This window comes from Tabrizicola caldifontis (assembly GCF_004762095.1).
GTDB lineage: Bacteria > Pseudomonadota > Alphaproteobacteria > Rhodobacterales > Rhodobacteraceae > Tabrizicola > Tabrizicola caldifontis.
The window spans coordinates 1-111521 of record NZ_SIJH01000002.1 but is presented as its reverse complement, the minus strand read 5'-3'; the positions used below and the strand labels follow the sequence as shown (position 1 = coordinate 111521).

Sequence of the window (111521 nt, the reverse complement as noted above, 5' to 3'; positions counted from 1 at the left end):
CGAACCTGTGCGGCAGGGGTCGCGGCGGCGTAACCGATGCTGATCCTGTCGGCGGCAAGGCTGCGCAAGGCGCTGGCCCCGGTGCGATCGGATCGCGCCGCCATCGGGGGCGCAGCGGGCGAGGGCGAACCCATGGGCTGGGAAGAAATGCTGGCCACCGCAAGGGCGCTGGCGGCGGGGGACGAGGCGCTGCTGGGTCTGATCGACGACATCCTGGCCGAGAAGTTCAAGGGCGTGGCTTCGGGTCCGGTCTACAACATCGGTTCGCTGAAGAACGGCGGCGGCGACACCTATCCGCCGATCGAAACCCGGGGCGGCGAATATGCCGAGGTCTATGTCGAGGCCCGCGCCGCGACCAACCTGAACCTGACCGTCCATGACGATCAGGGGCTTCTGGTCTGTTCCGACACCGATATTTCCCACATCGCCCATTACGGCTGGATCCCGACCGAAGCGGGCAGTTTTACCGTGAAAGTCGAAAACAGGGGGCCGGCTTCGGCGGCCTATGCATTGATGACCAACTGATCAAACAGGTTAATCTCTCCTCTGCCCTTTGCCTTGCTGCCCTGCCTGCCCCGGCGCGACAGAACCATGCGTTGCTGATCGGGGTGGACCGGTATCAGAACCGGGCCGAACGCTGGTGGCTGAAAGGCCCCGGCAACGGTGTGCAACTGGTATCCACCTATCTGACCAGCCGGGCCCCGGTGCCTTTCGCGCCGGAAAACGTGACGATCCTGTAGGACGCAGTCGAGGGCGCGCCGCTTCCGACGCTGGGTGCGATCCGCGCGGCCTTTGCCGATCTGACCGCGAAGGTGGAACCGGGGGATTTCGTCTATCTCCATTTCTGCGGCCACGGCACGCAGGCCCCGGCCCTGGATCCGGCAACAGAACTTGACGGGCTTGATGATTTGTTTCTGCCCGCGGACATCGGACCCGGGTCGAACCAGATCGGCGTGGTGGAAAACGCGCTGATCGACGGATTGCGCACCAGAGGGGCGAATGTCTGGGCGGTGTTCGACAGCTGCCACTCCGGCACCGTGACCCGCAGCCTGGACGGCGCGGATGAAGAGGTGCGCACACGACAGCTGCCGCCAGAGGCGCTGGGAATCGATCCGCTGGCAGTAGAGCGTCTGGCCACCCGCAGCATCGGCGACCCGCGCAGGACCGAGGCGCCCTTCGATGCGACAACCGGCGAAGGCAGCCTTGTCGCCTTCTTTGCCGCCCGGACGAATGAGGTGACGCCGGAACGGAACATGCCCAGGGGCAAGCCGGGCCCGCAGGGCGTGTTCACCTTCACGCTGATGGAGGTTCTGGCCGAATTTCCGCAGGCGACCTATGGTCAGATCGGGCAGGAAATTCTGCGTCGATATTCGGTGCAGAACCTGGCGACATCGACACCACTGTTCGAAGGCGACCTTGATCGGGTGGCCTTCTTCGGCGAGGGCGGCGCCAGGGTTTCGCAATGGCAGGCCAAGGTGACGGATGCGGGCTTCGCCATCCCGGCGGGCAGCCTGCACGGGCTGCCGGAAGGCGCGCTACTGGCGGTGATGGCTTCGGCCGCCGATGCCAGCGACGCGGCGCTGGGCTTTGTGCGGCTGACCAGCGTCGACACCTTCTCTGCCACCGCTCAGCCGGTCGAGCATGAAGGCAAGACCCTGCCCGCCGACCTGCCGAAGGGCGTGACCCTGCGCAAACTGGACGAGGCGCTTGACTTCACCCTGTCGGTCGCCCTGCCACTACCAGGATCTGCCCCTGCCGATGCGCTGCTGGCGGCGCAGGACGAGCTGAGGGCAAATGCCGGACCGCGTCTGAATTTCGTTGCCGCCGATCAGGACGCCGACCTGCGGCTTGCCGTCCTGTCCGACAGCCCGCGCCCGGACGCGATCTGGGTGCTGCCCGCGACGGGACTTGCCGGGGACTTCGCCTCGACCCCCTCGGCTTCGACTGCCGACAAGGATGGCGCGACGCTGGCGGCCACGCTGGCCGACATGCTGACCACCATGGCCCGGGCGCAGAACCTGCTGAAACTGGGGGCGGCGGTCGGTGCCGGCAATCTGGATGTAGAGGTGGAATTTCTGACCCGCACGCCAGGGGAACGGACGCTTGAGCCCCTGCCCTTCACTCCGGTTCCGACCCTCTTGCCCGAGGATAAGGTACATGTGCTTGCGCGGAACAACACCGACGGGCCGGTGGACGTGAACGTCCTTTACATCGGCGCCGACTGGTCGATCAGCCATTGGTTCGCGGGTCGGCTTCAGCCGGGTGACGAACTGAAGGAAGGCCTGTTCAAGATCTCGGACCAGGTGCTGGGGCAGGAACGGATGCTGGTCGTGCTGACGCCTGCAAAACCGCAAAGCCCGGTCGAGGATCTGTCCTGGCTGGCGCAGTCGGCGCTGGACAGCTCGCGCAGCCTGGGCAGATCGGCCTTTGGCGATGTGCTGGCCGAAGCCGGGTTCGGCATGACGACACGCGGTGCGATGCCCCTGTCGGACGCCGGTGACGATGCTTTCCCATGCCTGCGATCCTGCAACTGGAGCTGCGTACTGTTGCGCGCGACTAGAGTGCAGGTGCCGCACAACGCAGAACGTCCCGGGAAATTCCGGCAAAAACGGCAAACCCCATCGCAAGCGCAGGATCTTGGTGCCATAAACACCGCATGCTTCATGTCACCGACACCCTCACCCTTGCCGAATGGGAGCTTTCCGAAAGCTTCATGCGTGCATCCGGTCCGGGCGGGCAGAATGTAAACAAGGTTTCGACCGCCGTCGAATTGCGGTTCGAGGCCGACCGTTCGCCGCATCTGGTGCCGGGGGTCAAGGCGCGGCTGAAACGACTGGCCGGCCGGCGCTGGACGAACGAAGGCGCCATCGTGATCCAGGTCGATGACACCCGCAGCCAGGCCCGCAACCGCGAGATCGCGCGCGAAAGGCTGGTCGAACTGATCCGCGCTGCGCTGGTTGCACCGAAGCGGCGGATCGCCACGAAGCCGACCTTGGGCAGCCAGCGCCGCCGCATCGCCGCCAAGACTGCGCGCGGCGAGGTGAAGGCGCTGCGCAACCGGGTGAAGGACGAAGAATGACCCCAGTCGAGACTGCCGCGAATCATTGGGAAGGGCGGGTGCTGCGCCTGATCCGCGACCGCGAGAATCATGTCTTCGAGATGGTGACCCCACAGGGCCGCGCTGCGCTGCGCCTGCATCGTCCGGGCTATCAGTCGCCCGTCGCGATCCGGTCGGAACTGTGGTGGTGCGCCGAACTGGCCCGGGCGGGTCTGCCAATTCCCGCCCCCCTGCCCGCACACGACGGCAGGCTTCTGGTGGCCCTGCCCGGTGGTCTTCATGCCTCGGCGATCCGCTGGCTGGAAGGCGAGGCTCTTGGCGAGGCGGCAAGGCCCTTCACCCAGCCCCTGCCGAAGGTGCTTGATCTCTACCACGCGCTGGGCGCGCTGCTTGCCCGCGTGCATCGTGCGACGGACGCGCTGACCTTGCCCGAGGGCTTTACCCGCCCACGGTGGGACCGCGCGGGTCTGGTCGGTGACCAGCCGCTGTGGGGCCGCTTCTGGGAGCATCCCTCAGCCGGCCCCGACCAGCGCGCCACGCTGATCCGCGCGCGCGATGCGCTGCGCGAACGGCTGGCTGGCGAGACGGGCCTGATCCATGCCGATGTCCTGCGCGAGAATGTCCTTGTGAACGACCGTTCGGTTTCCCTGATCGACTTCGATGATTCCGGCTACGGCTTCCGGCTTTACGACCTTGGCACCTCCCTGGTGCAGACCGTCCTGCACCCCGAACACCCGCAACTGCGCGACGCGCTGATGCAGGGCTATGGCACGACCGACACCTCGATGGTCGAGGCCTTCATGCTGGCCAGGACGCTTGCTTCGGTTGGCTGGACGATGCCGCGCCTGGCACCGGACGATCCCATCCATCGCAGTCACCTGCAACGTGCCGTCATCTGCGCCGAACGGGTGCTGAACCGCGCGTGACGGGGGCCAAAGGGCCGCTTATCCAGCCCCGCCCCTGGGCGGCGGCTACCGGCGTGCCGTAGGCGGCAGGATCCTTGTCCTGGGTCTTGCAGGGGGTGACCGGCGGGGTTGGTGCGCGACCGATCCTGAAGTTGTGCGCGATCGGCTAGACCACGACCTCCTGCACCTCTTGCTGACCGACGCCGAAGACGCGCTTGTAGCGCTCGATCTCCTCGGCCGGGCCGGTCGCCTTGGCGGGATTGTCCGACAATTTCACCGTGGGCCGCCCGTTTGCGCTTTGCGCCTTGCAGACCAGGCTGAAGGGGGCCAGCGCATCCCCGGCGACCAGGCCGCGGAAATCGTTGGTCAGCATGGTGCCCCAGCCGAACGAAACCTTTACCCGGCCGTGGAAGCGGGCGTAGAGGTCTTCGATCTTTTCCACGTCCAGTCCGTCCGAGAAGATGACCAGCTTCTTCGTCGGGTCTTCGCCGCGTTCCTGCCACCAGCGGATCGCGGTTTCCGCACCCACCACGGGATCGCCCGAATCGATGCGGATGCCGGTCCAGCCCGCCAGCCAGTCGGGCGCATTCCGCAGAAAGCCCTCGGTGCCATAGGTGTCGGGCAGGATGATCCGCAGATTGCCCTCGTGCTCTTCATGCCAGTCGGCCAGCACCTTGTAGGGGGCCTGGCGCAGTTCCTCGTCGCTGTTGGCCAGGGCGCAATAGACCATGGGTAGTTCATGGGCATTTGTGCCGATCGCCTCGACATCGCGGTTCTTGGCGATCAGGCAGTTCGAGGTGCCGATGAACTTCTGGCCCAGCCCTTCCAGCATCGCCTGCACGCACCAGTCCTGCCAGAGAAACCCGTGCCGCCGCCGGGTGCCGAAATCGGCGATCTTCAGGTCGTCAATGCGGCGCAGGCGTTCGATCTTTTCCCACAGCCGCGTCATCGCGCGGGCGTAGAGCACCTGAAGCTCGAACCGGCCCATGCTGTTCAGCACCGCCCTGCTGCGCAGTTCCATCAGCACGGCCAGCGCCGGGATTTCCCACAGCATCACCTCGGGCCAGCGGCCTTCGAAGGTCAGCTCGAACTGACCGTCGCGCTTTTCCAGGTGATATGCGGGCAGGCGCAGCCCCTCGAACCATTCCATGAAATCGGGGCGGAACATCTGCCGCTTGCCGTAGAAGGTGTTCCCGCGCAGCCATGTGCTTTCCCCGCGGCTGAGCGACAGCGACCGCACATGGTCCAGCTGTTCGCGCAGTTCGCCCTCGTCAACCAGGTCGGCCAGACGAATCCTTGTGGACCGGTTGATCAGGCTGAAGACAACGGTCGTATCGGGCTTGTTGCGGAAGATCGACTGGCACATCAGCAGCTTGTAGAAGTCCGTGTCGATCAGGGATCGCACGATCGGGTCGATTTTCCACTTGTGGTTCCAGACGCGCGTGGCGATATCGACCATGGCGACCCCCTGTCCCTTGCCGCGCCATCGCGGCCCACGCCCGTTTTCCCCTGTGGCACGGGGCAAGGCAAGCCCCGCATGTTGCCCGCGCCCGTCAGGGTGGCAGGACGCAGTCGTAGGGCCGTCCATCCGGCATCACGCAAAGGCGCACGGCAAAGTCGGCCGGCAGGGTGCCGGTTCCGGGCAAATGCTTTTCCCGGTCCAGCGCATCAAGGTAGTTGGCGCAGATCGCATTGGCATAAAGCCCGCGCCGCTCATCCTGTTCGAACCACTGCGCGAAGGTCGCACCGATTGCCCGGACCTCGTCGCCACTGGCCGTCATCTCGGCCTCGTAGCGGGTGGCCAGATCTTCATGCGTTGGCCAGTTTCGCAAGGCCTCCCAGGCTTCGGGCTGCCCGGCTTCGCGCAGGCCCCAGGCCACATGGATGCCCATCGCCGCCGCGTCCGCCTCCATCGCCAGGCGAGACCGGATGTATTCGGATGACGAGGTTTCGATCGTGGGGCAGTCGCCCCGGCTGAGCTGTTCGACATGCCGGATCTCGTGGATCAGGATTGCCAGCTGCAGGCCGGGCTCCAGCCCGCCGCGCAGCACGATCCGGTTGGTCGCGGGCTCGAAATAGGCCTGCTCACTGAACAGGCTGTCATCAAGGCAAAGCGTCGGGGCCTGTTCGGCAAGGGTTCTGGCCAGCGATGGGTGCGGCGCGAGCGCACCCTTCAGCGCCCGGAGAAGCCCGGGCAGGCTGCCCTGATCGCCCTCATACGGCGCAGAAAGGCAGATCGCATCGGCCATTCCGGCCCCGGCACCCAGCATGATCCCGCATATCGCCAAACCTGCCAGCCGCCCGGGTGCAGGCGTCATGTCAGCAGAACCCCGGCCGCCAGCATCTCGGCCCGGGCCGCCGCAAGCGAACCGTTCAGGTCGATGGCGCGGCACAGGTCGCTTTGCACGATGACCCGAAAGCCAAGCCGAGATGCATCCAGCGCCGAATAGGCCACGCAGAAATCCGTGGCCAACCCGACCAGCGTGACCTCTGTCACTCCGCGTGACCTGAGATAGCCCTCCAGCCCGGTCGGCGTGGTCCGGTCATTCTCGAAGAAGGCGGAATAGCTGTCGATCTGGGGGCGGAAACCCTTGCGGATCACCAGCTGCGCTGCGTCGGTGTTCAGACCGGAATGAAAGGCTGCACCCGGCGTGCCCTGCACGCAATGCGCGGGCCACAGGACCTGCCTGCCGTAGGGCATGTCGATCATCGAAAAGGGCGCGGCGCCCGGGTGGTTGTCGGCGAAGGACAGGTGATTGGCAGGATGCCAGTCCTGCGTCAGGACAACTGTCGCGAACCCTGACATCAGCGCATTGATTTCCGGCACGATCTCGTCGCCGCCCGCAACGGCCAGGGCACCGCCGGGGCAGAAATCGTTCTGCACGTCGATGACGATCAGGGCTTCGGTTGCGGGTTTCATGGCGTTCTCCGCGATCACTTGTCAGCCCTGACTAGGTTCGGGGGCGGCATGCGTCAAGCGAAGCGCTTGAAAATCCCGAAGCGCAGGCGCAAAGGGGGTCCATGCTGACCGTCGCTGCGCTTTATCGGTTCACCCGCTTTTCTGATCCTGCCGCCCTGCGGCCCGGCCTGCTGGAGGTCTGCGTATCGCATGGCGTCAAGGGCTCGCTTCTGCTTGCGCCCGAGGGGATCAACGGCACCATCGCCGGCACGCGCGAGGGGATCGACGCGGCCCTTGCCGCGATCCGGGCCCTGCCGGGCTGCGCCGATCTGGAATGGAAGGAAAGCCTTGCCGAAACAATGCCCTTCGGCCGGATGAAGGTGAAGCTGAAGCGCGAGATCGTGACCATGGGGCAGCCTGATGTGGACCCCCTTGCCCGGGTCGGGCATTACGTCGCGCCGGCCGACTGGAATGCGCTGATCGCTGATCCCGATACTGTGGTGATCGACACACGCAACGCCTATGAGGTTGCCATCGGCACCTTCTGCGGCGCGGTGGACCCCGGCACGCGCAGCTTTGGCGAATTTCCCTTGTGGTGGCAGGAAAATCGCGACCGTTTTGCAGGAAAGCGCATCGCGATGTTCTGCACCGGCGGCATCCGCTGCGAGAAATCGACCAACTACCTGTTGGGTCAGGGGCTGAATCAGGTCTATCACCTTAAGGGCGGGATCCTGAAATACCTGGAAGAGGTGCCAGAGGAAGAAAGCCTCTGGCAGGGCCAGTGCTTCGTTTTCGACGATCGCGTCTCGGTGGGTCACGGGCTGGTGCCCGGCGGCCTGAAGGTCTGCGGGGCCTGCCGCCGGCCGGTGGCAGAGGCGGACCGGGCCTCGGCGGATTACGAGGAAGGCGTCAGCTGCCCGGCCTGCGTGAACGAATATTCGCAAGCCGACCGCGCCCGTTTCCGGGAACGGCACCGCCAGATGCAGCTGGCGGCCAAGCGCGGCAGGAAGCACCTGGGAGGCTAGGTTTGCAGACCCGATCACGCTGGTGAAAGGGTCTTGCGAGACGGCAGCGGATCCCGCTTTTCCCGCATCCCGCGCTGATGCCGCATGGCAAGCCGGCCACAGATTTCGCGCAGATGTGGGAAAGGACTCTGCCGGTGGGGGCTTCAGGCCGGACCGGAGCCTTCGATTCGGCACCAGACCGACCGGCCGATCCCCTGCCGCCCTGGCATCGCGCATTTCATCAGGCCGGCTTCCGGCGCTTCCTTCAGTCCGCCATCTTCGATGATCGATCCCGCCACCCGCATTACCGGACAGCTTCCAGCCGGGCATCCTGCAAGCTGCAGTCGCGGATGACGTCGGCACCACAGCGCCGGGGCGCAAGGTCGCGGGTCAGGCAGATCCGTGCCTCCTGGATAAGCCCGTTCTTGCAGGTGATCGTGATCTGGTCGCGGCGAAGCCCCGGGTTCGCTTCAAGGAAGGCCGTCTCGATCACGCTGGCCGGCAGGGTCAGGGGGCGAAGGACGCGGGCGAAGAGGTCGGGGATCGCGATGCTGTCATGCGCCGCGCGGGCGGTGCGGTAATAGTCGTTCGCCGAAAGCCCCGAACAGCGCCCGTGCTTCCTCCACTGGTAGAAGGCGGCCCCGGCCCCGCCCATGATGTCGGCCATGGCGGCGGTCTCGCCCCGGGTGGGGTCGCGTTCCACCGTCCGGCAGAACGAGGGCCACCCCTCTTCGTATTGTGGCCACAGCCCGTGCAGCACGAACGTCAGCCCGCGCCCGGGGTCGCACTGCGGATCGTTTCGCGCGTCGCCCTCCAGCGCACACCAGGCGGCGGACCATGACAGGGAAAGAACGTAATAGTCGAAGTCACCCGCGCGCTCGCCCTCGGCCCGGGCGGCGGCAGACCAGCACAAAGCCGCGAGGGAAAGCAGCACTGCACGCATTTCCGCTTCCCCTTTGCGCGATCCGGGCCTATATGGGCAATCGAATTCCCCGAAATCGTGGAACTCGCGGGCCAGGCCCGCAGCCGTTTTCCCGGCACGGGACAGGTTTGTAAAGGAGAGATCCGATGTCGAAACCGCTCATGGCCAAGGCAACCGCCGTCTGGCTGGTGGACAACACGACGCTCAGCTTCGCCCAGATCGCGGATTTCTGCGGCCTGCACGAGCTTGAAGTTCAGGGTATCGCCGACGGCGACGTGGCGGCCGGGGTCAAGGGTTTCGACCCGATCGCCAACAACCAGCTGGACCCGATCGAGATCAAGCGCGCCGAGGCCGACCCGCTGTATCGCATGAAGCTGAAGTTCAACCCCGCCGCCCAGGGCGAGGAAAAACGCCGCGGCCCGCGCTATACCCCGCTGTCGAAACGCCAGGACCGACCCGCCGCGATCCTGTGGCTGGTGAAGTTCCACCCCGAGCTTTCCGATGGCGCCATCAGCAAGCTTGTCGGTACCACCAAGCCCACCATCCAGTCGATCCGCGAACGCACGCACTGGAACATTGCAAACATCCAGCCCATCGACCCGGTGGCGCTGGGCCTGTGCAAGCAGTCGGAACTGGATGCTGCGGTGCAGGCCGCCGCGCGGAAGAAAGCGGCGGAAGGCGTGGTGATGTCGGATGACGAACGGCGCAAGCTGGTGTCTACCGAACAGTCGCTGGGCATGGCGCCGGAACCCAGGGTGCCGACGGGCCTTGAAGTGTTCGGCGACGAAGAGAAGGATACGTCCTCGCCCGCCGACTTCTCGGACGCCGACAGCTTCTTCAACCTGCCTGCTGGTGGGCACGACGACGAGGACGATGACGATCATCGCCGCTGAGACCGGCCCAGGCAGGAAGGTGTGATGGCCATCACCCTGACCTCTCTGACCGATCTGTCCGCGCCGGGCTTCGATGACATCATCGACGTCCGGTCGCCTGCCGAATATGCAGAGGATCATCTGCCCGGCGCGATCTCGCTTCCCGTGCTGGACGACGAGGAGCGCGCGCGCGTCGGCACGATCTACAAGCAGGTTTCACCCTTCACCGCGCGCAAGGTCGGCGCGGCGCTGGTGGCGAAGAACGCTGCCCGGCACCTGGAGGGGCCGCTGGCCGACCGGCCGGGAGGCTGGCGTCCACTGGTCTATTGCTGGCGGGGCGGGCAGCGATCCGGATCGTTCGCCACCATCCTGTCGCAGATCGGCTGGCGGGTGGAAACGCTTGCCGGCGGCTACAAGGCCTGGCGGGCGCTGGTGGTGCGCGAGGTCTATGACACCCCGGTTCGTGCGCCGGTGGTGGTGCTGGATGGCAATACCGGATCTGCCAAGACCGAGGTTCTGAACCTTCTGCCCGGCTTCGGGGTGCAGGCCATAGATCTGGAAGGGCTGGCGCGGCATCGGGGCTCTCTCTTCGGTGCGCTGGGGCCGCAGCCTTCGCAGAAGGCCTTCGAGGCGGCCCTTGCCCAGGCGCTGGCCGGGCTGGATCCGGCGCGGCCCGTGGTGGTTGAGGCGGAAAGCTCGAAGATCGGAAATTGCCGGCTGCCGCCGATGCTGTGGAAGGCGATGGTCGCGGCCCCCCGCGTCGCAATTGCCGCGCCCCGGTCGGCCCGCGCGGCCTATCTGGCCCGGGCCTATGCCGACCTGACCGCCGACCGGGTCAGGCTGGGTCAGGTCGTGGGCCTGCTGCAACCGCTGCACCCGCGCGAGGTGATCGCGGACTGGCAGGCCATGGCCGCCGCAGGTGCGTTCGAGGTGCTGGCGGACAGCCTGATGGAACGGCACTACGACCCGCGTTATGGCCGGCACCGGGCGCGCATGCCGGCGCCGGCAGCGGAAGTCACGGCCGACAGGCTGGCACCGGGCGATCTGCCCGGGCTTGCGGCAAGGATCGCCGAAGCGGTGCTGGGACTGGCGAAGGTCTAGCCACGCTCGATGGCCAGCGCGATGCCCTGGCCGCCGCCGATGCACATGGTGATCAGCGCGGTCCGACCGCCTGTCCGTTCCAGCTCGTGCATGGCCTTGACCACCAGGATCGCCCCTGTCGTCCCCACCGGGTGGCCAAGGGCGATGGCGCCGCCATTCGGGTTCACCCGGGCAGGGTCCAGGTCCAGCGCGCGGCTGACGGCCAACGCCTGCGCTGCAAAGGCCTCGTTCGATTCCACCAGATCGAAGGACTGCGGCCTGACCCCCAGCTTGCGGCACAGGGCCTGCACCGCCGGGATCGGGCCAATCCCCATCACCTTCGGGTCCACCCCGGCCAGGGCATAGCCCATGATCCGCGCCCGCGCGCGGCCGCCGTGGTCGCCCCGGCAAAGAACCAGCGCGGCTGCCCCGTCGTTGATGCCGGACGCATTGCCCGCCGTCACCGTGCCCTCCTTCTGGAACACCGGCTTCAGCGCGGCCAGCGCCTGGGGGCTGGTGGCCTTGGGGTGCTCGTCCGTATCGAAGATCATCGTGCCCTTGCGGCCCGCGATCTGGACGGGAACGATCTGGTCGCGGAACCGGCCCTCGGCAATCGCCCGGGCGGCGCGGGCCTGGCTTTCCAGGGCGAAGGCGTCCTGATCGGCGCGGCTGATCCCGTGGCTCATGGCCACGTTCTCGGCCGTCACCCCCATGTGGCCGGTGCCGAACGGGCAGGTCAGCGCCCCGGTCATCATGTCCAGTGAACGGACATCACCCATCTTCTGGCCAAAGCGCGCGGCCGGAAGGATATGGGGTGAGCGGCTCATGCACTCCGCGCCGCCCGCAAGCGCCATGTCGGCATCGCCAAGCATCAGCGTCTGGGTGGCCGAGACCACCGCCTGTGCACCCGACCCGCACAGCCGGTTCACGTTCATTGCCGGGGCCGTCTCGGGCACGCCCGCACCCATCGCCATCACGCGGGAAAGATACATGTCGCGCGGCTCGGTGTTGATCACATGGCCCATCAGCACCTGCCCGATCTGCCCGCCCTCGACCCCGGCGCGGGCCAGCGCGGCCCTGGCCGCATGGGTGGCAATGTCGATGGGCGGCAGCGCTGCAAGCGACCCGCCAAAGCCGCCGATGGCGGTGCGGGCCGCGGAAAGGATGTGAATGTCGGTCATGGGGGCCTCCGTCCGTGGGCCCAGAATGCACGAAATCCGCGCGGGCGCAGAGTCGACGTTGCGTCACGGCTGTCATTGACAGCGGCCGACAGCCGCGGGAGACGTTGCCGGCAAGCAGGAGCCGATCGTGAAAGAGCTGATCCGGGCCAACGCCGGCCTTCTTGTCGCAGGGGTGGCGACATTCGTGATGATGGGGGCGGGCCAGTCGCTTTACGGCCCCGCCCTGCCTGCGTTTTCGCGCGTCTTCGCTGTCAGTCTTGCCGAGGCGGGGGTTCTGGTCTCGGCGCATTGGGTGGGCTGCTTTCTGGGCGTGGGGCTGATGTACCTGAGGGGCGCCCATGTCACGCCCCGGCATGCGCTGGCGGTGATGGCGCTTGGCGCGGGCATCATGGCCTTGCTGATCGGCTGGTGGGTCACGATCGCCGGGGCGGTGGTCTTCGGGGCGGGCTATGGAATGTCCACTGCCGTGTTCAACCCGCGCGTCCTGCGCGCATTCGGAACCCTTGGCCCCTCGATGCTGAGCATGCTGAACGCCACCTTCGGGGTTGGTGCCATCGCGGCACCGCTGATCTTCGTGGCGCTTGGCAGCGACCCGCGCTGGTCTTTCGGGCTGACGGCCGCCTTCGCGGCTGTGGTTTGGGTCTTTGCCGGTCCGGCGGGGCGCACGGCAGCCGCGCCGCCGGGCGAAACCCGGCCCTTCCGCCCGCATTGGGTGATCATGAGTTTCGGCGCCATGGCCATCGGGCTGGAAGCCTGCCTGATCGGCCTTGGACCGAGCGCCCTTATCCGCGCGGGAGAGACCGAGGCGAGGGCGGCCGAGCTTCTCAGCGCCTTCTTCGTGGTGTTCCTGCTGTCGCGGGTGGCCCTGGTGTTCTTTGCCCACCGGATCGCGCCCTTCCTGCTTTACACGCTGTCCATCGTCGCAACAGCGGTGCTGGCGCTGGGGGCGATCCTTGTCTCGCCCGCCCTGTTCTTCGTCGCGATCGGCGCCCCTGCGGGCATGTTCTTCCCCGGCTTCTATGTCACCGCCAGTCGCAAGATGGGCGACGACCTGCGCGTGCCGCCCACCATCATCGCCTCGGGCCTGATCGGCGGAATCGCCTGCCCGCTGATCCTGGCGCCGATCATGGCGGGCATGGGCGAACGCGGCTTCTTCTGGATCCTGGCCGGGGTCACCCTTGCGTTGGGCCTTGCCGCAGCACTGTCGATGCGCAGCATGCGCGCCTAGCGCGCCGCCTGCCATGCCGCTACCCAGTCAAGCGGCCAGAGCAGCATGAGGATATTCAGCGCCAGCCCGTCGCGGATGATCCAGATCGTCGCCCCCTCGAACAGCACGATCAGCGCGACCGTGGCCCAGACCGGCAGGCGGGCGGCCAGCCAGAAGCCAAGCAGCATGGCGAACACGTCCGAAACCGTGTTGATGACGCTGTCGCCATAGTAGTCCAGCGAAATGGTCACCGTTCGATAGCGTTCGATGACCGCGTCGGAATTCTCGATGATCTCCCAAAGACATTCGATCGCGGTGGCGATCGACAGCCGCCAGCCAAAGGACAGCCGCCGCGCCACCAGCCACAGCCCGGCGTAGAACAGGAAGCCATGAATGATGTGGCTGGGGGTATAACAGTCCGTCAGGTGCTGGGAATTCTCGGCGCTGGCGACATCGCCATGCCACAGGCTGACATGGCCGCAGGGGCAGATCGGTTCACGCCCGATCCACAACAGCCATGCAGCGGTCAGCAGGATGGTTCCTGCCACGAAAAGGGCGGGTGTCTGGCGTCCGGTCATGGCGCGACGGAAGCACATGCGGGCCGCAGCGTCCATACGCATGCGGCCTGGCCGCACCGGTTGCCATCCGCTTTGGCTGTTGCGGCCCGGCAAGGACTTGCCTTCCACCCTTCAGCCCTATCCTGAAAAGGATGCCATGCCCGCGTGCCACGCCGGCAAAAGCTTCGCCACGGAAGACTGGAATGACCGGCAAGAACCCCTACCGCTATGGACCCAGCAGGGGCGAACTCTGGTTCTGGCTATGTGTTTCGGTCGGGGGTCTTGCCCTGATGGCTGTGGCACTGCTTGTGCGCGGCATGCCGTCCGGCCCTGCGCTGGTCGAGGTCGTGGGCCTTGCTGGCCTTGTCTTCGGCTATCTGGGGCTGCGTTCGGTCAAGCGGCTGATCCGGCGGGAACACCCCTGACCCCTGATCGGGTCCGGGCATGGGCTTTGGCTGGCGAAAGACTGATCTCAGCCCCGTGAAATGGCCAGCTTCTGCCGCCCGGACGGCGCAAGCAGCCATGCCTCGCGCCCCTCGATCACAACGGCGGAAAGCGGCCCGCCATAGGCGGCGCCGGAATCAAGGTTCAGCCGGTTTCCGTAATGCGTCGGCTGGTCCAGCGCCGTGTGACCATGCACGATCAGCGGCCCGAAGCTTTCGGTTGCCGTCAGGAAGGGATCGCGGATCCAGACAAGATCGGTTTCGGTTTGTTCCGACAGGGCAATGCCGGGGCGGATTCCGGCATGAACAAAGGCCGCCTCTCCCGCAAGATGCAGGGTCGGTCTTGCGGTCAGGAAGTCGACATGCGCCTGCGGCACGGCCTCGACCGCTTCGGCATGGACCTTTTCCACCGGCCGGTCGCCGGCACTGGCCACGCCATAGGACCGCAGGGTATCGGCCCCGCCCAGCCGTGGGTGCAACCAGGACAGTTCCGCCCGCAGGCCTGGTTCGGGTTCCCAGGGATCGCGAAGGAAGCGGGCAAACATCCGGTCGTGATTGCCCTTCAGGATGATCCAGTCGTGGCCCTGGGCAAGCCCGGCAATCAGAAAGTCGATCACGCCTCGGCTGTCCGGCCCGCGATCCACGAGGTCGCCAAGATGGATCACCGGGCCGGGGCCATGGCGGGCCATGTCAGCGGCAATCAGGTCATGCGCGGCCCGCAGCAGATCCAGGTGCCCATGGATGTCTCCTATGGCGTAAAGGTGCTGCATGGCGCGGGATCCCGTGTGATGTGGCAGGGAAACGGAACTCGGCGGTCCTTGAACCAGCGGCGAAACCGGATGTCCAGCCGGAAACGGACAGTCGGGCGAACCGGCCCGAACCGGTGCGTGCAAGGCAGACGAATAAAGTGGATGACCAGCACCCGACCGGAGCGCGCAACAGGCAGGTCATTTGCCGGCGCCCCATTCGTCAGGCACGCGGACCTGCCACTGCATGACGCATGGCCTGGCGGATGCGGTCTGCCTCTGGAGGCCGCAACCTCTCTGCGCCGGTGACATCCGGCGCGGAGAGGGCAACGAACCGGAAAGCGCCGTCAGCCGTGCTTGACCATCACATGCCGGACGACCGTGTAATCCTCCAGCGCATAGGCCGACATGTCCTTGCCGTAGCCCGACTGTTTCAGCCCGCCATGCGGCATTTCATTGGTCAGCATGAAATGCGTGTTGATCCAGGTACAGCCATAGCGCAGCCGCGCCGCTGTCGCCATCGCCCGACCCACGTCCTTAGTCCAGACCGATGAGGCCAGACCGTAATCGCTGTCGTTGGCCCAGGTCACGGCTTCCTCGACATCACTGAACGGGGTGACGGAGACCACCGGCCCGAACACTTCGCGCCGGACGATCTCGTCGTCCTGCTTGGCGCCGGCAACGACGGTGGGCTTGTAGTAGAAGCCTTGGTCCATCGCCTCGCCGCCCGTGGTGATGTGGATGTGGTTCAACTCGCGCGCGCGGTTGACGAAGCTGGCCACCCGGTCGCGCTGGCGTTGGCTGATCAGGGGGCCGATCTCGTTCCTGGTGTCGTCCTCGTCCCCCAGCACGATCGAGGATGCTGCTGCGGTCAGATCGGCTACCACGTTTTCATAGATCTTCTTGCCCGCATAGACCCGGCAGGCGGCGGTGCAGTCCTGCCCGGCGTTGTAGAAGCTGAAGGCGCGCAGCCCCTCGACCACCGCGCCGATGTCGGCATCGTCGAAGACCACGACCGGGGCCTTGCCGCCCAGTTCCAGATGCGTGCGCTTCACCGTCTTGGCGGCGGCATCCAGCATCTTCTTGCCGGTGGCCACGTCGCCGGTAAGGCTGATCATGTCCACCTGCGGATGGTTGATCAGATGGTTCCCCACCGTGTGGCCCCGCCCGGCGATCACGTTCACTACGCCTTCCGGCAGCACATCGGCCAGGATGTGCGCCAGCTTCAGTGCGGTTAGCGGCGTCTGTTCGCTGGGCTTGAACACCACCGTGTTACCGCCCCCGATGGCCGGGCCCAGTTTCCAGGCCATCATCATCAGCGGATAGTTCCACGGTGCGATCGAGGCGATGACGCCGATCGGGTCACGACGGATCATGCTGGTGTGGCCCGACAGATATTCCCCCGCCACCGTGCCGGTCATGCAGCGCACCGCCCCGGCGAAATAGCGGAAGCAATCGACGATCGCCGGGATTTCATCGTTCCGGGCGGCATTGATCGGCTTGCCGCAGTTCAGGGCCTCGAGGCTGGCGAAGGCATCCGCTTCGGCCTCGATCCGGTCGGCGATGGCCAGCAGCACGGCCGACCGTTCAGCCGGCGTGGTACGCGACCAGCTGTCGAAGGCCGCACGGGCGGCGGCGACAGCGCGATCGACCTGGGCGGTCGATGCCTCGGGCACCTCAAGGATAAGCCCGCCGGTGCGGGGGTTCAGGATCGGCTCGGGGGTTTCCTGGCCGGTCTCGAAGTTGGGCCCGATGAGCAACTGGGTGTGGATGGATTGGTGCAGAGTCATGGGGTTTCCTCCCTTATTTGCCCATGCCGGCGGTCTCGGACCCGCCGCGGGTGAGGTAGTAGGCGATGAGGATCGGCATGAAGGTGGCGGCAAAGACCACGATCGCGACGACATTGGTCACAGGGCGCTGACGCGGGCGGACCAGCTCGTTCAGCATCCAGATCGGCAGAGTGGATTGCTGGCCCGCGGTAAAGGTGGTGACGATCACCTCGTCGAACGACAGCGCGAAGGCCAGCATCCCCCCGGCCAGAAGGGCCGAGCCCAGGTTGGGCAGCAGCACGTAGCGGAAGGTCTGGAAGGCATTGGCGCCCAGGTCGGCGCTGGCCTCCATGATCCCGCCCGACAGGCGCCGCATCCGGGCGACGGCATTGTTGTAGACGATGACGATGCAGAAGGTCGCGTGGCCCAGCACAATGGTCCAGGTGGAAAACGGGATGTCCATGATCCCGAAGGCCGACCGCAGGCTCATCCCCGTGATGACGCCCGGCAGGGCGATGGGCAGGATGATCAGCAAGGACAACTGATCGCGCCCGAAGAACCGCGCCCGGCTCATCGCGGCAGCGGCCAGCGTGCCCAGAACCATGGCCATCAGCGTGGCGATGGCCGCCACCTTCAGCGACAGGTAGAGCGGCGGCCAGATGTCGGGCCGTTCCCAGGCGACACCGAACCATTTCAGCGTCAGGCCGGGGGGCGGGAACTGGTAGGTGCGTTCCTCGGTGGTGAAGGCGTAAAGGAAGATGAACAGGATCGGCAGGTGCAGGAACAGAAGCCCGCCGATCGCCGTGATCTTGAGCAGCAGAGAGGGCCTGTCAGAGCGCATCGAAGGCCCCCGCACGTTTTGCAAGCGTCAGGTAGATCAGCATGATGACGATGGGGACGACCGCGAAGGCTGCGGCCAGCGGAATGTTCCCGGCGGTGCCCTGCAGCTGATAGACCGCAAGGCCGATGAAGCGTGAGGAATTCCCCACGATCTGCGGGATGATGTAGTCCCCCAGGGTCAGCGAGAAGGTGAAGATCGACCCCGCGATCACCCCCGGCATGGCAAGCGGCAGGATTACCGTGCGGAAGGTCTGCCCCCTTGTGGCGCCCAGGTCGGCCGAGGCCTCCAGCATCGAGTTGGGCACCCGCTCCAGCGCCGCCTGCATCGGCAGGATCATGTAGGGCAACCAGATATAGACGAAGACCAGGAAGGTACCGAAGGGCGAGGTGGACAGGGACGAACCTTCCAGCCCGGGGATCGACAGGATCCCGTCGATCAGAAAGCCCGTGCCGGTGCCCGAGGCGGCCCAGGTCAGCACCCCTTCCTTGGCCAGGATCAGCTTCCAGGCATAGACCTTGACCAGATAGCTCGACCAAAGGGGCAGCATGACGCCCAGGTAGAAGGCGGCCTTCCATGGGCCGCGCGCGTATCGCGCCGCAAAATAGGCAATGGGGAAGGCCAGGATCGCGCAGGCCAGCGTCACCGCTGCCGCCATGACCACGGTTCGCAGGATGATGTCCAGATTCTGCGCGCGGAACAGTTCGGCATAGGTCTTGAGCGTGAATTCCTCCTTCACCACGCCGGAAAATTCGTCGATCGAGTAGAAGCTTTGCAGCAGCAGCGCCGCAAGCGAGCCCAGATAGACCACCCCCAGCCAAAGCAGTGGCGGGGTCACGAGGATAAGCAGCAGCAGGTTCGGCCGTCGCCAGAAGACACCGGTCAGCCGGTCGGCCGCGCCCCTTGCGGGCAGGATTGCCGGCGCGCTCATCGCCGACCCTCCCCCGAGCATGCTGCCCGTATACCCGGTTCCGATCCTGTGCGCCCCTGCCCGGCGCCGCAGCCTCTGGCGGGAATAGTTGCGAACGGAAGAAGCCGCATCCCGCCATACTTCTTCCGTTCCGAAATATCCCGGGGGTGAGCGCCGCAAGGCGCGAGGGGGCAGCGCCCCCTGCGACGGATGGTCCTGGCGCCGCGCATCACGCTTCTCCCATCAGATGCAGGGCCTGCGGCGCGAAGGCGATGGCGCGGATCTCGCCCTCGGCCGGCACCGGCTCGCCTGCGGGGACCAGCGCGGCGATCTCGGTTTCGCCTGCCCGGATCACCACCCGTGTGCCGGATCCCAGGTAGCGCAGCGCCGTCACCGGGCCCGAGACCGGCCCGGTTGCGGCCAGCTTCGTCGCTTCGGGGCGCAGGCTTGCCCATTGCGGCGGTCCGCCAAGCGCGCGGGTCAGTTCGGGCGGCAGCACGTTGGACGAGCCGACGAAATCCGCCACGAACCGCGTGGCAGGGCGGTCATATATGTCTTGCGGGGTGCCGATCTGGGCGATCTTCCCCTCGTTGAAGACGGCCAGATGGTCGGCCATCGACAGGGCCTCGTGCTGGTCGTGGGTGACGAAGACGAAGGTCAGCCCCAGCTTGTGTTGCAGGGCCTTCAGCTCGTCCTGCATCGCCTCGCGCAGCTTCAGGTCAAGGGCGCCCAGTGGCTCGTCCAGCAGCAGCACGCGCGGCTCGTTCACCAGGGCGCGGGCCAGCGCCACACGCTGACGCTGCCCGCCCGACAGCTGCGCGGGCTTGCGGTCGCCGTAGCCGGACAGTTTCACCAGCGCCAGCATCTCCTCGGCCTTTGCATGGCGCTGGGCGCGGCCCATGCCCTTGACCATTAGCCCGTAGGCCACGTTGTCGCGCACGTTCATGTGCGGAAACAGCGCATAGTCCTGGAACACCGTGTTGACGTTGCGCAGATGCGGCGGAACCGAGGAGACATCTTCGCCGAAGATGCGGATCGTGCCCGATGTCGGCTTTTCGAATCCCGAGATGAGCCGCAGGCAGGTGGTCTTGCCCGAGCCTGACGGCCCGAGCATGGCGAAGAAACTGCCTTCGGCGATGGTCAGGTCCACGCCATCGACGGCACGGACACTGCCGAAGTGGCGGGAGACATTCTGGAATTCGACGGCTGCGGTCATGGAAACGGGTCACGCAATCTGAACCCGGCTCCCCCCATCCCACCCTACCCCCCGACGAGGGGGGTAGGAGGCGCAGGGGTCGGCCGGCAGGGCTAGGGCTTCAGGCCCGGCTAATATCCCCCCTTGCTTGCGCAAGGGGGGCAAGGGGGCGCATCAGCGCCCGCCGATCACGCCGATGTAATCGGACACCCAGCGGTAATAGGGCACACAAGCCCCTTCGCCCTGAGAGCAGTTCGACACCGGGGTGGTCCAGAACCGGATCTTGTCGAAATCGTTCATCCCGTTCGCCGCACAGCTTTCGGCGGTGGACATGCCGCGACCATCGGTGCAGGCGGCCGGCACGCTGGGGTTGGCGCCGAACCAGACCGCGAGATCCGATTGCAGGTTCGAGGACAGTGTATGCTCCATCCACAGATAGGCGCAGTTCGGGTTGGCGGCATTCACATGCATCATCGTGGTGTCGGCCCAGCCGGTGGCGCCTTCCTGCGGGATCGTCGAGGCCACCGGCTGACCATCCGCCTTCAGCAGGTTAACCTGGAATGGCCAGGAGCCCGAGGCCACGACGCCCTCGTTCTTGAAGTCGTCGATCTGGATGAAGGCATCATGCCAGTAACGGCTGACCAGGTTGCGCTGCTGACGCAATAGGTCCAGCGCGGCCTTGTACTGTTCCTCGTTCAGCTCGTAGGGCGAGGTAATGCCCAGTTCGGGCTTGTGGAACATCAGATACTGCGCGGCGTCGGCAATGTGGATCGGGCCGTCATAGGCCTGCACCCGCCCCTTGTTCGACTTGCCGTCAGGCAGCGTCATCTCTTCGAACACCACATTCCACGAGGTTGGCGGCTCCTTGAATACCTCGGTGTTGTACATCAGCACGTTCGGCCCCCACATGTAGGGCACGCCGTAGTGCACGCCGTTCACCGTGTGCCAAGGTGCGCTCTTCAAGCGGTCGTCCACCGTGTTCCAGGACGGGATCAGGTCGATGTTGATCGGCTGCACCCTGTCGCCTGCCACCAGCCGCAGGCTGGCATCGCCCGATGCGGTGACCAGGTCGAACCCGCCTTCGTTCATCAGCGCCACCATTTCGTCGCTGGTGTTGGCGGTCTTGACGTTGACCTTGCAGCCGGTGGCTTCCTCGAACTTGGTGACCCAGTCGAATTCCTTCATCGTCTCGCCGCGTTCGATGTAGCCGGGCCATGCGACGATGTTCACCTGCCCCTCGGGGGCGCCGATCTCGGTGATCTGGGCAAGGGCAGGGCCAAGGCCGGTCAACGCGCAAAGAGCCGTCGTGGCCATGAGTTTAATGGATTGCATATCAGACTCCCTGTGGATGAACCGCGTCCGCGTGGCGGCAGAGGCGATGTGCCGGTGTGCCGGTCATGTCAGTAGGCTAGGCAACTGCGCAGAAATCGCAAATGCAAAACGCTTATGAGTGATATCGGTTATTCCGATGGGTTGCAGGACAGACCGTCCATCAGGCCGGGGCAGAGGCTGCGCAGTCGCCCTGCCAGGCGGTTCAGGCGCTGCGGATCATGCGGAAAAAGCCTGTCCGGCGGGGCGGCCAGCAGCCAGCCCGGCAGCGGCGCACCGTCGATCTGTGCGGGGTCCATGCCGGGAATAGCCAGCCTTCCGGTCTGGCATAGCCAGCGGTGGCAGTCGGAAGACCGCAGGACGGCCGCCGCCACCCCGGGGTGAAGGGTCAGCGGCAGTTCGGGGGGGTCTTCGCGATCGAGGTCGGTCAGCGGTCGGATCAGGCAGGCAACCTGACGGGCGGCCTCCACCGTGGCCCCCGCGGCAGCGCGCAGACGGAACATCAGGACAAGTGCTTCGGCCGACAACCCCGGATTGACGATGCTGCCGGTCAGGCTGTCGGGCGGGGCGTGCCCGCACAGGAAGCTGGCGGCGAAATCGGCGGCGATATCGCCGCCGGCAAGGACGCGGCGATCGTAGGGGCGCAGCACGACAGGGCGGCCGAAGGCGGCCTCGGTATCGGAAATGGCATCTCGCAGGGCTTCGCGCAGGGGGGGAAGGGGGCGCTTCTCGACCTTCAGCCACTCCTGCAGCCGCGACCGGAAATGCTCGACGGAGTGACGGATGTAGAGAATGGGGCTGATGTCGTCCGACAGTTCGGACAGCAGCCCGCAAAGGCGCCGCTTCGCCGGACCCCCGGTGTGCTGGATCAGGAATTCGCTCGACAGGACCAGGACGGCGGGCCGGTCCACCCGGACCCGGGCGCAGGCGCGGTTCCAGGCCTGCCATGCACGTTCCACGACCGCCTCGGCGCCACCCCTGGCGGCAAGATAGGCGGCGGGCAGGCGCGCAGGATCCTCGACCAGAGCAAGCAGCAGATGGTGGGTGAACTCGGTTCCGCCGAAAGCCGGATAGAACACCCCGGCCTGCGCCAGCCCGGCGCGCGCCCCATGCAGGGCCTGCTGCAAGGCTGTCGTGCCTGTCTTGCCCTGCCCCATGTGCAGCAGGATTCTCACGGCGAGGCCCCGCTGCGCGCGGGGATGCCGACCTGGGCGGATCGCACGAAGTTGTGCGCCGGCACCGAAAGGGGCGCCCCCTTGCGCCAGGCAAGGCCCACCTGAACCGTGGGCAGGTCGCCCGAGACATCGCGGATCTCGATCCGGTCGCCTTCCAGCGACCAGGGGCGGTAGACAAGGCTGGGCAGGATGGCCAGGCCCGCGCCGGTGGCCACCAGCGACCGCACCGCCTCGACGCTGCGGGTGCGGAAGGTGATCTGCGGTTTCACCGGCAGGGCGGCCGTAAGACGGCGGGTCGATTCCTCGATCTCGTCCACCATCAGCTGGATCAGGGGCTGACCGGCCAGTTCCTCCAGCGTGATCGATTCCTGATGCGCAAGCGGGTGACCAAGCGGCAGCCAGAGCCGGTAGGGCGACACAAGCAGCGTCTCGACGTTCAGGGCCAGCCGGTCCTTGACCGACGAAGTCAGAAGGACCGCCACATCAAGTTCGCCCCCGATCAGAAGATGCTGCAGATAGTCGCCGTTGTCCTCGATCACGTTGAGTTCGATCTGGGGGAAGGCACGGCGGTAGCGCGACAGGATGTCGGACAGCACATAGCCCGCGACCAGGCTGGTGACGCCCAGCGACAGCCGGCCGGTGGCGGCCTCGGCCTCGGTCTGGAAGGCGGCGCGCGCACTGGCGACATCGGCAAGGATCTTGCGGGCATGGCGAAGGAAGGCCGACCCCTTGTGCGTTATCATCAACCCGCGCGCCTGCCGGTCGAACAGGATAACGCCAAGGTCGTCTTCCAGGCTGCGGATCGCCTCGGTCACAGAGGACTGGCTGATCGACAGGGCCCGCGCCGCGCCGGAAACCGAACCGGCCTCGGCGGCGGCGACGAAGAATTGCAACTGGCGAAGGGTGAAGGCCATGCGGGTCTCTGCTGGCAGGCGCCGGGGGTTCGCCTTGCGCAGCCGAAAGGGTTGCCTGCGCAAACGGGGATGCTGCCAGTCTGCCCATTCCGCTGCGCAGGGCAAGCGTGCAAACGGGCAGGTTGTCGTCCCGCCGGCGGCGTGGTTGCCTGCACACTTCAGCGAAGGAGGCAGGCATGTGGTGGGCAGTGGCGGCAGTGGCTTTGGGCGGGGTGGCGATTGCGGTGCAGGCCCCGATCAACGCGGCGCTGGGGCGCGGGCTGGGCGGAGCGGTACCGGCGGCGGCGGTATCCTTCGGCGTGGGGTTCCTGGTGCTGCTGGTAGCGTCGCTGGTTCAGGGGCAGGGCGGGGCCTATGCAAGGCTGACCGCCGTGCCGGTCTGGACCCTTGCGGGCGGCGTCCTTGGCGCCTGGTATGTGTTCGCGGCCGTCTGGGGTGTGGCGTCACTGGGGGTCGTCACCCTGGTTGCGGCGCTGGTCTTCGGGCAGATGGCGGCGGCGCTGGTGATCGACGCGACCGGCGCGCTGGGCATGGCGGTTCGCGAGATCACGCCCACGCGGATTGCGGCGGCGGCGATGGTTCTGGGCGGGCTGGTGCTGTCGCGGCTCTAGCGGGCAGCCTCTGCGTTCGACATCGTCTCCTCGTCGGAGGCCCGGCGAGGAGTGACCAGGTCAGCGACAAGCGGCCTGGTCCTGCACCACGTCAGGAACGATCGACCGGCTTTGACCGCATCATGGCGACGGTTTCGCGTTCCGCCCTGCGGCATGAGACCGGCGGCAGGTTGCGGGCGATCAGGTCCATGTCCTCCAGCACGCGTGTGCCGATTTCCCTGAGTGCGAAGCTCAGGGCACCGGCACGGTGCGGGGAAAACAGCATGTTGGGCGTGTGGCGGATCGGGTCGTCCTTGGGCAGCGGCTCGACCGGAAAGACGTCGGTTGCCACGCGGATCCGGCCTGCGGCGGCAGCGGCGCAGAGCGCGGGAAAATCGGCCGCGGCCGCGCGGGACATCAGCAGCAGCATGGCCCCAGGCTGCATCAGCGACAGGGCGCGGGCGTCGATCATGCCACGGTTTTCCGTGGTGATCGACGCCATGACGAAGACGAAGCGGTTCCCGGACATGAGCGTATCGAAATCGACGGGCTCGACGCCAAGGCGCCTGAGGTGGCCGGCGGGCAGCCATGGGTCATGCGCCTGCACCCGGCAGCCGAAGGGGGCGAGCAGCCGGTGCAGCGCGCGGCCCAGATCGCCGAAACCGATGATGCCGACGGTCGAGCCCGCAAGCAGTTCCGATTCGCGGTTGCCCTCGAACAGCCATTTCTCCTCTGACCTCAGGAAGGCGGCGTGTTGGCCGTGGATGTTGCGGGCAAGCGACAGCGCCATTCCCAGCGCCATTTCGGCCACGGGGGCGGCGAAGACTGCACCGGGGGCCAGCACATGAATGCCGCGGCGGAAGCATTGCTCGTAATCGATGTTCGGCAGGAAATTGGTTTCGACGTTGAAGATGGCGCGCAAGGCCGGAGCCAGGGCCAGCCGCTCTGCGCCCATGGGCTGCTGCGAGATCAGGATCTCGGTCCGGGGCAGGTGGGCTGCATAGAATGCGTCACGATCCTCGCCCTGCCATTCGGTCACCTGATTCCGGCTGCGGAACGCCTTCAGGTCTTCCGGGGTGAAGATGTCGTCGGTGGTGCGGGGTTCCGGGTCGTAAAGCACACGCATCGGCAGGATCCTTCGGGCTGTTCCTGCACAAACATAGGGGGACGCCGGGCCGGGCGACAGTGGCCAGGCAAGCGGCTGCGCAGTTCGGATGTGCACTGTGCCACGGATATGATGCCATCAGGCATTTAGCATGTCCGGCAGAATGCCGGCGCGGGCAGGCGCATGGTCTGGCCCCCTGCCTTTGCACGCCAAGTCGACGCCCTGGGGCATGATCGAGCAGATCGTCGGCCAGGGCCCTTTCCCCGTCGAAGCCGATTACCGCCTTCCGCGCAGCGGCAGGTCGCCTAAGGGCCGGTCAGGCACCGGTCCAGACTGCCCGCTCCAGCACGACCCAGCCATTCGGCGGCGGCGGAGCGGGGCTGTCATCCTGCCAGAACTCCAGCCGGAGGTGGTCGGGCCGGTCGGGCATGTCGGCTGTCGCAAGAAGGGACCACTGCATGCGGAACCCGTCCAGCAGCAGGCCTTCGGCATAGAAGGCGATCTCTTCGGCTTCCAGCGCCTCGGACGGGTAGGCGTCCCAGCCCCCCGCGCCGCCCCAGAAGACCAGCCCCTCCAGGTCGGGCAGCTTGCGGGCATGGCGGGCGAGGGGCGCGAGGAAACCCTCGACCGGCGTTTCAGGCTTGGGCATGGCCGGGTCTCCTGTCGTCAGGCCGAACGGGCGATGCGCGGCCGGCCCGAGGCCGTGGCGGTGACCTTCGCCTCGATGAACATGGTGCGCCCTTCGATCTCGACCTCCTTCACGGCGCGGTCCACAGTGACGCGCAGGTCCACCGCGCCCGCCTGACGCGCCCGATCGGAGGCTTCTGTGACCACAGCCGCCTCGACTGCCGCGAGGGCCGCTTCGACCGAGGCAAAGCTTTCCAGGCCCGCGGCCAGATGCGCCACATAGCGCCCCTCGGCAGGCGATGAGACCAGACCCGTCGCGCGCTGGCTGACCTGGCCTGCCACGGCACCGATGGCATTGGCCACCCCGGCATGTTCCGGCAGGATCATGTCGCACCCCAGCCGCTCGCCCACCGCGCCGTAGTAGGACGGGGCCGAGGCGCCGAGGCCGATCACCGGCACCCCCAGCCGCAGGTCGGTCTGCACCACGCCCCGATGCCGGTCGAGACCCCGGCGCGCAAGGATGTGGCGGGCCAGCATCTCTGTCGATTCGCCGTCGAAGGCCGGATCCTCGCCGAAGGCGGCCTCCAGCAGGCAATCGACCGTCTGCCGGGTCAACTGGTCCACCACAGCCTGGGCCAAGCCCTCGGGCCCGGTTGCGAAACGTTCACCCGCACCGGTCCGCCGCCGGGCCATCAGCCGCAGCGCCTTTTCGGCGGCCTGCCGGTCCCAGCTGTCTAGCCGCCCCAGGACATGCGCGGCGTCCGACGGCGTAACCCCCGACAGCATCACCAGCCCGCGCGCCACCAGCCGTTCCAGCGCCGCGACCTCCAGCCGCGAGGTCAGCGCCTGCGCCATCGGCATCGGCTGAGTGATCCGGTCCAGCACGGCCAGGTCGCGGGCCCCCAACCCCCCGCGCTGGCCGGACATCGGCACGACGAAGCGGCCATCCATCTCGCCCACCGCGTCCGATGACAGCCAGCGGTCCAGTGCTGCATGGACCATCGGCCCGTGTTCGACGGCCAGCAGCGAGACCGGCATCAACCGCCGGGGGCCAAGGCGCAGGCCGCCCGTCAGCCCTTCGGTGACCAGATGCACCTCGCTGTCGCCGCCAAGGCCGGTGGTGCGCATCGCCACCGCCTCGACCATGGTGCGGAAGCCGCCGACGCGGGCGCCTTGCGGGTCGATCTCGGGCAGACCGTCACGCAGCAGGGCCACATCGGTCGTCGTGCCGCCGATGTCGCTGACCAGGGCATCCTGCGCCCCGGTCAGCCAGCGCGCGCCGACGATGCTGGCGGCGGGGCCGGAAAGAATGGTCTCGATCGGGCGTTCGCGCACCATGGCGGCGGAAATCAGCGCCCCGTCGCCCCGCACCACCATCAGCGGCGCGTCGATTCCCACCTGCACCAGGTGCCGTTCGCAGGCGGCAACCAGGCGGTCGATCATGCCGATCAGCCGGGCATTGAGGACGGCGGTCAGCGCGCGCTTCGGCCCGTTCAGATTGGCCGAAAGCTCATGCGAACAGGTCACGGGCCGGCCGGTGACCCGGCGGATCAGGTCGCGCGCCGCAATCTCGTGCGCGGGGTTGCGGGTGGCGAACTGGGCGGCGACGGCAAAGCCCGAGACCTCGTCGCCGATTTCGCGCACCATCAGTTCCAGCAGACCAAGGTCCAGCGGCGCGACCTCGGTTCCGGCATGGGTATGGCCGCCGGGCAGGCGCACCACGGGATCGCCCTTCAGCGCCTCGGTCAGGTCGCCCCGGCCCAGGTCGGAATCGTCAAAGCCGATGAAGACCAGTGCCACGCGTGCGCCCTGCCCTTCGACCAGCGCATTGGTGGCCAGCGTGGTGGACAGCGACACCAGCGCCACATCCCCCGCCGTCACCCCGGCTGCGGCAATCGCGGCATCCACGGCCTGGCCGATGCCCACGGCAAGATCATGGCGAGAGGTCAGCGCCTTGGCCTTGCCGAGGATGCGGTTCGTTCCGTCGTCCAGGATCACCGCGTCGGTATAGGTGCCCCCGGTATCGACACCCAGAAAGATGGCCATGATCGCCCCTTGCAGCCGCCGTTTCCCGCCAGCTAGGGCAGATGGGCCGCACTGTCAGCCCCGGAAACGACATCACTGCCGCTGACGGCGGCGATGGGCGGGTGGCAGGCCCAGCATGGTGCGATACTTGGCCACCGTGCGCCGCGCGATGGGGGCGCCGCCCTCGGCCAGGGCATGGGCCAGGGCCTCGTCCGACAGGGGCGCTGCCGGATCCTCGGCCGCGACCAGCCGCGCCAGCCGGTCGCGCAGGGCGCCCGACGCCGGGCCGCCTTCGCGCACCGACCGGGTGAACAGCGCCCGCAGCCACCATGTGCCGCGCGGCGTATCCACGGCCGTCCCCGCGACGACCCGGCTGACGGTGCTTTCATGAAGCCGCAGCGTTTCTGCCACCTCGGCCATGGTCATCGGCACCAGCGCGCCGATCCCCTGCTCCAGTGCCGCGACCTGCCGGGCCAGGATCTCCTGCCCTACGGCCAGAAGGGTTCTGTTGCGCCCCTCGACCATGCGCAGGATCGCCCTCGCCTCGGCCCGGCCCTTGCCGCGCCCCTCGGCGACCGAGACGGTCGGCAATGCCGATCGGTTCAGCGAGACGGTCCAGCCGTCCGGCCCCTTCTCGGCGATCAGGTCGGGTTCGCGCACCGGGGCGGCGCAGGGTTCGAAGCGTGCGCCGGGTTTCGGATCGTAGCCGCGTAGCGTGCCGATGCGGGCGCGGATCGTCGCCGCATCCACCCCCGCCTCGCGCGCGAGACGGTCGATGTCGCCCCGCGCCACCAGGTCCAGCCGGTCCAGAACTGCGGCCATGGGCGCGTCAAGCTCGCCCGCGTCCTCGGCCTGAAGGCGCAGGCATTCAGCCAGATTCCGGGCAAACAGGCCGGTCGGCTCGGCCTGCTGCTGCAACCGGCGCAGCACAGCCTCGGCCTCGGCCAGGCGCAGGCCCGCCTGTGTCGCAAGGGCGGCCAATGGACGGCCAAGCCAGCCGGACGGCTCCAGCGTCTCGATCAGGGCCTCGGCCAGGCGCGCCTCGGCCCCGCTGAGGCGCAGGGCTGCGATCAGCCCCAGGGCATGGCCGACCAGGCTTGGCGCCGCCGCGGCCGTCTCGGGCATCTCGCCCCTTGTGCCAAGCGCGGACTTCCAGCGCGGGGTCCAGTCCGAGGGCGGCGGGCGGGTGACGACCAGCGCCGGGTTTTCGGACGCCTGCTCCTCCAGATAGCGGGCAAGGCCGGCTGCATCGGCGCGCAGCACGCGGATCGAGGCGGCAAGCGTCGTCGTCAGCGCCATGCGCTGGGTCTGCTGCACCGAGATCCGGCTGCGCTGCTTCATCCCGCCTCCTTGCGCGATGGTTCACATTCGGCCGGCCAGGGCGCAACGGTCATTGCAGACAGGGCCTCTGACACCGATTGCCTGACAGGTGCCTGACGCCATCGCAGGGCCCTGCGCCTGGCTTCATCCCTGCAACAGGATCGCATCCTTGCCCGAAAGGCTGATCTCGATGCCGGTTCCAGGCACCGGGGGCGGCTGGTCGGCGCGGTTGAACGTGTCCAGCACGACCGTTTCCCCCGCCACGTTGGCACGCAGCCGGATGATCGAGCCCATGAAGTGCACATCCTCGATCCGGCCAGAGATGACCGTTTCGTAACCGGGTTCGCGGCCCAGCCGCAGCGCCTCGGGGCGCAGTGCGATAGATTGCGCGGACCCCGTGCCCGCATTCAGGGCGGCGGGCAGGGTCATGATCGATCCCCCCAGGCGGACCTTGCCTGCGGCGGGGTCTTCGACCGTGACCTCGAAGGTGTTCAGCGTGCCGACGAAGTTCGCCACGAATCGCGTGGTCGGGCGGTTGTAGATCTCGAAGGGCGTGCCGACCTGGTCGGCGATTCCGGCGTTCATCACCACGATGCGGTCGGAAATCGACATCGCCTCTTCCTGGTCGTGGGTGACGAAGATCGTGGTGATGCCCAGATCCTGCTGGATCTCGCGGATCTGGTTGCGCAACGAGACGCGCACCTTGGCATCCAGTGCGGAGAGGGGTTCGTCCAGCAGAAGGACGCGCGGTTTCGGCGCCAGGGCGCGGGCCAGGGCCACGCGCTGTTGCTGGCCGCCCGACAGCTGGAAGGGGAAGCGCCCGCCAAGCTCTGGCAGGCCGATCAGTGCCAGCATCTCGGCCACCCGCGCCTCGCGTTCGGCCTTGGCGACGCCCTTGACCTTCAGTCCGAAGGCCACGTTTTCGGCCACGGTCAGGTTCGGAAACAGGGCATAGGCCTGGAACATCATGCCGATGTTGCGGGCATTGGCGCGAAGGCCGGTCACTTCCTGTCCGTCAATGATGATTGACCCCGAGGTCGGTGCCTCGAACCCGGCGATCATGCGCAGGACCGTGGTCTTGCCGCAGCCCGAGGGGCCGAGCAGCGAGATGAACTCGCCCTTTTCGACCGACAGGTTGAAATCCTTCACCACGCGGTTCGTGCCGAAGCTTTTTTCCAGATGGGTCAGGGTCAGGAAGGACATCAGGCCTTGGCTCTTTCGTGTTTGGCAAGACGGGCGACCAGCTGCATCAGCCCCATGCAGCCCCAGGTCAGGGCAAAGGCGATCACGGCCAGCGCCGGGGGTTCATAGGCGCGGTTGGCCCCGATCAGCTGCATGTAGGGCCCGAAGGCCGGGCGGTTCAGCAGCGCAGCCATGGTGAATTCGCCCATGACGATGGCCAGCGTCAGGAAGGCGCCGGACAGGACCGCGATCATCACGTTCGGCAGGATGATCCGGCCAAGGATGGTGATCCAGCCAGCACCAAGCGATTGTGCGGCTTCGGTCAGCGTCGCAACGTCGATCGTGCGCAGGCCCGTATCGACCGAGCGATACATGTAGGGCAGCGCCAGCGTGGTATAGCCCATGGTCAGAAGGATATCGGTCCCCAGCGCCGAGCCGGTCAGCGGCAGGAAGCTGGAGGTGTTGTAAAGCCGGATATAGCCGAAGACGATCACGATGGCCGGGATGACCAGCGGCAGGAGGGTGACAAATTCGACAAAGGGCCGCGCCTGCGGCAGTTTCAGCCTCACCCAGTAGGCGGTGGGCACCACCAGGAACACGCCGACCAGGATCGTTGCCCCTGACAGGATCAGCGAATAGCTGAAGGTGTCCCAGAAGCGCGGGTCGCCGAAGACAACGCGGTAGGCGTCGAAGGAATATTCCCCGCGCCGCATCCGCAGGCTGAACTCGGTCATGCCGACCAGCGGCAGAAGGAAGTACAGGCACCCCAGAAGGAAGACGCCCCAGGCGATGATGCGGGTCATTTCAGCCACCTTTCGGACCGGACGCGCAGCCAGATGTACAGCGTGTTGGCGATCACGGTGATGACGATCATGCCGAAGGCCAGCGCAAAGCCGAGGTTCGGGTTGCCCAGCACGTCGCCCCTGATCTGCGCGAACAGCTTGATCGGCACGATGTTCAGTTGCGGGCCTGTCAGCGCAAAGGCGGTGGCGACCGCACCGAAGGCGTTGGCGAACAGAAGGGCAAAGGTGCCCAGAAGCGATGGGAACAGGATCGGCAGCGCAACCATGCGCCAGTATTGCGCCCGCGTCGCGCCCAGAACCTCGGCGGCCTCGCGCCATTCGCGCTTGAGCCCGTCCAGCGCCGGGGTGATGATCAGGATCATCAGCGGGATCTGGAAGAAGAGGTAGGTGACCACCAGCCCCCAGAAGGACAGAAGGTTGAACCCCATGGCGCGCAGGTTGATGCCGAACTCGGTGCGCAGCCAGACGGTGATCAGCCCGGCGGGGCCCAGCGTGGCGATGAAGGCAAAGGCCAGCGGCACGCCGGCGAAGTTCGAGGCGACGCCCGAGAAGGTGAGAAGCGGCGAACGCAAGCCGCGGGGAAGCCCGCCGAAGACCACCGCCGCCGACATCGCAAAGCCCACCGCACAGCCCAGCGCCGCGGTGATCAGGCTGAGCCTGATCGAGGTCCAGTAGGCGTTGCGGATCGACGGCGTGTTCAGGTCGATCAGGTTCTGTAGCGTGAAGGTGCCGGACGCATCCTGGAAGGCCCCGGTCACGATGCGCAGGGTGGGCAGGATCAGGAAGAGAACGGCAAAAACCGCAAAGGGCAGAATGCCCAGCCATTCTAGCGGCAGCCTGCGTGCGGCGCGCCGGATCGGTCCCTCAGCCATTGGTCCCCCTGCTGCGTGGCAGCTCTGCCGGCCGCCTGAGTGGCCCGCCCCGGAGTCGTGCCGGGGCGGGCCGGGTCATGTCAGATCACTCGACGTTCGCGCCAACCACGGCATCCCAGCCGCCGGTCACCACCGCCTTGTTGGCATCCACCTCCTCCAGCGTCGGGAAGTAGGCGTCCTTGTAGGCGTCCGCCGGGGGCATCGCGTCCAGGACTTCCTGCGGAACCTTGCCGGCCGCGACCAGTTCGTTGAAGCGCGCGGTCTGGCAGCCGCCCTTGATGTAACCAAGCTGGCCTTCGTCCGAGAAGATGTGTTCCATCCACAGCTTCGCGGCATTGGGCTGCGGGGCATAGGCGCTGATCGCCTGGACATAGACGCCGGCCAGCGCGGCCGACTTCGGGATCACCACCTCAACCGGGGGGTTGCCGGCCAGTGTGTTGCCCCAGGAAAGGCCGTTGTAGTCCCAGGCGATGACGATCGGCGTGGTGCCTTGGGCCAGGGTGCCGGCCTTGCCGATGACGGGAACGAAGTTGCCCGCGTCATTCAGCTGCTTGAAGAATTCCAGACCGGCCTTGCCGGCCTCTTCACCCGGCGCGGCACCGGTGGACATGCCGGCCGCCAGAACCGCCAGGATCGCCTGGTTCGAGGCACGCGGGTCACCGGCCAGCGCCACCATCCCGGCATATTCCGGCTTCAGAAGGTCGGCCCAGTCCTGCGGCACGTTCTCGACCAGATCCTTGTTCACGGCAAAGCCCATCACGCCGTAATAGGCGCCATACCAGTAGCCGTCGGCATCCTTGATGCCGTCGGGGATCGAATCCCACACAGCCACCTTGTAGGGCTGGATCAGCCCTTCGGCCTTGGCCGAAGGACCAAAGGCCAGGCCGACGTCGATCACGTCGGGGGCCTGCGGGCCCTTGTTGTCCTTGTTGGCCTTGATCGCCTCGATCTCGTCGGCCGACCCCGCGTCGGGGTTCAGTTCGTTCACCTTGATGTCGGGATACTTGGCCTTGAAATCGGCGATGATGCCGCCGTAGCCGCACCAGTCATGCGGCAGGGCGATGGTGGTCAGCATGCCCTCCTTCTTGGCGGCCTCTTCGATTTCGGCCAGCGATTGCGCCGTCGCGGCGCCGGCCGATACCATCACGGCAAGGCTGGTCGTCAGGCACAGAAACTTCTTGGTGGTCATTCGGATTTCTCCCAGGTTGGATGACATGCGGCCCGACGCTCGGCGGGCCATGGCGGCTCCTTCACTGGCGGCGGTTTGTAACAGACAGGTAAACGTCTTGTGAAAGTTCTGACAAGGGCAATCGGTGCGAACCCCACTGTTCAAGCCCTGCATGAAGCTCGCGTTCAGACCGGGACGAAGCCGTTGCGAACCGGGTCGTACTGTTCCAGCCCGCCCTCGCCCGTGTCGGTCCACAGGCCGTGCAGCGTCAGCCGGTCGTCCTCGACCGCCGCGCGCACGAAGGGGAAGGTCAGCAGGTTTTCCAGACTGGTCAGCACGGCCTGCTTTTCCAGCGCGCGCAGGATCTCGTCATCGGGCAGGCCGGCGACCTTCTGGAAGCCGGGGCGCAGGATATCCATCCAGCGGCCGACGAAGCTGGATTTCTCCTCCAGTTCGGGCGCGTGGCCCCGGCACATGTCATGGCAGCCCTTGACCCCGCCGCAGTTGGAATGGCCCAGCACCACGATATGGGCGACGCCAAGGCCGGTGACGGCATATTCCACCGCCGCCGAGGTGCCGTGATATTCCCCATCCGGGTTGTAGGGCGGCACCAGGTTGGCGATGTTGCGATGGATGAAGAACTCTCCCTCGTCCGCGCCGAAGATCGAGGTGACATGCACCCGGCTGTCGCAACAGGAAATCACCATGGCCCGGGGGTGCTGCCCGTCTGATGCCAGCCGGCGATACCAGGCCCGGTTTTCCTGATAGGTGGTGGCACGCCAGCCATGGAAGCGCTGCACCAGATAGGCGGGCAGGGGGCGGAAATGGGTCATGGGCGTCGTCCTTCTTCGCCTCTCCCTATTCGGCATTTGTGGAAAATTCGAGAGGCAAAAAGCGCCTTCGCGTCATCGGGAGAAACCAATTGTTCAACCTGGCCCCGCAAGCTGACCTTCGGGTGGTGTGCTGGACGAACGGGCATGAACACGGGTGTGATTGCGACGCTCTCGCCGCGCGAGGTCGTGCGTCAGGATATCGCGGCGATCGCGGCGATCTACCGCAACCTTGGCGCACCGACGGCGGAACAGATGGTGGCCCGGGCGCTGGGGGGGCTGGCGCTGACCATGGCAGGCATCGCCGAGAAGATCCGCGCGCAGGATCTGCATGACGTGGCGCGACAATTGCGGCGGTTGAAGCGGCAGGCCGATGATCTTGGCCTGGTCAGCCTTGGCCTGGTCGCCGGGGATGCCTGCATCTGTCTGGAACGCGGCGACGGAACCGCTTTTGCAGCCGTCTGGGCAAGGCTGCTGCGGATCGCCGACAGATCGCTTCCTGCCGGGCCCGGCATCGCCGGCCAGTCGGGCTAGGAAGCTTGATGTCGCACGCCCCTGTCAGACGAGCGTTGCCACACTCGGGCATCCGGTCATCCGGTCCGGATGGGCCAGGGTCGGCAATCCCGAAACGCCGGGCTTCGGGAAGGTTCTGCCCGAACCCCGAAAAAACCTGCGGTCTGGGCGCGGTCACGCTTGATTTTCCGGGCCTGCTTCATCCACTTGGGGCGATGTCCCCTTGATCTGGCTTGCAGATGCCCAGTGCCATGACCTTTTCCCTTGCCGATCCCGCGGAGCCCTGCCGGACCTTGCATGTGCTGCGCCCCGAAGAACTGCCCACATTCCTGGACGGTGCCGGACGCCGCTGGGCGCCCTGGCTGACCTCGACCGCGTTCGAGGCGGGACTGGGCGATCTTCGGCTTCTGCCGGGCGAGGACGGGTCCGTCTGCGCCGCCGTGGCAGGGTTTGGCACCGCACAGGCGCGCCGACGCCAGAGGTTCGGCCTGGCGAAGGCGGTATCTGGCCTGCCCTCCGGCAGCTGGCGGATCGAAGGCCGGCTCTCGCCGGACGAAACGACCGAGGCCGCGCTGGCCTGGCTGCTTTCGTCCTACCGGTTCGACCGCTACCGCCCCGGTCGCAAGCCTGCGCCGCAGGCCCTGCTGGTCTGCCCGGAGGGCGTTGATCCCCCCCGCCTGATCGCCATGGCCGAGGGCGAGGCGCTGACCCGCGATCTGATCAACACCCCGGCGCAGGACATGGGCCCGGCCGAGCTCGAGGCCGTCGCCCGCGCGCTGGCCGCCCGTTTCGGCGCCGCTGTCGCCACCACGGTGGGCGAGGACCTGCTGGCCGCGAATTTCCCTATGATCCATGCCGTGGGCCGCGCCAGCCCGCGCGAACCCAGGCTGATCGACCTGCGCTGGGGCGAAGCCGGGCCTGCGCTGACGCTGGTGGGCAAGGGTGTCTGCTTCGACACGGGCGGGCTGAATCTGAAACCGTCCAACGGCATGAACCTGATGAAGAAGGACATGGGCGGCGCGGCCACGGTTCTGGGGCTGGCCCAGATGATCATGGCGCTGGGCCTGCCGCTGCGTCTGCGCGTCCTGATTCCTGCCGTCGAGAATGTGGTGGCAGGTAATGCCCTGAAACCAAAGGACATCCTGACCAGCCGCAAGGGCCTGACGGTCGAAGTGAACGACACCGACGCCGAAGGACGCCTGGTGCTGGCCGATGCGCTGGCCCTCGCCTGCGAGGAGGCGCCGGATGTGCTGGTCAGCATGGCCACGCTGACCGGCGCGGCACGGGTGGCGGTGGGGCCGGACATTGCCCCCTATTACACCGATGACGCATCGCTGGCCGCGGCACTGGAACAGGGCGCCGCACGGGGGTTCGACCCGGTCTGGCGGATGCCGTTCCACGACCCCTATGACGCGGTGATCGAACCCGCTATCGCCGATCTGGACAATGCGCCCGGCTTCGGCTTTGCAGGCTCGATCACGGCGGCCCTGTTCCTGCGCCGCTTCGTCGATGGCCCGCGCTACCTGCATTTCGACATCTACGGCCACACGCCGACCGATCAGCCCGCCCGTCCGAAGGGCGGTGTCGGGCAGGGCGCGCGGGCGATCCTGGGTGCCTTGCCGCAGATCCTGGGTCTGGACGCCACCTGATGGACCGCCGCGTTACGCCCTACTCGGGCCGCGTGGCCCATGTCAGCCTCAAGGGCAGGATCAGCGCCCCCCTGACCGAGGGCAGGTCGGGCCGGATCGTCGTGCCGCTGGCCGACCTGCGCGACAAGCCCGGCGGTGCGCGTGACCGGCAACTGCTGATGGGCGCTGCCGTCACCGTGATCGACCACGAGGAGGGGCATCTGTTCGTGCAGTCACGGCGCGACGGTTATTGCGGCTGGGTCGAAAGCGCGGCAGTCGGCGAAGGGCCGGAACCGACGCATTGGGTGGCTGCCCCGGCCACGCACCTTCATACTGAACCCTTGGTGCAGGCGCCCGAAACGGCCAGCCTGTCTCTGGGCTCGCAGCTGGCCGTTACCGCCTTTTCGGGTGCCTGGGCGCAGACACCACAAGGCTTTGTGCCGCTCTGCCATCTGCGCCCGATCGGGCAATGGGCGCCCGATGCGGTTTCGGTAGCCGAAAGCCTTTTGGGGACGCCCTACCTGTGGGGCGGAAATTCGCGCTTCGGGATCGACTGTTCCGGCCTGGTGCAGGTGGCGCTGCATGCGACCGGGTGCGACTGCCCCGGCGACAGCGACATGCAAATGGAAATGGGCCGGCCACTCGCCCCGCAAGAAGGACTGCGTCGTGGCGATCTCCTATTCTGGAAGGGCCATGTGGCGTTGGTGGTCAACCCGGACGTGCTGATCCATGCCAATGGCGCCACGATGTCGGTGGTCTGCGAAGGGATCGTCGAGGCGATTCGGCGGATTGCAGAAGCGGGCGGCGGACCGGTTCTGGCCCGCAAGCGGCCGGGGTGACGGCCCCGGGCAGCCGGTCGCCATGACCCTGCCCCCCGGACCGATCAGCCGACCGGACCGATCAGGCGCTTTTCCAGCACCTTCAGCACCTGCTCCAGCTCATGGCCGCGGCGCAACACGCGGCCGTCCTGGGCGACCACGGCATACTGCCCCTGACGGGCGCGCAGGCGCGGGCGCTTCTCGATCCGGTAAAGCGGGGTTTCGGCTGTGCGGCGGAAAATGCTGAACACGGCCAGGTCGCGCAGCGCGGCGATGGCATAGTCGCGCCATTCGCCTGCGGCCACCATGCGGCCATAGACCCGCAGGATCAGGCCCAGCTCCTTCCGGTCGAAACTGACCTGATCGGGGGCCCGGTCGGCCTGCGGAAACGGGATCGGCGCTTCGGCGTTCATCGGAAAAGCTTACGCGGTTCGGCCTCCGAATCAATCGGTGATATCAATCCGGGAAGCCGGGCGCCGCCTGAATCCGGCCGGTCTCGATTCCGCGCCAGTTGGTCTGCCTGCCGCCCAGCCGTTTCAGCGCCGCCGGATGGGCAGGGTCCAAGACCCCCGCGCGGACCAGCAGCGCCGTGATCGCCGCTTCGGCCCCGCGGGTGCCGCCATCGGCGATCTTCAGTGCGATGCCGCGTTTCTGTTCGGGCAGGATCGCCACGAACACCGCCTCGGCCCCGGTCTTGATGGCCACCTTGTGGTCCATGGCGCGCATCAGTTCCGTGCAGGCACGCCCTTCGCCCGCGACAAGTTCCGGATAGGTTGCCATGGCCCTTGCCAGCCGGTGCATGGCGCGGTCGCGCACCCCGCCCGACCCGCTGGCCGCGGCGAAGGCCTGCATCGCACGGGCCAGCCCGGCGACCGACATCGCGAAATTGGGGGCCGAACAGCCATCGACCCCCCAGCCGGCGACCGCCTCTGCCGTGACCTCTTCGGTGGTCTGCCGGATCGCTTGCTGCAGCGGATGGTCGATCTCGACATATTCCGGCCCGGCGCCAAGATGGCGGGTGACGGTCAGAAAACCGCAATGCTTGCCGGAACAGTTGTTGTGCAACTGGCAGGGGCTTTCATCGGCCTTGATCAGGCGGTTCCGTTCGGTCCGGTCATAGGGTTCATGCACGCCACAGCGCAAGGCAGGCTCGGCCAGGCCCAGCGTCGCAAGCCAGTCGCCCGCCATCTTCACATGCCGCGCCTCGCCCTGATGGCTGGCGCAGGCCAGCGCCAGATGCGCATCGGTCAGCCCGACGGCATCGGCGGCACCGGACTCGACCAGCGGCAGTGCCTGGATCATCTTGCAGGACGACCGCGGAAAGATCACCGTCGCCGGGTCGCCCCAGACATCCTCGATGCCCCCTGGCCCCCAGATCACCGCATGGCCAGCATGTGTGCTTTCCAGCAGGCCCCCGCGCCAGAGTTCAACCATCGGATGCGCGCCGGACATATCCGTTCCCCGTAACATGTGCGCGAATAGCCGCCCATGGGGCTTTCGCGGCGTGGCGGTTTTGATTATGGCTGCAATATCGGGTAGAAGAGCCGCGCGCCAGTCGAAAGGCCGCACCAGACGGTGGCGCGCAGGGGCACGAAGACAGCTTGGAGGCTGCTACACACATGACTTCCCTTCTCGGCCGGGCGCTTGCAGTCGCCGCGTTCTCTTTTGCGGCGCATGCCGCGATTGCGCAGGAATCGACCAACCGTGTCGCCACGATGACCGACTGGAACGTCTTCACCGAGGACAGCCCGACGAAGGAATGCTGGGGTGTCTCCAAGCCCAAGGAATCGGTCAACACGCGCGATGGTCAGCCGGTCAGCGTGCGGCGGGGTGACATTCTGCTGTTCGTGACCTTCCGTCCGGGCCGCCCGGGCGAGATCAGCTTTACCGGGGGCTACCCCTTTGCCAAAGGCTCGACGGTCGAGGTTGCGATCGACGGCGAGTCCTACAAGATGTTCACTGATGGTGAATGGGCCTGGCCCGGCAGCGCCGAAGATGACGCAAGGTTGCTTGCCGCGATGAAGGCGGGCACGACGGCCGTGCTGACCGCACGCTCGGGCCGCGGCACCCAGACCAAGGACACCTTCAGCCTGCGCGGATTCACCGCCGCGATGACCGACGCCGAACAGCGCTGCAAGTAAGCCGCTATGCACGTCGGAAGGCGCCCCTTCGCGGGGCGCTTTTCTTTTTGTCGAACCTCGCCTATATGCGCCGGACCGCCCAGATCGCCTGTGACAAGGCCCGACCCAAGGATCTGCCACGATGACCGCCCCCATCACGCAAGATGTGCTCACCATTCCGCGCAAGCTGCCCCAGACCGGCAAGACGAACATCGTTGGCCTGACGCGCGAGGCGCTGCGCGCCGCGCTGATCGCCGCCGGCACGCCGGAAAAGCAGGCGAAGATGCGGGTCGGTCAGGTCTGGCAGTGGGTCTATCACTGGGGCGTGCGCGAATTTGCGCTGATGACCAACCTCGCCAAGGATTACCGCGCGCTTCTGGCCGAGCATTTCACCATCGAGATTCCCGAGGTGGTGACGCGGAAGATCTCGGCCGACGGCACGCGCAAGTATCTGGTGCGCATTGCCGGCGGGCATGAGGTCGAGGTGGTCTATATCCCGGAAACCGACCGGGGGACGCTGTGCATCTCGTCCCAGGTCGGCTGCACACTGACCTGTTCCTTCTGTCATACCGGCACGCAGAAACTGGTGCGCAACCTGACCGCGGCGGAAATCGTCGGCCAGGTGATGATGGCGCGCGACGATCTGGACGAATGGCCGGTGCCGGGCGCGCCGAAGGAAGAGGTGCGGCTCATCTCGAACATCGTGCTGATGGGGATGGGCGAGCCGCTCTACAATTTCGAGAATGTCCGCGACGCGATGCAGATCGTTATGGACGGCGAAGGGATCGCGCTTGGCCGCCGGCGGATCACGCTGTCCACATCCGGCGTGGTCCCGGAGATCGCCCGCACCGCGACCGAGATCGGCTGCCAGCTGGCGGTCAGCCTGCACGCCACCACTGACGAGGTCCGCGACGTGCTGGTGCCGATCAACAGGCGCTGGAACATCGTGACGCTGCTTGAGGCCTTGAGGGCCTATCCGGGCCTGTCGAACAGCGAACGGATCACCTTCGAATATGTCATGCTGGACGGGGTGAACGATTCGAAGGAAGACGCCCACCGGCTGGTGAAGCTTCTGGAAGGGATCCCGGCCAAGGTGAACCTGATCCCGTTCAACGAATGGCCAGGCGCGCCCTACAGGCGGTCGTCGAACAACCGTATCCACGCCTTCGCCGACATCATCTACAAGGCGGGTTACGCCAGCCCGATCCGCACCCCCCGCGGCGAGGACATCATGGCCGCCTGCGGCCAGCTGAAATCGGCTACGGAACGTGCGCGCAAGTCGAAGGCGCAGATCGAGGCCGAGGCGGGCCTCTGACCGCTCAGTTCTGCGGGGCCGGATCGGGCACCGGCGCCTCGGGCACGACGACCGCCTCGGCCTTGGCCTTGCGCGCCCAGCGCCGGTCCAGCAGGTGGAACAGAAGCGGGTTCGCCAGGATCGACAGCATCGCACCAGCCACCACCAGGTCGCGCGCCTCGGGCGGCACGATGTCCAGCGTCACGCCCATCGTGATCAGGATGAAGGAAAACTCGCCGATCTGGGCCAGGCTTGCCGCGATGGTCAAGCCCTTGTCGTGGTCGTGCCCGAAGGCCCGGACGATGTAATAGGCCGCCAGCGCCTTGATGCCGATGATGATCGCCACTGTTGCCAGCAGGGCCAGCGGCTTGGCCAGAACGATCTCGGGGTTGAACAGCATCCCGACCGAGACGAAGAACAGCACCGCAAAGGCGTCGCGCAGCGGCAGCGTTTCGCGCATTGCCTGTGAAGACAGCGTCGAGGACGACATCACCATCCCGGCGAAGAAGGCGCCCAGCGCGAAGGACACGCCGAAGAAATGCGTCGCGCCATAGGCCACGCCCAGCGCGATGGCCAGGACCGCCAGGCGGAACAGCTCGCGCGATTTCGTGTGCGACACGAAATGCAGCGCCCATGGAATGGCCCGCCGACCGATCACCAGCATCAGCGCCACGAAGGCCGCTGCCTTCACCATTGTGATCAGCACCGTCGCGGCGATGGGGCCGATCCCGATGTTGCTGGTGACTTCGGCCACGATCTCGGCTTCTTCGCCCACGGGGACGGGCGTACCCCCGAGCAGCCCTGCAAGGGGCGGGATCAGCACCAGCGCCAGGACCATCACCAGATCCTCGACGATCAGCCAGCCCACGGCGACTCGGCCCTTCTCGGTCTGCACCAGCTCGCGGTCCTGAAGTGCCCGCAGCAGGACCACGGTCGAGGCGACCGAAAGCGCAAGGCCGAAGATCAGCCCGGCACCAAGGCTCCAGCCAAGGAACCAGCCGACAAGGGTGCCGAACCCCGTGGCCACCGCGATCTGCCCGACGGCCCCCGGCACCGCGATCGCCTTCACCGCCATCAGGTCACGCGGCGAAAAGTGAAGCCCCACCCCGAACATCAGCAGGATCACCCCAAGTTCAGCCAGCTCTGTCGCCAGATCCATGTCGGCGACATAGCCCGGCGTGAACGGCCCGATCAGGACGCCGGCCAGAAGATAGCCGGCGATCAGCGGCAGTTTCAGCCGCTGTGCCAGCAGGCCGAACAGGAAGGCAAGGCCGAAGCCGGCGACAAGGGTGGTGATCAGGGGCGTTTCGTGCGGCAAGTCCTTGTGGTCCTTTCCGGCCCGTCCCCTTGGGGGAAGCGGCCATGCGGTGTCACGGGTATTGTCAGGAGACGACCAGATACTAGGCATTCGCCCCGGCATGTCCAACCGGACAGCGGCAAGTTCCAGCGCAAATCCGCCGTTTGCTGAAATCTGCTGCAATGTTACGCCTTCGGGATGCCTGTGCCGATCCCCAACACCCGCGCCCGCCGTCTGTTCCTGGAACGCCATGCCCTGGCCGAGCCGCCGACCGGCCCGGCCAGCGGCCAGGCTCTGCACGACCTGATTGCGCGAATCGGCTTCGTCCAGGTGGACAGCATCAATACGGTTGCCCGGGCGCATGACATGATCCTGTGGTCGCGGCGACAGTCCTATCGCCCCCCGGCGCTGAAGCGTCTGCTGGAACAGGACCGCAGCCTGTGGGAACACTGGACGCATGACGCTTCGATCCTGCCGGTCGGGCTGCACGGGATCTGGCAACACCGCTTTGCAAGGGACGAGCAACGCCTGCACCGCAACTGGCGGCGCTGGTTCCGCGAAGGCTATGAGGCGCAATTGGACTGCATGCTCGACCGCATCGCCAGGGACGGGCCGGTGGGTACCGCCGATGTCGGTGAGGGCGAGCCGCGCAGTCGGGGCGGCTGGTGGGACTGGCACCCTTCCAAGACCGCGCTGGAATGGCTGTGGCGGACAGGGAAGATCGCCGTCACCCGGCGGGATGGTTTCGCCAAGATCTATGATCTAGCCGAAAGGGTGATCCCCGAGAGGCATCGGACCCCGGTCCCGGCCAAAATCGTGACCGACTGGGCGTGCCGATCCGCGCTGCGCCAACTGGGTTTCGGCACGTCGGGCGAGATCGCGGCCTATTGGAATGCGATCGAGCCAGAGCAGGCCAGGGGCTGGTGCCGGGCTGCGCTTGCCCGGGGCGAGATCCTCGAGGCCATGGTCGAGGGCGCCAGCGGCCAGCGCCGAACTGTTCTGGCCTTCCCCGAAATTCTTGACGCAGAGCCACCCGAACCCGGCCGCCGTATTCGTATCCTGTCGCCCTTCGACCCCTGCCTGCGCGACCGCGACCGGGCAGAATTCCTGTTTGGCTTCCGCTATCGGATCGAGGTTTTCATCCCGGAACCGAAGCGGATCTATGGCTATTACGTCTTTCCCGTGCTCGAGGGCGACCGGCTGATCGGGCGGATCGACGCAAAGGCATTCCGTGATGCTGGCGCCCTGAGGGCAAGGGCCTTCTGGCCCGAGGCCGGGGTCAGGCTGACAGGGGGCCGGCGCGAAAGGCTGGCAGCGGAACTCGACCGGCTTGCCCGCTTTGCTGGCTGTTCGCGGGTAGAATTCCTTGACGGCTGGGAACGGGAGCCCCGGGCTCCCCTGCCCGCCTGATGGCCGGATCTGCCCCGGCGTCAGGCCGTGACGGTCAGATGCGGCGACCCGGCCTGCACTTCGCCGATCAGGGCCGCGTCGTGGCCAGCCCTGCGCAGGTCGGCAAGGATCGCCTCGGCCCGGGCAGACGACATGGCAACCAGCAGCCCGCCCGCCGTCTGCGCATCGGTCAGCAGCAGGGTGCGCGGATCGTCGGGCGCGGTCATCCGCCAGCTGACCGCCGCCAGGTTGGCCGGTTGCAGCGACGAGCCGTAGCCTGCCTGCGCCAGATCCAGCGCGCCTGACATCAACGGGACAGCCGAAAGCCGGATGGTGGCACAGGTACCGGAGGTTTCCAGCATCTCCAGCAGGTGGCCAGCCAGTCCGAAGCCGGTGACATCGGTCATCGCATGGGCCTCGGGGGCAAGGATCGCGGCGGCGCTGCCCTGGGCGCGAGACATCTGGTCGATGCAGGCGGCCCAGATCTCGCCCAGCATCCGGCCGCGCAGGCGGGCCAGCGCCATTTCGGCGGCCAGGATCGTGCCAGAGCCCAGCGGCTTGGTCAGGATCAGCGCGTCCCCGGGTCGCGCGCCACCCTTGCCGATGACGCGCCGCGCGGTGCCGGTGACGGTGAAACCGACGGTCAGTTCCGCCCCTTCGGTGGAATGGCCCCCCACCACATCCGCCCCTGCGGCACGGAAGGTGGCAGCGGCTTCGGACATGATCTCGTCCAGCATCCGCTGCTGAAGCGATGGGCCCAGCGGTGGCAACACCACCTGCGCAAGCGCGACCTGAGGGGTTGCACCCATCGCCCAGACATCGCCCAGCGCATGCAGGGCCGTCAGCCGCGCCATCAGCCGGGGGTCAGCGGTGAAGGCACGCAGATGGTCGGTGGTCATCACCTGCACATCCCCGCCCGGCAGGGCCAGCACTGCCGCATCGTCGCCTGGGCCCGACAGCACCTCGGGCCGGGTGGGCGCGGGAAGGCCCGAAAGTGCCGCGCCCAGGATCTCTGACCCCAGCTTGGCACCGCAGCCGCCGCAAAGCGGGCGCTGCGCCAGATGCCGTGCCAGACCTTCCACCGCAGGGGCGGGTGCGGCGGGGCGCGGCATGGCGGGCAGGTCGGCGACCTTTTCGATGAACTGCCTGTCGATCCTGTCCTTCAGCCGCCAGATCCGGCCACCGGCCAGCGAAAGCCCCCACTTGTCGGCCACCGCTTCCTGCGCGCCAAGGGCAACGAGCTTCAGGTAATCCGACTGGGGCCGGAACCGGCGCAGGGTCTTTCGGGCAAGTGCCGCCCGCAGGTTCGCATGCAGGACGGGCGCGGCGCGGACCGCGAATACCCCTGCCTTTGGCCGGGCAGCCCCGCGGATCGTGGCACAATCCCCGGCGGCGAACACTGAGGGATCGCTGGTCCGCAGCCTGTCGTCGGTCACCAGAAACCCCCGCTCGGTCTCCAGCCCGGTTTCGGCAAGCCAGTCGTGGGGACGCGCGCCCGCGACAGTCAGCGTGAAGTCAGAGCCGATCTCTTCGCCGCCCGCCAGGGTCACCTTTTCCGGCCCGATGGCGGCAACCACGGCGCCTGTGCGCAGGGCAATTCCGTCGGCGGCAAGCCGCGCCAGCACCTTGCGCCGCGCCGATGATCCAAGCCCCGGCAACAGGGCGGTGGCGCGGTCGATCAGCGTGATCTGCGGGCTGGAGCCCAAGGTCCGCAACCGATGCGCCGAGGCCAGCGCCAGTTCCACCCCGCCAAGCCCCGCCCCCAGGATCACCACACGGGGAAAGGTCAGGCCGCGGGCAAGGAAGGCTTCCCAGGCTGCAGCATAGGCAGCCAGGGGTTTTGCGGACACCGCATGATCGGCTCCCGGCAGGTCGGGCAGGTCCGAGGTGATGCCGACATCGACCGAGGCAAGGTCGTAGGCCAGCGGTGCCCGCCCCGCCAGCCGGACCTGTCGCGTGCGGGGGTCAAGGCCGATGGCCCGATCAAGGATCAGCCGCGCGCCGGCAAACCGGCAAAGCCGGACCAGGTCAAGCATCAGATCCTCGCGCCGGTAATGGCCGGCAATCATGCCCGGAAGCATGCCGGAATAGGGCGCGACCGGGTCCGGGTTGATGACGGTCAGCCGGGCACCTGCCAAGGGGTCCATGCCCCACATGCGCAGCACCAGCGCGTGGGTGTGGCCGCCGCCGATCAGAACAAGATCCTTGATCTGGGGATAGCTGGGGGTCATTGGCAGTGGCCTCGGTTGGCGCGGGCGGATCACTTCTGGCTTGTGGGCCGTGTGCGGCCTGATCGCAAGGTCTGCGGGCAAGGATGTGCCGACTGCGTGAGAATGCGGCGGATGCCTGCGGCACCCCACCCGGCTACGGAATGCCCGAACCGGTCAGGCTGCGGCGAACTGATCGCGGGAATAGCCTTGCAGATAGAGCAGCGCGGTCAGGTCGCCGTGGTTCACGCGCACCTCGCATTCAGCCTGGACCCTGGGTTTGGCATGCAGCGCGACCCCGATACCCGCCGCCTTCAGCATCGGCAGGTCGTTTGCCCCGTCACCGACGGCCAGAACCTGCTGCGGCGAAATGTCCAGCCGGGCAGAAATCTCATGCAGGGCATGAAGCTTGGCCTCCTTTCCCAGGATCGGCTCGGCGACAGTTCCTGCAAGTCTGCCGTCCTCGATGTTCAGCCGGTTCGCGCGGTTCTCGTCAAAACCCAGACGCTCGGCCACCGCTTGGGTGAAGGCCGTGAACCCGCCCGAGACCAGTGCGGCATAGGCCCCGTTCGCCTTCATCGTGGCCAGAAGCACCCTGCCCCCCGGCATAAGTGTGATCCGGTCGCGCAGAACCCGGGCAATCACCGCTTCCGGCAGGCCTTTCAACAGGCTTACCCTTTCGCGCAGGGCCCCTTCGAAATCGAGTTCGCCATTCATCGCCCGCGCGGTGATGTCGGCAACATGCGCGCCCACCCCGGCCTCGTCGGCCAGCTCGTCGATGCATTCCTGGGCGATCATCGTCGAATCCATGTCGGCGATCAGAAGGCGCTTCCTGCGCCCCTCGGCAGGCTGCACCACCATGTCCACCCGCAGCGCCTGAAGATCCTGCCAGACCTGCCAGCGATTTTCCGGCACTTCCGGCAAATCGAACTCTGCCGCCACGCCGGGGTCAAGCCAGCGTGCTTCTCCACCGCCCCAGGCGTTGCGAAGTGATTCCACCGTCACCCGCTCCAGCACCGGGGTTTCGGGGTTGGTCAGCAGGGTGACAACATGCATGGACTGGTTTCCGATAGTGAACAACGGCGTCGCTTTTTCACGACGATGCGGCGCATTAGCGCGATTTTGTCCCTTGCGCCAGTGTGCCGGGGCCGTTACCCACAGCGGCGGGACACCCTTCCCCAACGAAGGGCATTTAGCTGGAAGGCTACCATGACTGACCTGACCCCGCCGGCCAAGCGCCCGGCAAATCCGCGCTTTTCCTCCGGCCCCTGCGCCAAGATCCCCGGTTATTCCCTCGACATGCTGGCCGATGCCCCCTTGGGCCGCAGCCACCGCGCCGCCGTCGGCAAGGCCAAGCTGAAAGAGGCGATCGACCTGACGCGCGAAATCCTCGGCGTCCCCGCCGACTACCGCATCGGCATCGTGCCGGCCTCGGACACCGGCGCGGTCGAGATGGCGATGTGGTCGCTTCTGGGCGCTCGCCCGGTCGAGATGCTCGCCTGGGAGTCGTTCGGCGAAGGCTGGGTCACCGATGTGGTCAAGCAGCTGAAACTCGACGCGACGGTCCGCAAGGCGCCCTACGGGCAGATCGTGGACTTCACGCAGGTCGATTTCGACAAGGACGTGGTCTTCACCTGGAACGGCACGACCAGCGGAGTCCGCCTGCCGAACGGCGACGCGATCCCCGCCGACCGCGCGGGCCTTACCATCTGCGACGCGACCAGTGCGGCCTTTGCCATGGACCTGCCCTGGTCGAAGCTCGACGTGACCACCTTCTCCTGGCAGAAGGTCCTGGGCGGCGAGGGCGCGCATGGCGTCCTGATCCTGAGCCCCCGCGCCGTCGAGCGGCTGGAGAGCTACACCCCCTCCTGGCCGCTGCCCAAGATCTTCCGCCTGACCGCCAAGGGCAAGCTGATCGAAGGCATCTTCCAGGGCGAGACGATCAACACGCCGTCCATGCTGGCGAACGAGGATTACCTGGTCGCGTTGAAATGGGCGAAGTCGATCGGCGGCCTGCCGGCGCTGATCGCCAGGGCCAATGCCAATGCGCAGGTCGTCTGGGACTTCTGCGCCGCAAACCCCTGGATCGCCAACCTGGCCGAGGATCCGGCGACGGCCTCGACCACCTCGGTCTGCCTCAAGTTTACCGATCCCCGCATCACCGACGGCGAGGCCTTTGCCAAGGCTGTCGCCAAGCGGATCGAGAAGGCCGGCGCGGGCTTCGACCTCGGTGCCTACCGCGACGCGCCGCCTGGCCTGCGGATCTGGTGCGGCTCCACGGTCGAGACGGCGGATGTCCAGGCGCTGATGCCCTGGATCGCCTACGCCTTCGAGGCCGAGATCGCGGCGCTCGCGCAGGCCGCTTGAGTCCCCGCCCCGGACCTGATCCGGGGCCTCCCTTCATCACGCGAGGTCCCGGGTCAGGCCCGGGACGCGATGTCCCCGAACACACAGGTTCCGAACATGCCCAAAGTCCTCGTTTCCGACGAACTTTCCGAAACCGCCGTCCAGATCTTCCGTGACCGGGGGGTCGAGGTGGACTACATGCCGAAGCTCGGCAAGGACAAGGAAAAGCTGGCCGAGATCATCGGCCAGTATGACGGCCTCGCCATCCGCTCGGCCACCAAGGTCACCGAGAAGCTTCTGGAGCGCGCCACCAACCTGAAGGTCGTCGGCCGCGCCGGGATCGGCGTCGATAACGTGGACATCCCCGCCGCCTCGAAGAAGGGCGTGATCGTGATGAACACGCCCTTCGGCAACTCGATCACCACGGCGGAACACGCCATCGCCATGATGTTCGCCATTGCCCGGCAGATCCCCGAGGCCAATGCCTCGACCCATGCGGGAAAATGGGAAAAGTCCCGCTTCATGGGGGTGGAACTGTTCAACAAGACCCTCGGCGTGATCGGCGCAGGCAACATCGGCGGCATCGTCTGCGACCGCGCGGTGGGCCTGCACATGAAGGTCGTGGCCTACGACCCCTTCCTGTCGGAGGAACGTGCCAGGACGCTGGGCGTGACCAAGGTCGAGCTGGACGAGCTTCTCGCCCGGGCCGACTTCATCACGCTGCATGTGCCGCTCACCGACAAGACCCGCAATATCCTCAGCCGCGAGAACCTTGCGAAGACGAAGCGGGGCGTCCGCATCATCAACTGTGCGCGCGGCGGCCTGATCGACGAGGCCGCGCTGAAGGAGATGCTTGACAGTGGCCACGTCGCAGGGGCCGCGCTGGACGTGTTCGAGGTCGAACCCGCGACCGATAACGTGCTTTTCGGCCATCCCAACGTGGTCTGCACCCCGCACCTCGGCGCCTCGACCACCGAGGCGCAGGAAAACGTGGCGCTCCAGGTGGCCGAGCAGATGGCGGACTACCTTCTGACCGGCGCGGTGCAGAACGCGCTGAACATGCCGAACGTCACGGCGGAAGAGGCGGCGATCATGGGCCCCTGGATCAAGCTGGCCGGTCATCTGGGCAGCTTCATCGGCCAGATGACCGAGGAACCGATCCGCGCCATCAACATCCTCTACGACGGCCGCGTCGCCGAGATGAACCTCGCCGCGCTGAACCAGGCGGTGATCGCGGGGGTGCTCAAGGCGCAGAACCCGGACGTCAACCTTGTCTCCGCCCCCGTCGTGGCGAAAGAGAAGGGCATCCAGATCTCGACCACCCGGCAGGAAAAGACCGGCGTGTTCGATGCCTACATCAAGGTGACGATGGTGACGGACAAGCGCGAACGCTCGGTCGCGGGGACCTGCTTCAGTGACGGCAAGCCGCGCTTCATCCAGATCAAGGGCATCAACATCGATGCCGAGATCGGCCGCCACATGCTCTACACCACCAACGAGGACGTGCCGGGCATCATCGGCCTTCTGGGGATGACGATGGGCAAGAACAACGTCAACATCGCCAACTTCACCCTCGGCCGGTCGGGCGTGGGGCAGGATGCCATCGCCATCCTCTACCTCGACCAGCCGATCGACCCGAAGGTGATCGAGACGCTGGAAGGCACCGGCATGTTCCAGCAGGTCAAGGCGCTGCAGTTCGAGGTCGCCTGACCGGGCCATTCCGGCCTGGCATGCCTGCGGGGACTCGGCAGAGCTTCGGCTTCACGTTGCCGCAAGCTTGGCCCGTGCCCGGCTTGCGGCAACACCGATGAGACGGTCGGCAATGATGGCGATGGCCGCAACGGCAAGGCCGGCCACCAGTCCGCGCCCGACATCGGCCGTCGCAAGCGCGGCATAGACCTCTTGCCCAAGGTCGCGCGTGCCGACCAGCGCGGTGATCACCAGCATCGACAGCGCCAGGAGGATCGTCTGGTTCAGCCCCAGCAGGATCATCGGCACCGCCATCGGCAGGCGGACCTTGCGCAGGATCTGGCCCCGCGTGCAGCCGCAGACCACCCCCGCCTCGATCAGTTCGGCCGGAACCGAACGCAACCCGTGCGCGGTGTATTTTACCGCCGGCACCAGCGCGAACAGGACAACCGCGATCATCGCACTGAAATCGCCGACGCGGAACAGCATGACAACCGGGATCAGATAGACGAACGAAGGCAGAGTCTGCAGCGTATCGACCACCGTGCCGATGATCCTGCCGGCCGTCTGGTTCGACGCGGCCAGGATTCCCAGAGGCACCCCGATGACCATGGCGAGGACAACCGAAAGTCCGCAAAGGTATACCGTGATCATCGCCTGTTCCCACAGGCCCGACGCGGCGATGAAAAGACCCAGCGCCAGCACCAGGGCCGCAAGGCGCAGGCCGCCCAGTCGCCAGCCGGCAAGGGTCAGGACAGCAAGCAGGAAGGGCCAGGGCAAGGCCAGGAAGAAGCGTTTCACCGGCAGAAGCAGCGTTTCCAGGAACCAGACCCGCACCGCCTCGAGCTGATCGAAGTAGTTGACGTTGATATGCGCAATCAGGTCTGACCAGAAGGGTTTCGTGGTGATCTGCCAGGCCTTGGGCCAGTCCTGCAAGGCAGGGATCAGGTAACCCAGCGCCCCGGTCGCCAGTGTTACAGCCAGCACAATGGTCGTGCGGGGATGGCGACGCCACCAGTTGCCCTTGCGCGGCTCGCTGCGCGCCACGCGTTCCGACATCGCCTGGCTCAGCCGGTCCAGCACCACGGCCAGCGCCGTGATGGCAAGCCCCGCCTCGACTCCCCCACCGATGTTCAGCCGCCGCAGGGATTCGAGCACATCCGCGCCAAGACCCCCGGCACCGATCATCGAGGCGATGATGACCATGTTCAGGCTGAGCATGATCACCTGGTTGACCCCGACCATCAGGTCGGGCAGCGCGACCGGCAGCATCACCTTGCGCATCCGCTGCCACGGCGTGCAGCCGGCCATGTTGGCGAAATCCACGATCTCGGAGGGAACCGCGCGCAGGGCCACGACCGTCACCCGGACCATCGGCGGCATGGCATAGATGATCGTGGCCAGCAGGGCCGCCACGGGGCCGAAACCGAAGAGCACCAGGATCGGAACAAGGAAGGCAAAGGTCGGGATCGTCTGCATGAGGTCGAGGATCGGGGTCAGCACCCTTTCCACCCAGCGCCAGCGCCAGGCTGCGATCCCCTGCACCACCCCACCCACGACACCCAAGGGCACGGCAATCGCAATCGAGGCCAGCGTGACCATGGCGCTGTCCCACTGGCCGAAGATCGCCAGATAGGCCATCAGTGCCCCCGCCAGAAGGCCCAGCCAGATGCTGCGGGCATAGTGCCCCAGCGCAACCGCGGCCACCGTCACCGCCACCCAGGACAGCGGTGGGATGATCGTGGTCGCGCGACGGCCCTTGCCCTCGGTGATGCCGTCCACCAGCAGAACCTTCACCACCTCGTAGGGTGCCTCGATCAGGGTGGCGAAGGCGCGCGTCAGGCCCTTGACCGTCACCGGGCCGATGGCGGCGCTGTCGGTGAGCCATTTCATGCCGGCCGACAGCCAGGCGGCAAAGGGAAGATGCATGGCCTGCGGCGGCCACAGCCAACCGGCGGGCACCGTGGCGAAGATCGTCAACCCCAGTGCGATCAGCGCGATCCCCGCCCAGATCCCGCGCCAGAGCGTCATGCCGACCTGCCTATCAGGACCGAGATCACTGCCGCCGGGGTGACATGGCCGATCACCTGGCCATCGCGTTCCACAGCAAAGGGCGCGTCTGCCGAGACGATCCTTTCGGCCACTTCCTCGATTCGCGCTGCGCCAGGCAGGGTTCCGGCGACGCTGTCCGGCAGACCTGCGACCGCAAGCCGCCCCAGGGTCACTACCTTGGAGCGCGTCACATGCGCGGTGAAGGCGGCGACGTAATCGTTTGCAGGGGCAAGCACCAGGTCTTCGGGGGTGGCCACCTGCACGACGGCCCCGTCCTTTATGATGGCGATCCGGTCGGCAAGGCGGATCGCCTCGTCGAAGTCGTGGGTGATGAAGATGATGGTCTTCTTCAACTGCCGCTGGATGCGCAGGAATTCTTCCTGCATCTCGCGCCGGATCAGCGGGTCAAGCGCGCTGAAGGGTTCGTCAAGGAACCACAGGTCAGGCTCGACGGCAAGGCTGCGGGCAATGCCCACGCGCTGCTGCTGCCCGCCGGACAGTTGGCGCGGATAGTTGCCCTCACGCCCCTGAAGGCCCACCAGCTGAACGACCTCGCGCGCCCTGGCTTCCCGTGCGGCACGGTCCATCCCCTGGATTTCCAGCGGAAAGGCCACGTTTTCCAGCACCGTCAGATGCGGCAGCAGCGCGAAGTGCTGGAAGACCATGCCCATCCGGTGCCGGCGGATTTCGATCATCCGGGCGGGCGATGCCTTCAAGAGATCCTCTCCGTCATAGAGGATCTCGCCGCCCGTGGGTTCGATCAGCCGGGACAGGCATCGCACGAGGGTGCTCTTGCCCGACCCCGACAGGCCCATGATGACGAAGATCTCGCCTTCCGCCACTTCGAGGGTGACATCGCGCACCGCCCCCACATGGTCGGATTGTCGGATCTCTTCCATGGTCGGCACCGCGCCGCCTGCCAGAAGCCGTTCCGGGTGCGGGCCATAGATCTTCCAGACATGCCGGCAGGCAAGCTTGACGGGGCGTTCGGTCATCCGTGTGTCCAAGGGCAGTAGGCTGTCGGCCGGTCACGATTGCGGCGGAATGGCCCCGGAGCCATTCCGCCGGTCGGGATCACTCGATCCAGCTGGTCCAGAGGGCCTCGTTCGCGGTCATCCATTCGTCGACCACATCCTCGACCGACTGGCCCTCAAGATCGACCTTGGCAATCATGCCGCCCATCGTGTCATTGTCGATCCTGAAGGCTTCTACTGCCTTTGCCGCGCCTGGCCATTTCTCGGCCAGGCCCTTGTAGGCAACCTTCCAGATCGGGCCGAAAGGCTTGCCGCAGTCATGGGTGGCCTGCGGGTTCGGACCCCAGGCCGGATCGGTGTAGCAGGCCGGCTCGTAAGGCGGAAATTCCACCCATTCGCCCTTGAACTTCTGTGGGGCCCAATGCGGCGCATAGACCCACAGCAGGATCGGCGCCTGGCGCTGATAGGCGGATTCCAGTTCGGCGAACATGGCGGCATCGGTGCCTGCGTGGATCACCTCGTAGTTCAAGCCCAGCGCCGCGACGCGTTCTTCATCGAAACCGCCCCAGGTGACCGGCCCCCCCAGATAGCGGCCCTTCGGAGCGGTTTCGGGGGTGGCGAACTGCTCTGCGCAGTCATTCAGCGCCTGCCAGTCAGGCAGGCCCGGGCACTTTTCCTTCATGTATTCCGGGTACCACCATTCCTCTTTCGCCAGCATCCCGGTTTCGCCCATCACGACGACATTGCCCGTGGCGGTTGCCGCATCCATCGCTTCCCGCCCGGTGGTTTCCCAGATTTCCATGGCGACATGCAGATCACCCGTCTCCAGGCCGGCGAACTGGGCGAGGTAATCCGCCTGCACCAGCTCGACGTTGTAACCCGCTTCTTCCAGCACGGCAGCCATGATGTTGGTGGTGATGAGCTGCCCGGTCCAGTCATGCAGCGTCAGCTTGATAGGATCGGTGCTTTCCACTTCCGCAAATGCCGCACCGGCGCTGACGGCCAGCGCCGCGAACGCCATTGGGTAACCCATCTTCATTGCTGTCTCCCGTCACTGTTGGTTGTTGTTTCGCCTTCCGTTGCCCGGAAGTGCCTTCCGGGTGCCAGATTTGGGCGAACGCCGTGCCCTGTCAAAGCATTTGTTCCCCCGACGGAAGGCGATCGGCGACAGGTGCAACCCGTGATGGAATTCAGCGATCCGGTTTGCCCTTCTCGGGCGGTCGGGCCCGTGAAAAGCCACAGCGATGCAAGGCCGGACACTGCCGAGCCGGCGGCGTGTGTTCCAGAAACTTTCAGGGATGAAATGGTGGCGAGGGAGGGACTCGAACCCTCGACCTTGCGATTATGAGTCGCACGCTCTAACCAGCTGAGCTACCTAGCCACTGGCGGGCGGATTAAGCGCGCGGCTGCCCGAGGTCAAGGGTGAATCCGCGCGCGGGCCCTGCGCCCTGCAGTCGCCGACCCTTTGCAGCCCCGGCGGGATGATGGCCCATGCTGCCGCGGTTTGAATGCCCGGCGTTCTGTCGTAGGCTCGCTGCGTGACGCCGGACCAATCCCCCAGCCCTGCCAGCAACGCCAGCATCATGCTGCCGCCGAAGCGGTGCCCAGGCCCCAGGGTGCAGCGATGAACGCGCTGGCCGAGGATCGCGCGCTTGCTGCGCTGACCGGCATTGCGCTGGGTGATGCCCTGGGAATGCCGTCGCAGACGCTGGACCGCGCGGCGATCCGGGCGATCTATGGCAGGATCGAAGGGTTCAGGGTGCCAATCGAGGGGCACCCGATATCCCACGGGCTGCGGGCCGCGCAGGTGACGGATGACACCGAACAGACGCTTCTTCTTGCGCGGCGGCTGTTGGCCGATGCCCCGGACTTCGATGAATCCGCCTGGGCCTGCGATCTTCTGGCGTGGGAACGCGACATCCTGGCGCGGGGGCTGCGCGACCTTCTGGGGCCGTCCAGCAAGGCGGCGCTTCTGGCCTTGCAGGCGGGGGTTTCGCCGGCCGAGGCGGGACGGAACGGTGCGACGAACGGCGCTGCGATGCGGATCGCGCCGGTGGGCATCGCAACGCCGCCTGATCCGGCGCGGATGGTGGCGCGCGTGACGCGGGTCTCGCGCCTGACGCATGGCCGGGGCGAGGCGCTGGCCGGTGCGGCAGCCGTGGCAATGGTGGTCAGTCAGGGCATCGCCGGGTCGGGTTTCGAGGCGGCGCTGCCACTGGCCCTGTCCACGGCAAGGCGTCCCCCGGTAGGGGGCAATGCAGCGGCCCATCAGGCGATGGCCGACAGGATCGCGCTGGCGCTCGAGGTGGCGACAGAGGGCGAGGCGGCACTGGCACAGCGGATCGGAACCTCGGTGCAGAGCATGGAGTCGGTCGCCTGCGCCTTCGGCGTGGTCCGACTGGCGGGGGGTGATCCCTGGGAGGCGGCGCTGATCGCGGCGAACATCGGCGACGATACCGATACGATCGTGGCGATGGCCTGCGGCATGGCCGCGGCATGCTGCGGCATGGTGTGCCTGCCTGCCGACCGGGTGGCAGAGCTGCAGCGGGCCAACGATCTGGATTTCGGTCCGCTGGTGCGCGGGCTTCTGGCGCTGCGGCAGGGGGCTGTGTGACGCGGGCCCTTTACGACCGCAGCGGCATCCTGCGTCACGGGCATCCCGCCGTTCATGGCAAGCTGCTGAAGGCCCTTGCCATGCGCGCCCCGGACAAGGCGAACCTCCTGGCTGGCACATGCGAACCGGGGGGCGCCGCTGTGCACAGCGCGAATCGACTGCAGCCGTGCCGGCCGGGCTTGCCCTGTCGGGCGGAACCGGCAGGCTGATACTGCACCGGCGCTGTCATCCGCTGAAACCGACCATGTCCGGGCGCGCTTTCCCGGCTTCCAGGGGCGTGCTCCCGGCGTTCCTGCTGACATGTGGGCCAGCCGCTGCCCGGCCGCCATGTCGCTGACGGGGACGTTTTGCCTCTTGCCATGGGGGCAGGGTTTGCGCTTTCTCGGCCGGTCATGAGAAGGAACGAAGATGCCGACCCAACGCCTGCGCCTGAACGACGGACACTACATTCCCCGCCTTGGCCTTGGCATCTGGCAGGTTCCCGCCGCCGCGACTGCCGAAACCGTCGCGACCGCGCTGCGCCTGGGCTATCGTCTGGTGGACGGCGCGGCGATCTACGGGAACGAGGAAGGTCTGGGCGAAGGCGTGCGGCAAAGCGGCTTGCCGCGTGACGAGGTTTTCGTCACCACGAAGGTCTGGAACGACGATCAGGGGTATGATTCCACCCTTCGCGCGGTCGAGGCGAGCCTTGCGAGGCTGGGGATGGAGCGGGTGGAGCTTTGCCTGATTCACTGGCCCTGCCCGGCACGCGACCGCTATCTTGACACCTGGCGCGCCCTGATCCGCCTGCGCGACGAAGGGCGGGTGCGGTCGATCGGCGTTTCGAACTTCATGGGCGAGCATCTGGAACGGCTGGTAGGCGAAACCGGCGTTGTTCCGGTGCTGAACCAGATCGAGCTGAACCCCCGCCTGCAACAGGCGGACCTGCGCGCGCTGCACGACCGGATGGGCATCGTCACGCAAAGCTGGACGCCTTTGGGACAGGGCCGCAGTTTTGACGCCCCGCCCGTGCGCGATGCCGCAGCCCGCACCGGCAAGACGCCGGCCCAGGTCATCCTGCGCTGGCACCTGCAGCTTGGAGTATCGGTGATCCCCCGCTCCACCCGTGCGGTGGGGCTGGCCGAAAATCTTGCGCTGGACGATTTCGAACTGACGCCCGGGGAAATGGCCGCCATGGCGACGCTGGACGAAGGCGCCCGCTGCGGCCCCGACCCCATGAACTTTGCCTGAGGGGGGCTGCGATGCTGGTGCCCGAACTGACCGTTGCCGACACCACCCGAGCCGCAAATGTGCTTGCCGACTTCGGCTTTGTGCAAGATGGCGGCTTGTGGCATCTGGGAAACCAGGCGCTGCGGCTGGTCGAAGGTCGGGCCACCGGTCACGGCCGCATCGACCATGTCGCCCTGACCGTCCCCGACATGGACGCGGCCCTGTCCCGCTTGACCGGCCGGGGCATCGCGCTGGCCGATGTCACCCCGAACGGGCCCGAGATGATTGCTGAATTCTGGGAAGCGGGCCTGCGATTCGTCTATCTCTCGGGCCCGGAAGGTGCGCGGATCGAACTGTGCCAACGCCTCACCGGGGCGCCTGCCGAAACGGGGCAGGACCATGTCGGCATCCCCTGCGCCGATCTTGCCGCGATGCAGGGATTCCTTGAAGGCCATGGCGCACGTCTTATCGCCGCGGTCGATCTTTCACGCCCCGAAGGCACGATTCCCGTGCGGTTCCTTGCCTTTCATGGCGGGGTGATGGAACTGTTCCAGCCCCCGCTCGCCGACCGCGTGCGTGAGGGTCACTGGTCCCGCCTGCTGGTCCGCGGCCTTCCGGGGCCGATCCATGGTCCCGAGGGGTTGACCCTCGCCCCGCTCTGATGCGCCGGACGCTGACAGAAATCTACGAGGCCCGCGTGGCCGCAGGCACCTTGCGCGCCGACCCCGCGCAACATGCCGTTCTACCCCTGCTGGAAGAGCTGCGCCTCTGGCTGGAAACCAATGCAAACCGCCGCGTGGGGCTTTTCGCCGGCCTTTTCGCCAAGCCGATCACCCCGCCCAAGGGCCTGTATCTGTGGGGCGGGGTCGGGCGCGGCAAGTCGATGCTGATGGATCTGTTCACCGAGGCGACCGACATCCGCCAGAAGCGGCGCGTGCATTTCCATGCCTTCATGCAGGAAATCCACAAGGGCATGCACGAGGCCCGCAAGCGCGGGGTCGAGGACGCGCTGGCCCCCGTGGCCGAGGCGGTGATCCGCGACACGCGGCTTCTGGCCTTTGACGAGATGCAGATCACCGACATCACCGATGCGATGATTGTCGGCCGGCTGTTCGAGAAGCTGTTCGCCGCCGGGGTGGTGATCGTGACCACCTCGAACCGTCCGCCGGAAGATCTCTACAGGAACGGGCTGAACCGCGCTCTCTTCCTGCCCTTCATCGCCATGCTGGAAAGCCGCCTGCATGTCGTGGAACTGGAAAGCCCGACGGATTACCGCCGGCACCGGCTGGAAGGCGCACAGGTCTATTTCCACCCTGCCAGCAAGGCGACAGCGCAGATCGCCGCGATCTGGACCGACCTGACCGGCGGGGCGCCGGACGAGCCGCTGGTGCTGACCGTGAATGGCCGAAGCCTGACCCTGCCGCGCTTTGCCAATGGTGTGGGCCGGGCGACGTTCTGGGACCTCTGCGCCAAGCCGCTCGGCCCGGCAGACTATCTTGCCATCGCCCAGGCCGTTCGGGTGCTGATCCTTGAGGACATTCCCCAGCTTTCGGCCGAGAACTACAACGAAGCCAAGCGCTTCGTTACCCTGATCGATGCGCTCTATGAGGCGAAGGTGCGTCTGATCGCCTCGGCTGCCGATGTGCCCGAACGGCTCTATCTGGAGGGCACCGGCGCCTTCGAGTTCGAACGCACCGCCAGCCGCCTGCGCGAGATGCAGGCTGCCGACTGGGGCAGGGATCTTTGACCCTGATGTGCGGGAAGCCCAGGAATTTTCGGCGAAAATTCTTGGGCGTGCCAGATCATTCCGCCGCGTGGGGCGCGGTCGAGGGCTTCGCACGGCCCGCCAGCGCATCGGCAAAGCCGTGGTTCACATCGCGGTGTCTGGCCTCGTCGGCACGGACGGCGATGATCACATCGCGCAGCCGCGCCGTTTCCGGCAGGTGCCAGTAGTCGATCGCGATCTGCGGCGCAGGGACATTCTCGACCCGACCGGCATCCACCTCGGCCAGATAGGCGGTGTAGCTGACCACCGCCTCCTCCTCCAGATAGCCCACCACGCGATGCGCGGTCTTGGGGAAGAGGAGGTAAAGGAAGAAGTAGGCGTTGAAGAAGATCGCTTGGCCGACCATGATCAGCCCCCGCTCGAAGAGCGACGGTTGCGCGATGTGGATGAAGGTCATCAGGTGCATCCGCTCGTTCTCGGCCTCGTCCAGAAGTTCGCGGATCCAGCCCTGATCCTCGCGGATGTGGCGCAGCGCCTTCAGGTGCTGCAAGAGCCCACCGACCATGCCCGGGACGGCGGCGACGGTTTCCAGCACCACGGCGCGGTGGCCGTAGCGTCTGGAAAAGAAGGCGTCGGCGAAGACGCGCATGAATTTCACGACTCCCAGGGCGACGCGGTCGGACAGGCCCTCGGGGGTCTTGTGGCGATCAAGCGGGCGATGGGGGGTGTCGGTCATGGGCGTTGCTCCTTTCCCGACCGAGATAGTCAGGCAAGGGGGGCGCACAATGCAGGTGCGGCGATTTGCGCCCCTCAGCCTGCCAGCGCCTGCCACAACAGCCGCAGCGCCATGGCGGTGGAGACGACGACCAGAAGTGGCTTGATCAGCCCCGCACCGATGCGCATGGCCAGCCGCGCGCCAAGCGTGGCGCCTGCGACCTGCGCGGCGGCCATCGCCAGGCCCACCGCCCACCAGGTGGCCCCCGTGGGGATGAAGACGAGAAGGCTGCCCACGTTCGAGGCGAAGTTCAGCATCTTCGTATGCGCCGTGGCCTTCAGGATGCCGTAGCCCGCCAGCATCACGAACCCCAGCATGAAGAACGACCCCGTGCCGGGCCCGAAGAAGCCGTCATAGGCGGCAACCAGCGGCACCAGCGTCACCGCAAAGACCGGCGGCGGGATGCGCGCGGCGCGCTGGTCGTCGGAAAGGCCCGGCTTCAGCGCGAAGAAGGCGGCCACCCCGATCAGGACGACGGGCATGACGATCCGCAGGACCTCGGCCGGGATCAGATGCGCGACCAGCGCGCCCCCCGCCCCGGCGATGGCGCTGATCGCGGCCATCCCCAGCTGGTCCTGCGGCCGGACGTGCCCGGCGCGCGCATAGGCCAGCATCGCCGTGCCCGCCCCGAAGGTGCCCTGCAACTTGTTCGTGGCCAAGGCCTCGACCGGCGAAGCCCCGGCCAGAAGCAGCGCCGGCACCGTGACCAGCCCACCCCCGCCCGCGATGCTGTCGATCACCCCGGCCACGAATGCGGCAAGGATCAGGAGAAGTGCAAGCGAAAGGGCGACCTCGAACATGTCCGGCTTGTCGCGCGACCGGGCGGCAGGGGCAAGGGGCGACGTGGTGCCGCCTCTGCCCACCGCCCCCCCACCCCCATCCCCTCCCCACGCGGGGGGAGGGGAGGCGCCCGGGACCCTGCCGTCGGCCATTGCGACCGACCGTCCGGCAACCGCGCTTCCCTCCCCCCTCGTGGGGGAGGGAGAGGGTGGGGGGCACGATCAAGCACTGCTCAGGCCGCGTCCAGCACGGGCCTGAGCAGCGCCATCGGATGCGCCCGCAAGGTCAACCGCATCGCCAGGTAATCCTCGACCACCGCCTCGCCCAGCGTCATCTCGCGGAACTGCACGGCAGGCTCGACGATCGCTTCGCCCTCGATATCGCCGGAAAACAGCGGCAAGGCCGGCCCCGGCGCCAGCGCCTCGGCGGCCCAGAGCGCCTCGCGGCGGCTCAGGCCCAGAACCGCAAATGCATCGGCCTCGGCCAGACGCGCCAGCACCGCAGGCCCCACCCCGGCGCGGCGCCAGACATCCTGAACCGCCTGATAGCCATTCCCCCGCGCCGCCACGATCCAGCGCGCCTCTTCCTCGGCGATGCCCTTGATCTGGCGAAACCCCAGCCGCAGCGCGAGGTCCGGCGGCTGGCCGGGGCGGGTCAGCCATTCCATCACATTGTCCCAGTGGCTGGCGTTGATGCAGGGCGGCAGCACCACTACCCCATGTTCCCGCGCATCGCGCACGATCTGGGCCGGGGCGTAAAAGCCCATCGGCTGGCTGTTCAGAAGCGCGCAGGCGAAGATGCCGGGATGGTGCCGCTTGATCCAGGCCGAGGCATAGACCAGAAGCGCGAAGCTTGCCGCGTGGCTTTCGGGGAAGCCGTAACTGCCGAAGCCCTCGATCTGGGCAAAGCAGCGGCGGGCGAAATCCTCGTCATAGCCGCGCGCCAGCATGCCGCCGATGAAGCGGTCGTGAAACTCGCTGACCGACCCGTGTTTCTTGAAGGTCGCCAGCGACCGGCGCAACCGGTCGGCCTCTTCCGGCGTAAAGCCCGCGCCGACGATGGCGATCTGCATCGCCTGTTCCTGAAACAGCGGCACCCCCAGCGTCTTGCCCAGAACCCGGCCCAGATCGTCGGACGGGAAGCTGACCGGTTCCTGCCCGTTCCGCCGACGCAGGAAGGGATGCACCATGTCGCCCTGGATCGGGCCGGGACGGATGATCGCCACCTGGATCACCAGGTCATAGAAGCAGCGTGGCCGCATCCGGGGCAGGAAGTTCATCTGGGCGCGGCTTTCCACCTGAAAGACGCCCAGCGAATCCGCCCGGCACAGCATGGCATAGGTCGCCGGATCCTCGGGCGGCAGGGTGGCCAGCGTCAGGCGCTGCTGGTGATGCCGTTCGATCAGGTCGAAGGCCTTGCGGATGCAGCTCAGCATCCCCAGCGCCAGGATATCCACTTTCAGGATCTTCAGGCTGTCGATGTCGTCCTTGTCCCAGGGGATGATCGTCCGGTCCTCCATGGTGGCGTTTTCCACCGGACAAAGCTCGTCCAGCCGGCCTTCGGTGATGACGAAGCCGCCGACATGCTGGGAAAGATGCCGGGGAAAGCCCTGGATTTCGTCGATGAGCCGCATGGTCTGGCGCAGGCGGCGGTCCTTCGGGTCCAGCCCGATTTCCGTCAGTCGCTGGTCGGTGATCGCCCCCGGACCCCCCCAGCCCCAGATCTGGCTGGACATGGCGGCCACCGTGTCCTGCGAAAGCCCCATCGCGCGGCCCACCTCGCGCACCGCGCGCTTGCCGCGATAGTGGATCACCGTCGCGCACAGCCCCGCGCGGTGGCGGCCATAACGGTCGTAGATGTGCTGGATCACCTCTTCCCGCCGCTCATGCTCGAAATCCACGTCGATGTCGGGCGGCTCGTTGCGCGCCTCGGAGATGAAGCGTTCGAACACCATGGTGCCTATTTCCGGGGAAACCGAGGTCACGCCCAGCGCATAGCAGACAACGGAATTGGCTGCCGAACCGCGACCCTGGCACAGGATGCCGCGTGATCGCGCAAAGGCCACGATGTCATGGACCGTGAGGAAATAGGGCTCGTAGGCCAGCTTTGCGATCAGCGCCAGTTCATGTGCCATCTGCGCCCGCACCCTGCTGGGCGCGCCTTCCGGGTAGCGCCATCGCAGGCCTTCCTCGGCCAGCCGGGCCAGACGCTGGCTGGCCGTCTCGCCGGGCGCATTCTCCGAAGGGTATTCGTAACGCAACTCGTCCAGCGAAAAGGCGGCCCGCGCGGCGACATCGGAGCTGCGATGCACCGTCGCCTCATGGCCCCGGAAGATGCGCAGCATCTCGGCCTCGGACCTGAGCCGCCCCTCGTTGTTGGGCAGGGCCCGGCGGCCCAGCCGATCCACCGGCACGCCCAGGCGGATCGCAGTCAGCACATCGGCCAGACGGCGGCGCGACCCGTGATGCAGGAAGGGCAGCGCGGTCGCGACCGGGGGCACACCCAGCCGTGCGGCCAGATCGGAAAGCTGCCGGAACCGGTCTGCATCCTGCCCGTCATAGCGCGGTGCCAGGGCCAGGCTGACCTGCCCTGCAAACCGCTCTGCCAGCGCCCGGACATGCCCCCGCCAGCGCGAACTGTCGCCCATCGGCGCAGGCGGCGCCTCGGCCAGCGTCAGGCGCTGGTCGGGCGGCAGGACCAGCATCTCCATGCCTTCGCCCCAGTCCAGAAGATCAGCCATTTCCAGCCGGCACTGCCCCTTTGGCGCGCGCAACTGGCCCAGGCTGAGCAGCCGGCAAAGCCGCCCCCAGGCGGCCCGGTCGCGCGGCAGGCAGGTGGCCTGGAACCCGTCGGTCAGCACGATGCGCGCTGCGGGGATCAGCCGCACCGTCGGCCCGCCATCCCGCGCGATCTCGCGCGCCTTCGTGTGGGCCCGGACGATACCCGCAACCGAATTCACATCGGCCACAGCCAGCGCGGGCATTCCCAACTCGGCCGCACGGACAATGACCTCTTCGGGGTGCGAGGCCCCGGTGAGGAAGGTGAAATTCGTGAGCGTCGAAAGCTCGACGAAGGGCATGGCGACTCAGGGATCTGGAACAAACAAAGAACATACTGCCATGATCGCGCCCGGCAGACCAGCCGCCGCGCGGGTCGAGACGCCTGTCGGATCGAGCGCCTTGGCAGGCGCAAGCCCTTGTCTCGCCTCTGCGCGCGACAGTCGCGCGCAACCGGCTCGGGCGTGCCTCCTGCGGGAGCATTCGGGCAAGGAGCAAATGCAAGTTGCTCCTTCGGATATACCCTCGGGGGGTTCGGGGGCAGACTGCCCCGGCGGCCTGCGCGAAGGGATCAGCGCAGCAGTTCCAGCACCTCGAGGCTGGGATAACCGTCCGGCACCAGGCCGCGCGCCTTCTGAAAGGCTTTCACGGCCGCCACGGTCTTGGGGCCCATGCGGCCGTCCACGCCTCCCGGATCGAACCCGGCCTTTCCCAGCAGCTCCTGCAATTCCATCCGCTCTGCCAGGGTCAGCGCCCGAAGCTCGCGTGGCCAGCCGTGCCGGATCGGCGGCCCGCCCTTCAGCCGGTCCGACAGGCTGCCGATGGCGATGACATAGGCATCTGCGGTGTTGTATTTCTCGATCACCTGGAAGTTCGGCCAGATCAGGAAGGCCGCGCCCCGGTGCCCGCCCGGCAGAAGGATCGACCCCGGCCCGTGATCCGGCAGATCGCCACCGTCCACCAGCCGCACCCCCATCGCCTGCCATTCGGCCACCGGCTTCACCACCCGTTCGGTGGTTTGGTCATAGTCGAACCCTTCGGGCAGGCGCACCTCAACCCCCCAGGGCATGCCCTTCGTCCAGCCCCAGTGCCGCAGGTAGTTGGCCGCGGATGCCAGCGCATCCGCCGGGTCGTCCCCCCAGAGGTTCCGCTTGCCGTCGCCGTCGAAATCGACGGCAAACTTTTCCCACGACGAGGGCATGAATTGCGTATGCCCCGACGCCCCGGCCCACGAGCCGACGAACCGTTCGACATGCCCGCCCTCGACGATCCGCAGCGCCGCGATCAGCTCGGCCTCGAAAAAGGCCCCCCGCCGCCCTTCGTAGGCCAGCGTCGCCAGCGACCCCAGCACCGGCAGATCGCCGCGATAGGTGCCATAGGCGCTTTCCAGCCCCCATACGGCGGCGACGACTTCCTTCTCCACCCCGTAGTCCGCCTCGATCCGCTCAAGAAGGTCGCGGTGGCGGGCAATGGCCTTCAGCCCCAGTGCGACCCGGTCTTCGGATACGGCGGTGTCCAGGTAATCCCAGATGGTCTTGCTGAATTCGTTCTGCTTGCGGTCACGTTCGACCACCTTCGGATCGAAGGTCACCCCCCGCAGCGCGGCGTCGAACACCGCAGCGGAAACCCCTGCCGCCAGTGCGCGGGACCGGAATTCCGCAACCCAGGCCTCAAGCCCCGCCTGATTTCCCATCTGCATGTCCACCCCCGCCACGGGATCGGGCAGGATGGTCTGCGCCCTGGCCATCCCCAGCGCCACCACTACGACACCGATCGCACCTGCAAGCCCACGCATCCTGCCCCATCAGTCAGCCGCAATTCGCACGGAATTGTGCTTCCTCTCTGCAAAAATATCCCGCAGGGGTACCGGGGAACGCGAAGTCCCCCGGACCCGTCACCTCCGCCTGCGCACCAGGCGCCGTTTTGCCGCCGCCTGAGCGGGCTTCCGCGGCTGATACTTGCCACCCTTCCGCCGTGGCGGCCGCATCGTCGCCCCCTCGACCGACAGAAGCTCCAGGATCAGCCCGCCGGTCACCGGTGCCGCCTCGACCAGCCGCACCACGACCTTCTGCCCGATCCCGAGCGTCAGCCCCGTCTCTGCCCCCATCAGGGTCTGGCTACCCTCGTCATAGTGGAAATACTCGCGCCCAAGCGCGCGCACCGGAATCAGGCCGTCCGCCCCGGTCTCGTCCAGGCGCACGAAGACCCCGAACCGCTGCACGCCAGAGATCCGGCCCGAGAACTCGGCCCCCACCCGGTCGGCCAGATAGGCCGCGAGGTAACGGTCGGTCGTGTCCCGTTCGGCTGCCATGCTGCGCCGCTCGGCTTCTGAAATCAGCTTCCCTGTCTCTTCCAGGTTCTCCATGTCCCACTGGCTCAGCCCGTCCTTGCCCCAGCCATGGGCCGAGATCAGCGCGCGATGCACGATCAGGTCGGAATAGCGCCGGATCGGGCTGGTGAAATGGGCGTAGGTCCGCAAGGCAAGGCCGAAATGGCCGAAATTCTCGGGGTGGTAATAGGCCTGGGTCATCGACCGCAGGGTGGACAGGTTGATCAGCTCGTCGAACTCTGTCCCCTCTGCCTGCTGCAAGAGCCGGTTCAGGTGCCTTGTCTGCAACACCTGCCCCTTGGCCAGCGTCAGACCGGCGCTTTCGGCCACCTCGCGCAGGCCCTCCAGCTTCAGCGGCGAAGGTTCCTCGTGCACCCGGAACAACAGTGGGTGCTTCCGTCGGATCAGCTCTTCGGCGGCGGCGACATTGGCGAGGATCATCATCTCCTCGATCAGCCTGTGCGCTTCCAGCCGTTCCTTGAATGCGACCGAGATGACGCGGCCCTCCTCGTCCAGCTCGATCTTGCGTTCCGGCAGTTCCAGGTCCAGGGGCTGCCGCGCTTCGCGCGCCCGTGCCAGCGCGGCATAGGCAGCGTAAAGCGGCCGCAGGATCGGCTCCAGCAAGGGCGCGGTCTTTTCGTCCGGCGCCCCGTCCACCGCCGCCTGCACCTGCGCATAATGCAACGAGGCGACCGAGCGCATCATGCCGCGCACGAAGCGATGGCTACGCTTGTGGCCGTCCTTGTCGATCACCATCCGCACCGCGATGCAGGCGCGATCCACCCCTTCATGCAGCGAACACAGGTCGCCCGAAAGGATGTCGGGCAGCATCGGCACCACGCGGTCGGGGAAATAGGTGGAATTGCCCCGCCGACGTGCCTCGCGGTCCAGCGCCGATCCGGGCGTGACGAAATGCGCCACGTCGGCGATGGCAACCCAGATCACGAAGCCGCCGATATTCGCAAGGTCGGTGTCGGCTTCGGCATAGACCGCATCATCCCGGTCGCGCGCATCGATCGGGTCGATGGTCACCAGCGGCAGGTCGCGCAGATCCTCGCGGCCTGCCATCCCCACGGGCTCCGCCCGGTCGGCCTCGGCGATCACCTCATCGGGAAAGGTATCGGGAATCCCGTGCTGGTGGATGGCGATCAGGCTTGCCGCGCGCGGTCCTGCCGGATCGCCCAGTCGCGCGATCACCCGCGCCGCCGGCAGGCCGAGGCGGCGACCGCCAAGTGCCTCGGCCTCGACCAGTTCGCCGTCCTTTGCGCCCATGGTCATGTCTGCCGCGACGCGCCATTCCTTGTCCGCCCCCTTTTCGATCGGCAGGATGCGGCCACCCTCGGCGTTCGAACGGAACACCCCAAGCACCTTGGCTGGGTTCGACCCCAGCTTGCGGATCAGCCGCGCCTCGTAGGCGTGATCGTCCAGATCCACCTTCGTCAGCCGCGCAAGGATCCGGTCGCCCGCCCCTAGCGCCGGATCGCCCTTCTTCGGCACGATCAGGATGCGCGGTCCTTCGTCCACGCCCTCCTCCAGGGGTTTTGCGTAAAGATCGCCCGCCCGGTCCGGTGCCAGAACCTGCAACACCGCCACCGGCGGCAATACCCCTGTCTCGCGGAAGCGGCGTGCCGACTTCTCGACCACGCCCTCGCCCTCCAGCTCGCGCAGCAGCCGCTTCAGCTCGATCCGCGCGTCACCCTTGATCCCGAAGGCCCTGGCAATGTCGCGCTTGGCCGAAAGGCCGGGGTTTTCGGCGATCCACTGCCGGATCTGGTCTTTTGAGGGCAAGGGTTTCATGCCCAATCGCCTATCATGAGACGGCGGCAAAGACTATCCCGGCATGACGCTGCCGACAGACAGATGCCCGCGCAGGGGCCGGGGGCAGAATGTCCCCGCAGGCTGGGCTGGCCAGGTCAAGGGCCCCGGGAAAGGAAAGGGGGCCGCACCCGTCAGGGAACGCGCTGCGGCAAGGGCCGGTCAGAGGGCGCGGCGCATGTGGCGGTGCGGAATGCCCGCGTCCAGGAATTCGTCGCCTTCCACGGCAAAGCCCAGCTTCTGGTAGAACCCCGTCGCATGGGATTGCGACCCGAGACAGGCCTCTGTCACCCCCGGCTGGCTGCGCAGCACGTCCAGCGCGGCCCGGATCAGTGCCGCGCCAAGGCCCGTCCCCCGTGCCTCGGGCAGCACGCAGACCCGGCCGATCTTGCCGGCCGCGCCCTTTATCAGAAGCCGCGCGGTCCCGACCGGCCGATCATCCTGAAGGGCGAGCAGGTGGATGGCGCCTTCGTCCAGCCCATCCAGTTCGTCGGCCTCGCTGACGCCCTGCTCCTCGATGAACACCAGCCGCCGCAGGCGCTGGCAGGTAGCGATATCGCGCGTCTGCTCGATGCGGATCATGCGAAATACTCCCGCAGGATGCGGCCATAGATCGCCTTCAGCTGGTGGATCTGCGCGATTGCCACGCGTTCGTCCACCTGGTGCATCGTCTGTCCCACCAGCCCGAATTCCACCACCGGGCAATGATCCTTGATGAAACGCGCATCGGACGTGCCCCCGCTGGTCGAGGCGACCGGCTTTCGCCCCGTTACGGCCTGCACGGCGCGCGCCACCAGCGCTGAAAGCTCGCCCGGCGGCGTCAGGAATGCCTCGCCCGAGACCGAGATCTTCAAGCCGATTTCCACGCCCGCAGCCTCGGCCACTGCTGCTGCCTCGGACCGAAGCCAGGACGACAGCGTGTCGCCCGAATGCGTGTCGTTGAAGCGGATGTTGACCGTGGCCGTCGCCTGCGCCGGGATCACGTTCGAGGCCGGGTTGCCGCAGTCGATCGTGGTGATCGCCAGGGTGGAGGGGTCGAAATGCTGCGTGCCCCGGTCCAGCGGCTCGCTCTCCAGCTTCGCGAGGAGCTTCACCAGCGCCGAAAGCGGATTCTTCGCCCGGTGCGGATAGGCGGAATGGCCCTGCACGCCGGTGACCGTGATTCTGGCCGTCAGGCTGCCGCGGCGGCCGATCTTCATCATCTCGCCCATCTCGTGCGGGCAGGTGGGCTCGCCCACCAGGCAATGCGTCATCCGCTCGCCGTTGAAGGCCATCCAGTCCAGAATCGCCAGTGTGCCGTCCCTGCCCTCGCCTTCCTCGTCGCCGGTGATCGCCAGGATCACCGCGCCGTCAGGCGGCGTCTCGCGCACGAAATCCACCGCCGCTGCGACGAAGGCCGCGACGCCCGACTTCATGTCGCAGGCGCCGCGACCATACATGAAGCCGTCTTTCACCACGGCCCCGAACGGATCGAACCGCCAGGCCGCCCGGTCGCCGACCGGCACCACATCCGTGTGCCCGTTGAAGCCGAAGGCCCGGTTCGACCCCGCCTTGCCCCAGCGCGCATAAAGGTTGGCGATCCCGCCCCGGTCCACCCGAAAACAGGCAAAACCTGCCGCTTGCAGCACCTCGGCCAGCAGCGTGATGGCGCCGCCTTCTGCCGGGGTGACCGAGGGGCAGCGGATCAGCCGCGCGGTCAGGTCAACGGGGTCAAGCGGTTCGATGGACATGCAGGGGGCTCTTCTGGTGACGGAACCGACTGACTACCCACTCGCAACCGCAACCTCAAGGTGTGCCGTTTGCGCGCCGCTGTTCGTTCGACGGCATCTCTCTGCCGCCACCATGCCCCGCGAGTGGTGGTCGAACACCATCGAGGTGCGGTCCCGGCTGTCCGGTCAATCGAAGAACGGGGTCATCTGCGCCACGATCACCGAATTCTCGTCCAGCGCCCGTTGCATCAGCGCCTGTTCCTCGGCGTCGATCTCTTCGCCGGCCTTCAGCCGGTCTTCCAGCGTGCCATGGCCGGTGACCTCCAGCGGCGCAAGATCCGCCTCCTTGAGAATGGCCACCGTCTCGCGCACCGCCTCGGCCTCGTCGACGCCGCTGGCATAGATCACCAGCCCCGCCCCCGTGGCCTTGTCCGGCAAGCCGTCGCCCGCCTTGCGGCCGACCTCGACCACCAGGGTATATACCTTCTGCGGCCGCTTCGGCCTTTCGGGCGCCTCGGCCATCCTCAATCCCGCAAGAGCTCGTTGATGCTGGTCTTGGCCCGGGTCTGCGCATCGACCTTCTTCACGATCACCGCGCAGTAAAGGTTGACCCCGCCCTTCGACGGCATCGAGCCCGCCACGACCACCGACCCCGCCGGCACCTCGCCGTACATCACCTCGCCGGTCTCGCGGTCCACGATCTTGGTGGATTTGCCGATGAAGACGCCCATCCCCAGGACGCTGCCCTCGCGGACGATGCAGCCCTCCACCACTTCCGAGCGCGCGCCGATGAAGCAGTTGTCCTCGATGATCGTGGGGTTGGCCTGCATCGGCTCCAGCACCCCGCCGATGCCGACGCCGCCGGAAAGATGCACATTCTTGCCGATCTGCGCGCAGCTGCCGACCGTGGCCCAGGTATCGACCATGGTGCCCTCATCGACATAGGCGCCCAGGTTCACGAAGCAGGGCATCAGCACCGCGCCCTTGCCGATGAAGGCCGACCGGCGCACCACGCAGTTCGGTACCGCGCGGAACCCCGCCGCGCGCCATTCCGTATCGCCCCAGCCGGCGAACTTCGAATCCACCTTGTCCCACCAGGATCCCCCCTGCGGCCCGCCCGACTGCTGCGCCATGTCGCGCAGGCGGAAGCCCAGCAGCACCGCCTTCTTCGCCCACTGGTTCACATGCCAGTCATTGCCGCGCTTTTCCGCAACCCGCAGCGTCCCCGCATCCAGCGCGGCCAGCGTCGCCTCGATGGCGTTGCGCATCTCGCCCTTCGTGGCCGGGGTAATCGTGTCCCGCGCCTCCCAGGCGGCTTCGATGGCGGCTTCCAGCGCGGCATGGGTCATGCGGAATTTCCTTTTCGGTTGGTCATGAGACTGCCGACCCTATAAGCCTTGGGGCAGTTTCACGCAATCCGAGCCAGTTGATGACCGAAGACCACCGCAGTCACACGTTCCGCGACAGCATTGAGGACGCCGCCGCCGTCCGTCGTATCCCCGACACGCCCCAGACCCGGGCGCCGGCCTATCGGCTGGCCTTTGTGGACCGCGACTTCATGCTGCGCGACGAACTCCGCCCCGTGCGGCTGCAGCTGGAACTGCTGAAGCCGCAGATGATCATGGACGAACGCGGCATCGAATCGACCGTGGTCATGTTCGGCGGCGCGCGCATTCCCGCGCCGGAACACCGCGATACCGCAGCGACCCGGACGCTGGCGGACTTGTCGCACTACTACGACGAGGCCCGCCGCTTTGCCCGGCTGATCACGGAACGCAGCGTGGCAAGCTACGGGAAGGAATGGGTCATCGCCACCGGCGGCGGCCCCGGCGTGATGGAGGCCGGCAACCGCGGCGCGGACGAGGCCGGGGGCCAGTCGATCGGCCTGAACATCGTGCTTCCGCACGAACAGGCCCCGAACGCCTATGTCACACCTGATCTGTCGTTCAACTTCCACTACTTCGCCATCCGCAAGATGCATTTCCTGATGCGTGCGCGGGCGATCGTGGTCTTTCCGGGCGGTTTCGGGACGATGGATGAACTGTTCGAAAGCCTGACCCTGATCCAGACCCGGCGCATGAAGCGTGTCCCCTTCATCCTGTTCGGCCGCGACTGGTGGGAAAAGGTGGTGAACTGGCACCACCTGTCCGAGGCGGGGGTCATCAGCCCCGAGGACCTGTCGCTTTTCGCCATGGTCGAGACCGCGGAAGAGGCGATCTCGCTGATCGATGGGTGGCAGCACGTCTAGTGCGGCCATCGGGCGCGCGATCACGCGGGAAGGGGCAGCGCGACGGCGGCGGAACCGGCTGCCGCAGGCCACCGCGGAAGGCCGGGGTCAGAACCTTTCGGCGCGCAGAACCTCGGCGTCCGTGACCCCGATCACGCCGATGTGCCGGTCGACCACGCCGAAGGCGGCCTCCAGCAGGATGTCCAGCCGCTCGGGCCGGATCAGGCAGACGACGGCCACCATCCCGCTGCGGCCGACCTGGCCCTCGCGCGTCCAGCGCCCCGACCGGCCCGAACCGCCCAGCACCGGCAGCACCGTGAATCCGGTGACCCCCGCCTTTTCCAAAGCCGAGGTCAGCCGCCCCTCCATCGGTGCCTCGATGATGATCTCGACCCGCTTTGCCTTGTGCGTCTGCATGTCACCCCCCCACAGCCTGCGCCACGGCCACCCAGGCCGGAATCCCGATCACGAGGTTGAACGGAAATGTCACCCCCAGCGAAAGCGTCAGATAGATCGATGGCTTGGCATCCGGCAGCGCCACCCGCATCGCCGCCGGCACCGCGATATAGCTGGCCGAACCGGCCAGAACCATCATCAGCGCGACGCCGCCCTGGGACAGCCCCAGCAGCAGCCCCGCCGCCAGTCCGAACCCGGCGCCGACCACCGGCATCACCATGCCGAAGGCCAGCACGCCACCGGTCAAAACCCCCCTTGCGCTGCGCATCCCCCGGCCCGCCACCAGCCCCATGTCGAGGAGAAACAGGCACAGCACCCCCTGGAAGGGCGCGACGATGAAGGCCTCGATCCGCGCCATGCCGGGCTCGCCGGTCACCAGACCAATCAGGAAGGATCCGACCAGAAGGACGATCGACCCGTTCAGCAGGATCTCGCGCCAGAGGTCGGCATCCATCTTCTCGGCCCGCCCTCCCGACCGGCTGGCAAGAAAGAGGGCCGAGATGATCGCCGGCGCCTCCATCGCCGCAGCGACCGCGACCATGTAGCCTTCGGCGGTCAGGCCCGCACCTTGCACCACTGACGCGGCCGTGACGAAGGTGACGATCGAGATCGACCCGTAATGCGCGGCAACCGCGGCGGCATCCGTGGCCGAAAGCCGGGTCATCACCTTCAACAACGCGAAGGCCGCGAAGGGAATGACGAAGGACAGCACGCTGCCGGCGACCAGCGCCGCAAGCAGCCGTCCGTCCAGCCCGTGATCCGCCACCGAGACCCCGCCCTTGAAGCCGATCGAGAACAGCAGGTAGATCGACATCCCCTTGGCCACCGCCTCGGGGATGGTCAGCTCGCTGCGCGCCAGGGCCGCGAAAAGCCCCAGCGCAAAGCACAGGATCATCGGTGTCAGAAGGTTGGCGCTTGCCAGCGCCAGCATGTCCTGCATCGGTCGTCCCCCGTTTTTGCCCGGTATGACGCAAGCCCGCAAAAGCGCAAGACCTGCCATCCGGGAATCCGGTTTCGTTCTTCCCCGACTCGGGTCCGCCTGCTACAGATGGGGGCATGACGCTTCACACCCCCAAGATAACGGGCGCTTCCGGTCGTCCGGTGATCCGGCAACTGGACGAGGCAGCAATCAACCGCATCGCGGCGGGCGAGGTGGTGGAACGCCCCGCCTCGGCCGTGAAGGAACTGGTGGAAAACGCGCTGGACGCAGGCGCCAGCCGCATCCAGGTGGACATAGCGGACGGCGGCAAGACGCTGATCCGGGTCACGGACGACGGCTGCGGCATGACGGCGGATGACCTGCCGCTGGCGCTGTCGCGTCATGCGACCTCGAAGATCGACGGATCGGACCTGCTGGACATCCGCAGCTTCGGCTTCCGGGGCGAGGCGCTGCCCAGCCTGGGCGCGGTGGGTCGGCTGACCATCACCTCCCGCGCCGAGGGCCACCCCGCAGCACAGATCGCCTGCGAGGGTAGCCGCCTGTCGCCTGTCCGCCCCGCCGCGCTGTCCCGCGGCACGGTGGTCGAACTGCGCGACCTGTTCTTCGCCACCCCGGCGCGGCTGAAGTTCCTGCGCTCCGACCGGGCCGAGATGCAGGCGGTGGCCGAGGTCGTCCGCCGCCTGGCCATGGCCGAACCCCAGGTGGGCTTCACGCTGCGCGACGTGACCGGGGGCGAGGCGAGGACCCTGTTCCGCGCCGATCCGCAATCGGGCGATCTGTTCGACGCGCTGGAAGGCCGGCTTGCCGGGATCCTCGGGCGCGAATTCACGGAAAACGCCCTGCGCATCGACGCGGAGCGCGAGGGGCTGCGCCTGCGGGGCTTTGCCGCGCTGCCGACCTATTCGCGCGGCTCCTCGGCGCAGCAATACCTGTTCGTGAACGGCCGCCCGGTGCTGGACCGGATGCTGTTCGGGGCGCTGCGGGCCGCCTATTTCGACGTGCTGTCGCGCGACCGGCACCCGGCGGCGGTGCTGAACCTGATCGCCGACCCGCAGCGCGTGGACGTGAACGTCCACCCCGCCAAGGCCGAGGTCCGCTTCCGCGAACCCGACGCCGCGCGCAGCCTGATCATCACCGCGCTGAAATCGGCGCTGGCTGGGGCAGGGCACCGCGCCTCCTCCACAGTGGGCGCGGCCACGCTGGCCGCCTTCCGCCCCGAGCCGCGCGTCTGGCAGATGGACCGGCCCGGCCAGCCGGCCATCGCCCGCGCCTTCGCCTTCCAGTCCCCCGACGGATTTGCCGAGGCACCCCAGGCCACCGCCTTGGCACCCGCTCTTCGCGAGGCAGAACCGCAGGCGCAGGACGTGGCGCCAGAGGCCCACCCCCTTGGCACCGCCCGCGCCCAGCTGCACGAAAACTACATCGTCGCCCAGACGGCGGCCGGCATCGTCATCGTCGATCAGCATGCCGCCCACGAACGGCTGGTCTATGAACGGCTGAAGCGCCAGCTGGCCGAAACCGGGATCCGCAGCCAGCCGCTGCTGATCCCCGAGATCGTCGAGCTTTCGCCCACCGATGCCGCCCGCCTTCTGGACGCCGCACCGGCGCTGGCCGAGGTCGGGCTTGTGATCGAACCCTTCGGTGGTGCGGCGGTGGCGATCCGCGAAACCCCGGCGATCCTTGGCCAGGTGAACGGCACGGCGCTGGTCCGCGACATCCTGGACGAACTCGCCGATCAGGGCGACAGCGGGCTGGTCCGGGCCAGGATTGACGCGATCCTCAGCCGGATGGCCTGCCATGGCTCGGTCCGTTCCGGCCGGCAGATGCGGCTTGAGGAGATGAACGCCCTTCTGCGCGAGATGGAGGCGACGCCGCTTTCGGGCCAGTGCAACCACGGCCGGCCGACCCATGTGGAACTGTCGCTGGCCGACATCGAACGGCTGTTCGGCCGCCGATGATCACGCTGTTCGGCCAGAGCTATCAATGGAACGACCCCGAGGTGCTGATCCTCGGGGGTCTTGCCGCGCTGCTGCTCGGTCTTCTCGTCCTGATCCTGCGCGCGACGGCCCGGGCCTCGTCGGCCACCGAACCGCTGCTGCGCGAGATCTCCTGGCTGGCCGCGCGGGTGCAAAGCCTGGGAGACGGGCAGGAACGGCTGGCGGGCGGGCTACACCATGTCTCGGAGGCGCAGGCCGTCAGCCAGAGCGCGATGCTTCAGGTCATGGAACAGCGGCTGGCCGAGGTGCAGCGCCAGATGACCGAGGCGCTGCACGGCACCTCGACCCGCACCGCCCGCAGCCTGGGTGAATTGCAGCAACGGTTGGAGACCATCGACAAGGCGCAGGCGAACATCGAGAAGCTGTCGGGCAACGTCCTGAGCTTGCAGGACATCCTGTCGAACAAGCAGACCCGCGGCGCCTTCGGGGAAATCCAGCTGCACGACATCGTGCAGAAGGCCCTGCCGAAGGACGCCTACACGATGCAGGCGACGCTTTCCAACGGCCGCCGCGCCGACTGCCTGATCCACCTGCCGAACCCGCCCGGCCCCATCGTGATCGACGCCAAGTTCCCGCTGGAAGCCTACGAGGCGCTGCGCCGTGCCGACACGCCTCGCTTGGCGCAAGAGGCCCAGCAGCTGATGCGCCAGGCCGTCCGCGCCCATATCCGCGCCATCGCCGAGAAATACATCCTGGAGGGCGAAACCGCCGACGGGGCGCTGATGTTCCTGCCCTCGGAAGCCGTCTATGCCGAGCTTCACGCCAATTTCGCCGACCTGGTGCGCGAAGGCTTTGCGGCAAAGGTCTGGATCGTCTCGCCCACCACCTGCATGGCGACGCTGAACACGATGCGGGCGGTGCTGAAGGACGCACGGATGCGCGAACAGGCTGGCGCGATCCGGCGGGAATTGTCGCTCCTCTACGCCGATGTCGAACGGCTGGGCGCGCGGGTGGAAAACCTCGACCGCCATTTCGGCCAGGCGGCGAAGGACATCGAGGAAATCAAGATCTCCTCCGACAAGGCCACGAAACGCGCGCGACGGCTGGACAATTTCGACTTCGAGGAACTGGCCCCGGACATCCCCGCCCGGGTGGCCGGCCCGAGGGCGGCGGAATGATCCACCTGCGCCCCACCGACTATGTCCGCCAGCCCTGGAAGAACGGGCGGGGCACGACCGTCGAACTTTGGCGGCTGGAACGCGACGGTCAGCTTCTGGTGCGGCTGTCGCGTGCAGCGGTGGTCGAGGACGGGCCTTTCTCGGTCTTTCCGGGCATCGAACGGAATCTGACCGTACTTTCGGGCCCCGGCTTCCGGCTGAAGGGTGGGGGGCTTGATTTCCGCTGCGAGCCGCTGGTGCCGGTGGCGTTCCCGGGCGACGTGCCCTTGCAGGCGACCGAAACCATGGGCCAGCAGTCCGACGATTTCAACGTCATGACCTTGCGCCTTCTGCCCAGGCCCGAGGTTCTGCCCGCACAGAACGATCTTCTGCCTGCGGGCGGGCTGCTGGCGCTTTATGCTCTTGGTCCGGTCCGGGTGAATGGCGAAGCGATTGCCCGCGATGACCTTGTCCTAACCGACGGCGCGGCGCGGTTGCAGGGTGATTGGCCGGTCATCGCGGTCCGCCTGACCGGCATCTAAATGCGGAACAACGGCTGAGCCAGGCGCGGAACCAGCCCGCGGAACCGCAACGGCGCATCGGTCGCAGCCAGGCAGATGCAATCCTCACCGGCCAGAGCGACCGGAGTGTGTTCCACCTCTTCGTCGGCGATCTCTATGTCGCCACGGTCGAAGCGGTCGTTCTCGTCGGCGAATGCGCCCTGCAGGACCAGCGTCAGTTCCATACCCCTGTGGCCGTGGTCCGGCACGGCGACCCCGGCGGGGATGTAAAGCAGCCGGGCGGTCGCGCTTCGCCCTGTAGGCAGGATCGCCTGTTTCACCCCGCCGCCGATCCGCCGCCACCGCACCGCCGAAAGATCGCCGCCTACATAATCCGCCAGGGGGGCCGGGAAGATCCCGGCCGTCTTCAGCGGCTCGGTGCGTGTCGCCTGCGGCAGGCCGTCGATCCGCGCCAGTGCCGCCTCCAGCGCGGCCTCGCCCATGGCGATCTCATCGATTTCCTCGATCAGCGCGCCGCCGACCGCGTCGAACGAGGCAAGCCTCGCCCTGCATTCGTCGCACATCGAGACATGGGTGGCGACGACCAGGTTGAAGGCCTCGGGCAGTTGCCCGACCGAATAGGCCATGAGCAGCTGGTCCGAGAGATGGTGGCGTATCTTCATTCGCTTCGGTCCTTCACGTCATCTGCTGGCGCAACTTTTCCAGCGCCAGCCGGATGCGCGATTTGATCGTGCCCAGGGGCAGCCCCGTCTCGGCGGCGATCTCGCTGTGCGAAAGCTCGCCGAAGAAGGCGCGTTCGATCAGCGCGCGCTGTTTTTCGGGCAGTGCCGCAAGCGCGCGACCCAGCCGTTCCGTCTCTTGCTGGGCTTCCATCACCTCGGCCTGGTCAGGCTCGGGCTCCGGTCCCCAGTCCAGTTCCTCCGGCTCGGCGCGGCGATCCTTGCGCAGCGCGTCGATCCGCTTGTTCCGCGCGATGGTGAAGACCCAGGTCGCCACCGACGCCCGCGCGGGGTCGAAAAGATGCGCCTTCTGCCACAGCACCGCCATGACATCCTGCGCGCATTCCTCGGCAAGCGCCGCACCGGCGCCCGACTTCATCAGGAAGGCCTTCACCCTGGGGGCGAAGTGCCGAAACAGCGCCGCAAAGGCCGCCCGGTCCTGACAGTCGCGCACCCGAAGCATCAGGCCCGCCCAATCCGTTCCATCCTCTGCCTGCGCCAAGACCCTTTCCTTCCTGCGGGGCAATCCCTGCCCGCCAGCCGCCCCCGAGGGCTGCGGCTGACCGGCTTGCTCCGTCATAACGGGTCTTGAAGCGTCAAGCATCATGGTTCTCTTACGCACCACGCTGCCGGACGGATCACTTGTCAGGCCGATCTGGAGCGCGGCCGAAATCTGTCAAGGGTGTCATGTCAACTCTGTTTGACAATCTGCTTTCCGCGCTGTCAGGGTGATCCGACAGGGGGCCTGCCGCGTAAGCCAACAAAACCACTGAAGGAAGTCCCCTGAATGCCGTTCGAGACCCTGGGCCAGGCCCCCCGCCGCATCGCTGTCATCGGGGGGGGCATTGCGGGGATGGCTGCTGCACACATGCTGGCCGATACCCATTCCGTCGTGCTTTACGAAGCCGAACCCCGCCTTGGCGGCCATGCGCGAACGGTGATTGCGGGCAAACGCAGGGATCAGCCAGTGGATACCGGCTTCATCGTGTTCAACAAGGTGAACTATCCCCACCTGGTGCGGCTGTTCCAGCAGCTGGGCGTGCCCGTCACTGAAAGCAACATGTCCTTCGGTGCCTCGTTCAGAGGAGGGCGGCTGGAATACGGTCTTGCATCGCTTGACACGATCTTTGCCCAGCGCCGGAACGCCTTCGACCCGCGTTTCCTGCGCATGCTGGCCGACATCCTGCATTTCAACCGCAACGCCGAAGCGGTCGCCAGCGATCCCACCATGACCATAGGGGAACTGCTTGGGCGCCTCGGCACCGGGGCCTGGTTCCGCGACCACTACATCACCCCCTTTTCGGGCGCGATCTGGTCCACCCCGACCTCGGGCATCCTGAACTTCCCGGCGCAGGCGCTGGTGCGGTTCTTCCGCAATCATGCGCTGATGGACTATACCGGGCAGCACCAGTGGTATACGGTCAGGGGTGGGTCGATCGAATATGTCCGCCGCCTGCAGGCCGCCATGACTGCCCAGGGCGTTGACATCCGCACCGGCGCGCCCGTTGCCGGTATCCGGCGCGAGGCGGGATCGGTCCTTGTCCGCGCGTCGGGGGCCGATTGGGAGCTGTTCGATGACGTGGTGCTTGCCTGCCATTCCGACCAGGCCCTGCGGCTTCTGTCCGACGCCACCCCGCACGAGACGCAGGCACTGGCCGCGATCCGCTATCAGCCGAACGAGGCGGTGCTGCATTCCGACCCGTCGCTGATGCCGAAATCGCAAAAGGTCTGGGCTTCCTGGTCGTATGTCGAACCCGCGACCGGGCCCGGCGACCGCATCGACCTGACCTACTGGATGAACTCTCTGCAACCGATCCCGCAGGATGATCCGCTGTTCGTGACGCTGAACACCGCCCGGCCGATCCGGGATGATCTGATCCACGATGTAATCACCTTCCATCACCCGGTGTTCGACGTGGCCGCCTTCGCCGCGCAGGAACGGATCCGGGTGATGAACGGCGCGCGCAACACCTGGTTCTGTGGTGCGTGGATGCGTAACGGCTTTCACGAGGATGGCTTTGCCTCGGCTGTCGATGTCGTCAACGCGATGGCCGAACGCCAAAGCCTGAGGTTGGCGGCATGATGCGGGTGCAGCGGATCCGGGCGGAAACCTTCCACGGCCGCAAGGGCCCGGTGAAGAACGCCTTCCGCTATTCGGTAGACTACCTCCTGCTCGACCCTGAAAGGTACGAAGGGCCGGCGTTGTTTTCCCGTAACCGCGGCAACCTGATGTCGCTTCATGATGCCGACCACGGCGGCGCACCGGGCGAGGGGCGCGGAGTCGCCTGGGCGCGCGAGGTGCTGGCCGGGCACGGCCTTGCCCACGACCGCGTCCTCCTCCTCGCGCAGCCGCGCCTCTTGGGCCACGTGTTCAACCCGGTTTCCTTCTGGCTGGCATACGATCACCTCGGCCACCTGCGCGCGGTGATTGCCGAGGTAACGAACACCTACGGCGACCGTCATTCCTACCTCTGCCACCGCGAGGACCGCGCCCCCATCACCCGTGAGGACACGATCCTTGCGCGGAAGATCTTTCACGTCTCGCCCTTCCAGCCCGTGGCCGGAACCTATTCCTTCCGTTTCGATATCCGGCCGGATCGGATCGGAATCTGGATCGACTATACCGCCCCTGACGGCGGTGGCTTGTTCACAAACCTGGTCGGCCCCCGCCTGCCGCTGACCACCGCAGGCATCCTGGCTTCTGCGCTGCGTCGTCCCTTTGGTTCGCGCCGGGTGCTTGCGCTGATCCATTGGCAGGCGCTGAAGCTCTGGTGGAAGAAGGTCCACTTCAACCATCGCCCCGCGCCCCCCACCGAAGACGTGTCACGATGATCGGGCAGCCCCGCCCCGACCCCAGAGCCGGCGCAGCCCCCGCATGCCGACAGGGACGCAAGAGATCCCGGGTCAAGCCCGGCGCGGGATTGCGCGAGATGGCTGACCCCTGCGCGAATGCCTCGCGATGACAGACCGCCTTCCCGCGTGGTCGCTGTTCGCGGCGCTGATCGCCATGGCAGGCCTGCCGATCTACATTCACGCGCCGAAATACTACGTCGACAGCTACGGTGTTTCGCTGGCATCGCTCGGGTTCACACTCGCCGCGTTGCGCCTGATCGACGTGGTGCAGGATCCTGCCCTTGGCTGGCTGGCGCAGGCCACCCGGCCCCGTCGCCGTGCAGGCGTGGCACTTGCCACAGCCGTCATGGCCGCCGGGATGATCGCCCTTTTCGCCGTTCCCCCGCCCATCGCGCCGCTCATCTGGTTCGCCCTGTGCCTGACCGCACTGTTCAGCGCCTTTTCCTTCCTGACGATCTGCTTCTACGCCGAAGGCGTGGCAAAGGCCGAAACGCTTGGCCCGCAAGGCCATGTCCGTCTTGCCGCCTGGCGCGAGGGCGGCTCGCTTCTGGGTGTCTGTCTTGCTGCGGTGGCCCCCGTGGCCCTGATGCCGCTGACCGGCGCCCCCTTTACCCTTTTTGCCATCCTTTTCGCCATCCTGGCCCTTGTCGCAACCCTTGCCATGCGCCCCGAATGGCAGGGGGCGCCACCTGCGCCCACGCCCGGCCCGTTCGCGCTTTTCCGGCCAGTGCTTGCCGACCCCCTTGCACGCCGTCTGCTGCTGGTCGCGCTTCTGAACGCCTCGCCCGTCGCCGTCACCTCCACCCTGTTCCTGTTCTTCGTCGAAAGCCGCCTTGTCCTGCCCGGCTGGGAAGGCCCGCTGCTTCTGCTCTTCTTCCTCGCGGCCGCCCTGTCCACCCCGGCATGGAGCCTGCTTGCCCGCCGCCATTCCACCCGGCCAGTCCTCCTTTCCGCCATGGCGCTGGCCGTGCTTTCCTTCCTCTGGGCCATCGCCCTCGGCCCCGGCGACCTGATCCCCTTCGCGCTGATCTGTGCCGCGTCCGGCGCGGCGCTCGGCGCCGACCTGACGCTTCTGCCTGCGATCTTCGCCCAACGCCTTGCCCGCACCGGCAGGCCCGCAGCCGCTGCCTTCGGCCTGTGGTCCTTCGTTTCGAAACTGTCCCTTGCCCTGGCTGCCCTGACGATCCTGCCCGCGCTCGACGCCGCCGGCTTTCGCCCTGGAACCGACAATCCGCCCCAGGCGATCTGGACACTGACACTGATCTACGCAGGCCTGCCTTGCGTATTGAAGATGACAGCCATCGCGCTGCTCGCCCTTACACCCCTGCCGCCCACCAAGGACGCCCCGTGACCGAGATCTTTGCCGCCCTGCTCGGAGCCCTGATCGTCATCCTCGTGATCGGGATCCGCAGCCGCTATGCCAGCTTCCACGCGCAGTCGCCGTCGGACTATGCCGGTCTTGGGCCCCGCTTCGACCTGCGCCAGCACCTTTCGGGCCCGATACAGTGCGAAGGCGTGATCTTCGGCCCCTCCGGCCGCGTCGCCTCGCGCTTTGTTGCGGACATGGAAGGGACATGGCAGGGCAACACTGGCACATTGTCCGAGGTTTTCCGCTATGACAGCGGCACCATCCAGCGCCGGGCCTGGACCCTGGCGCTGGGCAATTCCGGCGAGATCACCGCAACCGCCGCCGATGTGGTGGGCCTTGGCCGTGGCCGGGCCGAGGGGCCGGGCGTCATGCTGCGCTACCGCATCCGCCTCACGCCCGAGGCGGGCGGACATGTGCTGGACGTGACCGACTGGATGTACCTGATGGAGAACGGCACCATCATCAACCGTTCGCAGTTTCGCAAGTTCGGGATCAAGGTGGCCGAGCTGGTCGCCACCATGCGCCGTGTGCCCGCAGCCAGCCAGCGTGTCGACCTGGCCGCAGCGGAATGAGATCCTTCCTTGGGAAACGCTACTGGCTGGTGGGGGCCTCGGAAGGGCTGGGCCTTTCGCTGGCCCGGAAGCTTTCCGCCGCCGGGGCAGATCTGATCCTGTCGGCCCGCAATGCCGAGGCGCTGGCAGAAGCCGTGGCCAGCTTGCCGGGCAAGGCGACCGCGCTGCCGGTCGATGTTGGATCTTCGGCCAGCGTGACCGCCGCCGCCGCGCAGTTGGGCGCCGTGGATGGCATGGTCTTCCTGGCTGGGGTCTACTGGCCGATGCGCGCACAGGACTGGGACGCCACGGCCGCCGAGGCGATGGCCGACATCAATTTCACTGGCTGCGTCCGTGCCGTCGGGGCGGTTCTGCCGGGAATGGTGGCGAAGGGTCGCGGCCATATCGTCATCACAGGGTCGCTTTCGGGTTTTCGCGGCCTGCCCGGCGCCATTGGCTACGCCGCGTCAAAGGCCGGGACAATGGTCCTGGCGGAATCGCTTTATGCCGATCTGCGCAAGACCGGCGTCAAGGTGCAGCTGGCGAACCCCGGCTTCATCCGCACCCGGCTGACGGCAAAGAACGACTTCGCCATGCCCTTCATCATGGAACCCGACGAGGCGGCCGAAATCATGTTCCGCCACATGCAATCGGACCGTTTCAAGGTCAGTTTCCCCACGCTGTTCAGCTGGGTCTTCCGCGGCGGCCAGTTCCTGCCCGACTGGCTTTACTATCGCATGTTCCCGCCGAAAGGCTGAACCGGGCAGCTCTCCCGGATCAGTCCCACCTCTCTGCAAGAATATCCAAGGGCCCCGGGGTGTGCCCCGGGCGGTCGCGTTGCGGGGGCTTAGCCCCGGCGCAACCGCGCCATGAAGAATCCGTCCATCCCGCCGAGCTCGACCCAGTAATCGGGCCGCAGGCGCAGGCCGCCCTCTGCTGTCCACCACCGGGTTTCGACCCCGGAAAGCTCCACGCGTTCCACCGCCAGCTCCGGGTGCCGTGCCAGGGCCGCGGAAAGCTGTCGCTCGCCCTCCTCCGGCAGAAGCGAGCAGGTGGCGAAGACCAGCCGGCCGCCAGGCTTCAGCCAGCCCAGCGCCCGGTCCAGAAGCTGCGCCTGCAAGGCCACCAGTCCCGCCACCTCTGACCCGTCCTTGACGAAGGGCAGGTCGGGGTGCCGCCGGATCGTGCCCGTCGCCGAACAGGGTGCATCCAGCAGGATCGCGTCGAATATCCCATCCGGCTGCCAGTGCAGCGCATCGGCCACAACCACGCGTGCCGAAAGCCCGGTCCGCGCCAGGTTCGCCCGCAGCCTGGCCATGCGCGGCTCGGAAATGTCCAGCGCCGTCACCTCGGCCCCTGCCGCCGCCAGTTGCAGCGTCTTTCCCCCGGGTGCGGCGCAAAGATCCAGCACCCGCTCGCCGGGGCGTGCTGCCAGCAGCCGGGCAGGAAGGGCGGCGGCGGCATCCTGTACCCACCAGCCGCCGGCTGCATAGCCCGGCAGGGCCGAAACCTGTCCGGCCGAGGTCAGCCGCAGGCTGCCGGTCGGCAGAACCTCGCCCGCGGGCGCGGGGAAGCCGGGCCGCAGCGTCAGATCCAGCGGGGGTTCCCCGGCCTGCACCGCCTCGATCGCACCTACCGCCTCACGACCCCAGGCATGGACCAGGGGCTGGCGCAGCCAGCGCGGCAGTCGCTGCGGCGGCAGGCCGTCGAACATCCCGTCCTCGGGCAGGGCGCGCAGCACGGCATTCACCAGCCCGGCAAGGTGCCGGGTCCGCCTGCCCTTGCGCACGATCTCGACCGCCGCGTTGACCACGCCATGCGCCGGCGCGCCCATCGCGCGTTCTACCACTGCCAGCCGCAGGACGTTGCGCACCGGCAGGGGAGGCGACTTGCTCAGATGCCGGTCCAGCACGCGGTCGGCAGGCTCCAGGTGGCGCAGCACTGTTTCTGCCAGCCGCAGCGCCCGGGCCCGGTCGGAGGGCATCAGGTCGACGCCGGCGAACTCTGCCAGCATCCGGCCCTCGCCAAGGACGCCGCCCAGGATGTCCACCGCTGCCGCCCGTGCCGCCACGCCTTCGGCCATGATCCGCCCCTTGCTGCCTAAGGCTTGCGCCGTATATCAACGCGCAGGACAAGGAAACCCGCCATGGCCGAACCCGAAGTGCTTCCCCCCGCCGCCCGCCGCGCCCTTGCCGAGGCGGAAGAGCGCCGCAAGGCGGCCGAAGCCAGAGCGCCCCTCCCCCCGGAGTTCGGTGGACGCGACGGGCCAGAGCCCGTGCGCTATGGCGACTGGGAAAGAAAGGGCCTCGCCATCGACTTCTGACCCGACGGACACGGGCGCCCCGGGGCCTGCCTTGGCGCTAGCTTTCACGCAGCGCGCGGCGGAAATAGGCGCTGAATGGCTCGATCAGATAGGTCAGCGGCGTTCGGGCGCGGGTGGCAAGGAAGACGTCCACCGGCATCCCCGGAACCAGCCTGCGATCGCCCAGCCGCGCCAGTTCCTGCGGCGCAATCTCGACCCGGACAAGGAAACGGGCTGCCCCGGTCGACTGGTCGGTCACCGCATCGGGTGAGACCAGTATGACCCTTCCGGCAAGCCGGGGCGAGTCGCGCCCCGCCAGGCCCGGAAAGGCAAGATCGGCGCGTTGGCCCGGTGCGATATCGTCAATGTCGGTCGCGGCGATTCCTGCCGTGACCACCAGAGGGCGGCCTTCCGGAACGATCACAAGCGCCGTTTCTGCCGCGCGGAGCACCTCGCCGGGGGCTGACAGGACAAGGCCCATGACCCTGCCAGACACCGGCGCCCGGATGTCCAGCCGGGCGATACGTTCTGCAAGGGCCGCCCGACGGGTCTGTAGTTCCAGGACCAGGGGCTCGATCTCGCGCAGCTCGGTTGCGGCGGCCTCCTTGCGACGGAGGGCAAGGGCAGTGTCCTCGATGCCGATTTCGGTGATCTGCCCTACCGCGACAGCCTGGGCTGCCTGCAATTCCCCTGCCTGACCCGACAGTCGCGCCTTCTCCCTTTGCAGGGCCAGGATAGACGCCTGCGGGACAAGCCCGCGCTTGAACAGGCCTTGTTGCGCGGCCAGGTCCTTTCCGATCAGGCGCAACTGCAGGTCAACTGCCTGCCGCTGGGCAGTCAGCCCCGCGATCTGGGCACGGATCTGCACGATCCGCTGGGCAAGCTGTGCCTGCATTTCGCGCTGCGTGTCACGGCGCGCTGCGAACAGCTTCTGCTGTCCTTCGATCCGGGCGGCAAGGTCAGGGTCGTTTGCGGCACGCGCCTTCACCTCGGCCGGAAATTCCACGGCGTCCAGCCCGTCGCGTTCGGCGCGTAGCCGGGCACTGTGGGCAAGAAGCTCGTTCAGTCGCAGGTCTGTCACGGCAAGTTCATGGCGCAGCGCAGCACCGTCCAGCACCAGAAGCACCTCGCCTGCCGATACCTGCGCACCTTCCGCTACCCGAATCTCGGCCACCACGCCGCCATCGGGATGCTGGACGGGCAGGCGACCCTGATCCGGTTCGACCCGGCCGCGGGTGACGACGGCACCAGACAGCGTGGCCGTCGCCGCCCACAGGCCAAGGCCCAGAACCAGCATGGCCGTCGCAAGAAGGCCAAACACTGCCGGGCCGCGGACGGAAAGGTTGGCCGTCGTCATCCCGCGATTCCCAGGCCCAGGCTGCGGCTGATGACCCCCGCATTGCCGACCTGATCGCGCAGGACGCTGTCGCGGGGGCCAAAGGCGGCGACGGCCCCCTGTTTCAGCACCATCAGAAGATCGCATTCCTGCAGGACCGCTGGCCGATGCGCCATGATGGCGACCGCCGCCCCTGCTGCCTTGGCCTCGCCCACCGCCCGGTTCAGGGCCAGCGCGCCGTCACTGTCCAGATGGGCATTGGGCTCGTCCAGCACCAGAAGGACCGGATCGCCATAAAGCGCACGGGCCAGGCCGATCCTCTGGATCTGCCCGCCCGACAGGGGCGTTCCGGGCGCGCTGACGCGGGTGTCGTAACCTTCGGGCAGCGATAGGATCATCTCGTGCGCGGCAGCGGCGCGGGCGGCGGCAACGATGCGTTCGGCCGGGGCATCGGGATCCAGGCGGGCAATGTTCGTCGCGATGGTGCCGTCGAACAGGCTGACGCGTTGCGGCAGATAGCCGACGAGCGGCCCAGGACCATCTGGCCCGAACTGGTCGAATCCCGCACCATCCAGCCGGATCTCGCCTGTATCCGGGACAAGGGCCCCGACCAGTGCCCGCGCCAGCACCGTCTTGCCCGCACCCGAGGGGCCGATCACACCCAGCGCCTGACCGGGCTTCAGCGTGAAACTCACCCCATGCAGGATGGGACGCGCGGCTGCGGACGGGCGGACGCCAAGCCCGCGCACCTCGACCACGGCTCTTGGGCGGGGCAGGGCGGTGCGCAAGGCGCGCGCCGGTTCGGCGGTCAGCAGCTGGCCCAGCCTGGCCCGTGCCTGTCGTGCACGGGTGAGGGCAGGCCAGTGGGCGATGGCCTGCTCGAGCGGAAGCAGGGCCCGCCCCATCAGAAGCGGCGCCGCAAGCATGGCCCCGGCTGTCACCTTGTCATGCAGGACAAGCCAGGCTGCCAGCCCCAGCATCGCCGATTGCAGGAACAGCCGGAAGGTCCGCGTCACGACGGACCACCGCCCCCCGATGTCCGCAGCGGCAAGCCCTTCGATCAGCGCCCTGTCGCGCAGGGTTCGCCATCGGGTCTGCGCCGCCCGCAGCATGCCCAGGGCGCGCAGCAACCCGGCCTCGGCCGCCTGGGTCTGCACCTCGCGTTCGGCGGCAAGGGCTGCCGCGCCGGCCCTGTGCAACGTGGCTTCGGTCGTGCGCTGGTTGATCCATGCGATCAGAACCAGCGCAGCGCCCCCGGCCAGGGCCAGCCAGCCGAGCAGCGGGTGCAGGATGAAGATCGCCACCAGAAACAGTGGCGTCCATGGCGCATCGAACAGAGCCGGCAGTATGGGTGATGTCCAGAGCCGCAGCACCGAGTCGAGATCGCGCGTCGCAGCCGGCGCGGCCATGTCGCCCGGCACCCGCACGGCACGGTCAATCCCGGCCTGATGCACGCGCCCATCCAGCACCGTCTGCATCCGCGCGCCGATCCGCGCGAGGATCCTTGACCTGGCATGGTCAAGCAGCCCCATGACCAGAAACAGCACCGCCGCCAGCAGTGACAGCGTGACAAGCGTCTCTTCCGACCGCGAGGTCAACACACGGTCATAGACCTGCAGCATGTACAGCGGCGCGGTGAGAAGCAGCAGGTTGACGAGGCCCGAAAAGACGAAGGCCAGCACAAGGGCCGCGCGCAGCGGCGAGCGGGCGGCGGCAATTTCCGCCAGTCCGGTGCGGGCATCGGTCGCGGCGTCGCGGGGTGGCGGCATTGTCGCATTCCTTGGCATCATCCCGCCATGCGCTGCACAGGGATCATGCTTCCGCGTTGTGTTCGGCAATCCGTGGGCTTATCCCTTGCCAACCGCGGCATGACGCTAAGCTAAGCACTTCAGGTGGCCGAACGGTAAGGGTATGGGTCTGAACAATTCGTTGATATCAGGGCGCTCCGCCCGGATCTTGCTTGCCAGCATTGCGTTTGGTCTGCTGGCGGCCTGCGGCGCTCCCCCGCCGGCAGAGGGGATCAATGACCCCTACGAGGCCACGAACCGCAAGGTGCACGATTTCAACCGCAGACTTGACGAGGCGCTGGTCGGGCCTGCCTCCAGGGGCTATGGCAGCGTGGTGCCCGAACCGGCTCAGCGCGTGGTGGGCAATGTCGCACGCACGCTGGATCTGCCGGGCGACATAATGAACAATCTGCTGCAAGGCCGCATTGCCAATGCGGCCACCAACACGCTGCGGCTTGCGACCAACCTGACGATGGGGGTCGGGGGGCTTTTTGATGCGGCCACTGCTCTTGGCCTGCCGCAGAAGCCTACCGACTTCGGCGAGACGCTGCATGTCTGGGGCATGGGCGAGGGGGCCTATCTGGAACTGCCCTTTACCGGGCCTTCGACCACGCGAGACACGGTCGGCACCCTGGTCGATCTTGCGCTGAACCCGGTCCGCCTGGCCGTCCCCCCGCGCGAGGCGAATGCCGCGACGCTTCTGAAGCTTTTCTCACGCCTTGGTGACCGCAACCGCTTCTCGAACACGGTCGAATCGATCCTATATGAAAGCGCAGACAGTTACGCCCAGGCACGGCTGCTGTATCTGCAGAACCGCCGATTCCAGCTTGGCCGGGGGGCAGGCGCTGTGGGCGGTGATGACGACTTCATCGACCCTTACGAGGATCCATATGCCGAATGACCTGCTTCTGAACCGCCGCACCCTGACGCTGGGCCTTGCCTCCGGTCTGGCCCTGGCTGCCCTGCCGCGTCAGGCATCGGCACTGACGGTAGAGCAGGCGCGCAGCCTGGTTGACAAGACCGTGGCCGACATCAACGCCATCATCAATTCGGGCAAGTCCGAAAGCGCGATGCTGCGCGAATTCGAAAAGCTGTTCGCCCGCTATGCAGATGTGCCCGCCATCGCGCGATCGGCCCTTGGCCCGGCGGCGCGTCAGGCTTCGCAGGTGCAGATCGCCGCCTTCACCAAGGCCTTCCAGGGCTACATCAGCCGCAAATACGGCCGCCGCTTCCGTGAATTCATCGGCGGGCGGATCGAGGTGACCGGCGCCAAGGCGGTGAAGAGCTTCTACGAGGTGATCTCGACCGCCTATCTGAAGGGCGAAGCACCGTTCGAGGTGCGCTGGCATGTCAGCGACCGGTCGGGCAAGAGCCTGTTCTTCAACATCATCATCGAGGGTGTGAACATGCTGGCCAGCGAGCGCACGGAAATCGGCGCGATGCTCGACCAGCGGCGCGGCGACCTTGACCGGCTGATCGCCGACATGTCCAGGCTCTGACGACGCCCGGGTGCCTGCGGCAGCCGTCGGGCTAGTTCCCCACCGTACCCAGCACTTCCTGCAGGATCTGGTCGGCCAGGTCCTGCTCTGCCGGCCAGTCCGGCACCGGCTGGACGTAGGCCTCGGGCAGCGGTGCGGTGTAGGCTTCGGGCAGCGGTGCCGTATAGGCCTCGGGCGGGGGGAGCGCGCCGGGGTCGGGCAGGGGGGCATAATAGGCCTCGGGCAACGGTGCCTGGTAGGATTGACCGTTGAACACAGGTGCATTCGGGTCGTCGAAATAGGGCACGTCCTCGGGCACGATCGCACCTTCGGTAGTGCTTGGGTCGATCGGCATGTAGGTGGTGTCGGGCGCTTCGGTGATCAGCGGCTTCGGCGGTACGCCCTCGTTGATCCGCACCATGACCTCGTGCCAGATCTCGGCCGGCAGTCCTCCGCCCGTGACCCCCGTCAGCGGCGAGTTGTCGTCATAGCCCATCCAGACCCCCACGACGTAATCCGCCGTGAAGCCTACGAACCAGGCATCGCGGGCCGAGTTCGTGGTGCCGGTCTTGCCCGCGGCCTCGCGATCCTTCAGCCGCGCTCGGGTGCCGGTGCCAGACTTCAGCACCTCGGTCATCATGTAGGTCAGTTCGCGCGCGGCCTTTTCGGAAATGACGCGCTCGCCGATCCCGCCGCCCGCACCGAAGAGTTCCTCGTTTTCTCCCTTCAGTTTCAGTGACTTCAGGCCGTAGGGCGTTACCGCCGACCCCCCGTTCAGGATTCCGGCGAAGGCCGCCGTCATCTCGATCAGCGTCGATTCCGATGCCCCCAGCGCAAGCGCCGGGCCGGGTGCCAGGTTCTGTGCCACACCGAATTCCGTCGCAACCTGCCGGACGAGGTCGCGTCCCACCGCCTCGGACACCCGAACGGCCGGGATGTTGCGGCTTTCGGCCAGCGCCTGGGTCAGGGTAATCGTGCCCTTGAACTTCCTGTCGTAGTTCTGTGGCGTCCACGGGCCCGAGCCGGGAATGTTGATCGTCAGCGGCACGTCCTCGACATAGTCGAAGGGGCTGTAGCCCAGGTCCAGCGCCACGGCATAGACGAAGGGCTTGAAGGTCGATCCTGTCTGCCGCAGGGCCTGCGTCGCGCGGTTGAAGTCGCCCGCATTGGGGATGTTTCGCCCGCCCACCATGGCCCGCACCGCACCGTCCGCGCCCATCACCACGATGGCGGCCTGCGCCTTCGACCCCGCCTTGACCTTGTTCTCGAAAACCCAGGCCAGGGCCTCTTCGGCCTGCTTCTGCATCTTCTGGTCGAGCGTCGTCTCGATGATCACGTCTTCGGTCGTGTCGCGGGCCAGATAGTCGGGCGTGGTTTCCATCACCCAGTCGGCGAAGTAACCGCCCGACCGCTGCCGCGCCGCCGCCGACAGCTGCGCAGGATTGCGCCGCGCTTCGTCGGCTTCGGCCTTGGTCAGGTAGCCCTGCTCCTCCATCAGGCCGATCACGACGTTCGCCCGGCTGCGCGCGCGTTCCATGTTGCTGGTCGGCGCAAACGTCGAGGGTGCCTTGAGCAGACCCGCCAGCATCGCCGCCTCTGCGGCCGAGACATCCTTGGCCGACTTGCCGAAATAGCGCTGCGCCGCAGCCTCGAACCCGCGGGTGCCCGCGCCCAGATAGGCGCGGTTCAGGTAGATCGTCAGGATTTCTTCCTTGGAGTATTTCAGCTCCATGGCCAGGGCGAAGGGCACTTCCTTGATCTTGCGCCAGATCCCGCCGCGGCGGCAGTCGCGTTCGTAATCGGCTTCTGTCTTCCAGACGGCCGGATCCCATTTCACGCCCAGGCACAGCAGCTTTGCCGTCTGCTGGGTGATGGTCGAACCGCCGTTGCCCTCGAACGGCCCGCGGCCTTCGGAAAGGTTGATGCGGATCGCGCTGGCAATGCCCCGGGGCGAGATGCCGAGATGCCAGTAGAAGCGCCGGTCCTCGGTGGCAACCACGGCATCATGCAGCACCTTGGCGACGCTTCCGGCAGTGATCATGCCGCCGAAGGTCTCGCCGCGCCAGGCGAAGACCTCGCCCCTGTTGTCCAGCATGGTGACCGAACCTCGCGCGCGGCCGTCGACCAGTTCGGTCACCGGGGGAAGCTGGGCGTGAAAATACCACACGACCGCGCCCAGGATCAGTGCCCCGATGGCCGTGGTGCGCCAGGCGATGCCCCAGATCACGCGCCAAACCAGCAGGAAGAACCCGACGATCAGCCCATGCTGCCGCCGGGGTCTGCCGGGTTGCCGCGCCGTGCGCCGCGACGGTTTCGCAGGCTTCTTCGGCCCGCCGGCAGAGGAACCGGCGCGCGATGCGGGCGGATAGCGTCGGTCTGCGACAAGGGGGCGACGCCCCCGGTTTCCTGGTGCCATGCCTGCTCAGCCACTTGTGACATGGGCCGGTTATCTTGGCCCGTTTGAGCGGGAACATAATCCCGTTCCGCCGGAAAGCGAAGTCGGGCGCGGGACGATTCGCGTATGATTGCCGCCCAAAATTTGTGCAAGACAATTCGTAAGTGCAAAAATTGTGCAAATCCTTTGGAAAACGGCGGCAGGACTTCAGCCGTTTCCTTGTGCTGTCACGTCATTCGTCCGCCTGATCCGTGACGAGGGTCCCGTGCCCTGAGGTGCCTGCCAAAAGACAGAAGGGGAAGAACGTGAAGCTCATCATTGCAGCAATCAAGCCGTTCAAGCTGGAGGAGGTCCGCGAGGCGCTGACCGCCATCGGCGTGCGCGGCATGATGGTGACCGAGATCAAGGGGTTCGGCAGCCAGTCGGGCCATACCGAAATCTACCGCGGCGCGGAATACGCGGTGAACTTCGTTCCGAAGGTCCGGCTGGAGATCGTGGTCTCGGACGCGCTGGCCGACCAGGTGGTCGCGACCATCCAGAAGACCGCAAAGACCGGCAAGATCGGCGACGGAAAGATTTTCGTCCTCGACGTGGAACAGGCGGTGCGGGTGCGCACCGGCGAAACCAATGACGACGCGCTGTGATCGGCGGGGAAAAGGGGAAACACCTGACATGAAGATGCAATCGAAATTCGCAGGCCTCGGCGCGCTGTCTGCCGCGCTTCTGGCCAGCCTGCCCGCCTGGGCGCAGGAGGCCACGGTCGAGGCGACCGAGGCCGCCGCCGAGGTCGCAGCCGAAGTCGTCCCGGTCATGGACAAGGGCGACGTCAGCTGGATGATGATCTCGACCGTCCTCGTCCTGTTCATGACGCTGCCGGGTCTTGCGCTGTTTTACGGTGGCCTCGTGCGGTCGAAGAACATGCTGTCGATACTGATGCAGACCACGGCCATCGCCTGCGTCATGATGCTTGTCTGGGTGATCTACGGCTATTCCTTCGCCTTCGGCGGCTCGACCTCGCCCTGGTGGGGCGGCACCGGCAAGCTGTTCCTTTCGGGCGTCACCGCCGACAGCATGGCGGCGACCTTCTCGGAAGGCTACGTCATCCCGGAATACCTGTTCATCGCCTTCCAGATGACCTTTGCCGCAATCACCCCTGCGCTAGTGATCGGCGCTTTCGCGGAACGGGTCAAATTCAAGTCGGTCCTGGCCTTCTCGGTCCTCTGGGGCACCTTCTCCTACTTCCCGATCGCGCACATGGTCTGGGATGCCAGCGGCTATCTCTACGGCAAGGGTGCGATCGACTTCGCCGGCGGCACGGTGGTGCACATCAACGCCGGGATCGCCGCCTTGGTCGGCGCCATCGTGATCGGACCGCGCATCGGTTACGGCAAGGACAACATGGCCCCGCATTCCATGGTCATGACCATGATCGGCGCCTCGATGCTGTGGGTCGGCTGGTTCGGCTTCAACGTCGGCTCCAACCTCGAAGCCAATGGCGGCGCGGCGCTGGCGATGATCAACACCTTCATCTGCACCGCAGCGGCGACGCTGGCCTGGTGTGCGATCGAGGGCATGGCGCGCGGCAAGGCCTCGATGCTGGGCGCGGCCTCGGGCATGATCACCGGGCTTGTCGCTGTCACCCCGGCCTGCGGCACCATCGGCCCGATGGGGGCGATCCTGCTGGGTGTGCTTGCGACGCTGGCCAGCTACTTCTTCGTCACCGTGGTGAAGCTGAAGCTGAAGTATGACGACAGCCTGGACGTGTTCGGCATCCACGGCGTCGCCGGGATCGTCGGCGCTGTGCTGACCGGCGTCTTCTCGGCCGCGGCCTTCGGCGGGGTCAAGGGCGACGACTATGCGATGATGGCCCAGCTCTGGATCCAGATCGAGGGCGTGCTGATTACCATCGTCTGGTCGGGCGTCGTGTCCTTCATCGCCTTCAAGCTGGTGGACATGACCATGGGCCTGCGCGTGGACAACGACACCGAGCGGCAGGGCCTTGACCTCACCAGCCACGGCGAGCAGGCCTACCATTCGTAAACAGACGACCCGGCGGCGGGCCGCCTCCTCCCGGTTTGCCGCCAAAGGTCACGTCGGCCCGCGGGTTCCTCCCCCCGCGGGCCATTTCCATTGCAGGGTTCATGTCGGCGGCCTCTTCCGCAGTCTGCCGACACCGTCGGGCACCCCGTCGATGCGCCTTCCCTCTGTCGCATGGCCAGTCTAGTGTCCGCCCGTCGAAGGATTTCCCGCATGGACCGCGAAGGCACTCTGTTGAAAGGCGCGGTTCTGGTGATCGCCGCGACCTTCCTGTTCGCTCTGGCCGATGCGTTGGGCAAGCATCTTGCCGCCCTTTACACCACCATGCTTATCCTTGCCGCACGCTATACCGTGAACCTTGCGCTGGTTGCTGCCGTCATGGTCCCGCGGCATGGTGCGGCCCTGTGGCGGACGCGTCGGACCGGCCTGGTGATCCTGCGGGGCCTCTGCCTTGCGATGGCCTCGATCACCATGCTTCTGGCGCTGCGCATCATGCCGGTGGCCGAGACAGTGGCGATCATCTACATCACACCGGTCCTGTTGATGCTGGCCTCTGGCCCCGTTCTCGGCGAGCGCGTCAGCACCGCCGGCTGGGTCGCCGCGGCCCTCGGCTTTTCCGGCGTTCTGCTGATCGCGCGGCCGGGCGGCGGCCTTGACCCCTGGGGCGTGGCGCTGGCGCTGGCCAATGCGACCCTGGCCACGGGCTACCACCTGCTGACCCGCATCCTGACCCGCACCGAGACCACGATGGCGCTGATGGTCCACACCGCTCTTGTCGGAGCGGTAGTCTTCCTGATGCTGGTTCCGCTGCTGGGCGCCGGGCCGCTGCCCGGCCCGGTCGATGCTGCGCTGATGCTGGCACTGGGGGCGCTTGCGACGCTGGGCCACCTGATGTTCACCAGCGCCTACCGCGAGGCGCCGGCAGCCGTCCTGGCGCCGGTCAACTACCTGCACGTCGCCTTTGCCACGGTGCTGGGCTGGCTGGTCTTCGGGCAGCTGCCGGACCTGTACGGCTTTGCCGGCATGGGCGCGATCGCCGCCGCGGGCCTGCTGGCCGCGTGGAAAGCGGCGCGGGTCAGGCCGTCTGGCCCAGCGTGATCAGCGCCGTCCCTGCCACGGCCAGCGCAGCCCCAAGCCAGGCCATGGGGGCCGGTACGCGGCGGGAAACAACCCAGACCATCGGCAGGATCAGGATCGGCGTGGTCGAGGAAAGCGTCGTCACGATCCCCACATCGCCGTGTGCCAGCGCGGCCATCAGCAGCGACATGCCCAGGAACATCCCCGAGAAGGCCGAGGCCCCGATCCGCCGCACCTCTGGCATTGCAGGCCAAGCCGCTGGCCGCAGCGGCGGCAGCGCCAGCAGGGCCAGGAAGAACGCCGCCCCTAGCCCGGACCGGATCGCCATCGCCGTGAAGGGCTCGACCCCCGCCAGCATCGCCGGGCGGGCCAGAAGGCTGCCGCCCGCCTGGCCAAGCGCGGTGATCACACCCAGCCCCAGCCCAAGCGCCAGCGCGCCCTGCCCGCGCGCGCCTTCGCGTCCGCCGGGACCGAGGATAGCCAGCACGATTCCCGCCAGGATCAGCCCGACCCCGGCACCTTGCAGCAGGTTCACCGTCTCGCCCCGGAACGCATAGCCCATGATCAGCGCGAAAGGCGCCGAAAGCGTGAAGACCAGTGCATTCAGCCGCGCGCCCAGAAGCTGGATCGTGGCGACGAAGCAGACGGTGGCCAGCATGATCCCCACGACAGACGATCCCGCCAGCCAGGCGAACTGCTCCAGCCCGACCGTGCGCCATCCGCCAAGGGCCAGCGAGGCGGCGGCAGTCATCCCGAAGGCCATCGTCATCTGCCAGCGCGCCAGTTGCAGCGCGCCCACCCGGCCTGTCAGGCTGTCGATCTGCATCGCCGACAGCGCGAAGCACGCCGCCGCCGCAAGTGAAAGCACGACGGCAAGCATGATGCGTCAGATCACCTGTGCGATCGCCGCGGCCAGTACCGGCACGGTATGCGCGTTCAGACCGGCAATGTTGATCCGGCTGTCGCTGACCATGTAGATGCCATGCTCTTCCCGCAGGCGGGCGACCTGCGCCTCGGTCAGGCCAAGCCGGCTGAACATGCCCCGGTGTTGCGCCACGAAGTCGAACCGCCCGGAATTTGTGGCGCGGCGCAACTCGTCGGCCAGCTGCCTGCGAAGGTCCAGCATGTTCTGCCGCACCTCTTCCAGTTCCGCCATCCAGTCGGCGGTCAGGGCCGCATCTTCCAGGATCATCGTCACCACACGCGCGCCGTGGTCGGGCGGGAAGCTGTAATTCTGCCGGTTCAGGAAGTTCAGGTTGCCCTGCACCACAGCCTTGCGGTCGGCTGATGTCAGCGCGATCAGGATGCCGGTGCGTTCGCGGTAGATGCCGAAGTTCTTGCTGCACGAGGCGGCGATCAGCACTTCGGGGAAGGCCGCGGCGATCTTGCGGGTTGCCGCCGCATCCTGTTCCAGCCCGTCACCGAACCCCTGATAGGCAAGGTCAACGAAAGGTACCGCGCCCTTCCGTTGCAGAAGCGCGATCACCTGGTCCCATTGCCCGGCATCCAGGTTCGCACCTGTCGGATTGTGGCAGCAGCCGTGCAACAGGACGGCATCGCCCGCCGCCACGCCCTCGAGGTCGGCCATCAGTCCGGCAAAGTCGATGCCCGATGTGGCGACATCGAGATAGCGATACTCAACCCCCGTCATGCCGAGGTATTTCACGATCGACGGATGGTTCGGCCAGGTCGGCGCGCTCATCCAGACGCGGGCCTTGGGGTTGGCCATGCGGATCAGTTCCAGCACCTGCCGGATCGCGCCGGTGCCGCCGGGGGTCGCGACACTGGCCGCGCGGTCGGCAAAGCCCTGCCCGAGGATCATCCCCACCATGGCGGCGTTGTAGGCTGGGTCGCCGGCAAGGGCCGTATAGGTCTTTGTCGTCTCGGTCTCCCACAGCCTTTTCTCGGCCGCCTTGACGGCGCGCATCACCGGGGTAAGGCCGTTCGCGTCCTTGTACACGCCAACGCCAAGGTCGATCTTCGTCGTCCTGGGGTCGTCGCGGAACATGGCAATCAGTTGCAGGATCTTGTCCTGCGGCTGGGGGGACAGGGATTCAAGCATGGGAAACTCCGGCGAAAGCTACGGACAGGGTGGCGCGGGGCGCCGGACCTAGGGCCCGGTTGCCACCCGCAGGTCGTCATACATGCCCCATTCGGCCCAGGAGCCATCATAGAGCGCGTGGTTGCGATGTCCGATCCGTTCCAGCGCCAGGCTCAGGATCGCAGCCGTGACACCCGAGCCGCAGGTGGTGATCGCGGGTTTGGTCAGGTCCACCCCCGCAGCTTCGAACAGGGCCTTCAGTTCGGCCGGCGTCTTCATCGTGCCATCAGTGTTCAGCACCTCGGTAAAGGGGATGTTCCTGGACCCCGGAATATGCCCCGACCTAAGGCCGGGGCGGGGTTCCGGTGCCTCGCCCCGAAAGCGCGCGGCCGATCGGGCATCCAGGATTTCCGCCTCGCCCAGCTTTGCCGCATGGGCGACCTGGGTCACATCCTTGACCAGATGGTTCTGGCGGGAAACCGTCATGTGCCGGTCGCGTATCACCGGCGGCATGTCCTCGATCTCGCGGCCCTCGGCGCGCCATTTGGGGAAGCCGCCGTCCAGCACGGCCACATCGGTCTTGCCCATCAGCCGGAACGTCCACCAGACACGTGCCGCACTGAAGATGCCGGCACCGTCATAGACCACAACCTGATGCCCGTCGCCCACGCCCATCGCCCGCATCCGGCTGATGAACTTTTCGGGCGGAGGCGCCATGTGTGGCAGGCTGGAGCGCTGGTCGGAAATCTCGTCGATGTCGAAGAAGCGCGCACCGGGGATGTGGGCGGCCTGATATTCGGCCTTCGCATCCCGCCCGGCATCGGGCAGATACCAGCTGGCGTCCAGAACCCGCAGGTCGGGGTCGCGCAGGTGTTTGGCCAGCCAGTCGGTCGAGACCAGCGTCCTGGGGTCGTCCTGCGGCGATGGGGTCATCTGGGGGCCTCCCGTAGGGTCAGCCGCATATACCCGCGGGTGGCCCCCGGACGCAAGCACACCGGACAGGCACAGCGGTACGGCACGGGGCGGGCGTCCCCTGGCGCCTGTGCCAGTCGTCTTACTTCACCAGCGCCTTCCTGATCGCGCCAAGGATTGCCGTCAGCACCGCACCCCCGACACCGCCGCCGGCCACCGACTGTATGATGGCATTCAGGTCCAGGCTTTTCGCCGCATCCGCGGCCGCGCCGTCGCCGCCCAGCATTGCAAGGATTACCCCGCCCAGACCGCCACCCACGGCTCCGGTGATCGAATTGCCTGCGGTGCCCAGGCTGAGGTTCTTTAGCCCGGCGCCTGCGGCATTTCCGCCGATCAGACCCGCGATGATCTGGATGATCAGTTCCATTCCCATGACCACAGCCCTTCCCTCTGGTCCGGTGGGCCCGGGAAGGGCGTCCGGACGACCCCGGATTTGCTGTCCGGTCGGCAAATGGTGCCAGACATGGCCATTTCGGTCAACGAATGGTGCAGGTCAGTCCCGGCTGTTCTGCTTTAGAAGCCGGGCCTTCTGCCGCTCCCAGTCGCGCTTGGCTGTGGTTTCTCGCTTGTCGGCCAGCTTCTTGCCCTTTGCGATGCCAAGCTTCAGCTTCACGATGCCGCGGTCGTTGAAATACATCTTCATCGGCACGATGGTCATGCCCTCGCGGCCCACCGCGTTCCACAGGCGCGAAAGTTCCTTCTTCGACACCAGAAGCTTGCGGCGCCGCCGTTCCTCGTGTCCGAAGGTCTTGGCCTGCAGATAGGGGGCGATGTAGCTGTTGATGAGCCAAAGCTCGCCGCCCTCGACCGAGGCATAGCTTTCGGCGATGTTCGCGCCGCCCTGCCGCAGGCTTTTCACTTCCGATCCGTGAAGGACGATGCCTGCCTCCAGGTCGGATTCGATGTGGTAATCGAACCGCGCACGCCGGTTCTCGGCAATCAGTCTGGAATTGGGATCGGACTTGGCCACCATGATCGCGCTGAGATAAGCCTTGGCGAGGCCTTAGTCCAGAAGGGACACCATGCTGACACAGATCGCGCTTGGAACCGGGTTGCTCATCGCCAATCTCGTGGTGATGGCGGTGGCCGCGCTGGTGCTGGAAGTCGTCTTCCGAAGCGCCCACCCCTGGCTGATCGCCCAGCCGCAGCGGCCGAAGCTTCTGCTGATGCTGATCGGCGTCGGCCTGTGGGTGCTTGGCGTCGTCACCGCCGGCGTCTGGAGCTGGGCCGGAACGCTGCACCTTCTGGGCGCGTTCGCGACCATGGAAGAGGCGGTCTACTTCGCGCTGGAATGCTTCACCACCCTCGGCCTTGGCGACATGGTGCCGCCAACGGAATGGCGCATTCTGGCAGCCATGACGGCCGTCAATGGCTTTCTCAGCTTCGGCCTTCTTACCGCGCTTCTGGTCGAGGCGCTGCGGCAGGTGCGGCTGGCCCAGCTGGAACGCCGCCACGACTGACCTTGCAGCAGGATCAGCCCTCGCGCAGGACCGCCAGAAAGGCAGCGCCGAAGCGTTCCAGCTTGTGCTCGCCCATTCCGGGTATCGCGGCAAGTTCCGCCAGGGTCGAGGGCCGCCGTTCGGCGATGGCGCGCAGGGTGGAATGGGTGCAGGACAGATATTTCCCCGTCCCGTCCGCGCCGCGCGCAAGCGCAAGCTGTGCCTCGGCCAGCCGGTCGAAAAGCGCGCCTTCGGGCCGTCCGGCCAGCCGCATCCGCGCCGGGTGCAGCTGCTCTGCCTCGCCCGCGATCACCTCGAGAAAGGCCGCGCCATAGCTTTCCAGCTTTTTCGCGCCGACCCCGGTGATGCCGGCCATCTGGTCCAGCGTCCGGGGCTTGCGTTCGGTCATCTCGATCAGGGTGCGGTCTGGAAAGACGACATAGGCCGGCACGTTCTGCGCCTCGGCCAGCGCGCGGCGTTTCGCTTTCAGCAGCGATAGCAGGGCCGCGTCCTCGTCTGCAACCTGTGTGCGCACGACTTCACGATCCGCCGACGCTGCGATCGTGTCGCGCCGGAGCATCACCGTGGCCTCGCCGCGCAGGACGGGCCGCGCAGCTTCGGTCATGCGCAGCGCACCGTGGCGTTCGGGGTCCGGTCGCACGAGGTCGCGCCCCATCATCTGCCGGAACACGGCACCCCAGGCCGCCTTCGACAGGTCGCGGCCGACGGCAAAGGTCGGCAACAGATGGTGCCCGCGCTCGCGCACCTTGGGCGTCGGCGTGCCGGTCAGGATGTCGATCAGATGCCCGACCCCGGACCATTCCCCGGTGCGGAGGATGGCCGACAGCGCCTTGCGCACGGCCTCGGTTGCATCGAAGGTCTGCGCCGGGCGGTCGCACAGGTCGCAGTTGCCGCAGGCCCCGGCCTCTTCCCCGAAATAGCCCAGCAGCACCTGCCGACGGCAGGCCAGGGCCTCGGCAAGGCCCAGCAGCGCGTTCAGCCGCCCGTGATCGGCGGCCTTGCGCTCTGCCGGAGCTGCGCTTTCGTCGATCTGCGACCGGCGCAGACGGATGTCGTCGGGGCCGTAAAGCGTCAGCGTCTCGGCCGGGCTGCCATCGCGGCCCGCGCGGCCGATTTCCTGATAATAACTCTCGATCGACTTCGGCAGGTCGGCATGGGCGACCCAGCGGATGTCGGGCTTGTCGATCCCCATTCCGAAGGCGACCGTCGCAACGACGATCAGCGCGTCCTCGCGCTGGAAGCGCGCCTCGACCTGCCGGCGCTCTTCCGCCTCCATTCCGCCATGATAGGCCGCCGCGGGATGGCCCGCCTCGCGCAGGGCCTGGGCCAGCACCTCGGTCTTGGCACGGGTGCCGCAATAGACAATGCCGGATTGCCCCTTTCGCGCCGCCGCAAAGCGCAGGATCTGCTCGCGCGGGCTGGACTTGACGGCGAAGGCCAGGTGGATGTTCGGCCGGTCGAAGCCGCGCAGGAAGGTGGCCGGCGCCTCGCCGTCGAACAGCCGGGCGACGATCTCGGCCCGGGTCTCGTGGTCGGCCGTGGCGGTAAACGCCGCGAGCGGCACCTTCAGCGACCGGCGAAGTTCGCCGATCCGCAGGTAGTCGGGGCGGAAGTCATGGCCCCACTGGCTGACGCAATGGGCTTCGTCGACCGCGATCAGGCTGCATCGAGCCCGTCGCAGCAAGGCCAGCGCTCCGCCCGAAGCCAACCGTTCCGGCGCCATGTAGAGAAGCTTCAGGCGACCGTCGTCGATGGCCTGAAAGACTGCCTCCGTCTCTTCGCCGGTGTTGCCCGAGGTCAGCGCCCCGGCCTCTACCCCCGCCGCCCGCAGCGCGCGGACCTGGTCCCGCATCAGTGCAATGAGCGGCGAGATGACGACCGTCACCCCTTCGCGGCAAAGCGCCGGAAGCTGGAAGCAGAGCGACTTGCCGCCGCCAGTGGGCATGATGGCCAGCGTGTTCCGCCCTGAAAGCACCGACTGCACGATTTCCGCCTGACCGGGGCGGAAATCGGGGAAGCCGAAGACAGAGTGCAGAAGCCGGGCCGCCTGGTCCAAGGGATCAGAGGAAGACGGCGGCGTTGTTGATCAGGATGATCCGCAGCGCATAGACCGCGATCAGCACGACCAGCGGCGCAAGATCAAGTCCGCCCATGTTCGGCAGAATGCTGCGCACGCGGGAATAGACCGGTTCCAGCAGCCGGTTCAGCCCGTCCCAGATCGAGGCGACAAGCGGCTGGCGCAGGTTCAGCACCTGGAAATTGATCAGCCAGCTCATGATGATGTGGGCGATGATGATGAACTGCGCGATGTCTAGGATCAGAAGCAGGATCTGGAAGAGCGAGGTCATCGGGCACTCCGGCGCAGGTTTCGGCCAGAGGTAGCCGCAGGGGCGGGGAAGGGCAATGCCTTCCGCAGCGTTGCGCTTGACCTTGCCGCCGACCCGGGCAAATCCGGGCGGGAAACGGGAGAAGCAGATGTATCCTTTCCTGCGCATGTTCAGGGCCATGGCCCGGGCCCGCCGTCAAGCGCCGCTGGGCATTTTCGACACGCATGAAGACAGTCTGATCTGCTGGCCCTGGGATCTTGACCCGTGGGTGGAGCTGAACAACGGCCGCACGCTGACGCTGTACGACCTGGGCCGGTTGCCGCTGGGGGTCCGGACAGGCCTGCACCGCATCCTGCGGGAAATGCGCTGGGGCATGACGGTGGCGGGGGCCTCGGTGCGGTACCGGCGCCGGGTGACCATGTTCATGCGGCTGACGATGCGCAGCCGCTGCCTTGGCTGGGACGAACGGTTCATCTACATGGACCAGTCGATGTGGAAGGGCGAAGAGTGCACCTCGCAGGTGCTGATCCGGTCGGCCATCGTGTCGAAGGCCGGGATCGTCCCTCCGCGCGAGTTGGCGCTGGCCATGGGCCTGCCCCCGGAAAGCCCGCCCCTGCCCGACTGGGTCACGGCCTGGTGCGCGGCCGAGGCAACCCGCCCCTGGCCGCCCGGGCGGGTCGGGTCCGCTCATCGCCCCTGACGGGTCTTTTCGCCGCGCCCGAGATGACGCCCGCAAGGGCGGAAGCGCGACAGCTTGCGCCAGGCGGCTTTTCCGGGTTCACTTCGGGAAAGACCAAGGGGCAGGGCATGGTCGGCGACAGGAAGCGCATCTGGGGCTGGTATTTCTTCGACTGGGCCAGCCAGCCCTACAACACGCTGCTTCTGACCTTCGTCTTCGGCCCCTACTTCGCCGAGATCGCCCGAGGCTACTACATGGGTGCGGGCCTCGACGAAGAGGCCGCCAAGGCTGCTGCCCAGGCCTACTGGGGCTGGGGCCTGGCCATCGCCTCGCTGATCATCGCGGTGCTGGCCCCGGTCCTGGGCGCCATCGCCGACGGCACGGGGCGGCGGCTGGTCTGGGTCTGGGCCTTTTCCGCATGCTATGTGATCGGCGCAGCGGGCCTGTGGTGGGTGGCGCCGGGCGGCGAGGCGGGGATGCTGTTCTGGGCCGTTCTGCTGTTCGGGCTTGGCTTTGTCGGCATGGAGTTCGCCACGATCTTCACCAATGCGCTGATGCCCTCGCTGACGCAATCGGACGACCTCGGCGCGATCTCGGGCACGGGTTTTGCCTTCGGTTACCTGGGCGGTCTTGTGGCGCTGATCGTGATGCTGCTGTTCTTTGCCGAGGGCGCCGATACCGGTCTGACGCTTCTGGGCATCCCGCCGCTTTTCGGCCTCGATACCGAAGCGCGCGAGGGCACCCGCTTCGTCGGCCCCTTCACCGCTCTGTGGTATGTCGTGTTCATGATCCCATTCTTCCTGTGGGTTAAGGAACCCCGCACCGAGCGGCGCCCGCTGCATCTTGAACGTGCCCTGGCCAGCCTAGGCGACCTGATCCGCAGCCTGCGCTACCGGCGCAGCCTGACGGCCTATCTTCTGTCCTCGCTATTCTACCGCGACGCGCTGAATGCGCTTTACGGGTTCGGCGGCATCTATGCTTCGGGCGTGCTGGGCTGGTCCATCACCCAGATCGGCATTTTCGGCATCGTCGGCGTGGTGACGGCGATGATCGTTGCCTTCATCGGTGGCCGGGCCGACCGGGCCTACGGGCCGAAACCGGTGATCGTGGCGTCGATCCTTGTGCTGATCCTGGTCTGCATCGTCATCGTCGGCATGACGCGGGAAAGCCTGTGGGGCCTTGCCCTTGACCCTGCATCCAGCCTGCCCGACGCGATCTTCTTCGGCTGCGGTGCGCTGATCGGGGCGGCGGGCGGCTCGCTGCAGGCGGCCAGCCGAACGATGATGGCCCGCCACACCACGCCGGACCGCGCGACCGAGGCCTTCGGGCTTTATGCCCTGTCGGGCAAGGTCACCAGCTTCCTTGCGCCGGCCCTGATCGCGCTGGTCACCATGATCAGCGGATCGCAGCGCATCGGCATCGCTCCGCTGATCGTGTTGTTCCTGATCGGTCTTTTCCTGCTATCCTTCGTTCGACCCAGGGGAGAGATGAAGGCCTGATGCTGACCCGCGCAGTTCTGCTGATCTTGTGCCTGGCAGCGCCCGCCCAGGCGGAAAAACTGGCGAACAAGCTGTTCGGCGCCATGGCCACGCCCTCGCGCGAGGATGCGATGCCCATAGGCTCTTATGCCCGTGGTTGCGCGGCAGGTCTGGTCGAATTGCCGGAAACCGGCCCGACCTGGCAGGCGATGCGGCTGTCGCGGAACCGCAACTGGGGCCATCCGGTTACCATACAGTTCCTTATGGACCTGTCGCAGACCGCCCGCGACATCGGTTTCGGCAAGGGCCTTTACATCGGCGACATCAGCCAGCCGCGCGGCGGGCCGATGACCAGCGGCCACGCCAGCCACCAGATCGGACTGGACGCCGACATCTGGATGCTGCCGCCACGCAGTCTGTCGCTGACCCGCGAGCAGCGCGAGGAGATCAGCTCGATCCCAGTGCGTTCGGCCGACCAGCGTTCGGTGACCGGGAACTGGACCGGCGTGCATCACCGCCTGCTGAAGGTGGCGGCCTCCGACCCGCGGGTGGATCGCATCTTCGTTGCCGCGGCGGTCAAGATCGAGATGTGCAGGACGGCCACCGCCCAGGACAGGAAATGGCTTCAGAAGATCCGTCCGGTCGCCGGACACGACACGCACTTTCACGTCCGATTGAAATGCCCGAAAGGCGCGCGGCTGTGCGAGACGCAGACCCCGACGGTGGTTGAACTTTCAAAGGGCGGTGACGGCTGCGACGACACGCTGATGTGGTGGGTGACCGACTATCTGAACCCGCCCAAGTCCGATGGAAAGAAGCCGAAGGACGAGGATGCACCTCGCAAGAAGGGGCCGCGCGAATTCACCATGGCCGACCTGCCGAAACAGTGTCAGGCGGTGCTGGCGGCAAACTGAGCCGGGAAGGATACCGATTGACAGACGCAGGGCGCAGGTATAGGTCGCCCGCGCCCTCATGTCGGGGGCCAAGTCTCCGCGACCTTGTCAAAACGGATCACATCATGCGCCTGCTTCTGCCCGGCATAATTGCCATGGCGGTGATCGTCACCGCGTCCAACATCCTTGTCCAGTATCCGCTTGGGCTCTACCTCACGTGGGGGGCGTTGACCTATCCCTTCGCCTTTCTGGTCACCGACCTTGCCAATCGCCTGGCCGGCCCTGCGGTTGCGCGGCGCGTGGTGCTGGCGGGCTTTGTCACCGGCGTTGTCTGCTCGTTCATCGGCACGCAGATCACGGGCGAGTTCGGCCCGCTGGTTACCCTGCGCATCGCAATCGGCTCGGGCCTGGCCTTTCTGACCGCCCAGCTGCTTGACGTGACGATCTTCGATCGCCTGCGTCAGGGCAGCTGGTGGAAGGCCCCCCTGGTATCGACCCTGGTCGGATCCAGCGTGGATACCGCGCTGTTCTTCACCATCGCCTTTTCCGGCACGCTGACTTTCATCGAGCCCGCCAACGATGTGTCCTGGGCCGCCGACCCGATGCCGCTGATCGGCCTTGGCCCTGTCGCGCCGTTCTGGGTCTCGCTGGCGCTTGGCGACTGGATCGTGAAGCTTCTGCTCGCCCTGGTGGCACTTGTGCCGTTTCGGGTCGCGGTTGCCCGCCTGACGGCAAAGGTTGCGTGATTTGTTTTGACAAACACAAAATCTGTGGCACGCTCCTCTCATCGGCAACCATTTGAAAGGAGGTGATCCAGTGTCTAGAGTGATATTGGAGAGAGGTGTCGGGACAGTCGGAGGGATGATTTTCTGAGGGCAGCCCCTTGGAAATGACCACCACGATTGGATTTGGATGCCTAACTGGCCCATCTCCTTGGATCTCGGAAAGGGTTGCCTGCGCAGGGCAACCCTTTCTCTTTTCGTCAACGTGACAGGAATGGCCCCGTCCCGGTCGCTGCGGGGTCAGAGAACCTCGCTCACCTTCACGGTGCGCCCCTCGGCAACCGATTTCAGGGCTGCCTCTGCCAGTGCCAGCGCCAGAAGCCCGTCCTCGCCCGAAGGGCTGGCCTCGGCCTTGCCCGCCATCGCGTCGATGAAGGCCGTGATCTCGGCGGCATAGGCCTCGGTGTAGCGCGTCATGAAGAAATCGTGCAGTGGCGGGCGGGTGTAGCCGGCAGCCGTTGCGACCTCGATGCTGACCGGGCGCTGGTTTTCGGCCGCCGCCATGCCCTTGGACCCATGCACTTCGATCCGCTGGTCGTAGCCATAGGTCGCGCGGCGGCTGTTCGAGATAACCGCCAGCTTGCCGCTGACCGTGCGCAGCATCACCTGCACGCTGTCGCTGTCGCCCGCCTTGCCGATTTCGGGATCGACCAGAACCGAGGCCATGGCCGAGACCTCGGCCACCTCTTCGCCCAGCAGGAACCGGGCCATGTCGAAGTCATGGATCGTCATGTCGCGGAAGATGCCGCCCGACCGCCGGATGTAGTCCACCGGCGGGGCGCCGGGATCGCGGCTGATGATCACCACCATCTCGACCGCGCCAAGGTGGCCGTTGTCGATCTCGGCCTTCACGGCGCGGAAATGCGGGTCGAAGCGGCGGTTGAAGCCGACCATCAGCGTGCCCTTGCTGGCACGCACGACATCAAGGCACTGCTTCACGCGCGCAAGGCTGAGATCGATCGGCTTTTCGCAGAATACCGCTTTCCCGGCCTTCACGAACTGCTCGATCAGGTCGGCATGGGTGTCGGTGGGCGTGCAGATCACCACCGCGTCGATGTCGCCTGCCGCTGCAATGGCGTCGATCGTGCGCACCTCGCAGCCATACTGGTCGGCGATCGCCTGCGCCGCAGCCGGCATCGCATCCGACACCGCCACCAGCCTTGCGGCCGGGTTCCCCGTCACCGCCTTCGCATGCACCTTGCCGATGCGCCCCGCACCCAGAAGCCCGAATCTGATCGTCATGATGTCCTCCACAACCCGTTTCCCGGTCGTCATGCCACCGGCCAGACGGTCCTGCAATGGGTTGAGGTGATCGATCTGTATCCCGGGGGTAACGCAAACCCTGACAGCGAGGCGCCGGCACCGATCGGCACCCCTGCCCGTCACCACCCCGCGAAGCGCGGCTCCGGCTGATCCGACTGCCCGACCGGGACAGGGGCCCCTCGCGGGAAGGGGGGCGCGCGGCCGACAGGTTCTTGCAATGAGGGTTTGATGGTGCGTTCCTTTCTCGGGAATGGAAGCAAACGCCATGGGCCAAGGTCGTCACGGGCGTGCCACGGCCACTCGTCGTCAGACCCGCAATTCAGCGATCGCCGGTGTCTTGCGCAGCAGAGCCGGTCGTTCATGGCAGCTCGCGTCTGCCGGATGTCGAGGGCGACAAGCCCCGGCGGCAAGAGGACAAGCCGGGGGGCCGCCGGTTATTCCGCCTGGCTGCGGTTGCGCCAGCGATTGGCGATGTAGGTCGCGGTCATCAGGTCCAGATGGGCGCCGCCGCCGTTCTTGGCGATGGTGATCTCGTCATCCGACCGGCGGGCATAAAGCGCCGGGTCGTCATAGAAATCGGCAATGACATCGCTTTCGGTGATCGCGCCCGAGGCAAGGGGTTCGATCAGTTCGCCGATGTGGTGCAGCGTGGTGGCGCGGCTGTCCACGAACAGGCGCGCACGGCGCATCGCGGTATCGTCCACCTCGCGCATGCCCGCCTTGAAGGCGCCGATCAGGTCGAGATGCTGGCCCGGTTGCAGCCAGTCGCCCCGGATCAGGGGTTCTGTCGCCATGGTGGCGGTGCAGATGATGTCAGCCTTGCGGACCGCTGTCTCAAGGTCGTCGGCCACGGGCAGGCCCATGGCGAGGGCCGAACTGCGGTTGCGGCTCCAGACGGTGAAGCGGGCGCCGGGGAAGGCGCTGGAATAGGCCTCGACCATGGAGCGCGCGACGGTTCCGGCACCGACCAGCAGGATCTTTTTTGCATCCTTGCGGGCAAGGCGGGTGGCCGAAAGAAGGCTGTCGCCGGCGGTTTTCCATTTGGTCACCAGGTGGAAATCGACCAGCGCCGTCAGCTCTCCGGTCACGTCGTCATAAAGTGTGACCGCACCGTTGATCGTGGGCTTGCCCAGCGCGGTATTGCCGGGATGCACGGTCGCCACCTTGACCAGCGCGCCAAGGCCGTCGATCCAGGCTGCGCGGTCCAGCACCGTGTCGGCCCCGCGATGCAGGAAGAGATCGGCGATCTCGGCCCGGGGCAGGCGGTGCCCGGCCTCCAGCGCGGCCAGAAGGCCCGGCCAGTCCAGATGTGCTTCCGCCTCCTTCGGGACGATGTTGATCACAGCCCTGCCTCCCCTTCCGTCAGAAGCCCTTCGGCCACCAGCCGCCGCGCCCAGCCCTGCCAGGTTTCGAACTGATGCGTCCGCCAGCCCCGGCGGGCGGCGGCGGTAATGTTGTCGGCGCGGTCGTCGGTGAAGATCAGCCGGTCGGGCGGGATGCCGCTGTCTTCCTCGACGATCTGGTAGATGCGGGGTTCCGGCTTCGACACGAACAGTCGGCCCGAGACATATTCCCGGTCGAACTCGTTCAGGAACTCCAGCCGGTCGCGCGCCGTCTCGTAGGTGGAACTGCCGAAATTCGTCAGCGCAAAGACCGGGACGCCCTTGGCCCGCAGGGCACGCATCAGGGCGATGGATCCCTCGATCCGGGGACCGAACAGCTCGATCCAGCGGTCGTGCCACAGGCGGATTTCCGCGCGCCATTCCGGATGGCGGTCGGCCCGGTCGTAGATCGTTTCGCGAAACGGCGCCCCGTCGTCGATCAGGGCATTCATCTGCGGCAGCTCTGCCGCCCGAAACAGCGCGCGGCGGCGCGCCTCGCCGATCACCCGGTCGTAGAATGCCTCGGGCTGCCAGTGCACCAGCACGTTGCCGATGTCGAAGACCACTGCCTCAGGCTGCATCCTGCGTCCTTTGCCGCACCACCGTCTCGCGCCAGAGGACATAAAGGCCCGATCCGCAGATCAGCGCAATGCCCACCCAGGCGGTGGCATCGGGGAAGGTGCCGAAGATCACCACGCCCCAGAAGATCGCCAGCGGCATGCCGACATATTCGAAGGGCACGATCAGCCCGGCCTCGGCGGTGCGGTAGGCCTGGGTGACCATAAGCCCGCCGATGCCGACCGACAGGCCCGTGGCCAGGAACACCGGCCAGTCGGCCAGGGGCGGCCAGATCCAGGGGCGGAAGAGAAAGGCCCAGATCGGATCGTCGGTTGCCATGTGCCCGTCGCCAGCCCAGAGCCCCATGCACAGGCTGACGACGATGAACCCCGCCTGCACATAGAAGGACAGCGTCATTGCGCTTTCGGTGCCCCCCATGTGCCGGGCCAGCAGGTTGCCGCTGGCATATAGGACGGCCGAGACCAGCACCAGCAGGGCGGCGGGCTGGATCACCCCGGCGCCGGGGCGCAGCATCACGACGACGCCGACCATGCCCACGACAACTGCCGCCCAGCGGCGTGGGCCGACCTTTTCCCGCAGGAAGACGATCGACATCAGCGTGATGACGATCGGGCTGATGAAGGCCACCGCCACCGCGTCGGCCAGGGGCAGGGCGGCAAGGCCGAGGAAGAAGGTCACATTCGACACCATGATGATCGCCACGCGCAGCAGATGCGTGCCCGGCCGGCTGGTGCCGACCTGAGACCAGCCGCGTTCCGACAGGTGGATCACGGTCAGGATGAAGGCCATGGCGACAAAGGCGCGGATCAGGATGACCTGGTGCAGGGCATAGCCGCCGGACAGGAACTTGATCGCCACGTCATTGATCGAAAAGATCATCGTGCCGCCGGCGGCAAACAGGATTCCGGTCAGGGCTTGGGAACGGGCCATGGCGGCAGATGATCCGGACGCCCAGCAGGCGTCTGTCCTGCCCGCGACAGGGCTGGTCGGGAAGCGCCCGCTGTCAGCTGTGCAGGGCGGCGCGCAGCAGGCGGTCGAGCGTCTCCAGAAACCGGCTGCGGTCCGCCCTGGAGAACAGCGCTCCGCCGCCCTGGCGGAACGGGTCCGCGCTGCGCAGGTCGGCCATCAGGTCGCGCGTCGCCAGCACTATCCCGATATTCCTCGCAGTCAGCTCCTCGCCGTTCGGCCTCAGCACACGGGCGCCTGCCGCCACGCATTTCGCAGCCAGCGGGATGTCGGCGGTCACGACCACATCGCCCGGACCGCAGGCCCCGGCGATCCACTTGTCGGCCTCGTCCGGGCCCTGTGCCACATGGACGCTTTCGACCAGCGGATTGGCCGAGGGCCGAATGCCGCCGTTCGACACCAGCACCATGCGCACCCCCAGGCGGGTGGCCACCCGCTCCGCCTCGGCCTTGACCGGGCAGGCATCGGCGTCGATCAGCAGGCGGGTCATCGCGGCGAACCGAAGACCTGCACCCAATAATAGCGCAGGCCGCGGCTCTGGCCGCGCAGGGGCGCATCGTCGGGCTGATGGACCATGGCGATGCCGGTGTCGCGGAAACGGCAGTTCAGCATGTTGCGGCGGTGGCCCGGGCTTTTCAGCCAGGCCTGCACGGCTCGGTCCACCGTCGGCTGGCCGGCGGCGATGTTTTCGGCGGCGAGGCCGTAGCTGTAGCCCTGTGCCCGGATCCGCGCCGCGAAGCCGCGTCCGTCCTTGCCGGTATGCCCGAAGAAGTTCTGCTCGGCCATGTTGCGGGCATGGGTTCTGGCCGCTGCCATCAGCGCCGGGTTCAGGCTCAGCGGCGCGCATCCTGTCTTTGCGCGCAGGGCATTGACCTGCGCCAGCACGCCCTGCGCCGCATCCGAAGCCGCCGCAGGCAGGGCTGCCAGCGCCACGGCCAGCGCAACAGCCGCCACCCTAGCCGGCCAGCGCCGCGGCATGGAATGCGACATGGTCTTCCATGAAGCTGGAGACGAAGAAATAGCTGTGGTCATAGCCCTTCTGCATCCGGAACGTGCCCCCCTGGCGGACAGCGGCCATCGCCTCTGCCAAAGCCTCGGGGCGCAGCTTGTCCAGGAACTGGTCCGCCGTGCCCTGGTCGATCAGCATCGGCCCGTCAAAGCCCCGCCGCCGCATCAGCAGACTGGCATCATGCGCCGCCCAGAGCGATTCATCGGGCCCAAGATAGGCGGAAAATTGCGGGCGTCCCCAGTCGCTCGTCGTGGGGTTGCAGATCGGGGCGAAGGCCGAGACCGACTTGAACCGGCCCGGAAAGCTCATCGCGATGGTCAGTGCGCCGTGGCCGCCCATGGAATGGCCGGTGATCGCCTGCGCCTCCTCGGCCAGGGGGAAGGCGTTGAACAGAAGGCGTGGCAGTTCCTCGGTCACATAGTCCCACATGCGGAAGTGGGGCGCCCAAGGCTTCTGCGTGGCGTTCACATAGAACCCCGCACCCTGGCCCATGGCGAAGTCCAGCTCGTTCGCCACCCCTTCGCCGCGCGGCGAGGTGTCGGGGAAGACCAGCGCAATGCCCATCTCGGCCGCCCAGCGTTGCGCGCCCGCCTTCACCATGGCGTTTTCATGCGTGCAGGTCAGGCCTGAGAGGAACCAGAGCAAAGGCACCGGCCCGTCCTCGGCCTGCGCGGGCAGGAAAAGGCCGAAGGTCATGTCACAGGCGCAGGCGGAGGAGGCATGGGTATAGACCCCCTGCACCCCCCCGAAGGCGCGGTTTTCCGAAACGGTCTTCATGGGAACCCTCCTTGACTGACCAGTGCGATCACCCCGGTCACCGTCAGCACCGAGGCCGCCGTGGACAGCAGGATCGCGGTGGAAACCCGTTGCGGCGCAACGCGGTAGTGCTGCGCCAGAATGAACACATTGCCCGCCACCGGCAAGGCTGCGGCGGCGACCATCACGCCTGCGGCATAGCCCGTGACGCCGAACAGCCAGCAGGCTCCGGCCACTGCGGCGGGGTGAAGGATCAGCTTCGAGACCGAAAGCCAGGCCGCGACCTCGACCCGTTCCGCATTGCGCCCGGCCAGCGAGGCGCCGATGGCAAACAGCGCGCAGGGCGTGGCCGCCGCGCCGAGCAGCGTCAGGAATTCGTTCACCGGGGCAGGCAGGGTCAGACCCGTCGTGCCCCACAGGATGCCCAGGACGACCGAAACGATCATCGGGTTCTTCAGCAGACCCACCCCCAGGATGCCCAGGGTCTGTGCGCCTACGCGCCCCGCGCGCAGTCCGGTGATCAGCATTGTCAGGATCGACGAGAACACGATCAGATCGACCGCCAGCACCAGAAGGACCGGCCCCACTGCCCCCGGCCCCAGAAGCAGCACCAGCATCGGGATGCCGAGAAAGCCCACGTTGCCGATGACACCGGCATGTGCCTCGAACACCGCCTCTTCCCGGCTGGCGCCACGCCAGAGCGCGACTGCCGCCACCACCAGCCAGACGGCACTGGTGCCCACAAGATAGGCAAAGACGAAGGACCAGGAGAAGATCGCCGCCACGTCCAGGTTCGCCGCAAAGCCGAACAGCATCGCCGACAGCGCGAAATAGAAGACGAAGCGTGTCAGATAGGCCGTCGCCTCCGCGCTGAAGAACTGCGCGCGGCCCGAGGCGTAACCCAGCCCGATCACCGCGAAGAAGGGCAGGGTCTTCAGGAAGATCTCGACCATGCGGCTTCGTGTCATGCGGGAAGGGAAAGGGCAAGTCTGCCGCCAGGGGGAATCGCCCCGCTTTCCGGTGCGACAGCCGATTTCACCGGGCGGTGCTGAGCCTAGTTGTTCAGTCCTGGCATCTGGTGGATCGGATTGAGGATGAATCGATCAGGCTCTGATGTCCATATTTTGCAGATGTATTCGTAGGGCGTGAGGCCGTTCAGGGTCTTGAGCCTTCGGGCGAAGTTGTAGGCTGCGAGAAAGTCGGCGAGGTGCGTGCACAACTGGTCGTGGCTGTCGTAATGGTAGCGCTTCACCGTGGCGTCCTTGATCGTGCGGTTCATCCGCTCGACTTGGCCGTTCGTCCACGGATGGTTTGGTCAGGCGATGCTCGATCCCGTTGGCCTCGCAGATCATGTCGAAGCGCATTGGCCGGGAACAGATAGTGTTCCGTTTCCGGGGCTGCTCGGCGAACTGGATGCCATTATCGGTAAGGACCGTGTGGACCTGGCAGGGCACGGCCTCGAGCATGTGCTGCAGGAACTCCCAGGCAGTCTTTCTGTCAGCTGTTGCAACGATTTGAGCGACCGCGAACTTGGAAGTTCGGTCAATGGCCACAAAGAGATAGAGCTTGCCTTCTGCCGTCTGCACCTCGGCGATGTCAATATGAAAGAACCCGATGGGGTAGCGCTTGAACTTCTGGCGCTTTGGCTTGTCACCCTCGACATCTGGAAGACGCGAGATCCCATAACGCTGCAGGCACCGATGCAGCGCTGACCGCGTCAGATGCGGGATCGACGGCTGCAGGGCATAGAGGCAGTCGTCCAGCGGAAGGAGCGTATGGCGCCGGATTGCGACGATTGCCGCTTCCTCGGCTTCAGTCAAAACCGTCGAGCGCGGTTCCGTCGGCCCGGTCTTCATATCCTCGACCGTCGCGCGCTTGCGCCACTTTGCGAGCGTCTTCGGATTGATGCCCAGCTCCCGGCTCAGCTACGCGAGCGAAGCTTGCGATCGCTGTATTGTAGCTCTGACGGCGTGCGTGGTCGTGGCGCTCCCGTGACGAACTTGTCCCATAGTGCTTCCTTCCATTCATGCGAAAGAATCACACAATCAAACCGGGGGATCAAACACCTAGGTCCTGTCTGCATTTGGGGATTCCCGTTTGTCGTGAGTTCTGCTTCAAGATCGAAGACGGAGGCGATCTTGAGCCGGCGGACCTTGACCTACGCGCAGTGGGCGCGGATCGAGGGGCATCTTCCTGGGCGCGACG

Annotated in this window: 107 protein-coding genes, 1 tRNA gene and 1 pseudogene (1 of these 109 running past the window's edge); 44 read left to right on the top strand and 65 right to left on the bottom strand. The window is 66.8% G+C overall.

All coding sequences use genetic code 11. The features are described 5' to 3' along the window. From EYB42_RS17670 to EYB42_RS02095, 6 genes are all read left to right on the top strand, one after another. Positions 1 to 33 carry the 3' end of a hypothetical protein gene (locus EYB42_RS17670; RefSeq protein ID WP_256371605.1) on the top strand. 96 nt of this gene lie to the left of the window's left edge, so only the last 33 of its 129 coding nucleotides appear in the window; its start codon lies beyond the left edge, outside the window; the stop codon is at positions 31 to 33. Positions 34 to 36: 3 nt separating this feature from the next. Then, positions 37 to 525, top strand: coding sequence for a hypothetical protein (locus EYB42_RS02110; protein ID WP_135447693.1), 489 nt, complete (start codon positions 37 to 39; stop codon positions 523 to 525). 71 nt (positions 526 to 596) lie between these two features. Beyond that, positions 597 to 740, top strand: a complete 144-nt coding sequence (locus EYB42_RS17245) for a hypothetical protein (protein ID WP_167850892.1) — start codon at positions 597 to 599, stop codon at positions 738 to 740. 30 nt (positions 741 to 770) lie between these two features. Beyond that, positions 771 to 2747 carry a caspase family protein gene (locus tag EYB42_RS02105; protein WP_135447691.1) on the top strand — a complete coding sequence of 659 codons (1977 nt, stop codon included), beginning with the start codon at positions 771 to 773 and terminating at the stop codon, positions 2745 to 2747. Further along, positions 2657 to 3079 carry an alternative ribosome rescue aminoacyl-tRNA hydrolase ArfB gene (gene arfB, locus EYB42_RS02100; protein ID WP_135447689.1) on the top strand — a complete coding sequence of 141 codons (423 nt, stop codon included), beginning with the start codon at positions 2657 to 2659 and terminating at the stop codon, positions 3077 to 3079. The genes EYB42_RS02105 and arfB overlap by 91 nt, the downstream gene beginning before the upstream one ends. After that, positions 3076 to 3984 carry a phosphotransferase enzyme family protein gene (locus EYB42_RS02095; RefSeq protein WP_135447687.1) on the top strand — a complete coding sequence of 303 codons (909 nt, stop codon included), beginning with the start codon at positions 3076 to 3078 and terminating at the stop codon, positions 3982 to 3984. Before arfB ends, EYB42_RS02095 begins: the two co-directional genes overlap by 4 nt. 145 nt (positions 3985 to 4129) lie before the next feature. On the opposite strand, the gene pncB is transcribed toward EYB42_RS02095, so the two are convergent. The 3 genes from pncB to pncA all read right to left on the bottom strand — a co-directional run bounded on the left by pncB (position 4130) and on the right by pncA (position 6883). Further along, positions 4130 to 5422: a nicotinate phosphoribosyltransferase gene (pncB, locus tag EYB42_RS02090; protein ID WP_135447685.1), complete on the bottom strand. Its 1293-nt coding sequence runs from the start codon at positions 5420 to 5422 to the stop codon at positions 4130 to 4132. 94 nt (positions 5423 to 5516) lie between these two features. Then, positions 5517 to 6281, bottom strand: coding sequence for a DUF6782 family putative metallopeptidase (locus EYB42_RS02085; RefSeq protein WP_135447683.1), 765 nt, complete (start codon positions 6279 to 6281; stop codon positions 5517 to 5519). Continuing rightward, positions 6278 to 6883: a bifunctional nicotinamidase/pyrazinamidase gene (gene pncA, locus EYB42_RS02080; protein WP_135447680.1), complete on the bottom strand. Its 606-nt coding sequence runs from the start codon at positions 6881 to 6883 to the stop codon at positions 6278 to 6280. The genes EYB42_RS02085 and pncA overlap by 4 nt, the downstream gene beginning before the upstream one ends. A gap of 101 nt (positions 6884 to 6984) precedes the next feature. On the opposite strand from pncA, the gene trhO reads away from it, so the two are divergent. Beyond that, entirely contained in the window at positions 6985 to 7887 is a 903-nt protein-coding gene (gene trhO / locus EYB42_RS02075; RefSeq protein ID WP_135447678.1) for an oxygen-dependent tRNA uridine(34) hydroxylase TrhO, read from the top strand. Between the two features lie 283 nt (positions 7888 to 8170). Here trhO and EYB42_RS02070 read toward each other — a convergent pair whose 3' ends face one another. Then, a complete protein-coding gene (locus tag EYB42_RS02070; protein WP_135447676.1) occupies positions 8171 to 8809 on the bottom strand; it encodes a ribonuclease T2 family protein in 639 nt (212 codons plus the stop codon). Between the two features lie 125 nt (positions 8810 to 8934). Between EYB42_RS02070 and EYB42_RS02065 the strand changes: the two genes are divergently transcribed. Continuing rightward, the gene (locus EYB42_RS02065; RefSeq protein ID WP_135447674.1) at positions 8935 to 9681 is read left to right on the top strand and encodes a DUF1013 domain-containing protein; all 747 of its coding nucleotides are present in this window, start codon (positions 8935 to 8937) and stop codon (positions 9679 to 9681) included. 24 nt (positions 9682 to 9705) lie between these two features. Further along, positions 9706 to 10761 carry a tRNA 2-selenouridine(34) synthase MnmH gene (gene mnmH, locus EYB42_RS02060; RefSeq protein WP_135447671.1) on the top strand — a complete coding sequence of 352 codons (1056 nt, stop codon included), beginning with the start codon at positions 9706 to 9708 and terminating at the stop codon, positions 10759 to 10761. Here mnmH and bktB read toward each other — a convergent pair. Beyond that, the gene (bktB, locus tag EYB42_RS02055) at positions 10758 to 11921 is read right to left on the bottom strand and encodes a beta-ketothiolase BktB (RefSeq protein WP_135447670.1); all 1164 of its coding nucleotides are present in this window, start codon (positions 11919 to 11921) and stop codon (positions 10758 to 10760) included. The two genes, mnmH and bktB, sit on opposite strands and share 4 nt — an antisense overlap. A gap of 127 nt (positions 11922 to 12048) precedes the next feature. On the opposite strand from bktB, the gene EYB42_RS02050 reads away from it, so the two are divergent. Further along, complete coding sequence (locus tag EYB42_RS02050; protein ID WP_135447668.1) at positions 12049 to 13149, top strand: MFS transporter; 1101 nt, start codon at positions 12049 to 12051, stop codon at positions 13147 to 13149. Here EYB42_RS02050 and EYB42_RS02045 read toward each other — a convergent pair. Beyond that, positions 13146 to 13706 carry a DUF2585 domain-containing protein gene (locus EYB42_RS02045; RefSeq protein ID WP_135447666.1) on the bottom strand — a complete coding sequence of 187 codons (561 nt, stop codon included), beginning with the start codon at positions 13704 to 13706 and terminating at the stop codon, positions 13146 to 13148. The two genes, EYB42_RS02050 and EYB42_RS02045, sit on opposite strands and share 4 nt — an antisense overlap. A gap of 182 nt (positions 13707 to 13888) precedes the next feature. Here EYB42_RS02045 and EYB42_RS02040 point away from each other — a divergent pair, with 182 nt between their 5' ends. Beyond that, positions 13889 to 14110 (top strand): hypothetical protein, encoded by a 222-nt coding sequence (locus EYB42_RS02040; RefSeq protein ID WP_135447664.1) that lies wholly within the window; start codon positions 13889 to 13891, stop codon positions 14108 to 14110. Between the two features lie 47 nt (positions 14111 to 14157). Here EYB42_RS02040 and EYB42_RS02035 read toward each other — a convergent pair whose 3' ends face one another. The 8 genes from EYB42_RS02035 to EYB42_RS02000 all read right to left on the bottom strand — a co-directional run bounded on the left by EYB42_RS02035 (position 14158) and on the right by EYB42_RS02000 (position 23004). After that, positions 14158 to 14898 carry a metallophosphoesterase gene (locus tag EYB42_RS02035; protein WP_135447662.1) on the bottom strand — a complete coding sequence of 247 codons (741 nt, stop codon included), beginning with the start codon at positions 14896 to 14898 and terminating at the stop codon, positions 14158 to 14160. A gap of 323 nt (positions 14899 to 15221) precedes the next feature. Then, positions 15222 to 16646, bottom strand: a complete 1425-nt coding sequence (locus tag EYB42_RS02030) for a gamma-aminobutyraldehyde dehydrogenase (protein ID WP_135447981.1) — start codon at positions 16644 to 16646, stop codon at positions 15222 to 15224. 31 nt (positions 16647 to 16677) lie between these two features. Beyond that, positions 16678 to 17484: an ABC transporter permease gene (locus EYB42_RS02025; protein ID WP_135447660.1), complete on the bottom strand. Its 807-nt coding sequence runs from the start codon at positions 17482 to 17484 to the stop codon at positions 16678 to 16680. Further along, positions 17474 to 18412 carry an ABC transporter permease gene (locus EYB42_RS02020; protein WP_205909947.1) on the bottom strand — a complete coding sequence of 313 codons (939 nt, stop codon included), beginning with the start codon at positions 18410 to 18412 and terminating at the stop codon, positions 17474 to 17476. The genes EYB42_RS02025 and EYB42_RS02020 overlap by 11 nt, the downstream gene beginning before the upstream one ends. A gap of 208 nt (positions 18413 to 18620) precedes the next feature. Next, positions 18621 to 19607, bottom strand: coding sequence for an ABC transporter ATP-binding protein (locus tag EYB42_RS02015; RefSeq protein ID WP_135447656.1), 987 nt, complete (start codon positions 19605 to 19607; stop codon positions 18621 to 18623). A gap of 153 nt (positions 19608 to 19760) precedes the next feature. Beyond that, on the bottom strand, positions 19761 to 20918 hold the full coding sequence (locus EYB42_RS02010) for an ABC transporter substrate-binding protein (RefSeq protein WP_135447654.1): 1158 nt from the start codon (positions 20916 to 20918) through the stop codon (positions 19761 to 19763). Between the two features lie 128 nt (positions 20919 to 21046). Then, positions 21047 to 22090: a hypothetical protein gene (locus tag EYB42_RS02005; protein WP_135447652.1), complete on the bottom strand. Its 1044-nt coding sequence runs from the start codon at positions 22088 to 22090 to the stop codon at positions 21047 to 21049. Beyond that, positions 22087 to 23004, bottom strand: coding sequence for a LysR family transcriptional regulator (locus EYB42_RS02000; RefSeq protein WP_135447649.1), 918 nt, complete (start codon positions 23002 to 23004; stop codon positions 22087 to 22089). The genes EYB42_RS02005 and EYB42_RS02000 overlap by 4 nt, the downstream gene beginning before the upstream one ends. Before the next feature lie 176 nt (positions 23005 to 23180). Here EYB42_RS02000 and EYB42_RS01995 point away from each other — a divergent pair, with 176 nt between their 5' ends. Next, a complete protein-coding gene (locus EYB42_RS01995; protein ID WP_135447647.1) occupies positions 23181 to 23615 on the top strand; it encodes a DMT family transporter in 435 nt (144 codons plus the stop codon). 91 nt (positions 23616 to 23706) lie between these two features. On the opposite strand, the gene EYB42_RS01990 is transcribed toward EYB42_RS01995, so the two are convergent. From EYB42_RS01990 to EYB42_RS01950, 9 genes are all read right to left on the bottom strand, one after another. Next, positions 23707 to 24720 (bottom strand): hydroxyacid dehydrogenase, encoded by a 1014-nt coding sequence (locus tag EYB42_RS01990; protein ID WP_135447645.1) that lies wholly within the window; start codon positions 24718 to 24720, stop codon positions 23707 to 23709. Between the two features lie 295 nt (positions 24721 to 25015). Next, a complete protein-coding gene (locus tag EYB42_RS01985; protein ID WP_135447643.1) occupies positions 25016 to 25348 on the bottom strand; it encodes a hypothetical protein in 333 nt (110 codons plus the stop codon). A 17-nt stretch (positions 25349 to 25365) separates the two neighbouring features. Then, positions 25366 to 27372 (bottom strand): hydantoinase/oxoprolinase N-terminal domain-containing protein, encoded by a 2007-nt coding sequence (locus EYB42_RS01980; RefSeq protein WP_135447641.1) that lies wholly within the window; start codon positions 27370 to 27372, stop codon positions 25366 to 25368. Between the two features lie 72 nt (positions 27373 to 27444). Beyond that, positions 27445 to 28692 (bottom strand): RNA polymerase factor sigma-54, encoded by a 1248-nt coding sequence (locus EYB42_RS01975; protein ID WP_135447639.1) that lies wholly within the window; start codon positions 28690 to 28692, stop codon positions 27445 to 27447. 123 nt (positions 28693 to 28815) lie between these two features. Next, positions 28816 to 29874, bottom strand: coding sequence for an ABC transporter ATP-binding protein (locus EYB42_RS01970; protein ID WP_135447637.1), 1059 nt, complete (start codon positions 29872 to 29874; stop codon positions 28816 to 28818). Further along, positions 29874 to 30656: an ABC transporter permease gene (locus EYB42_RS01965; protein WP_135447635.1), complete on the bottom strand. Its 783-nt coding sequence runs from the start codon at positions 30654 to 30656 to the stop codon at positions 29874 to 29876. The genes EYB42_RS01970 and EYB42_RS01965 overlap by 1 nt, the downstream gene beginning before the upstream one ends. Then, positions 30653 to 31528, bottom strand: a complete 876-nt coding sequence (locus EYB42_RS01960) for an ABC transporter permease (protein WP_135447633.1) — start codon at positions 31526 to 31528, stop codon at positions 30653 to 30655. The genes EYB42_RS01965 and EYB42_RS01960 overlap by 4 nt, the downstream gene beginning before the upstream one ends. A gap of 85 nt (positions 31529 to 31613) precedes the next feature. Beyond that, positions 31614 to 32717: an ABC transporter substrate-binding protein gene (locus EYB42_RS01955; RefSeq protein WP_135447631.1), complete on the bottom strand. Its 1104-nt coding sequence runs from the start codon at positions 32715 to 32717 to the stop codon at positions 31614 to 31616. A 164-nt stretch (positions 32718 to 32881) separates the two neighbouring features. After that, on the bottom strand, positions 32882 to 33529 hold the full coding sequence (locus EYB42_RS01950) for a carbonic anhydrase (RefSeq protein WP_135447629.1): 648 nt from the start codon (positions 33527 to 33529) through the stop codon (positions 32882 to 32884). Positions 33530 to 33673: 144 nt separating this feature from the next. Here EYB42_RS01950 and EYB42_RS01945 point away from each other — a divergent pair, with 144 nt between their 5' ends. The 3 genes from EYB42_RS01945 to EYB42_RS01935 all read left to right on the top strand — a co-directional run bounded on the left by EYB42_RS01945 (position 33674) and on the right by EYB42_RS01935 (position 36506). After that, the gene (locus EYB42_RS01945) at positions 33674 to 34060 is read left to right on the top strand and encodes a hypothetical protein (RefSeq protein WP_135447627.1); all 387 of its coding nucleotides are present in this window, start codon (positions 33674 to 33676) and stop codon (positions 34058 to 34060) included. A gap of 230 nt (positions 34061 to 34290) precedes the next feature. After that, complete coding sequence (locus EYB42_RS01940; RefSeq protein WP_135447625.1) at positions 34291 to 35688, top strand: leucyl aminopeptidase family protein; 1398 nt, start codon at positions 34291 to 34293, stop codon at positions 35686 to 35688. Beyond that, the gene (locus tag EYB42_RS01935; RefSeq protein WP_135447623.1) at positions 35688 to 36506 is read left to right on the top strand and encodes a C40 family peptidase; all 819 of its coding nucleotides are present in this window, start codon (positions 35688 to 35690) and stop codon (positions 36504 to 36506) included. The genes EYB42_RS01940 and EYB42_RS01935 overlap by 1 nt, the downstream gene beginning before the upstream one ends. Positions 36507 to 36550: 44 nt before the next feature. On the opposite strand, the gene EYB42_RS01930 is transcribed toward EYB42_RS01935, so the two are convergent. After that, positions 36551 to 36898, bottom strand: a complete 348-nt coding sequence (locus tag EYB42_RS01930) for a DUF2794 domain-containing protein (RefSeq protein ID WP_135447619.1) — start codon at positions 36896 to 36898, stop codon at positions 36551 to 36553. Positions 36899 to 36941: 43 nt separating this feature from the next. Beyond that, entirely contained in the window at positions 36942 to 37937 is a 996-nt protein-coding gene (locus EYB42_RS01925; protein ID WP_135447617.1) for an asparaginase, read from the bottom strand. Between the two features lie 167 nt (positions 37938 to 38104). On the opposite strand from EYB42_RS01925, the gene EYB42_RS01920 reads away from it, so the two are divergent. Further along, the gene (locus EYB42_RS01920) at positions 38105 to 38626 is read left to right on the top strand and encodes an invasion associated locus B family protein (RefSeq protein ID WP_135447614.1); all 522 of its coding nucleotides are present in this window, start codon (positions 38105 to 38107) and stop codon (positions 38624 to 38626) included. Between the two features lie 121 nt (positions 38627 to 38747). Further along, complete coding sequence (gene rlmN / locus EYB42_RS01915) at positions 38748 to 39920, top strand: 23S rRNA (adenine(2503)-C(2))-methyltransferase RlmN (RefSeq protein ID WP_135447612.1); 1173 nt, start codon at positions 38748 to 38750, stop codon at positions 39918 to 39920. 4 nt (positions 39921 to 39924) lie between these two features. Here the strand turns inward: rlmN and EYB42_RS01910 are convergent, their stop codons facing one another. Next, positions 39925 to 41217, bottom strand: coding sequence for a cation:proton antiporter domain-containing protein (locus EYB42_RS01910; protein ID WP_135447610.1), 1293 nt, complete (start codon positions 41215 to 41217; stop codon positions 39925 to 39927). Between the two features lie 183 nt (positions 41218 to 41400). On the opposite strand from EYB42_RS01910, the gene EYB42_RS01905 reads away from it, so the two are divergent. After that, on the top strand, positions 41401 to 42606 hold the full coding sequence (locus EYB42_RS01905) for a winged helix-turn-helix domain-containing protein (protein WP_205909949.1): 1206 nt from the start codon (positions 41401 to 41403) through the stop codon (positions 42604 to 42606). 20 nt (positions 42607 to 42626) lie between these two features. Here EYB42_RS01905 and selD read toward each other — a convergent pair whose 3' ends face one another. Continuing rightward, entirely contained in the window at positions 42627 to 44816 is a 2190-nt protein-coding gene (selD, locus tag EYB42_RS01900) for a selenide, water dikinase SelD (protein WP_135447605.1), read from the bottom strand. A gap of 153 nt (positions 44817 to 44969) precedes the next feature. Then, entirely contained in the window at positions 44970 to 45848 is an 879-nt protein-coding gene (gene serB / locus EYB42_RS01895) for a phosphoserine phosphatase SerB (protein WP_135447603.1), read from the bottom strand. 153 nt (positions 45849 to 46001) lie between these two features. Between serB and EYB42_RS01890 the strand changes: the two genes are divergently transcribed. Together EYB42_RS01890 and serA are read left to right on the top strand one after the other, a co-directional pair. Further along, a complete protein-coding gene (locus EYB42_RS01890; RefSeq protein WP_135447601.1) occupies positions 46002 to 47159 on the top strand; it encodes a phosphoserine transaminase in 1158 nt (385 codons plus the stop codon). 96 nt (positions 47160 to 47255) lie between these two features. Beyond that, positions 47256 to 48848, top strand: coding sequence for a phosphoglycerate dehydrogenase (gene serA / locus EYB42_RS01885; RefSeq protein ID WP_135447598.1), 1593 nt, complete (start codon positions 47256 to 47258; stop codon positions 48846 to 48848). A 51-nt stretch (positions 48849 to 48899) separates the two neighbouring features. Here serA and EYB42_RS01880 read toward each other — a convergent pair whose 3' ends face one another. From EYB42_RS01880 to EYB42_RS01865, 4 genes are all read right to left on the bottom strand, one after another. Further along, entirely contained in the window at positions 48900 to 50858 is a 1959-nt protein-coding gene (locus tag EYB42_RS01880; protein WP_135447596.1) for an ABC transporter permease, read from the bottom strand. Further along, on the bottom strand, positions 50855 to 51874 hold the full coding sequence (locus EYB42_RS01875) for a quaternary amine ABC transporter ATP-binding protein (protein ID WP_135447594.1): 1020 nt from the start codon (positions 51872 to 51874) through the stop codon (positions 50855 to 50857). Before EYB42_RS01875 ends, EYB42_RS01880 begins: the two co-directional genes overlap by 4 nt. A 79-nt stretch (positions 51875 to 51953) precedes the next feature. After that, on the bottom strand, positions 51954 to 52892 hold the full coding sequence (locus EYB42_RS01870; RefSeq protein WP_135447592.1) for an ABC transporter substrate-binding protein: 939 nt from the start codon (positions 52890 to 52892) through the stop codon (positions 51954 to 51956). A gap of 265 nt (positions 52893 to 53157) precedes the next feature. Further along, positions 53158 to 53234 (bottom strand) — tRNA-Met (locus tag EYB42_RS01865). 243 nt (positions 53235 to 53477) lie between these two features. Between EYB42_RS01865 and EYB42_RS01860 the strand changes: the two genes are divergently transcribed. The 4 genes from EYB42_RS01860 (at position 53478) to zapE (ending at position 57423) form a co-directional block, all read left to right on the top strand. Next, positions 53478 to 54467, top strand: coding sequence for an ADP-ribosylglycohydrolase family protein (locus tag EYB42_RS01860; protein WP_135447979.1), 990 nt, complete (start codon positions 53478 to 53480; stop codon positions 54465 to 54467). A 408-nt stretch (positions 54468 to 54875) separates the two neighbouring features. After that, positions 54876 to 55697, top strand: a complete 822-nt coding sequence (locus EYB42_RS01855; protein ID WP_135447590.1) for an aldo/keto reductase — start codon at positions 54876 to 54878, stop codon at positions 55695 to 55697. An 11-nt stretch (positions 55698 to 55708) separates the two neighbouring features. After that, entirely contained in the window at positions 55709 to 56338 is a 630-nt protein-coding gene (locus tag EYB42_RS01850; RefSeq protein ID WP_135447588.1) for a VOC family protein, read from the top strand. Beyond that, complete coding sequence (zapE, locus tag EYB42_RS01845; RefSeq protein ID WP_135447586.1) at positions 56338 to 57423, top strand: cell division protein ZapE; 1086 nt, start codon at positions 56338 to 56340, stop codon at positions 57421 to 57423. The genes EYB42_RS01850 and zapE overlap by 1 nt, the downstream gene beginning before the upstream one ends. 55 nt (positions 57424 to 57478) lie before the next feature. On the opposite strand, the gene EYB42_RS01840 is transcribed toward zapE, so the two are convergent. From EYB42_RS01840 to dapD, 9 genes are all read right to left on the bottom strand, one after another. Next, positions 57479 to 58138 (bottom strand): alternative oxidase, encoded by a 660-nt coding sequence (locus tag EYB42_RS01840; RefSeq protein WP_135447584.1) that lies wholly within the window; start codon positions 58136 to 58138, stop codon positions 57479 to 57481. A gap of 74 nt (positions 58139 to 58212) precedes the next feature. Further along, the gene (locus EYB42_RS01835; RefSeq protein ID WP_135447582.1) at positions 58213 to 58977 is read right to left on the bottom strand and encodes a TSUP family transporter; all 765 of its coding nucleotides are present in this window, start codon (positions 58975 to 58977) and stop codon (positions 58213 to 58215) included. Positions 58978 to 59189: 212 nt separating this feature from the next. Continuing rightward, positions 59190 to 62036 carry an error-prone DNA polymerase gene (locus tag EYB42_RS01830; RefSeq protein WP_135447580.1) on the bottom strand — a complete coding sequence of 949 codons (2847 nt, stop codon included), beginning with the start codon at positions 62034 to 62036 and terminating at the stop codon, positions 59190 to 59192. Positions 62037 to 62305: 269 nt separating this feature from the next. After that, a complete protein-coding gene (locus tag EYB42_RS01825) occupies positions 62306 to 63529 on the bottom strand; it encodes a lytic murein transglycosylase (RefSeq protein WP_135447577.1) in 1224 nt (407 codons plus the stop codon). A gap of 99 nt (positions 63530 to 63628) precedes the next feature. Beyond that, entirely contained in the window at positions 63629 to 65860 is a 2232-nt protein-coding gene (rnr, locus tag EYB42_RS01820; RefSeq protein WP_135447575.1) for a ribonuclease R, read from the bottom strand. 180 nt (positions 65861 to 66040) lie between these two features. Beyond that, the gene (locus EYB42_RS01815; RefSeq protein WP_167850902.1) at positions 66041 to 66457 is read right to left on the bottom strand and encodes a GNAT family N-acetyltransferase; all 417 of its coding nucleotides are present in this window, start codon (positions 66455 to 66457) and stop codon (positions 66041 to 66043) included. Beyond that, positions 66457 to 67608 (bottom strand): succinyl-diaminopimelate desuccinylase, encoded by a 1152-nt coding sequence (dapE, locus tag EYB42_RS01810; protein ID WP_135447571.1) that lies wholly within the window; start codon positions 67606 to 67608, stop codon positions 66457 to 66459. The genes EYB42_RS01815 and dapE overlap by 1 nt, the downstream gene beginning before the upstream one ends. Before the next feature lie 165 nt (positions 67609 to 67773). Beyond that, the gene (locus tag EYB42_RS01805; protein WP_135447569.1) at positions 67774 to 68109 is read right to left on the bottom strand and encodes a hypothetical protein; all 336 of its coding nucleotides are present in this window, start codon (positions 68107 to 68109) and stop codon (positions 67774 to 67776) included. Between the two features lie 2 nt (positions 68110 to 68111). Further along, positions 68112 to 68936 (bottom strand): 2,3,4,5-tetrahydropyridine-2,6-dicarboxylate N-succinyltransferase, encoded by an 825-nt coding sequence (dapD, locus tag EYB42_RS01800; protein WP_135447567.1) that lies wholly within the window; start codon positions 68934 to 68936, stop codon positions 68112 to 68114. 80 nt (positions 68937 to 69016) lie between these two features. Between dapD and EYB42_RS01795 the strand changes: the two genes are divergently transcribed. Then, positions 69017 to 69835, top strand: a complete 819-nt coding sequence (locus EYB42_RS01795; protein ID WP_135447564.1) for an LOG family protein — start codon at positions 69017 to 69019, stop codon at positions 69833 to 69835. An 87-nt stretch (positions 69836 to 69922) separates the two neighbouring features. Here EYB42_RS01795 and EYB42_RS01790 read toward each other — a convergent pair whose 3' ends face one another. Beyond that, entirely contained in the window at positions 69923 to 70231 is a 309-nt protein-coding gene (locus EYB42_RS01790; RefSeq protein ID WP_135447562.1) for a P-II family nitrogen regulator, read from the bottom strand. 1 nt (position 70232) lies between these two features. Then, on the bottom strand, positions 70233 to 71210 hold the full coding sequence (locus tag EYB42_RS01785) for a sodium-dependent bicarbonate transport family permease (RefSeq protein ID WP_135447560.1): 978 nt from the start codon (positions 71208 to 71210) through the stop codon (positions 70233 to 70235). Between the two features lie 116 nt (positions 71211 to 71326). On the opposite strand from EYB42_RS01785, the gene mutL reads away from it, so the two are divergent. From mutL to EYB42_RS01770, 3 genes are read left to right on the top strand one after another with little or no spacing between them, the layout of a single operon-like run. Then, positions 71327 to 73168, top strand: a complete 1842-nt coding sequence (gene mutL / locus EYB42_RS01780; protein ID WP_135447558.1) for a DNA mismatch repair endonuclease MutL — start codon at positions 71327 to 71329, stop codon at positions 73166 to 73168. After that, positions 73165 to 74325 (top strand): DNA recombination protein RmuC, encoded by a 1161-nt coding sequence (locus EYB42_RS01775; RefSeq protein ID WP_135447555.1) that lies wholly within the window; start codon positions 73165 to 73167, stop codon positions 74323 to 74325. Before mutL ends, EYB42_RS01775 begins: the two co-directional genes overlap by 4 nt. Next, complete coding sequence (locus EYB42_RS01770) at positions 74322 to 74846, top strand: HutD/Ves family protein (protein WP_135447552.1); 525 nt, start codon at positions 74322 to 74324, stop codon at positions 74844 to 74846. Before EYB42_RS01775 ends, EYB42_RS01770 begins: the two co-directional genes overlap by 4 nt. Here the strand turns inward: EYB42_RS01770 and EYB42_RS01765 are convergent. Both EYB42_RS01765 and EYB42_RS01760 read right to left on the bottom strand, forming a co-directional pair. Then, positions 74843 to 75487, bottom strand: coding sequence for a ChrR family anti-sigma-E factor (locus EYB42_RS01765; RefSeq protein WP_135447551.1), 645 nt, complete (start codon positions 75485 to 75487; stop codon positions 74843 to 74845). The two genes, EYB42_RS01770 and EYB42_RS01765, sit on opposite strands and share 4 nt — an antisense overlap. A 13-nt stretch (positions 75488 to 75500) precedes the next feature. Then, on the bottom strand, positions 75501 to 76046 hold the full coding sequence (locus EYB42_RS01760; protein WP_394346478.1) for a sigma-70 family RNA polymerase sigma factor: 546 nt from the start codon (positions 76044 to 76046) through the stop codon (positions 75501 to 75503). A 285-nt stretch (positions 76047 to 76331) separates the two neighbouring features. On the opposite strand from EYB42_RS01760, the gene EYB42_RS01755 reads away from it, so the two are divergent. From EYB42_RS01755 to EYB42_RS01735, 5 genes are all read left to right on the top strand, one after another. Continuing rightward, the gene (locus EYB42_RS01755; protein ID WP_135447549.1) at positions 76332 to 77627 is read left to right on the top strand and encodes an NAD(P)/FAD-dependent oxidoreductase; all 1296 of its coding nucleotides are present in this window, start codon (positions 76332 to 76334) and stop codon (positions 77625 to 77627) included. Further along, positions 77627 to 78376: a DUF1365 domain-containing protein gene (locus EYB42_RS01750; protein WP_135447975.1), complete on the top strand. Its 750-nt coding sequence runs from the start codon at positions 77627 to 77629 to the stop codon at positions 78374 to 78376. Before EYB42_RS01755 ends, EYB42_RS01750 begins: the two co-directional genes overlap by 1 nt. A 127-nt stretch (positions 78377 to 78503) precedes the next feature. Continuing rightward, complete coding sequence (locus EYB42_RS01745) at positions 78504 to 79748, top strand: MFS transporter (protein WP_135447545.1); 1245 nt, start codon at positions 78504 to 78506, stop codon at positions 79746 to 79748. Further along, positions 79745 to 80338, top strand: a complete 594-nt coding sequence (locus EYB42_RS01740; protein ID WP_135447543.1) for a DUF3833 domain-containing protein — start codon at positions 79745 to 79747, stop codon at positions 80336 to 80338. The genes EYB42_RS01745 and EYB42_RS01740 overlap by 4 nt, the downstream gene beginning before the upstream one ends. Next, the gene (locus EYB42_RS01735) at positions 80335 to 81075 is read left to right on the top strand and encodes an SDR family NAD(P)-dependent oxidoreductase (RefSeq protein ID WP_135447541.1); all 741 of its coding nucleotides are present in this window, start codon (positions 80335 to 80337) and stop codon (positions 81073 to 81075) included. Before EYB42_RS01740 ends, EYB42_RS01735 begins: the two co-directional genes overlap by 4 nt. An 89-nt stretch (positions 81076 to 81164) precedes the next feature. Here the strand turns inward: EYB42_RS01735 and EYB42_RS01730 are convergent, their stop codons facing one another. After that, positions 81165 to 82400, bottom strand: a complete 1236-nt coding sequence (locus EYB42_RS01730; RefSeq protein WP_135447539.1) for an RsmB/NOP family class I SAM-dependent RNA methyltransferase — start codon at positions 82398 to 82400, stop codon at positions 81165 to 81167. A 63-nt stretch (positions 82401 to 82463) separates the two neighbouring features. Between EYB42_RS01730 and EYB42_RS01725 the strand changes: the two genes are divergently transcribed. Then, entirely contained in the window at positions 82464 to 82640 is a 177-nt protein-coding gene (locus tag EYB42_RS01725) for a DUF1674 domain-containing protein (RefSeq protein WP_135447537.1), read from the top strand. Between the two features lie 37 nt (positions 82641 to 82677). On the opposite strand, the gene EYB42_RS01720 is transcribed toward EYB42_RS01725, so the two are convergent. Both EYB42_RS01720 and EYB42_RS01715 read right to left on the bottom strand, forming a co-directional pair. Beyond that, the gene (locus EYB42_RS01720) at positions 82678 to 83976 is read right to left on the bottom strand and encodes an HlyD family type I secretion periplasmic adaptor subunit (RefSeq protein ID WP_167850891.1); all 1299 of its coding nucleotides are present in this window, start codon (positions 83974 to 83976) and stop codon (positions 82678 to 82680) included. Next, positions 83973 to 85724, bottom strand: a complete 1752-nt coding sequence (locus tag EYB42_RS01715; RefSeq protein WP_135447533.1) for a type I secretion system permease/ATPase — start codon at positions 85722 to 85724, stop codon at positions 83973 to 83975. Before EYB42_RS01715 ends, EYB42_RS01720 begins: the two co-directional genes overlap by 4 nt. A gap of 187 nt (positions 85725 to 85911) precedes the next feature. On the opposite strand from EYB42_RS01715, the gene EYB42_RS01710 reads away from it, so the two are divergent. Both EYB42_RS01710 and EYB42_RS01705 read left to right on the top strand, forming a co-directional pair. Next, positions 85912 to 86643 carry an MlaA family lipoprotein gene (locus EYB42_RS01710; protein ID WP_240783930.1) on the top strand — a complete coding sequence of 244 codons (732 nt, stop codon included), beginning with the start codon at positions 85912 to 85914 and terminating at the stop codon, positions 86641 to 86643. Next, complete coding sequence (locus EYB42_RS01705) at positions 86633 to 87241, top strand: MlaC/ttg2D family ABC transporter substrate-binding protein (protein ID WP_135447529.1); 609 nt, start codon at positions 86633 to 86635, stop codon at positions 87239 to 87241. The genes EYB42_RS01710 and EYB42_RS01705 overlap by 11 nt, the downstream gene beginning before the upstream one ends. A gap of 31 nt (positions 87242 to 87272) precedes the next feature. On the opposite strand, the gene EYB42_RS01700 is transcribed toward EYB42_RS01705, so the two are convergent. Further along, on the bottom strand, positions 87273 to 89636 hold the full coding sequence (locus EYB42_RS01700; protein WP_205909945.1) for a transglycosylase domain-containing protein: 2364 nt from the start codon (positions 89634 to 89636) through the stop codon (positions 87273 to 87275). Positions 89637 to 89920: 284 nt separating this feature from the next. Here EYB42_RS01700 and EYB42_RS01695 point away from each other — a divergent pair, with 284 nt between their 5' ends. The 3 genes from EYB42_RS01695 (at position 89921) to EYB42_RS01685 (ending at position 92750) form a co-directional block, all read left to right on the top strand. After that, positions 89921 to 90259, top strand: a complete 339-nt coding sequence (locus EYB42_RS01695) for a P-II family nitrogen regulator (protein ID WP_135447527.1) — start codon at positions 89921 to 89923, stop codon at positions 90257 to 90259. A 28-nt stretch (positions 90260 to 90287) separates the two neighbouring features. After that, positions 90288 to 91655 carry an ammonium transporter gene (locus EYB42_RS01690; RefSeq protein WP_135447525.1) on the top strand — a complete coding sequence of 456 codons (1368 nt, stop codon included), beginning with the start codon at positions 90288 to 90290 and terminating at the stop codon, positions 91653 to 91655. A gap of 210 nt (positions 91656 to 91865) precedes the next feature. Continuing rightward, positions 91866 to 92750, top strand: coding sequence for a DMT family transporter (locus tag EYB42_RS01685; RefSeq protein WP_167850890.1), 885 nt, complete (start codon positions 91866 to 91868; stop codon positions 92748 to 92750). Here the strand turns inward: EYB42_RS01685 and EYB42_RS01680 are convergent. The 5 genes from EYB42_RS01680 to smpB form a co-directional block, all read right to left on the bottom strand. Next, entirely contained in the window at positions 92728 to 93609 is an 882-nt protein-coding gene (locus EYB42_RS01680; protein WP_135447521.1) for a DMT family transporter, read from the bottom strand. The genes EYB42_RS01685 and EYB42_RS01680 overlap by 23 nt on opposite strands. A 6-nt stretch (positions 93610 to 93615) precedes the next feature. After that, positions 93616 to 94791 (bottom strand): amino acid aminotransferase, encoded by a 1176-nt coding sequence (locus EYB42_RS01675; RefSeq protein WP_135447519.1) that lies wholly within the window; start codon positions 94789 to 94791, stop codon positions 93616 to 93618. 48 nt (positions 94792 to 94839) lie between these two features. After that, the gene (gene sseA, locus EYB42_RS01670; RefSeq protein WP_135447517.1) at positions 94840 to 95703 is read right to left on the bottom strand and encodes a 3-mercaptopyruvate sulfurtransferase; all 864 of its coding nucleotides are present in this window, start codon (positions 95701 to 95703) and stop codon (positions 94840 to 94842) included. Between the two features lie 121 nt (positions 95704 to 95824). Next, positions 95825 to 96109, bottom strand: coding sequence for a hypothetical protein (locus EYB42_RS01665; RefSeq protein ID WP_205909944.1), 285 nt, complete (start codon positions 96107 to 96109; stop codon positions 95825 to 95827). A 126-nt stretch (positions 96110 to 96235) separates the two neighbouring features. Continuing rightward, positions 96236 to 96715: an SsrA-binding protein SmpB gene (smpB, locus tag EYB42_RS01660; protein WP_135447513.1), complete on the bottom strand. Its 480-nt coding sequence runs from the start codon at positions 96713 to 96715 to the stop codon at positions 96236 to 96238. 49 nt (positions 96716 to 96764) lie between these two features. Between smpB and EYB42_RS01655 the strand changes: the two genes are divergently transcribed. Further along, positions 96765 to 97202, top strand: coding sequence for a potassium channel family protein (locus EYB42_RS01655; protein ID WP_135447511.1), 438 nt, complete (start codon positions 96765 to 96767; stop codon positions 97200 to 97202). A gap of 13 nt (positions 97203 to 97215) precedes the next feature. Here the strand turns inward: EYB42_RS01655 and recQ are convergent, their stop codons facing one another. Together recQ and EYB42_RS01645 are read right to left on the bottom strand one after the other, a co-directional pair. After that, a complete protein-coding gene (gene recQ / locus EYB42_RS01650; protein ID WP_135447509.1) occupies positions 97216 to 99258 on the bottom strand; it encodes a DNA helicase RecQ in 2043 nt (680 codons plus the stop codon). A 4-nt stretch (positions 99259 to 99262) separates the two neighbouring features. Beyond that, on the bottom strand, positions 99263 to 99550 hold the full coding sequence (locus EYB42_RS01645) for a YggT family protein (RefSeq protein WP_135447973.1): 288 nt from the start codon (positions 99548 to 99550) through the stop codon (positions 99263 to 99265). Between the two features lie 127 nt (positions 99551 to 99677). Between EYB42_RS01645 and EYB42_RS01640 the strand changes: the two genes are divergently transcribed. From EYB42_RS01640 to EYB42_RS01625, 4 genes are all read left to right on the top strand, one after another. After that, complete coding sequence (locus EYB42_RS01640) at positions 99678 to 100229, top strand: acyl-CoA thioesterase (protein WP_135447507.1); 552 nt, start codon at positions 99678 to 99680, stop codon at positions 100227 to 100229. 107 nt (positions 100230 to 100336) lie between these two features. Beyond that, entirely contained in the window at positions 100337 to 101707 is a 1371-nt protein-coding gene (locus EYB42_RS01635) for an MFS transporter (protein WP_135447505.1), read from the top strand. Then, entirely contained in the window at positions 101707 to 102600 is an 894-nt protein-coding gene (gene mepA, locus EYB42_RS01630) for a penicillin-insensitive murein endopeptidase (protein ID WP_135447503.1), read from the top strand. Before EYB42_RS01635 ends, mepA begins: the two co-directional genes overlap by 1 nt. Positions 102601 to 102701: 101 nt before the next feature. Then, the gene (locus EYB42_RS01625) at positions 102702 to 103325 is read left to right on the top strand and encodes a queuosine precursor transporter (RefSeq protein ID WP_135447970.1); all 624 of its coding nucleotides are present in this window, start codon (positions 102702 to 102704) and stop codon (positions 103323 to 103325) included. Positions 103326 to 103601: 276 nt separating this feature from the next. Here EYB42_RS01625 and iolG read toward each other — a convergent pair whose 3' ends face one another. The 9 genes and pseudogenes from iolG to EYB42_RS01580 form a co-directional block, all read right to left on the bottom strand. Further along, positions 103602 to 104603, bottom strand: coding sequence for an inositol 2-dehydrogenase (iolG, locus tag EYB42_RS01620; RefSeq protein ID WP_135447501.1), 1002 nt, complete (start codon positions 104601 to 104603; stop codon positions 103602 to 103604). Positions 104604 to 105058: 455 nt separating this feature from the next. Then, on the bottom strand, positions 105059 to 105967 hold the full coding sequence (locus EYB42_RS01615) for an ornithine cyclodeaminase family protein (protein ID WP_135447498.1): 909 nt from the start codon (positions 105965 to 105967) through the stop codon (positions 105059 to 105061). Continuing rightward, the gene (locus tag EYB42_RS01610; protein WP_135447496.1) at positions 105964 to 106587 is read right to left on the bottom strand and encodes an HAD-IA family hydrolase; all 624 of its coding nucleotides are present in this window, start codon (positions 106585 to 106587) and stop codon (positions 105964 to 105966) included. The genes EYB42_RS01615 and EYB42_RS01610 overlap by 4 nt, the downstream gene beginning before the upstream one ends. Continuing rightward, on the bottom strand, positions 106577 to 107515 hold the full coding sequence (locus EYB42_RS01605; protein WP_135447494.1) for a DMT family transporter: 939 nt from the start codon (positions 107513 to 107515) through the stop codon (positions 106577 to 106579). The genes EYB42_RS01610 and EYB42_RS01605 overlap by 11 nt, the downstream gene beginning before the upstream one ends. Positions 107516 to 107588: 73 nt before the next feature. Then, positions 107589 to 108041 (bottom strand): YaiI/YqxD family protein, encoded by a 453-nt coding sequence (locus EYB42_RS01600; RefSeq protein WP_135447492.1) that lies wholly within the window; start codon positions 108039 to 108041, stop codon positions 107589 to 107591. Beyond that, positions 108038 to 108529, bottom strand: coding sequence for a CAP domain-containing protein (locus tag EYB42_RS01595; protein ID WP_167850889.1), 492 nt, complete (start codon positions 108527 to 108529; stop codon positions 108038 to 108040). Before EYB42_RS01595 ends, EYB42_RS01600 begins: the two co-directional genes overlap by 4 nt. Beyond that, positions 108507 to 109337 carry an S-formylglutathione hydrolase gene (gene fghA / locus EYB42_RS01590; RefSeq protein ID WP_135447488.1) on the bottom strand — a complete coding sequence of 277 codons (831 nt, stop codon included), beginning with the start codon at positions 109335 to 109337 and terminating at the stop codon, positions 108507 to 108509. Before fghA ends, EYB42_RS01595 begins: the two co-directional genes overlap by 23 nt. Continuing rightward, a complete protein-coding gene (locus tag EYB42_RS01585) occupies positions 109334 to 110269 on the bottom strand; it encodes an AEC family transporter (protein WP_135447967.1) in 936 nt (311 codons plus the stop codon). Before EYB42_RS01585 ends, fghA begins: the two co-directional genes overlap by 4 nt. Before the next feature lie 101 nt (positions 110270 to 110370). Continuing rightward, positions 110371 to 111325: pseudogene (locus tag EYB42_RS01580) on the bottom strand (IS481 family transposase). Positions 111326 to 111521 lie beyond the last annotated feature (196 nt).

Excerpts from the sequence above, each read along its gene's own strand:
- EYB42_RS01995 (WP_135447647.1), top strand. The coding sequence starts at position 23,181 with ATGTGGTGGGCAGTGGCGGCAGTGGCTTTGGGCGGGGTGGCGATTGCG.
- smpB (WP_135447513.1), bottom strand. The coding sequence starts at position 96,715 with ATGGTGGCCAAGTCCGATCCCAATTCCAGACTGATTGCCGAGAACCGG.
- EYB42_RS01950 (WP_135447629.1), bottom strand. The coding sequence starts at position 33,529 with ATGACCCATTTCCGCCCCCTGCCCGCCTATCTGGTGCAGCGCTTCCAT.
- EYB42_RS01990 (WP_135447645.1), bottom strand. The coding sequence starts at position 24,720 with ATGCGTGTGCTTTACGACCCGGAACCCCGCACCACCGACGACATCTTC.
- EYB42_RS01675 (WP_135447519.1), bottom strand. The coding sequence starts at position 94,791 with ATGCTTGAATCCCTGTCCCCCCAGCCGCAGGACAAGATCCTGCAACTG.
- EYB42_RS01925 (WP_135447617.1), bottom strand. The coding sequence starts at position 37,937 with ATGTCCGGCGCGCATCCGATGGTTGAACTCTGGCGCGGGGGCCTGCTG.
- iolG (WP_135447501.1), bottom strand. The coding sequence starts at position 104,603 with ATGACGATCAGATTCGGGCTTCTGGGTGCGGGGCGCATCGGCAAGGTG.
- EYB42_RS01705 (WP_135447529.1), top strand. The coding sequence starts at position 86,633 with ATGCCGAATGACCTGCTTCTGAACCGCCGCACCCTGACGCTGGGCCTT.
- EYB42_RS01635 (WP_135447505.1), top strand. The coding sequence starts at position 100,337 with ATGGTCGGCGACAGGAAGCGCATCTGGGGCTGGTATTTCTTCGACTGG.
- EYB42_RS01955 (WP_135447631.1), bottom strand. The coding sequence starts at position 32,717 with ATGACCACCAAGAAGTTTCTGTGCCTGACGACCAGCCTTGCCGTGATG.
- EYB42_RS01725 (WP_135447537.1), top strand. The coding sequence starts at position 82,464 with ATGGCCGAACCCGAAGTGCTTCCCCCCGCCGCCCGCCGCGCCCTTGCC.
- EYB42_RS01735 (WP_135447541.1), top strand. The coding sequence starts at position 80,335 with ATGAGATCCTTCCTTGGGAAACGCTACTGGCTGGTGGGGGCCTCGGAA.
- mutL (WP_135447558.1), top strand. The coding sequence starts at position 71,327 with ATGACGCTTCACACCCCCAAGATAACGGGCGCTTCCGGTCGTCCGGTG.
- EYB42_RS02035 (WP_135447662.1), bottom strand. The coding sequence starts at position 14,898 with ATGCAGCACCTTTACGCCATAGGAGACATCCATGGGCACCTGGATCTG.
- EYB42_RS01665 (WP_205909944.1), bottom strand. The coding sequence starts at position 96,109 with ATGGAACTGATCATCCAGATCATCGCGGGTCTGATCGGCGGAAATGCC.
- EYB42_RS01700 (WP_205909945.1), bottom strand. The coding sequence starts at position 89,636 with ATGGCACCAGGAAACCGGGGGCGTCGCCCCCTTGTCGCAGACCGACGC.
- EYB42_RS01840 (WP_135447584.1), bottom strand. The coding sequence starts at position 58,138 with ATGACCGACACCCCCCATCGCCCGCTTGATCGCCACAAGACCCCCGAG.
- EYB42_RS01890 (WP_135447601.1), top strand. The coding sequence starts at position 46,002 with ATGACTGACCTGACCCCGCCGGCCAAGCGCCCGGCAAATCCGCGCTTT.
- EYB42_RS01595 (WP_167850889.1), bottom strand. The coding sequence starts at position 108,529 with ATGCCGCGGCGCTGGCCGGCTAGGGTGGCGGCTGTTGCGCTGGCCGTG.
- mnmH (WP_135447671.1), top strand. The coding sequence starts at position 9,706 with ATGGCCATCACCCTGACCTCTCTGACCGATCTGTCCGCGCCGGGCTTC.
- EYB42_RS01610 (WP_135447496.1), bottom strand. The coding sequence starts at position 106,587 with ATGCAGCCTGAGGCAGTGGTCTTCGACATCGGCAACGTGCTGGTGCAC.
- EYB42_RS01775 (WP_135447555.1), top strand. The coding sequence starts at position 73,165 with ATGATCACGCTGTTCGGCCAGAGCTATCAATGGAACGACCCCGAGGTG.
- EYB42_RS01805 (WP_135447569.1), bottom strand. The coding sequence starts at position 68,109 with ATGGCCGAGGCGCCCGAAAGGCCGAAGCGGCCGCAGAAGGTATATACC.
- zapE (WP_135447586.1), top strand. The coding sequence starts at position 56,338 with ATGCGCCGGACGCTGACAGAAATCTACGAGGCCCGCGTGGCCGCAGGC.
- dapD (WP_135447567.1), bottom strand. The coding sequence starts at position 68,936 with ATGACCCATGCCGCGCTGGAAGCCGCCATCGAAGCCGCCTGGGAGGCG.
- EYB42_RS02065 (WP_135447674.1), top strand. The coding sequence starts at position 8,935 with ATGTCGAAACCGCTCATGGCCAAGGCAACCGCCGTCTGGCTGGTGGAC.
- EYB42_RS01730 (WP_135447539.1), bottom strand. The coding sequence starts at position 82,400 with ATGGCCGAAGGCGTGGCGGCACGGGCGGCAGCGGTGGACATCCTGGGC.
- EYB42_RS02040 (WP_135447664.1), top strand. The coding sequence starts at position 13,889 with ATGACCGGCAAGAACCCCTACCGCTATGGACCCAGCAGGGGCGAACTC.
- EYB42_RS01870 (WP_135447592.1), bottom strand. The coding sequence starts at position 52,892 with ATGAAGATGGGTTACCCAATGGCGTTCGCGGCGCTGGCCGTCAGCGCC.
- EYB42_RS01685 (WP_167850890.1), top strand. The coding sequence starts at position 91,866 with ATGGACCGCGAAGGCACTCTGTTGAAAGGCGCGGTTCTGGTGATCGCC.
- EYB42_RS02045 (WP_135447666.1), bottom strand. The coding sequence starts at position 13,706 with ATGACCGGACGCCAGACACCCGCCCTTTTCGTGGCAGGAACCATCCTG.
- EYB42_RS01720 (WP_167850891.1), bottom strand. The coding sequence starts at position 83,976 with ATGACGACGGCCAACCTTTCCGTCCGCGGCCCGGCAGTGTTTGGCCTT.
- dapE (WP_135447571.1), bottom strand. The coding sequence starts at position 67,608 with ATGTCCATCGAACCGCTTGACCCCGTTGACCTGACCGCGCGGCTGATC.
- pncB (WP_135447685.1), bottom strand. The coding sequence starts at position 5,422 with ATGGTCGATATCGCCACGCGCGTCTGGAACCACAAGTGGAAAATCGAC.
- pncA (WP_135447680.1), bottom strand. The coding sequence starts at position 6,883 with ATGAAACCCGCAACCGAAGCCCTGATCGTCATCGACGTGCAGAACGAT.
- EYB42_RS02095 (WP_135447687.1), top strand. The coding sequence starts at position 3,076 with ATGACCCCAGTCGAGACTGCCGCGAATCATTGGGAAGGGCGGGTGCTG.
- EYB42_RS01855 (WP_135447590.1), top strand. The coding sequence starts at position 54,876 with ATGCCGACCCAACGCCTGCGCCTGAACGACGGACACTACATTCCCCGC.
- mepA (WP_135447503.1), top strand. The coding sequence starts at position 101,707 with ATGCTGACCCGCGCAGTTCTGCTGATCTTGTGCCTGGCAGCGCCCGCC.
- EYB42_RS01750 (WP_135447975.1), top strand. The coding sequence starts at position 77,627 with ATGCGGGTGCAGCGGATCCGGGCGGAAACCTTCCACGGCCGCAAGGGC.
- EYB42_RS01830 (WP_135447580.1), bottom strand. The coding sequence starts at position 62,036 with ATGCCCTTCGTCGAGCTTTCGACGCTCACGAATTTCACCTTCCTCACC.
- EYB42_RS01835 (WP_135447582.1), bottom strand. The coding sequence starts at position 58,977 with ATGTTCGAGGTCGCCCTTTCGCTTGCACTTCTCCTGATCCTTGCCGCA.
- trhO (WP_135447678.1), top strand. The coding sequence starts at position 6,985 with ATGCTGACCGTCGCTGCGCTTTATCGGTTCACCCGCTTTTCTGATCCT.
- EYB42_RS01930 (WP_135447619.1), bottom strand. The coding sequence starts at position 36,898 with ATGAACGCCGAAGCGCCGATCCCGTTTCCGCAGGCCGACCGGGCCCCC.
- rlmN (WP_135447612.1), top strand. The coding sequence starts at position 38,748 with ATGACCGCCCCCATCACGCAAGATGTGCTCACCATTCCGCGCAAGCTG.
- EYB42_RS01825 (WP_135447577.1), bottom strand. The coding sequence starts at position 63,529 with ATGCGTGGGCTTGCAGGTGCGATCGGTGTCGTAGTGGTGGCGCTGGGG.
- EYB42_RS01745 (WP_135447545.1), top strand. The coding sequence starts at position 78,504 with ATGACAGACCGCCTTCCCGCGTGGTCGCTGTTCGCGGCGCTGATCGCC.
- EYB42_RS01755 (WP_135447549.1), top strand. The coding sequence starts at position 76,332 with ATGCCGTTCGAGACCCTGGGCCAGGCCCCCCGCCGCATCGCTGTCATC.
- EYB42_RS01605 (WP_135447494.1), bottom strand. The coding sequence starts at position 107,515 with ATGGCCCGTTCCCAAGCCCTGACCGGAATCCTGTTTGCCGCCGGCGGC.
- EYB42_RS01600 (WP_135447492.1), bottom strand. The coding sequence starts at position 108,041 with ATGACCCGCCTGCTGATCGACGCCGATGCCTGCCCGGTCAAGGCCGAG.
- EYB42_RS01640 (WP_135447507.1), top strand. The coding sequence starts at position 99,678 with ATGTATCCTTTCCTGCGCATGTTCAGGGCCATGGCCCGGGCCCGCCGT.
- EYB42_RS02010 (WP_135447654.1), bottom strand. The coding sequence starts at position 20,918 with ATGCAATCCATTAAACTCATGGCCACGACGGCTCTTTGCGCGTTGACC.
- EYB42_RS02085 (WP_135447683.1), bottom strand. The coding sequence starts at position 6,281 with ATGACGCCTGCACCCGGGCGGCTGGCAGGTTTGGCGATATGCGGGATC.
- EYB42_RS01985 (WP_135447643.1), bottom strand. The coding sequence starts at position 25,348 with ATGCCCAAGCCTGAAACGCCGGTCGAGGGTTTCCTCGCGCCCCTCGCC.
- EYB42_RS01690 (WP_135447525.1), top strand. The coding sequence starts at position 90,288 with ATGAAGATGCAATCGAAATTCGCAGGCCTCGGCGCGCTGTCTGCCGCG.
- EYB42_RS02020 (WP_205909947.1), bottom strand. The coding sequence starts at position 18,412 with ATGAGCGCGCCGGCAATCCTGCCCGCAAGGGGCGCGGCCGACCGGCTG.
- sseA (WP_135447517.1), bottom strand. The coding sequence starts at position 95,703 with ATGACCCCATCGCCGCAGGACGACCCCAGGACGCTGGTCTCGACCGAC.
- EYB42_RS01965 (WP_135447635.1), bottom strand. The coding sequence starts at position 30,656 with ATGACCCGCATCATCGCCTGGGGCGTCTTCCTTCTGGGGTGCCTGTAC.
- EYB42_RS01765 (WP_135447551.1), bottom strand. The coding sequence starts at position 75,487 with ATGAAGATACGCCACCATCTCTCGGACCAGCTGCTCATGGCCTATTCG.
- EYB42_RS02000 (WP_135447649.1), bottom strand. The coding sequence starts at position 23,004 with ATGGCCTTCACCCTTCGCCAGTTGCAATTCTTCGTCGCCGCCGCCGAG.
- EYB42_RS01920 (WP_135447614.1), top strand. The coding sequence starts at position 38,105 with ATGACTTCCCTTCTCGGCCGGGCGCTTGCAGTCGCCGCGTTCTCTTTT.
- EYB42_RS01770 (WP_135447552.1), top strand. The coding sequence starts at position 74,322 with ATGATCCACCTGCGCCCCACCGACTATGTCCGCCAGCCCTGGAAGAAC.
- EYB42_RS01945 (WP_135447627.1), top strand. The coding sequence starts at position 33,674 with ATGAACACGGGTGTGATTGCGACGCTCTCGCCGCGCGAGGTCGTGCGT.
- EYB42_RS02110 (WP_135447693.1), top strand. The coding sequence starts at position 37 with ATGCTGATCCTGTCGGCGGCAAGGCTGCGCAAGGCGCTGGCCCCGGTG.
- EYB42_RS01875 (WP_135447594.1), bottom strand. The coding sequence starts at position 51,874 with ATGACCGAACGCCCCGTCAAGCTTGCCTGCCGGCATGTCTGGAAGATC.
- EYB42_RS01655 (WP_135447511.1), top strand. The coding sequence starts at position 96,765 with ATGCTGACACAGATCGCGCTTGGAACCGGGTTGCTCATCGCCAATCTC.
- EYB42_RS01960 (WP_135447633.1), bottom strand. The coding sequence starts at position 31,528 with ATGGCTGAGGGACCGATCCGGCGCGCCGCACGCAGGCTGCCGCTAGAA.
- EYB42_RS01935 (WP_135447623.1), top strand. The coding sequence starts at position 35,688 with ATGGACCGCCGCGTTACGCCCTACTCGGGCCGCGTGGCCCATGTCAGC.
- EYB42_RS01585 (WP_135447967.1), bottom strand. The coding sequence starts at position 110,269 with ATGGTCGAGATCTTCCTGAAGACCCTGCCCTTCTTCGCGGTGATCGGG.
- EYB42_RS01980 (WP_135447641.1), bottom strand. The coding sequence starts at position 27,372 with ATGGCCATCTTTCTGGGTGTCGATACCGGGGGCACCTATACCGACGCG.
- EYB42_RS01880 (WP_135447596.1), bottom strand. The coding sequence starts at position 50,858 with ATGACGCTCTGGCGCGGGATCTGGGCGGGGATCGCGCTGATCGCACTG.
- EYB42_RS02025 (WP_135447660.1), bottom strand. The coding sequence starts at position 17,484 with ATGCGCTCTGACAGGCCCTCTCTGCTGCTCAAGATCACGGCGATCGGC.
- EYB42_RS01785 (WP_135447560.1), bottom strand. The coding sequence starts at position 71,210 with ATGCAGGACATGCTGGCGCTGGCAAGCGCCAACCTTCTGACACCGATG.
- EYB42_RS01645 (WP_135447973.1), bottom strand. The coding sequence starts at position 99,550 with ATGACCTCGCTCTTCCAGATCCTGCTTCTGATCCTAGACATCGCGCAG.
- EYB42_RS01795 (WP_135447564.1), top strand. The coding sequence starts at position 69,017 with ATGACCGAAGACCACCGCAGTCACACGTTCCGCGACAGCATTGAGGAC.
- EYB42_RS01860 (WP_135447979.1), top strand. The coding sequence starts at position 53,478 with ATGAACGCGCTGGCCGAGGATCGCGCGCTTGCTGCGCTGACCGGCATT.
- selD (WP_135447605.1), bottom strand. The coding sequence starts at position 44,816 with ATGACCCCCAGCTATCCCCAGATCAAGGATCTTGTTCTGATCGGCGGC.
- EYB42_RS02070 (WP_135447676.1), bottom strand. The coding sequence starts at position 8,809 with ATGCGTGCAGTGCTGCTTTCCCTCGCGGCTTTGTGCTGGTCTGCCGCC.
- EYB42_RS01970 (WP_135447637.1), bottom strand. The coding sequence starts at position 29,874 with ATGTCCTTCCTGACCCTGACCCATCTGGAAAAAAGCTTCGGCACGAAC.
- arfB (WP_135447689.1), top strand. The coding sequence starts at position 2,657 with ATGCTTCATGTCACCGACACCCTCACCCTTGCCGAATGGGAGCTTTCC.
- EYB42_RS01850 (WP_135447588.1), top strand. The coding sequence starts at position 55,709 with ATGCTGGTGCCCGAACTGACCGTTGCCGACACCACCCGAGCCGCAAAT.
- EYB42_RS01975 (WP_135447639.1), bottom strand. The coding sequence starts at position 28,692 with ATGAAGCAGCGCAGCCGGATCTCGGTGCAGCAGACCCAGCGCATGGCG.
- rnr (WP_135447575.1), bottom strand. The coding sequence starts at position 65,860 with ATGAAACCCTTGCCCTCAAAAGACCAGATCCGGCAGTGGATCGCCGAA.
- EYB42_RS02015 (WP_135447656.1), bottom strand. The coding sequence starts at position 19,607 with ATGACCGCAGCCGTCGAATTCCAGAATGTCTCCCGCCACTTCGGCAGT.
- serA (WP_135447598.1), top strand. The coding sequence starts at position 47,256 with ATGCCCAAAGTCCTCGTTTCCGACGAACTTTCCGAAACCGCCGTCCAG.
- EYB42_RS01680 (WP_135447521.1), bottom strand. The coding sequence starts at position 93,609 with ATGCTTGCCGTCGTGCTTTCACTTGCGGCGGCGGCGTGCTTCGCGCTG.
- EYB42_RS01790 (WP_135447562.1), bottom strand. The coding sequence starts at position 70,231 with ATGCAGACGCACAAGGCAAAGCGGGTCGAGATCATCATCGAGGCACCG.
- EYB42_RS01940 (WP_135447625.1), top strand. The coding sequence starts at position 34,291 with ATGACCTTTTCCCTTGCCGATCCCGCGGAGCCCTGCCGGACCTTGCAT.
- bktB (WP_135447670.1), bottom strand. The coding sequence starts at position 11,921 with ATGACCGACATTCACATCCTTTCCGCGGCCCGCACCGCCATCGGCGGC.
- serB (WP_135447603.1), bottom strand. The coding sequence starts at position 45,848 with ATGCATGTTGTCACCCTGCTGACCAACCCCGAAACCCCGGTGCTGGAG.
- EYB42_RS01715 (WP_135447533.1), bottom strand. The coding sequence starts at position 85,724 with ATGCCGCCACCCCGCGACGCCGCGACCGATGCCCGCACCGGACTGGCG.
- fghA (WP_135447488.1), bottom strand. The coding sequence starts at position 109,337 with ATGAAGACCGTTTCGGAAAACCGCGCCTTCGGGGGGGTGCAGGGGGTC.